Annotated in this window: 103 protein-coding genes and 9 pseudogenes (2 of these 112 only partly in view); 75 read left to right on the top strand and 37 right to left on the bottom strand. The window is 62.4% G+C overall.

Annotation, left to right across the window (positions count from 1 at the left end):
* From OKW44_RS10490 to OKW44_RS10460, 7 genes are all read right to left on the bottom strand, one after another.
* Positions 1-942, bottom strand: the 5' portion of a protein-coding gene (locus OKW44_RS10490; RefSeq protein WP_018424450.1) for an SPFH domain-containing protein. 177 nt of this gene lie to the left of the window's left edge; only the first 942 of its 1119 coding nucleotides appear in the window; the start codon lies at positions 940-942; its stop codon lies beyond the left edge, outside the window.
* Positions 939-1994: a protease modulator HflC gene (gene hflC, locus OKW44_RS10485; protein ID WP_018424451.1), complete on the bottom strand. Its 1056-nt coding sequence runs from the start codon at positions 1992-1994 to the stop codon at positions 939-941. The genes OKW44_RS10490 and hflC overlap by 4 nt, the downstream gene beginning before the upstream one ends.
* Positions 1995-2037: 43 nt before the next feature.
* Entirely contained in the window at positions 2038-3951 is a 1914-nt protein-coding gene (hflK, locus tag OKW44_RS10480) for a protease modulator HflK (RefSeq protein WP_063713730.1), read from the bottom strand.
* Between the two features lie 197 nt (positions 3952-4148).
* Complete coding sequence (locus OKW44_RS10475; protein ID WP_018424453.1) at positions 4149-4961, bottom strand: metal ABC transporter permease; 813 nt, start codon at positions 4959-4961, stop codon at positions 4149-4151.
* 2 nt (positions 4962-4963) lie between these two features.
* On the bottom strand, positions 4964-5875 hold the full coding sequence (locus OKW44_RS10470) for a metal ABC transporter permease (protein ID WP_018424454.1): 912 nt from the start codon (positions 5873-5875) through the stop codon (positions 4964-4966).
* 6 nt (positions 5876-5881) lie between these two features.
* Positions 5882-6703 (bottom strand): metal ABC transporter ATP-binding protein, encoded by an 822-nt coding sequence (locus OKW44_RS10465; protein ID WP_018424455.1) that lies wholly within the window; start codon positions 6701-6703, stop codon positions 5882-5884.
* 5 nt (positions 6704-6708) lie between these two features.
* Positions 6709-7722, bottom strand: coding sequence for a metal ABC transporter solute-binding protein, Zn/Mn family (locus OKW44_RS10460; protein ID WP_204357181.1), 1014 nt, complete (start codon positions 7720-7722; stop codon positions 6709-6711).
* Positions 7723-7950: 228 nt separating this feature from the next.
* Here OKW44_RS10460 and OKW44_RS10455 point away from each other — a divergent pair, with 228 nt between their 5' ends.
* The 5 genes and pseudogenes from OKW44_RS10455 to OKW44_RS10435 form a co-directional block, all read left to right on the top strand.
* Positions 7951-8958 carry a CobW family GTP-binding protein gene (locus tag OKW44_RS10455; protein WP_018424457.1) on the top strand — a complete coding sequence of 336 codons (1008 nt, stop codon included), beginning with the start codon at positions 7951-7953 and terminating at the stop codon, positions 8956-8958.
* Between the two features lie 105 nt (positions 8959-9063).
* Positions 9064-10254, top strand: coding sequence for a zinc metallochaperone GTPase ZigA (gene zigA, locus OKW44_RS10450; protein ID WP_018424458.1), 1191 nt, complete (start codon positions 9064-9066; stop codon positions 10252-10254).
* A gap of 113 nt (positions 10255-10367) precedes the next feature.
* Positions 10368-10706: a hypothetical protein gene (locus OKW44_RS10445; protein ID WP_018424459.1), complete on the top strand. Its 339-nt coding sequence runs from the start codon at positions 10368-10370 to the stop codon at positions 10704-10706.
* A 940-nt stretch (positions 10707-11646) separates the two neighbouring features.
* A complete protein-coding gene (locus tag OKW44_RS10440) occupies positions 11647-13794 on the top strand; it encodes a molybdopterin-containing oxidoreductase family protein (protein ID WP_018424461.1) in 2148 nt (715 codons plus the stop codon).
* A 140-nt stretch (positions 13795-13934) separates the two neighbouring features.
* Positions 13935-14180: pseudogene (locus OKW44_RS10435) on the top strand (LysR family transcriptional regulator); the annotation flags it as partial.
* Between the two features lie 206 nt (positions 14181-14386).
* Here the strand turns inward: OKW44_RS10435 and OKW44_RS10430 are convergent.
* Positions 14387-15079 carry a TetR/AcrR family transcriptional regulator gene (locus OKW44_RS10430; RefSeq protein ID WP_018424463.1) on the bottom strand — a complete coding sequence of 231 codons (693 nt, stop codon included), beginning with the start codon at positions 15077-15079 and terminating at the stop codon, positions 14387-14389.
* A 409-nt stretch (positions 15080-15488) separates the two neighbouring features.
* On the opposite strand from OKW44_RS10430, the gene OKW44_RS10425 reads away from it, so the two are divergent.
* From OKW44_RS10425 to hydA, 5 genes are all read left to right on the top strand, one after another.
* Entirely contained in the window at positions 15489-16766 is a 1278-nt protein-coding gene (locus OKW44_RS10425; RefSeq protein WP_018424464.1) for a Zn-dependent hydrolase, read from the top strand.
* Between the two features lie 115 nt (positions 16767-16881).
* Complete coding sequence (locus OKW44_RS10420; RefSeq protein WP_018424465.1) at positions 16882-18231, top strand: NAD(P)-dependent oxidoreductase; 1350 nt, start codon at positions 16882-16884, stop codon at positions 18229-18231.
* 70 nt (positions 18232-18301) lie between these two features.
* On the top strand, positions 18302-19612 hold the full coding sequence (gene preA, locus OKW44_RS10415) for an NAD-dependent dihydropyrimidine dehydrogenase subunit PreA (RefSeq protein ID WP_018424466.1): 1311 nt from the start codon (positions 18302-18304) through the stop codon (positions 19610-19612).
* A 48-nt stretch (positions 19613-19660) separates the two neighbouring features.
* Complete coding sequence (locus OKW44_RS10410) at positions 19661-21172, top strand: NCS1 family nucleobase:cation symporter-1 (RefSeq protein ID WP_018424467.1); 1512 nt, start codon at positions 19661-19663, stop codon at positions 21170-21172.
* Between the two features lie 29 nt (positions 21173-21201).
* On the top strand, positions 21202-22653 hold the full coding sequence (hydA, locus tag OKW44_RS10405) for a dihydropyrimidinase (protein WP_018424468.1): 1452 nt from the start codon (positions 21202-21204) through the stop codon (positions 22651-22653).
* Between the two features lie 115 nt (positions 22654-22768).
* Here hydA and OKW44_RS10400 read toward each other — a convergent pair whose 3' ends face one another.
* Positions 22769-23428 carry a TetR/AcrR family transcriptional regulator gene (locus OKW44_RS10400; RefSeq protein ID WP_018424469.1) on the bottom strand — a complete coding sequence of 220 codons (660 nt, stop codon included), beginning with the start codon at positions 23426-23428 and terminating at the stop codon, positions 22769-22771.
* Between the two features lie 537 nt (positions 23429-23965).
* Between OKW44_RS10400 and OKW44_RS10395 the strand changes: the two genes are divergently transcribed.
* The gene (locus OKW44_RS10395; RefSeq protein WP_084754480.1) at positions 23966-24205 is read left to right on the top strand and encodes a hypothetical protein; all 240 of its coding nucleotides are present in this window, start codon (positions 23966-23968) and stop codon (positions 24203-24205) included.
* 850 nt (positions 24206-25055) lie between these two features.
* Positions 25056-25505: a hypothetical protein gene (locus OKW44_RS10390; protein ID WP_018424472.1), complete on the top strand. Its 450-nt coding sequence runs from the start codon at positions 25056-25058 to the stop codon at positions 25503-25505.
* A 372-nt stretch (positions 25506-25877) separates the two neighbouring features.
* On the opposite strand, the pseudogene OKW44_RS10385 reads toward OKW44_RS10390, so the two are convergent.
* Positions 25878-25958: pseudogene (locus OKW44_RS10385) on the bottom strand (IS6 family transposase); the annotation flags it as partial.
* Positions 25959-26611: 653 nt separating this feature from the next.
* Here OKW44_RS10385 and OKW44_RS10380 point away from each other — a divergent pair.
* From OKW44_RS10380 to OKW44_RS10370, 3 genes are all read left to right on the top strand, one after another.
* Positions 26612-27352: an ATP-binding cassette domain-containing protein gene (locus OKW44_RS10380; protein WP_026226532.1), complete on the top strand. Its 741-nt coding sequence runs from the start codon at positions 26612-26614 to the stop codon at positions 27350-27352.
* Between the two features lie 56 nt (positions 27353-27408).
* A complete protein-coding gene (locus tag OKW44_RS10375; protein WP_018424474.1) occupies positions 27409-28404 on the top strand; it encodes an ABC transporter permease in 996 nt (331 codons plus the stop codon).
* Between the two features lie 214 nt (positions 28405-28618).
* Positions 28619-29611: a sugar-binding protein gene (locus OKW44_RS10370; protein ID WP_026226533.1), complete on the top strand. Its 993-nt coding sequence runs from the start codon at positions 28619-28621 to the stop codon at positions 29609-29611.
* Between the two features lie 203 nt (positions 29612-29814).
* On the opposite strand, the gene OKW44_RS10365 is transcribed toward OKW44_RS10370, so the two are convergent.
* Complete coding sequence (locus tag OKW44_RS10365) at positions 29815-30555, bottom strand: FadR/GntR family transcriptional regulator (protein ID WP_018424476.1); 741 nt, start codon at positions 30553-30555, stop codon at positions 29815-29817.
* 180 nt (positions 30556-30735) lie between these two features.
* Here OKW44_RS10365 and OKW44_RS10360 point away from each other — a divergent pair.
* From OKW44_RS10360 to OKW44_RS10325, 8 genes and pseudogenes are all read left to right on the top strand, one after another.
* A pseudogene (locus OKW44_RS10360) lies at positions 30736-32073 on the top strand (sugar ABC transporter ATP-binding protein); the annotation flags it as partial.
* On the top strand, positions 32066-33094 hold the full coding sequence (locus OKW44_RS10355) for an ABC transporter permease (RefSeq protein WP_018424478.1): 1029 nt from the start codon (positions 32066-32068) through the stop codon (positions 33092-33094). The pseudogene OKW44_RS10360 and the gene OKW44_RS10355, both read left to right, overlap by 8 nt.
* 67 nt (positions 33095-33161) lie before the next feature.
* Positions 33162-34106 (top strand): ABC transporter substrate-binding protein, encoded by a 945-nt coding sequence (locus tag OKW44_RS10350; protein WP_018424479.1) that lies wholly within the window; start codon positions 33162-33164, stop codon positions 34104-34106.
* A gap of 114 nt (positions 34107-34220) precedes the next feature.
* Positions 34221-35237: an aldo/keto reductase gene (locus tag OKW44_RS10345; RefSeq protein WP_018424480.1), complete on the top strand. Its 1017-nt coding sequence runs from the start codon at positions 34221-34223 to the stop codon at positions 35235-35237.
* Entirely contained in the window at positions 35234-36082 is an 849-nt protein-coding gene (locus tag OKW44_RS10340; RefSeq protein WP_018424481.1) for an amidohydrolase family protein, read from the top strand. Before OKW44_RS10345 ends, OKW44_RS10340 begins: the two co-directional genes overlap by 4 nt.
* Positions 36083-36107: 25 nt before the next feature.
* The gene (locus OKW44_RS10335; RefSeq protein WP_018424482.1) at positions 36108-36422 is read left to right on the top strand and encodes an L-rhamnose mutarotase; all 315 of its coding nucleotides are present in this window, start codon (positions 36108-36110) and stop codon (positions 36420-36422) included.
* 114 nt (positions 36423-36536) lie between these two features.
* Positions 36537-37547 (top strand): zinc-binding alcohol dehydrogenase family protein, encoded by a 1011-nt coding sequence (locus OKW44_RS10330; protein WP_026226535.1) that lies wholly within the window; start codon positions 36537-36539, stop codon positions 37545-37547.
* 25 nt (positions 37548-37572) lie between these two features.
* Positions 37573-38706: a mannitol dehydrogenase family protein gene (locus OKW44_RS10325; protein ID WP_018424484.1), complete on the top strand. Its 1134-nt coding sequence runs from the start codon at positions 37573-37575 to the stop codon at positions 38704-38706.
* Between the two features lie 88 nt (positions 38707-38794).
* Here the strand turns inward: OKW44_RS10325 and OKW44_RS10320 are convergent.
* Positions 38795-39040 (bottom strand): annotated as a pseudogene (locus tag OKW44_RS10320) (DDE-type integrase/transposase/recombinase); the annotation flags it as partial.
* Between the two features lie 319 nt (positions 39041-39359).
* On the opposite strand from OKW44_RS10320, the gene OKW44_RS10315 reads away from it, so the two are divergent.
* The 7 genes from OKW44_RS10315 to OKW44_RS10285 all read left to right on the top strand — a co-directional run bounded on the left by OKW44_RS10315 (position 39360) and on the right by OKW44_RS10285 (position 43151).
* Positions 39360-39563 (top strand): cold-shock protein, encoded by a 204-nt coding sequence (locus OKW44_RS10315; protein ID WP_018424486.1) that lies wholly within the window; start codon positions 39360-39362, stop codon positions 39561-39563.
* Between the two features lie 279 nt (positions 39564-39842).
* Complete coding sequence (locus tag OKW44_RS10310; protein WP_018424487.1) at positions 39843-40067, top strand: hypothetical protein; 225 nt, start codon at positions 39843-39845, stop codon at positions 40065-40067.
* 198 nt (positions 40068-40265) lie between these two features.
* Positions 40266-40532 carry a translation initiation factor IF-1 gene (gene infA / locus OKW44_RS10305; RefSeq protein ID WP_018424488.1) on the top strand — a complete coding sequence of 89 codons (267 nt, stop codon included), beginning with the start codon at positions 40266-40268 and terminating at the stop codon, positions 40530-40532.
* A 108-nt stretch (positions 40533-40640) separates the two neighbouring features.
* Positions 40641-40853, top strand: coding sequence for a 30S ribosomal protein S21 (rpsU, locus tag OKW44_RS10300; RefSeq protein ID WP_026226536.1), 213 nt, complete (start codon positions 40641-40643; stop codon positions 40851-40853).
* A gap of 426 nt (positions 40854-41279) precedes the next feature.
* Complete coding sequence (locus tag OKW44_RS10295) at positions 41280-42134, top strand: PA4780 family RIO1-like protein kinase (protein WP_018424490.1); 855 nt, start codon at positions 41280-41282, stop codon at positions 42132-42134.
* A gap of 311 nt (positions 42135-42445) precedes the next feature.
* Positions 42446-42649, top strand: coding sequence for a cold-shock protein (locus OKW44_RS10290; protein WP_012428559.1), 204 nt, complete (start codon positions 42446-42448; stop codon positions 42647-42649).
* 277 nt (positions 42650-42926) lie between these two features.
* Entirely contained in the window at positions 42927-43151 is a 225-nt protein-coding gene (locus OKW44_RS10285) for a hypothetical protein (protein ID WP_018424491.1), read from the top strand.
* Between the two features lie 488 nt (positions 43152-43639).
* Here OKW44_RS10285 and OKW44_RS10280 read toward each other — a convergent pair whose 3' ends face one another.
* Positions 43640-43924, bottom strand: coding sequence for a hypothetical protein (locus OKW44_RS10280; protein ID WP_018424492.1), 285 nt, complete (start codon positions 43922-43924; stop codon positions 43640-43642).
* Between the two features lie 530 nt (positions 43925-44454).
* Between OKW44_RS10280 and OKW44_RS10275 the strand changes: the two genes are divergently transcribed.
* The gene (locus tag OKW44_RS10275; protein WP_084754409.1) at positions 44455-44742 is read left to right on the top strand and encodes a hypothetical protein; all 288 of its coding nucleotides are present in this window, start codon (positions 44455-44457) and stop codon (positions 44740-44742) included.
* A gap of 271 nt (positions 44743-45013) precedes the next feature.
* On the opposite strand, the gene OKW44_RS10270 is transcribed toward OKW44_RS10275, so the two are convergent.
* A complete protein-coding gene (locus OKW44_RS10270) occupies positions 45014-45415 on the bottom strand; it encodes a hypothetical protein (protein ID WP_162634051.1) in 402 nt (133 codons plus the stop codon).
* Between the two features lie 282 nt (positions 45416-45697).
* On the opposite strand from OKW44_RS10270, the gene OKW44_RS10265 reads away from it, so the two are divergent.
* On the top strand, positions 45698-46117 hold the full coding sequence (locus tag OKW44_RS10265) for a hypothetical protein (RefSeq protein WP_239499249.1): 420 nt from the start codon (positions 45698-45700) through the stop codon (positions 46115-46117).
* Between the two features lie 62 nt (positions 46118-46179).
* A complete protein-coding gene (locus OKW44_RS10260) occupies positions 46180-46395 on the top strand; it encodes a hypothetical protein (RefSeq protein ID WP_018424494.1) in 216 nt (71 codons plus the stop codon).
* A gap of 64 nt (positions 46396-46459) precedes the next feature.
* Here the strand turns inward: OKW44_RS10260 and OKW44_RS10255 are convergent.
* Positions 46460-46675 (bottom strand): annotated as a pseudogene (locus tag OKW44_RS10255) (sensor histidine kinase); the annotation flags it as partial.
* Positions 46676-47110: 435 nt separating this feature from the next.
* Entirely contained in the window at positions 47111-47374 is a 264-nt protein-coding gene (locus OKW44_RS10250; protein ID WP_018424495.1) for a hypothetical protein, read from the bottom strand.
* A 331-nt stretch (positions 47375-47705) separates the two neighbouring features.
* Between OKW44_RS10250 and OKW44_RS36995 the strand changes: the two are divergent.
* The 4 genes and pseudogenes from OKW44_RS36995 to OKW44_RS10230 all read left to right on the top strand — a co-directional run.
* A pseudogene (locus OKW44_RS36995) lies at positions 47706-47930 on the top strand (autotransporter outer membrane beta-barrel domain-containing protein); the annotation flags it as partial.
* A complete protein-coding gene (locus tag OKW44_RS36990) occupies positions 47930-48181 on the top strand; it encodes an autotransporter outer membrane beta-barrel domain-containing protein (RefSeq protein ID WP_018424496.1) in 252 nt (83 codons plus the stop codon). The pseudogene OKW44_RS36995 and the gene OKW44_RS36990, both read left to right, overlap by 1 nt.
* 301 nt (positions 48182-48482) lie before the next feature.
* Positions 48483-49985, top strand: coding sequence for a Na+/H+ antiporter NhaC family protein (locus tag OKW44_RS10235; RefSeq protein ID WP_018424497.1), 1503 nt, complete (start codon positions 48483-48485; stop codon positions 49983-49985).
* 130 nt (positions 49986-50115) lie between these two features.
* Complete coding sequence (locus OKW44_RS10230) at positions 50116-50589, top strand: hypothetical protein (protein WP_026226537.1); 474 nt, start codon at positions 50116-50118, stop codon at positions 50587-50589.
* Positions 50590-50713: 124 nt separating this feature from the next.
* Here the strand turns inward: OKW44_RS10230 and OKW44_RS10225 are convergent, their stop codons facing one another.
* The 6 genes from OKW44_RS10225 to ptsP all read right to left on the bottom strand — a co-directional run bounded on the left by OKW44_RS10225 (position 50714) and on the right by ptsP (position 61014).
* Complete coding sequence (locus OKW44_RS10225; RefSeq protein WP_018424499.1) at positions 50714-53014, bottom strand: xanthine dehydrogenase family protein molybdopterin-binding subunit; 2301 nt, start codon at positions 53012-53014, stop codon at positions 50714-50716.
* Complete coding sequence (locus OKW44_RS10220; RefSeq protein WP_018424500.1) at positions 53011-53493, bottom strand: (2Fe-2S)-binding protein; 483 nt, start codon at positions 53491-53493, stop codon at positions 53011-53013. The genes OKW44_RS10225 and OKW44_RS10220 overlap by 4 nt, the downstream gene beginning before the upstream one ends.
* On the bottom strand, positions 53490-54797 hold the full coding sequence (locus OKW44_RS10215) for a c-type cytochrome (RefSeq protein ID WP_026226538.1): 1308 nt from the start codon (positions 54795-54797) through the stop codon (positions 53490-53492). The genes OKW44_RS10220 and OKW44_RS10215 overlap by 4 nt, the downstream gene beginning before the upstream one ends.
* A 184-nt stretch (positions 54798-54981) precedes the next feature.
* Positions 54982-56571 carry an aspartate:alanine exchanger family transporter gene (locus tag OKW44_RS10210; RefSeq protein WP_018424502.1) on the bottom strand — a complete coding sequence of 530 codons (1590 nt, stop codon included), beginning with the start codon at positions 56569-56571 and terminating at the stop codon, positions 54982-54984.
* Between the two features lie 98 nt (positions 56572-56669).
* Positions 56670-58445: a PTS glucose transporter subunit IIBC gene (gene ptsG / locus OKW44_RS10205; protein WP_018424503.1), complete on the bottom strand. Its 1776-nt coding sequence runs from the start codon at positions 58443-58445 to the stop codon at positions 56670-56672.
* A gap of 22 nt (positions 58446-58467) precedes the next feature.
* Positions 58468-61014 carry a phosphoenolpyruvate--protein phosphotransferase gene (gene ptsP, locus OKW44_RS10200; RefSeq protein ID WP_018424504.1) on the bottom strand — a complete coding sequence of 849 codons (2547 nt, stop codon included), beginning with the start codon at positions 61012-61014 and terminating at the stop codon, positions 58468-58470.
* 800 nt (positions 61015-61814) lie between these two features.
* Here ptsP and OKW44_RS10195 point away from each other — a divergent pair.
* Positions 61815-63053: an MFS transporter gene (locus tag OKW44_RS10195; RefSeq protein ID WP_018424505.1), complete on the top strand. Its 1239-nt coding sequence runs from the start codon at positions 61815-61817 to the stop codon at positions 63051-63053.
* Between the two features lie 77 nt (positions 63054-63130).
* Here OKW44_RS10195 and OKW44_RS10190 read toward each other — a convergent pair whose 3' ends face one another.
* From OKW44_RS10190 to OKW44_RS10175, 4 genes are all read right to left on the bottom strand, one after another.
* Positions 63131-63469 carry a ribbon-helix-helix domain-containing protein gene (locus OKW44_RS10190; RefSeq protein ID WP_018424506.1) on the bottom strand — a complete coding sequence of 113 codons (339 nt, stop codon included), beginning with the start codon at positions 63467-63469 and terminating at the stop codon, positions 63131-63133.
* 131 nt (positions 63470-63600) lie between these two features.
* Complete coding sequence (locus tag OKW44_RS10185) at positions 63601-64179, bottom strand: DJ-1/PfpI family protein (protein WP_018424508.1); 579 nt, start codon at positions 64177-64179, stop codon at positions 63601-63603.
* A gap of 139 nt (positions 64180-64318) precedes the next feature.
* Positions 64319-64534, bottom strand: coding sequence for a hypothetical protein (locus OKW44_RS10180; RefSeq protein WP_162634098.1), 216 nt, complete (start codon positions 64532-64534; stop codon positions 64319-64321).
* A complete protein-coding gene (locus OKW44_RS10175) occupies positions 64535-65008 on the bottom strand; it encodes a MarR family winged helix-turn-helix transcriptional regulator (RefSeq protein WP_239499252.1) in 474 nt (157 codons plus the stop codon).
* 234 nt (positions 65009-65242) lie between these two features.
* Between OKW44_RS10175 and mhpT the strand changes: the two genes are divergently transcribed.
* Positions 65243-66472, top strand: a complete 1230-nt coding sequence (gene mhpT, locus OKW44_RS10170; protein WP_035471805.1) for a 3-(3-hydroxy-phenyl)propionate transporter MhpT — start codon at positions 65243-65245, stop codon at positions 66470-66472.
* A gap of 58 nt (positions 66473-66530) precedes the next feature.
* Here the strand turns inward: mhpT and OKW44_RS10165 are convergent, their stop codons facing one another.
* Positions 66531-67430: a 4-hydroxyphenyl-beta-ketoacyl-CoA hydrolase gene (locus OKW44_RS10165; RefSeq protein WP_018424511.1), complete on the bottom strand. Its 900-nt coding sequence runs from the start codon at positions 67428-67430 to the stop codon at positions 66531-66533.
* 33 nt (positions 67431-67463) lie between these two features.
* Complete coding sequence (locus OKW44_RS10160) at positions 67464-67877, bottom strand: MarR family winged helix-turn-helix transcriptional regulator (protein WP_239499253.1); 414 nt, start codon at positions 67875-67877, stop codon at positions 67464-67466.
* A 205-nt stretch (positions 67878-68082) separates the two neighbouring features.
* Between OKW44_RS10160 and OKW44_RS10155 the strand changes: the two genes are divergently transcribed.
* The 4 genes from OKW44_RS10155 to OKW44_RS10140 all read left to right on the top strand — a co-directional run bounded on the left by OKW44_RS10155 (position 68083) and on the right by OKW44_RS10140 (position 74155).
* A complete protein-coding gene (locus OKW44_RS10155) occupies positions 68083-68910 on the top strand; it encodes a p-hydroxycinnamoyl CoA hydratase/lyase (RefSeq protein WP_018424513.1) in 828 nt (275 codons plus the stop codon).
* 38 nt (positions 68911-68948) lie between these two features.
* Positions 68949-70400, top strand: coding sequence for an aldehyde dehydrogenase (locus tag OKW44_RS10150; protein WP_018424514.1), 1452 nt, complete (start codon positions 68949-68951; stop codon positions 70398-70400).
* A gap of 72 nt (positions 70401-70472) precedes the next feature.
* Positions 70473-72353, top strand: a complete 1881-nt coding sequence (locus OKW44_RS10145) for a feruloyl-CoA synthase (protein ID WP_018424515.1) — start codon at positions 70473-70475, stop codon at positions 72351-72353.
* A 17-nt stretch (positions 72354-72370) separates the two neighbouring features.
* Positions 72371-74155 (top strand): acyl-CoA dehydrogenase family protein, encoded by a 1785-nt coding sequence (locus OKW44_RS10140; protein WP_018424516.1) that lies wholly within the window; start codon positions 72371-72373, stop codon positions 74153-74155.
* 27 nt (positions 74156-74182) lie between these two features.
* Here the strand turns inward: OKW44_RS10140 and ppk2 are convergent, their stop codons facing one another.
* Positions 74183-74998 (bottom strand): polyphosphate kinase 2, encoded by an 816-nt coding sequence (gene ppk2 / locus OKW44_RS10135; protein ID WP_018424517.1) that lies wholly within the window; start codon positions 74996-74998, stop codon positions 74183-74185.
* A 230-nt stretch (positions 74999-75228) separates the two neighbouring features.
* Here ppk2 and OKW44_RS10130 point away from each other — a divergent pair, with 230 nt between their 5' ends.
* The 3 genes and pseudogenes from OKW44_RS10130 to OKW44_RS10120 form a co-directional block, all read left to right on the top strand.
* Entirely contained in the window at positions 75229-75909 is a 681-nt protein-coding gene (locus tag OKW44_RS10130) for a membrane protein (RefSeq protein WP_018424518.1), read from the top strand.
* 282 nt (positions 75910-76191) lie between these two features.
* The gene (locus tag OKW44_RS10125) at positions 76192-76779 is read left to right on the top strand and encodes a BPSL1445 family SYLF domain-containing lipoprotein (protein ID WP_035471809.1); all 588 of its coding nucleotides are present in this window, start codon (positions 76192-76194) and stop codon (positions 76777-76779) included.
* Between the two features lie 257 nt (positions 76780-77036).
* Positions 77037-77285: pseudogene (locus OKW44_RS10120) on the top strand (transposase); the annotation flags it as partial.
* Positions 77286-77477: 192 nt separating this feature from the next.
* Here OKW44_RS10120 and OKW44_RS10115 read toward each other — a convergent pair.
* Positions 77478-77921: a hypothetical protein gene (locus OKW44_RS10115; protein ID WP_026226542.1), complete on the bottom strand. Its 444-nt coding sequence runs from the start codon at positions 77919-77921 to the stop codon at positions 77478-77480.
* Between the two features lie 256 nt (positions 77922-78177).
* Between OKW44_RS10115 and OKW44_RS10110 the strand changes: the two are divergent.
* The 3 genes and pseudogenes from OKW44_RS10110 to OKW44_RS10100 all read left to right on the top strand — a co-directional run bounded on the left by OKW44_RS10110 (position 78178) and on the right by OKW44_RS10100 (position 82618).
* Positions 78178-80692: pseudogene (locus OKW44_RS10110) on the top strand (type VI secretion system Vgr family protein).
* Entirely contained in the window at positions 80689-82017 is a 1329-nt protein-coding gene (locus tag OKW44_RS10105; RefSeq protein WP_018424522.1) for an N-acetylmuramidase domain-containing protein, read from the top strand. Before OKW44_RS10110 ends, OKW44_RS10105 begins: the two are co-directional and overlap by 4 nt.
* Positions 82010-82618, top strand: a complete 609-nt coding sequence (locus OKW44_RS10100) for a hypothetical protein (protein WP_018424523.1) — start codon at positions 82010-82012, stop codon at positions 82616-82618. Before OKW44_RS10105 ends, OKW44_RS10100 begins: the two co-directional genes overlap by 8 nt.
* Before the next feature lie 57 nt (positions 82619-82675).
* Here OKW44_RS10100 and OKW44_RS10095 read toward each other — a convergent pair whose 3' ends face one another.
* The gene (locus OKW44_RS10095) at positions 82676-82903 is read right to left on the bottom strand and encodes a DNA methyltransferase (RefSeq protein WP_239499254.1); all 228 of its coding nucleotides are present in this window, start codon (positions 82901-82903) and stop codon (positions 82676-82678) included.
* Between the two features lie 150 nt (positions 82904-83053).
* Here OKW44_RS10095 and OKW44_RS10090 point away from each other — a divergent pair, with 150 nt between their 5' ends.
* Both OKW44_RS10090 and OKW44_RS10085 read left to right on the top strand, forming a co-directional pair.
* Positions 83054-84382, top strand: coding sequence for an N-acetylmuramidase domain-containing protein (locus OKW44_RS10090; protein ID WP_018424526.1), 1329 nt, complete (start codon positions 83054-83056; stop codon positions 84380-84382).
* Positions 84348-84983: a hypothetical protein gene (locus OKW44_RS10085; protein ID WP_239499255.1), complete on the top strand. Its 636-nt coding sequence runs from the start codon at positions 84348-84350 to the stop codon at positions 84981-84983. Before OKW44_RS10090 ends, OKW44_RS10085 begins: the two co-directional genes overlap by 35 nt.
* A gap of 57 nt (positions 84984-85040) precedes the next feature.
* On the opposite strand, the gene OKW44_RS10080 is transcribed toward OKW44_RS10085, so the two are convergent.
* The 4 genes from OKW44_RS10080 to OKW44_RS10065 all read right to left on the bottom strand — a co-directional run bounded on the left by OKW44_RS10080 (position 85041) and on the right by OKW44_RS10065 (position 86541).
* Positions 85041-85394: a DNA methyltransferase gene (locus OKW44_RS10080; protein ID WP_051103847.1), complete on the bottom strand. Its 354-nt coding sequence runs from the start codon at positions 85392-85394 to the stop codon at positions 85041-85043.
* Positions 85391-85828, bottom strand: a complete 438-nt coding sequence (locus OKW44_RS10075) for a hypothetical protein (RefSeq protein WP_051103848.1) — start codon at positions 85826-85828, stop codon at positions 85391-85393. The genes OKW44_RS10080 and OKW44_RS10075 overlap by 4 nt, the downstream gene beginning before the upstream one ends.
* Positions 85825-86025 (bottom strand): hypothetical protein, encoded by a 201-nt coding sequence (locus OKW44_RS10070; protein WP_018424528.1) that lies wholly within the window; start codon positions 86023-86025, stop codon positions 85825-85827. Before OKW44_RS10070 ends, OKW44_RS10075 begins: the two co-directional genes overlap by 4 nt.
* 240 nt (positions 86026-86265) lie before the next feature.
* Complete coding sequence (locus OKW44_RS10065; RefSeq protein ID WP_018424530.1) at positions 86266-86541, bottom strand: hypothetical protein; 276 nt, start codon at positions 86539-86541, stop codon at positions 86266-86268.
* A 714-nt stretch (positions 86542-87255) separates the two neighbouring features.
* Between OKW44_RS10065 and OKW44_RS10060 the strand changes: the two genes are divergently transcribed.
* The 16 genes from OKW44_RS10060 to OKW44_RS09985 all read left to right on the top strand — a co-directional run bounded on the left by OKW44_RS10060 (position 87256) and on the right by OKW44_RS09985 (position 106888).
* A complete protein-coding gene (locus OKW44_RS10060) occupies positions 87256-88716 on the top strand; it encodes a PAS domain-containing sensor histidine kinase (RefSeq protein WP_018424531.1) in 1461 nt (486 codons plus the stop codon).
* On the top strand, positions 88713-89336 hold the full coding sequence (locus tag OKW44_RS10055) for a response regulator transcription factor (protein ID WP_018424532.1): 624 nt from the start codon (positions 88713-88715) through the stop codon (positions 89334-89336). Before OKW44_RS10060 ends, OKW44_RS10055 begins: the two co-directional genes overlap by 4 nt.
* Positions 89337-89498: 162 nt before the next feature.
* Positions 89499-89885 carry a response regulator transcription factor gene (locus OKW44_RS10050; protein ID WP_018424533.1) on the top strand — a complete coding sequence of 129 codons (387 nt, stop codon included), beginning with the start codon at positions 89499-89501 and terminating at the stop codon, positions 89883-89885.
* A 216-nt stretch (positions 89886-90101) separates the two neighbouring features.
* On the top strand, positions 90102-90494 hold the full coding sequence (locus OKW44_RS10045; RefSeq protein ID WP_018424534.1) for a hypothetical protein: 393 nt from the start codon (positions 90102-90104) through the stop codon (positions 90492-90494).
* Between the two features lie 16 nt (positions 90495-90510).
* A complete protein-coding gene (locus tag OKW44_RS10040) occupies positions 90511-91758 on the top strand; it encodes an efflux RND transporter periplasmic adaptor subunit (RefSeq protein ID WP_026226543.1) in 1248 nt (415 codons plus the stop codon).
* Between the two features lie 13 nt (positions 91759-91771).
* A complete protein-coding gene (locus OKW44_RS10035) occupies positions 91772-95005 on the top strand; it encodes an efflux RND transporter permease subunit (protein ID WP_018424536.1) in 3234 nt (1077 codons plus the stop codon).
* Between the two features lies 1 nt (position 95006).
* Positions 95007-96521, top strand: a complete 1515-nt coding sequence (locus tag OKW44_RS10030) for an efflux transporter outer membrane subunit (RefSeq protein WP_018424537.1) — start codon at positions 95007-95009, stop codon at positions 96519-96521.
* Positions 96518-97798 carry a paraquat-inducible protein A gene (locus OKW44_RS10025; RefSeq protein WP_018424538.1) on the top strand — a complete coding sequence of 427 codons (1281 nt, stop codon included), beginning with the start codon at positions 96518-96520 and terminating at the stop codon, positions 97796-97798. The genes OKW44_RS10030 and OKW44_RS10025 overlap by 4 nt, the downstream gene beginning before the upstream one ends.
* Positions 97782-99395 carry a PqiB family protein gene (locus OKW44_RS10020; protein WP_018424539.1) on the top strand — a complete coding sequence of 538 codons (1614 nt, stop codon included), beginning with the start codon at positions 97782-97784 and terminating at the stop codon, positions 99393-99395. The genes OKW44_RS10025 and OKW44_RS10020 overlap by 17 nt, the downstream gene beginning before the upstream one ends.
* Positions 99392-99991 carry a PqiC family protein gene (locus OKW44_RS10015; RefSeq protein WP_035471821.1) on the top strand — a complete coding sequence of 200 codons (600 nt, stop codon included), beginning with the start codon at positions 99392-99394 and terminating at the stop codon, positions 99989-99991. Before OKW44_RS10020 ends, OKW44_RS10015 begins: the two co-directional genes overlap by 4 nt.
* 178 nt (positions 99992-100169) lie before the next feature.
* Positions 100170-102506: a DUF3141 domain-containing protein gene (locus OKW44_RS10010; RefSeq protein WP_018424541.1), complete on the top strand. Its 2337-nt coding sequence runs from the start codon at positions 100170-100172 to the stop codon at positions 102504-102506.
* A gap of 94 nt (positions 102507-102600) precedes the next feature.
* Positions 102601-103590 (top strand): phosphate acetyltransferase, encoded by a 990-nt coding sequence (locus tag OKW44_RS10005; RefSeq protein WP_084754413.1) that lies wholly within the window; start codon positions 102601-102603, stop codon positions 103588-103590.
* 4 nt (positions 103591-103594) lie between these two features.
* A complete protein-coding gene (locus OKW44_RS10000; protein WP_018424543.1) occupies positions 103595-104770 on the top strand; it encodes an acetate/propionate family kinase in 1176 nt (391 codons plus the stop codon).
* 12 nt (positions 104771-104782) lie between these two features.
* Positions 104783-105571, top strand: coding sequence for an enoyl-ACP reductase FabI (gene fabI / locus OKW44_RS09995; RefSeq protein ID WP_018424544.1), 789 nt, complete (start codon positions 104783-104785; stop codon positions 105569-105571).
* A gap of 20 nt (positions 105572-105591) precedes the next feature.
* A complete protein-coding gene (locus tag OKW44_RS09990) occupies positions 105592-105849 on the top strand; it encodes an RNA-binding protein (protein ID WP_018424545.1) in 258 nt (85 codons plus the stop codon).
* A 19-nt stretch (positions 105850-105868) separates the two neighbouring features.
* A complete protein-coding gene (locus tag OKW44_RS09985; protein WP_018424546.1) occupies positions 105869-106888 on the top strand; it encodes a hypothetical protein in 1020 nt (339 codons plus the stop codon).
* A gap of 15 nt (positions 106889-106903) precedes the next feature.
* Here the strand turns inward: OKW44_RS09985 and OKW44_RS09980 are convergent, their stop codons facing one another.
* The gene (locus tag OKW44_RS09980) at positions 106904-107491 is read right to left on the bottom strand and encodes a hypothetical protein (RefSeq protein WP_018424547.1); all 588 of its coding nucleotides are present in this window, start codon (positions 107489-107491) and stop codon (positions 106904-106906) included.
* A gap of 18 nt (positions 107492-107509) precedes the next feature.
* Positions 107510-107983 (bottom strand): glycine zipper family protein, encoded by a 474-nt coding sequence (locus OKW44_RS09975; protein ID WP_018424548.1) that lies wholly within the window; start codon positions 107981-107983, stop codon positions 107510-107512.
* 330 nt (positions 107984-108313) lie between these two features.
* Here OKW44_RS09975 and OKW44_RS09970 point away from each other — a divergent pair, with 330 nt between their 5' ends.
* From OKW44_RS09970 to OKW44_RS09935, 8 genes and pseudogenes are all read left to right on the top strand, one after another.
* Entirely contained in the window at positions 108314-109822 is a 1509-nt protein-coding gene (locus tag OKW44_RS09970) for a DUF3300 domain-containing protein (protein ID WP_018424549.1), read from the top strand.
* Positions 109823-109831: 9 nt separating this feature from the next.
* Positions 109832-110791 (top strand): DUF2950 domain-containing protein, encoded by a 960-nt coding sequence (locus OKW44_RS09965; protein WP_018424550.1) that lies wholly within the window; start codon positions 109832-109834, stop codon positions 110789-110791.
* Between the two features lie 82 nt (positions 110792-110873).
* Positions 110874-112625, top strand: a complete 1752-nt coding sequence (locus OKW44_RS09960; protein WP_018424551.1) for a SulP family inorganic anion transporter — start codon at positions 110874-110876, stop codon at positions 112623-112625.
* A 16-nt stretch (positions 112626-112641) separates the two neighbouring features.
* Positions 112642-113037: an RT0821/Lpp0805 family surface protein gene (locus OKW44_RS09955; protein ID WP_018424552.1), complete on the top strand. Its 396-nt coding sequence runs from the start codon at positions 112642-112644 to the stop codon at positions 113035-113037.
* Positions 113038-113452: 415 nt separating this feature from the next.
* Entirely contained in the window at positions 113453-113731 is a 279-nt protein-coding gene (locus tag OKW44_RS36985; RefSeq protein WP_162634099.1) for a DUF7736 domain-containing protein, read from the top strand.
* A 183-nt stretch (positions 113732-113914) separates the two neighbouring features.
* Positions 113915-114310 (top strand): annotated as a pseudogene (locus tag OKW44_RS36980) (Rha family transcriptional regulator); the annotation flags it as partial.
* Between the two features lie 91 nt (positions 114311-114401).
* Entirely contained in the window at positions 114402-114596 is a 195-nt protein-coding gene (locus OKW44_RS09940; protein WP_429410913.1) for a hypothetical protein, read from the top strand.
* A 7-nt stretch (positions 114597-114603) separates the two neighbouring features.
* Positions 114604-114743, top strand: partial view of a hypothetical protein gene (locus tag OKW44_RS09935; protein WP_162634100.1) — the 5' portion only. Its footprint extends 73 nt past the window's final position; only the first 140 of its 213 coding nucleotides appear in the window; it begins with the start codon at positions 114604-114606; the stop codon falls past the right edge of the window.

Genomic DNA, 114743 nt, shown 5'->3' with positions numbered 1-114743 from the left:
CCGTGCGGTGGCGACGCGTTCAACGGCACTCGCCTGTGCGTTCTGCACGATCCGGTCCGCGTCCTGTTGGGCATCCTGCCGGGTCTTCTCGGCGGCCGTGCGTGCTTCGGCCATGCTGCGCTCGGCCACCTGCAATGAGGTCAGGACCGAATTGAACGCACTGACGGCGGCAGCAGGGAATGCCGCCTCGACATCGACTCGCGCAACTTCGACGCCGAGTCCCGCATGCTGCGCATCGAGTTGCCGCAGGTGCCGCTCGATTTCCTGCGCGAGATCGCCGCGCAAGCGCTCACGCTTGACGGCCAGTTGCTGATCTGCCGACAGCCGTTCCGGCCGCGCGACCAGGATCGCATCGAGGTTGCGCTGCGCCACAACCGCGACCGCCGACGCCGACACGATCCGCTCGAGCGCGGCATCGAGCCGGTCTTTTTGCAGGACATAGGCGTAGGCATCGACCACCCGGTAATACAACGTGGCATGCAACTGCAAGACGCCGTTGTCGCCGGTCAGCAGGTAACCCGAGCCGGCGAGCGCATCGGGCAACAGCGCGCCGGCTGCCGGCGCAGCTGGCAAACCACTGGGCCCTGTCGCGCCGTCCGCGTCAGACAAGGGCGGCACTTCCGGCAAATGGGCGTCCGCGTCGCGCGCGCGCGGATCGCGTTCGAGCGACTGAATGCGTTGTTCGAGCACGCGCGCACTGCCAGGCACCATCAAGGTCGACTCGAACGGACGCGGCCAGGCAATCAGTAGTCCCGCGTCCTGGGTGCGCACGAATGCGCCGAAGCGCAGCACGACCGCGCGGCTGTCGGGCGGAATGCGCCGGATGTTTGAACCGGCCCATGCGCATGCGGCGAGAACAGTGACGGCTACCACGAACCAGAACGAGACCCGAACCGCCTGTGCGCCGGGCCCGAGCGGCGGCAAGCTGGTGTCCGTGGTCATCGCGCGGCCCTGGAATTTTTCGGCGCCGACGCGGACACCATGCCCGCGCCCGCCTGCCGCGACGGCTCTGCCCCCAGCTCGACGGGCCCCCGCACCAGTGCCTGGAACGGCGCCGCATCGGTGCGCAGGATCAGGTTCGTATTGGCGCTGACCACCGAGTCGAGCGTGTCGAGCGAGCGCAACATCGTATAAAGGCGCGGATTGCCGGCATAGGTGTTGCCATAGATCGCGGCGGCGTCCTGGCGGGACTGCGCTTCGATCTGCGCAGCCTTGACGTTCGCGTCGGCAACCGCAAGACGGGCGTCGCGATCCGCGTCCGAGCGGATCTGCGCGGCCTCGCGATTGCCGTCCGCCGTACGCTGCGCAGCAACCGTCTCGCGCTCCGCGCTCATCCGGCTGACCGTCGCCGCGAGTGTCACCGCGGGTAACGTCAGGCGCTCCAGTCCCACTTGAACGACATGCACGCCGTAGGCCGAGTAAAGCTGCGCGTCGATCTGACTGCGCAGTGCGTCCTCGAACGCGGAGATGCGTACCCGTGAGGGATCCGTGTTGACGAGCGACGCCAGCTCGAAGCCGGCCGACGTGGTTTGTAATGACGAACCGAGCAGCGAGCGGATTTGCTGCGCGGCCTCGTCGGGCCGGTTGCCCACGGCCCGAACAAAGCGGCGCACGTCGTTCGGATCCGCAGCGACTTTCCACGCGACATAGGCCTGCACGATGATGCGCAAGCCGTCACGCGTACCCACGTCCTGCAAGCCACTCGATGTCGTATGCAGGCGCAGATCGACCGGCACCGCCGCCTCGATCGGCGCGGGCAAACGCCACGCGAGACCGGGTTCGAGCAGCACCCGCACGGGTCGCCCGAAGCGCGTGATCACCGAGGCCTCACCCGCCCGCACCGAAATGAAGCTCGCCACGACAAACGCGATGACGACGCACAGCGCGGCAAGCAGGACGCGCACGTAGAATGGACCGCCGCGAGCCGCCTGTCCGTTGCCGTGATCGTGGTGGTGATGCCCGTGGCCATTGGTATGCGAATGGAACAAACTCATGAAGTCACCTTGAGAACAGCCAGTCCGGCGTGTGGCGCGCGCATCAGTTGCTACGACGGAAGCCGGCGAGATCGCCGGCCGTGAAAGTGCGCAGATCGAGGGTCGCGCGCTGGTCGGCGACCAGCCGGTCGTCGATCACCGTGATGCGCGCGTTCTGCAATCCACGCTGCAACCGCGCCAGGTAGTACTCGAACGCAAAGGCCGGTCCGCCCAGACGGTATGCCAACGTGTCGGCGGCAAAATCGATCTGCTGCACATGCGCCGACGCAAGCGTGTCTGCCGCTCGCGCCGAAGCCTGAGCGACCCCGCTGAGCGCCTGTTGCCGTGCATTGCCCAGCAATTGCGCCGCGAAGCCATGCGCCCTGGCGACACTTGCCTGCGCGCGGATCTGCGCGGCCTGCACGTCGTGATAAGCCGAGGCAGCGCCCGCTGGCGGGTGCACGCTCTCGATGACGACCGCCACGACTTCGATGCCGCTCGCGAGCTGATCGAGTTGCCGCTGAACCGCGCCGCGCACCTTTTCAGCAATGGCGGTCTGGCTTGTCTCGAGCAAAGCCTGCAGCGTATGCGAGGCGAGGTAGTGCATCACCTCGCGATTGGCGATCGAGCGGACCGTGCTTTCCGGATCGACCGACCGGTACAGCGCGGCCCGCGCGGCAGCGTCGCTCAAGCCCACGCGGTAATCCAGCCGCACATCGGCGTTGACGATCTGAAAGCTCTGCTGATCGCCGGTGGCGCCGGCGATCACCTGGCTCGTCTCCCATGGATGCTGGACGTCCCAGAGACGGTTCAACTGCTCAGACGTCGGACCGTCGGCGTCGACGGAGGGTGCCGCGACGCTGCTGTCCTCTGCGCCACCCGAGACGATGAGTTGATGCACCGCGCCGTTGTCGACAAGTCGGGCCTTGCCGAACGGCCAGGGCATGCCGATATGCAGCCCGGGCGACCACACGGCCACCGGCGCGCCGAATCGCTCGTATACCGCGCGTTGCGAAGGGTCTAGCACCACGACGGAGGTCAGCAACCACGCACAGACGGCCATCGTCACTATCGTGGCGGGTAACAGCCGCATGACACTGCGCAGCACCCAGTTCTGGCGCAGATCGATGCCATAGCGGTCATGCAATTCGGCGCCGATCGACGACAGCGGCGAGCGGCGATAATGCAATAGCCCGGCAAGCAGGCTCGATGGCACATGCGTCGCATGTTCACCGGCGCGCGGCGGGAAGATCCGTAGAAGAAGCGTGCGCACCGCCATTTCGACGGCAATGGCCGCACAGAAGACTGCGGCAATATGCACGACCAGATCGAGCGTCATATGCGCGTAGACCAACCATCCGGCCGACAACGCCGCCCCGAGTGCGCACAGGAGTAGAACGCGCAGCAGGCCCGCCAGCGACGCGGACAGCGAGTCACGCGAGCGCTGCGCGTCGTGGGCGTAAAACCGTTCGGCAACGAGCGTGAAAAAGGCCAGAGTCAGCGCAGCCGCGCCGCTGACGATCGTGAGGGACGGCGCAACCATCGCGTGGATTAGCACGTCAGGGGCCAAGGGCTGGAACGCCATTGCGGCGATCGCCACGGACAGTCCGGCGCACATGGCGACGCACCAGGGCTGCCAGCGAAGGATGCGCACGAGGTTGCCGAGGTCCGGCTTTCCGGCGTCGCGCGAGACGACTTGCTTCACGAAACTTACGCCGCGCTTCCAGATCGATTCCTTCTCCGGATACGCCGGTGCGCGCGCTGCCGACGGACGCCAGAGCGCAACGATAAGCACGTTCAGGCATGCGCTCGCCATCACCGCGCTCCAGCGCAAATCGATGGGCACGCTGTTCGACAGGCTCAAAACGCCCAGCACCCCTGCCAATGCCGCAGCCACCCATCCGGGCAGCAAGGCATCGTTACGTCCGGCCGACCGCTCACGCGCGTCACTTTCTTCCCGCCCCTCCCGCGTCGACATCAGCGATCCTTACCAATCAATTACAAACTGTGTGAGGTACAACGTCCCTGAAGGCAGTTGCCATGATCTGCGAGGCGCAATTTAACGCGACAGGTGGGGAAACTCAAGGTTGTCCGTCGACAGGAATCAACGGCCATAAAGGGAGCAGACTCTGGAGGTTGTCGCGACGCCATCAGGCGCGCTCATTCTGCATGAACCTAGGTTCGCGAAACACCTGCCAGCGACCAGGCTCGTGCCCGGGTCCACACCTGCCCCACTCCGTAACAGGCGGCCCCAAGGATGCCAACGAAGAAACCGACTGGCCAGTTGGAGACATAGGAGAGGGCGATCGATGTCCACACGGTGACGAGCGAAATTCCAACCGACACGCATATCGCAAGAATCGGCCGGTCAGTCAGCGAGCGGGCCGCAGCCGCGGGCCCAATCATCAGGCTGAACACCAGCAGCGCGCCTACTACCGGGAGCGCCATTGCCGTCGCAAGCGCCAGGATGCTCATGAACGCAAGTTCCATCGCGCGGCTCGATACGCCTCTCGCCTTCGCCAGAGCGGGCGATACCGAACTGAGCAGGAGTGGCCGGAAGAGCACAACCGTAACCGCAATCGAGAACCCGCTGATCGCGGCAACCGGCGCGAGATCGGTGTTGCTCACGCCCAATACTTGGCCGAAGAGAAGGGCATAGACCGCTTGTGAATACTCGCTCGTCATGCTCAGGAACAGCGCCCCGAGGCCTAGCAGCGTGACGAGGCACAGGGCGGTTGCGACTTGGTGACTTCCGCGCCGGCCCAGCCAACTGATTCCGATCACGCCGAGACCAGCGAAGACGATCAGGCCGAAGAGCGGATTGATACCGAGCAGGCTTGCCGCTGCAGCACCCGGAAAGGTGCCGAGCGGCAAGGCGTGCGCGGCGAACGAGGCGCCTCGAATCACCACGAAGAATCCGATGAATCCGGCGACCGCTGCTACGATGCTCGCCACGATCCATGTGTTGGTCATGAAGCTGGAGAACATGGTCAGGCCTCACCCGGTTCACGGGTGTTCAGGGCAATCCGCGCGCCCGTTGGGGGCTTTCGTACCGGTCCGGCGCGACCTGTGATGACATACAGGGCGAAGATGAGCGTCACCACGAAGAAGCTCACTGGCCAGCCGTGCCCGCGTGTCCAGTAGTAGCTGTCGTACGCGAGCAGGATGCCACCCCAGGTCGTGCCCAGGCCGATTAACGCGGACAGACCCGTGGCCCAGCCTGGCCGCTTTGCCACCCTCAAGGCGATCGCCGCCGGACCTATCAGGAGTGCGGTCGACAGGATGGCGCCGACGGTAATAGCTGATAGGGAAACGGCCAGCGCCAATACCAGCAGGTGCAGGAGTCCGACCGTCCGTACCCGCACGCCCATGACCGCGGCCAGCTCTGGGTCAACGGAGCTGAGCAGCAAGGGACGATAAAGCACGCCCGCGGCAATCAACGCCCCCGTACCCACCGCCAGCGCGAACGGAATGATCGATGCCGGAATGGCGAACATTGATCCGAACATGACGGTGATTGCCGCTCCAGTCGTGCTTTTCGATGTCACGTCGAGGTAAAGAAACAGCGCGGCAAGACCAAGCCCCGCGCCCAGCACGACGCCGGTCACAAGGTCGCGCTCACGGGCGCGGCGCACCCGCACCAGTTCCATGCCGCCCGCTGCCATGACCGCCATGATGAGAAATCCCAGCAACGGGTTGATGCCGAGCAGGAACGACGCAGCACCGCCCGCGCTGCTCACGTCGGCCAGCGCGTGGCCGGCGAAGGACTGGCCCTTCATGACGGTGAATACGCCAATTACGCTGGACACGACTGCGGCGCCGCCGCCGACTACCATCGCGGTATGCACCGGTTCGCTGCTAAAGAAGCCCGGTTCAAAGATCAGGGTGAGCAGGGAATCCATCTTGAATCAGGGAACCTGCGCAATGTGGGCGGGGTCTCGCCGAACGGCGGCAAGCATTTCGGCCTCGGTGCCGGCGGCAATCACCAGCACGCGGCCGTGCACGCGGACGACATCGATGTGATAGCCGTACAGTCTGCTCAGGACCTCGGTACGCACCACTTCGTCCGTCGCCCCGCTCGCTGCGTGGCCATTGGCGAGGTAGACGATCCGGTCCATCACCGGCAACAAGGGATTCATGTCATGCGCCGAAAGCAGGACCGCAAGGCCGTGCTCGACGTTCAGGCGGCGCAACAGCGCGACAATTTCGGCGACGCTGCGCATGTCGAGGTTGGCCAGAGGTTCGTCCAGCAACAGCAGCCGGGGACGGCGAACCAGAGCGTGTGCGATCAGTACCCGCTGCTGCTGGCCTCCGGATAGTTCCCCGATGCGCTGGTCGGCGAAAGGCTCTGCATCCACGGCTTTGAGCATCCCGTCGACCGCCTCGCGGCGCTTGTTCGACGGTAACGGCAAGCCGAGCCTGTGGCCCTCGAGGCCGAGCGACACCAGATCCCGCGCACGCATCGGGAGGTAGGGGTCGAGCGCGATCTTCTGTGGGACGTAACCCACCGAGGTCAGGCTGCGCGCACCATTGATCCTGATGCTACCTGCACTCGCTACCTGGAAGCCGAGGATCGTACGCAGCAGCGTGGTCTTGCCCGAACCGTTCGAGCCGATAAGGCCGCAGAACTCTCCCGCTTCCAGACTGAAACTCACCTCATGTAGCACGCTGTGCCCCGGGAAAGAGACGCTCACCCGGTCGACCGCAAGGACCTCGTTGCCATGGCACATGCGGCTCACTGCGCAGCCTGCAAGGTTTCGGTGGACACCTTGGAAGTCACAGCCTTTTCCAGGGCATTGACTTCCGCCAGCATCCACGACTGGTAAGTAAAGCCGGGGGTTGGCATGGTCTCGTAGACGCCGACCACCGGAATACCATTTTTCCTGGCCAGATTGAGGAACGACTGGGTGAGCGCATCCGTGACCTGCTGGTTGTAGACGAACACCTTGACCTTGCGGTCCGTGTACAGGCTGTTCTGTTTCGTCACGTCCTGCGGAGAGGGATCGGTGCCGTTCATGATCGCCGCCTGCAGGCTGAAGGGTGTGGCGATATCGGTGCCGACCGCTTCGAGCATGTAGTTGGCGACCGGCTCCGTCACCGCGACAGGCGTTTTCGCATAGTGCGCCTTGAACGATGCAATTGCAGCCAGCCAGGGCTTGAGTGATGCGTCGAACTTCTTCACGTTGGCTTGAAAGTAGGTTGCCTGCGCGGGGTTCAATGCGGAAAGGTCCGCCGCCACTGCCTTCGCAACCGCCGGCATGGTTTTCGGGTCGTACCAGAGGTGCGGGTTCGGCGTGCTGTCGGGCAGGCCGAGCAGGTGTTGGGCGTCGATGACCTTGCGTTTGCTATTGGGCGCGGCTGCGATGATCTTGTCGGCCCAGGCGTCGTATCCCACGCCGTTCTTGACGATCAGATCGGCGGAAGCAATCTGTGCTGCCACCTTCGGGTTGACCTCGAAGGCGTGTGGATCCGTATTGGGATCCGTTTCGATCGCGCTCACCTGAACGTACTTGCCGCCGATCTGGGCGATGACGTCGGCGTACTCGTTTTCCACACCGATGGCGTTGATTACGCCAGCCGCCGCTGATGCCGCCATGGCGCTTTCCTGATGCGCGGCAAGCAGTACCAATGCAGCCAAAAGGCTACCGATGGGCTTTCGTGCGGCGCGCCAAACAAACCGGTTTGGCTGTCCTGAACTCCAGGATAAGCGGTGCTGAACGGAGTTGTGAAGCGTGGCGGCGATTTTCATTGGCGTTTCTGGTCACGAAAAATAGAATTCCGATAGGATTAGATACGTTATAACATAACAAATGTGGTGTCCAACGTTTCCACCGGACAGACGGGCCGTCCCGGACCGTGGCATCAGCGAAGCGGGCTGTCACCGCATTGGGGCATCACGAACGTAACCATTTGCTCAGCGCCCAGGCACCTCGGTGGGCGAACATGCTTGAGCGCGTGCCGCTCACAGGAGAATGCAATGCAAGATGCAACCGGCTTCCAGCGTATCCCGACAACCATCCTGACCGGCTTCCTCGGTGCCGGAAAAACGACCTTGCTCAACCGCATCCTGACCGAGCATCACGGCGGACGCGTTGCGGTCATCGAAAACGAGTTCGGCGAAGCGGGCATCGACAACGAATTGCTGGTGCAGGACGGTAACGAGCAGATTGTCGAAATGAACAACGGCTGTATCTGTTGTACGGTGCGTGGCGACCTGGTGCGTATTCTTTCGACGCTCGCCGCGCGACGGGAGTCAGGAGAACTCGCGTTCGAGCGGGTCATCATCGAGACAACGGGACTTGCCGATCCGGCGCCCGTCGCGCAAACGTTCTTTGTTGACGATGTCGTGCAGGAGAAATACCTGCTCGACGCCATCGTGACGGTGGTCGACGCGCGGCACGGCGGCGAGCAGCTCGACGAACATCACGAGGCGCAGGAGCAGGTCGGATTCGCGGACCGTATCCTCGTATCCAAGGTGGACCTCGTTGACGAAGAGCAGGCGCAGCAACTGATGCGCCGGTTGCGGCAGATGAACCCGCGCGCGACGATCAGGCCAGCACATTTTGGCGAGACGGACCTGAAGCAACTGCTCGACATCCGCAGCTTCAGTCTGGATGCCATCGTCGACATCGAGCCCGATTTCCTTGAAGACGTTTCGCACGAGCATGACGACGATGTGACGTCCTTCGTCTACCGCACTACTGCGCCTCTGGATCGGGACAAGCTCGAGGCGTTCTTCAGCGCCACGGTTGCGATCCATGGTGCCGCGATGCTGCGCTACAAGGGCGTGCTGAACCTGGCCGGTGTCGACCGCCGCGCAGTGTTCCAGGGCGTACACATGATTTTTGGCGCGGATATCGGTAAGTCCTGGGGCGCGAATGAAACGCGCGAAACCCGGATTGTTTTCATCGGTAAACAGTTGCCACATGATCTTTTCAAGGCGGGCCTCGACAACTGTATGGTTGGCGAAGTCCTGCAGAACTGACACGAAGGATCGCAAGCCTGCTTGCCGCGCACACGCCTCGGCCAGCAGGCTGGCCATGTCGATTCGTGCGATCTTCTTCACCACGTTTGAGGCTCCACTTTTTCCATGCACAAGCTCCCCGTCACCGTACTGTCCGGCTTTCTCGGCGCGGGCAAGACCACGCTCCTGAACCACGTCCTGAATAACCGCGAAGGCAAGCGGGTGGCCGTAATCGTGAACGATATGTCGGAAGTCAACATCGACGCTCAACTGATTCGCGACGGCGGCAGCCAGCTCTCGCACATCGACGAAAAGCTCGTCGAAATGAGCAACGGTTGCATTTGCTGCACATTGCGCGAGGACCTGCTGATCGAGATCCAGCGGCTCGCGCGGGAGAAGCGCTTCGACTATCTGCTGATCGAATCCACGGGCATATCCGAGCCCTTGCCGGTGGCGGAAACCTTCACGTTCCGCGACGAACAAGGTCACAGCCTCTCGGATATCGCTCGCCTGGACACGATGGTGACGGTCGTCGACGCCTATAACTTTGTGCGCGACTACGGTTCCCACGACTTCCTGGCGGATCGCGGCGAAACGATGGGCGGGGAAGACCGCCGCACCGTGGTCGATCTGCTGACCGAGCAAATCGAGTTCTGCGACGTGATCGTGCTGAACAAGACGGACCTTGTGAGCGCAAGCGATTTGGAGTTGGTCAAAGGCGTGCTGCGGGTGCTGAACGCCCGCGCGAACATCGTCGAAAGCCGCTTTGGCCAGGTGCCGATCCGGCAGGTTCTCGATACCGGCCTGTTCGACTTCGAAGCCGCTGCGCAAGCGCCTGGGTGGCTCAAGGAGATGCGCGGCGAACACATTCCCGAAAGCGAACAATATGGCATCACCAGCTTCGTCTACCGCGCGCGCCGTCCGTTTCATCCGCAGCGTTTCTTCGACTGGATTCAGTGCGAATGGCCGGGCGTCGTGCGCTCGAAGGGGTACTTCTGGCTAGCCTCGCGCAACCATGCGGTCGGCGAATGGTCGCAAGCCGGCGCGATCTCGCGTCACGGACGCGCCGGGACCTGGTGGGCGGCCGTGCCCACGCACGCCTGGCCGCAGGAGCCCGAAGCACAGGCGATGATCCGAAGCCGCTGGCACGAGCGTTTCGGGGATCGTCAACAGGAGCTGGTCCTGATCGGCACCGGAATGGACGAGGCAGCCTTGCGTGCGTCCTTTGATGCCTGCCTGCTAAGCGAGGACGAACTGGCCCGTGATGAAGTCGCGTGGCACAAATTTACCGACCCGTTCCCTGAGTGGACGCAATAAGGTGTGTCCACCCAGGCAGTAACCTGGCACCAGGCATACTCAATCGCATTGAGATCCTTCGCCTGCCTGGTGCGGGGCACTCAGGCGAGTTCAACCGGGCCGTGGTCGTCGCAATGATCGCCGTGCGGATGGTGCAGGTGGCCGTTGACCAGGTAGTCGACGTGATCGCCATGCGGTACCGCATCGTGGCCGCATCCCGGCCCGTGGACATGTCCCGGCTCATGACCGCCGCAGTTGGAAGTACATTGATCCGGATTTTTTGCGCTCACCTCCACCCGGTGTTCGTCCACGTGATCGCCATGGGGATGGTGCAGGTGACCATCATGCAGATAGTCAATGTGATCGCCATGCCTTATCGCAGTGTGTCCGCAGTTCGGACCGTGCTGATGGTCATGATGGGCATGATGCGGTTCGTTGCAGGTGCTCATAGCGATGCTCCTCGACTCACGTGATAGTGAACGCATGACGTGGGCTTCGCGGCGTGCCAGCAACCGGCAACGGTTAATCCGGCCAGATGTTAAGCGATCCTCCTCACGCACGGTGAAGCCAACGCCCCTTAGTTTCCCTCTAAATGATGCCATACCCCCAATAAAGTAAACGCGTCCGTGCTTTAATTAACTGGCGCGGCGGGTTCGATAGTCGGAAAACATCGGGCTTGCCTTGCAGGTCAGCGGCAAAACGCGTCATTCCTCCTTCGGTGGCTCATCAAATTCAAGACGGCGGATGCTCCACACACGTGTTCAGCCATGTCGCTGATGACACGCTTTACGTGCTCGTCAGCTGCTACATAGAAAATCTGTTTCCGCCGATCGGCGCGCAGCAGCCGGGTTGCTCGCAAAAACCGCAGGTGATGAAAGAGTCACGTCGCCAATAGATGACGCACCGCCGCATGCACGGAAATACTGCGGTTGCCCGTCTCTTGCTAGGGCTAGGGATATCGACTTCGACCGATGGTTCTCGACTCATTAACGGTGGCCGGCACCGATGTCACGAATCGCTTTGCCACAAAGCTTTGCCCAGTTCGACCGACGTCGAATGGCTGGGTCCCAGGCTCGAACGTGTACGAAGGGTCGAATTGAGCGATTAGCTATCCGCAACCGAGCGATTGCGGCTGCACCTTCAAGGTGGGGCCGTCGCGAGGCCTGATGTCCGTGCCGGGGCGCGGCGTGCCGGACTTGTGGCCAGCCGCGCTCGCAACAGGTCGTCGGGCTATTTGCCAAAATGTGAACGTCGTTTATGATAGCGAATGGACGGCCGCAGTCAGGCGGCGATCTAACGCTAGTCGTATGCGGGTGCTCTGTCATCTCGCAGATATCCGGCTCGGCTTTGACCTTTACGCCGAAAGTTGTTGGTAGTTATGAGGCGTGGGCCACACTACAGGAGGAGCTCGCCGTGCCACGCGAAGCCGTCACCGCCTGCCGCATCTGCGCCGGCAACTGTTCACTGCGCTTGACCCTGGACGACGCCGGACGCGTCGTTGCTGCGCGCGGCGACCGCGACAATCCGCTCACGCGCGGCTACGCCTGCATCAAGGGCGCGTATCTGCATGAGGCGCATAACAGCGCCGAGCGGCTCCTGCACCCGCTCAAACGGCAGCCCGATGGCAGTTTCGTGCAGATGCCGCTTGACGCGATGCTGGCCGAGATCGCGGCGCAACTCCAGGCACTGATCGAGGGCCACGGCGCCGATGCGGTCGCAGCCTTTCGCGGCACCATGAACTACTCTAACCTCGCCGCCAATCATATGTTGCCCGCCTTCCTCGCGGCGCTGGGTTCGAATTCGTTTTTCTCTACAATGACCATCGACCAGTCGGCCAAATGGGTGGCATTTGAGCGACTGGGCGGCTGGGCTGCCGGCAAAGATCCGTACGCGCTCGCCGACGCGCTATTGTTTGTCGGCACCAATCCGCTGGTGTCGCTATCCACGTTCAACTTTGCATTGCAGAATCCGGTCAAGCAACTCCACGAAGCGAAGGAGCGCGGCCTGAAGCTGGTGGTGATCGATCCACGAGAGACAGAGACCGCCCGCCATGCCGATGTCTTCCTGCAGGTGCTGCCGGGCGAGGACCCGACCGTCCTGGCTGGCCTGCTGCGCATCATTCTGTGTCGCGGCTGGCACGATGCTGAATTCTGCGCGCGCTACGTCAAGGACCTGCGACGACTGGCGCGCGCGGTCGAGCCGTTCACGCCCGAATACGTCGCCCAGCGCGCCGGCGTAAGCATTGAAGGGCTCGAAGCCGCCGCTGCGGCCTTCGCGGAACCCGTCCGGGAGGCCGGCGGCCTGCGCCGCAAGCGCGGCTCGGCCGCGTCGGGAACCGGGCCCAACATGGCGCCGCACTCCAATCTGGCCGAGCATCTGGTCGAATGCCTCAACGTTGTTTGTGGCCGCTTCGCTCGCCCCGGCGACCCTGTACCGAATCCCGGCGTGGTCGCCCCACGCTACCAGCGCCGCGCCGGAGTGATTCCGCCACGCCGTTCCTGGGAATCCGGCTGGAAGAGCCGTGTCGGCGGCTATGGCATGCTGTTCGGCCAGAAGATGAGCGGTACGCTGGCCCAGGAAATCACTACGCCTGGCGCCGGCCAGATCCGCGCGCTGTTGGTCGACGGCGGCAATCCAGTCGATGCCGTGCCCGACCAGCGCCGCATCGCCGATGCGCTGCGCCAACTGCAACTGCTGGTATGCATCGAGCCATTCATGACTAACACTGCGCGGCTCGCGCACTATGTGATTCCACCGAAGCTGATGTTCGAGCGCGCCGACCTGCATTCGCGGGACTACGAGTCCTACATCATGTTTCAGCCTTACGCACAATACTCGGCCGCCGTGGCGACGCCGCCGGAGGAATCCGAAGTCGTGGACGACTGGTTCGTATTCTGGGATCTGGCGCGGCGCTTGGGCAAGACCATCATATTCGACGACGTTCCGCTCGATATGCGCGCAGCTCCGACCACCGACGAGCTGCTTGCGATCCTGGTTCGCCACGGTTCGATCTCATTCGACGAACTGAAGCTGTACCCACAAGGGAAAATCTACGAGATCGAACCGATGATCGTGCAGCCTGGCGAGCCAGCAAATACCGCGCGATTCGACGTGATGCCCGACGATGTCGAGCGCGAACTGGCGGGCGTACTGAACGAACCGGGGGCGCCGCCGCGGTTCACGCATCGCCTGGCGGTGCGGCGCGTGCGCGACGTGCAGAACACCATGTACCACCACCTGCCCGCGATCCGCCGGCGCATGCCGTTCAATCCGGCCTTCGTGCATCCCGATGACCTGGCTGCTCAAGGACTGACCGAAGGCCAGTGCGTGGCCATTGTTTCGCCGCACGGCCGCATTCGAGCTATCGTCAAAGCGGACCCGGCACTGCGCCGAGGCGTCGTATCCATTCCGCACGGCTGGGGACCGATGCCCGACGAGGAGCCCGAAACCTACGCCGGCGCCAATCCGAACCAGTTGCTCAGCACTACGGTTGGCCTTGATCCGATCAACGCCATGCCGGTAATGAGCGCGGTGCCTGTACGCATCGAAGCTGTAGACTGAATCGCAAGAGAGAACCCCCGGTTCGAATCGAATGGTTTATTTTCGAGCACGACGATGCAGCTACCCGGCCGTCCTGCCTTGCCCGAAATCTGGCGAGCGAACCAAAGACACGACGCCACCACAACGTCCAGCAGCTCTGCGTGACGCTCGCGCATCCGATCGTCGCGCGCGACTACGCGGGGCCGGATATCGCGATTCGTCCGTTCGTGCCGGCCACGCGCTTTCAGACTTATTTGCCGTTCCCGCCGCATAGACCGCGCGAGCGGCTTGCGTCGGCGTTCGTCGACGTCTTGCGCGGCTTACACGACGAACTGCTCGCCGAGGTACTGCCGCCGGCGCGCAATGCGGCGCCTCGCGGGCGGTTGAAGCAGCGGGCAAGGGCTTGAGACGATTACCCCAATATCGCGCGTATTAGATCAGTTCGACCACGCGGGCTTCGGCCACCGTTGCGCAGAGGTTTCCCGATATGCAGTTGACCGAATATCAGCAGTCGAAAAGGCCGGTAGCCCGGCAGGCGACGGAACCTGATTGTCGAGCGCCGGTGGACGATTCGGATGAGCGGGCGGGGGCGTACAGCAGGCCCAACGGCTTGCTAGTTCTTCGAAGATGCAGACCGCGCTCCGCACGCGCGAATCACGAGTTGCACGACGTGTTCGGTGGTTGCATGGAAGGCCTTTTGCGATAGTGCCCGCTTGCCGCTGAGCGCGCGTATCTGCGCATCGAAATCCGCGTAGTGCTGCGTCGTGGCCCAGATCATATACATCAGCGTTTGCGCATCCACGTTCGCGAGGAGGCCGCGCGCAACCCAGTCGTCGATGACGGTCACGCGCGTGTCGAGCCACGGCTTCACGCGTTGCGTGAGGATGTCCTGCATGTGTTCGGCGCCGTGAATGATTTCGTTTGCCCATACCTTCGATCCGAGCGGCCGCCGTCGGGACAACTCCATTTTCGCGCGCACATAGCCGCCGATCGCTTCGACAGGGTCGTCGCTCCCTTCGAACGTGTTTGCCGCGCGATGCCAGTCTTCGAACAGGTCTTCGAGCACGCGACGATAGAGCGCGAGCTTCGTCGGGAAGTAGTAATGGACGTTGGCTTTCGGTAAGCCCGCGCGTTCGGCGATCATCGCCGTGCTCGCGCCATCGAAGCCGCGCTCCGCAAACACGGCCTCCGCGCACGCCAGAAGGTGCGCTTCGTTGCTCTCGCGAATCTGGGCCTTGCGTCGCCGCAAAGGCGGCGCTGAATCGTCGTTATCCGTTTCGCTCAACATTGTGTCGTCGTGTTTCATCGTGGGCCTCGGTGCCGCGTCGCGCTTTATTCTAGCCGCTTGCGTCTGCGTCGACATAGCCGTTCGTGCCGCCTTGTCATGCGAGCAAAAAGACATGCTGCATCACAATGGCATGCTTCTCGCTCTCATCGGGAACTGTGTCGGCTCGCACAAAAGACGTTGATTTGATGATTTTAATCGGCTACAACCTGTCCAACCGGACAGGATTCGCAGCAGGCTTCATGGTCAGGGTTTACCAAGACTGTGATCCGACGTTGCAGGCATTTGCGCAACGCACGCCGCGGGTGCATCGATGCCCCAAAGCGAATCCCGATCGTGTAGCCGATGCACCAGTTTCACTTCGTCGCGAGGCAATGCAAGGCGTCTCGCGGTTGAACTGCAAGCGTGTTGATCGAGAGGAGCAAGACGAATGAATGCGGTATCCGAAGGGTTGAAACAGGGACTCGATACGTCGATCGCGGTCAACGGCAAACGGCTGTGGGATAGCCTTATGACGATGGCAAAGATCGGCGCGACGAAGAAGGGCGGCGTCTGCCGTCTCGCGCTCACCGATCTCGACAAGGAAGGGCGTGACCTCATCGTCAGTTGGGCGAAGGAGGCACGCTGCACGGTGAGCGTCGATCAGATCGGCAATGTGTTCATGCGGCGCGCGGGCTCGAACCCGAATGCGCTGCCTGTGCTGACGGGCTCGCATGCGGACTCGCAACCGACGGGCGGCCGCTTCGACGGCATCTACGGCGTGCTCGGCGGGCTCGAAGTGATTCGCAGCCTCAACGACCGCAACATCGAAACCGAGCATCCGATCGAAGTCGTGATCTGGACCAACGAAGAAGGTTCGCGCTTTGCGCCCGCGATGGTGGCATCGGGCGTGTTCGCCGGTGTCTTTACGCTCGACTATGGGCTCTCGCGCAAGGACGTCGACGGCAAGACGATCGGCGAAGAGCTGGAGCGTATCGGCTATGCGGGCGACGTGCCGTGCGGTGGCCATCCGCTGCACGCGGCGTTCGAATTGCATATCGAGCAGGGTCCGATACTCGAAGCCGAGCACAAGACGATTGGGGTCGTCACCGATGCGCAAGGTCAGCGCTGGTACGAAATCACGCTGACGGGCCAGGAAGCGCATGCGGGCCCGACGCCGATGCCGCGCCGCAAGGACGCATTGCTGGGCGCGGCGCGTGTCGTCGATCTTGTGAACCGTATCGGCCTGGAGCACGCGCCGCTTGCATGCGCGACGGTCGGCATGATGCAGGTCCACCCGAACTCGCGCAACGTGATTCCGGGCCGCGTGTTCTTCACGGTCGATTTCCGTCATCCGGACGATGCCGTGCTCGCGAAGATGGATGCCGCGTTGCGCGAGGGGGTTTCGAAGATTGCGGGCGGCATCGGCCTCGAAACGCAGCTCGATCAGATCTTCTACTACGAGCCCGTCAAGTTCGACGCGGCATGTGTGAAGTCCGTGCGCGTCGCCGCCGAACGCTTCGGTTATTCACATCGCGACATGGTGTCGGGCGCGGGCCACGACGCGTGCTATCTCGCGCAAGTCGCGCCGACATCGATGGTGTTCGTGCCCTGTGTCGATGGGATCAGTCACAACGAAGTCGAAGACGCGACGCCCGAATGGATCGAGGCGGGCGCGAACGTATTGCTGCACGCGATGCTGGGGCGCGCTTGCGAGAGCGACTCTTAGGCGCGCGATGATGCTGTAGCGTTGCAACGCTTCACCCTTGAAACACGCCGTCCCGGCTTCGTTCGCGCAAAGCCGGCAGGCACCGCTACGTCCTCGTTTTGATGAAGGAACGTGTATGGCCATCAAGCAAACCGGCGACATCGCGTCGCACCGTCTGTCGTCCGAACAGCTTTCGTGCGAGTTCGACGATATTGCGCCGCTGCTCGACCCGACGGCCGCCGCGGCGGCTGCGAGCCGCTGTCACTACTGCTACGACGCGCCATGTGTGCAGGCCTGTCCGACGCAGATCGACATTCCAGGCTTCATCCGCAAGATCGGCAATGGAAACCTGAAGGGCGCCGCCACCGATATTCTTTCCGCGAATCCATTGGGCGGCATGTGCTCGCGTGTGTGCCCGACGGAGATCCTTTGCGAAGGCGCCTGCGTGCGCAATCATCAGGACGCGCAGCCCGTGGCGATCGGCGCGTTGCAACGGCATGCGACGGACTGGGCGATGGGGCGCGAGGCTGTGCAGTTCGCACGCTCAACGGATAGCGGGCGTCACGTGGCCGTCGTCGGCGCGGGGCCGGCGGGGCTTGCGTGCGCGCATCGTCTGGCGGTGGCGGGTCATCGCGTGACGATCTACGACGCCCGCGATAAAGGCGGCGGCCTCAACGAATACGGAATCGCGGCATACAAGACCGTCGACGACTTCGCGCAACGGGAAGTGCAATGGCTATTGTCAGTAGGCGGAATCGAGTTGAATACTGGCGTCGCACTCGGCCGCGATATCACGCTCGATACGTTGAGGCAGCAACACGATGCAGTGTTTCTCGCGGTCGGACTCGCTGGTGCGCGCGTCCTGGAACTCGAAGGCGAGTCGCTGGACGGCGTCATGAACGCCATCGATTTCATCGCGCAGGTGCGTCAGGCGAGAGACGTGTCGACCGTGCCCGTGGGACGCCGCGTGATTGTGATCGGCGGCGGCAATACGGCTGTCGATGCAGCCGTGCAAAGCCGCAAGCTCGGCGCCACGAGCGTGACCATGGTGTACCGGCGCGGCGTCGAATCGATGAGCGCGACATGGGCTGAGCGCGAGTTCGCGCAGAAGCAAGGCGTGACGCTCGTCACGCATGCGAAGCCGGTGCGATTGATCGGCAGCGATGGATCCGTGACAGGCGTCGAATTCGAACGCGCTGCAAATGGCCGCGGCACGGAGCGCTTCACAGTGGAGGCCGACATGGTGCTCAAAGCAATCGGTCAGACGCTGGTATCGATCGGACTCGATCACGAACTGTTGACGTTCGATCAAAGCCGCATTGCAGTCGATGCGGACATGCGTACGTCGTTGGACAAAGTTTGGGCAGGCGGCGATTGCGCGGCATCGGGCGGCCTTGATCTGACGGTGCAGGCCGTTCAGGACGGCAAGCTCGCGGCGGCATCGATCGATGCGGTTTTCGCGCTCGCCTCCGTGAAGGCGGCCTGAAAGCGCGAGATCGAAAGCAAACGCCAACGCAAGCAACGCCACTCGAAAACCGAACTCCACGGAGCCGAACATGGCCGATCTACGCTGCACGATTGCCGGCATCACATCGCCCAACCCCTTCTGGCTCGCTTCCGCGCCCCCGACCGACAAAGCCTATAACGTGAACCGTGCATTCGAAGCGGGCTGGGGCGGTGTCGTGTGGAAGACGCTCGGACTCGATCCCCATGTGGTGAACGTCAGTTCGCGTTACGGCGCGGTGCAATGGAACGGCCAGCGCATCGCGGGTCTTAACAACATCGAACTGATCACCGACCGTCCGCTCGATGTCAATCTGCGCGAAATCAGGCAGGTCAAGCGCGACTGGCCCGAGCGCGCGTTGATCGTCTCGCTGATGGTGCCTTGCAATGAGCGCGACTGGAAATGGATTCTGCCGCTCGTCGAGGATACCGGCGCCGACGCTGTCGAACTGAACTTCGGTTGTCCTCATGGAATGAGCGAGCGCGGCATGGGTTCGGCTGTCGGCCAGGTTCCCGAGTATGTCGAGATGGTCACCCGCTGGGTGAAGGAAGGCACGAAGCTGCCGTGTCTGGTGAAGCTCACGCCGAACATCAGCGACATCCGCATCGGCTCGCGTGCCGCCTACAAGGGCGGCGCGGACGGTGTGTCGCTGATCAATACGATCAACTCGATCGTCGCGGTCGACCTCGACCAGATGGCGCCGATCCCGACCGTCGACGGAAAGGGCACGCACGGCGGCTATTGCGGCCCCGCCGTCAAGCCGATTGCGCTGAACATGGTCGCTGAAATCGCACGCGATCCGCAAACGCCGAATCTCCCGATATCGGGCATAGGCGGCATTTCGTCGTGGCGCGATGCGGCCGAGTTCATGGTGCTGGGCGCCGGTAGTGTGCAGGTGTGCACGGCAGCGATGCACTACGGCTTTCGCATCGTGTCCGATCTCGCGGACGGTCTGTCGAACTGGATGGACGAAAAAGGCTACGCGACGCTCGACGATATTCGCGGCCGCGCAGTGCCGAACGTCACCGAGTGGGAGTATCTGAACCTCAAGTACGACATCAAGGCGCGCATCGATCAGGACAAGTGCATCCAGTGCGGCCTCTGTCATATCGCCTGCGAGGACACGTCGCACCAGGCGATCACGCGCGAGAAAGAGGGCAAGCGCCATTTCGAAGTGATCGATGCGGACTGCGTCGGGTGCAATCTTTGCATGCATGTGTGTCCGGTCGAGCAATGCATCACGATGGAGCGTGTCGATAGCGGCGAGTACGCGAACTGGACCACGCATCCGAACAATCCGGTGCATGTCGTCGCAGACGCACCAAAAACGGCTGATGCACAGCAAGCGGCCACGGCAGCCTGAAAAGCGGCAGCACCCACAGTCAACGAACGACCAAGTGGAGATCCATCGATGAATCAGACAGCGCAATCCACCGGCGCGTCCGATGCGACCGGCGCGCACGGCGGCAGTCTTTATAACGACGACCTCGCGCCCACGGGCCCGGCGCAACGCACATGGAGGTGGTATCACTTCGCCGCGCTGTGGGTTGGCATGGTGATGAACATCGCGTCGTACATGCTCGCGGCAGGCTTGACGGAGGCGGGCATGTCGCCGTGGCAGGCGGTGTTGACCGTGTTGCTCGGCAATTTGATCGTGCTGGCGCCGATGCTTCTGATCGGACACGCGGGCGCCAGGCACGGCATTCCGTACGCGGTGCTCGTGCGCTCGTCGTTCGGCACGCAGGGCGCGAAGCTGCCCGCGATGCTGCGCGCGATCGTCGCGTGCGGCTGGTATGGCATCCAGACGTGGCTCGGCGGCAGCGCGATCTATACGCTGCTCAACATCCTCACGGGTAATGCGCTGCATGGCGCGGCGCTGCCGTTCCTCGATATCTCGGTCGGACAGCTCGCGTGCTTCCTCGCGTTCTGGGCGTTGCAGATCTACTTCATCGTGCATGGCACCGATTCGATTCGCCGGCTCGAAAGCTGGTCCGCGCCGATCAAGGTCGTGATGTGCATTGCGCTGGTCTGGTGGGCGACGTCGAAAGCGGGCGGCTTCGGCTCGATGCTGTCAGCGCCCTCGCAGTTTGTACCGGGCGGCAAGAAGGAAGGGCTTTTCTGGATGACGTTCTGGCCAAGCCTGACCGCGATGGTCGGCTTCTGGGCGACGCTCGCGCTGAATATCCCTGATTTCACGCGCTTTGCGAAGACGCAGCGCGATCAGATGGTCGGCCAGACGATCGGATTGCCCGTACCGATGGCGCTGCTTTCGGTGATCTCGGTCGTCGTTACGTCGGCCACCGTCGTGATCTATGGCAAGGCGATCTGGGACCCGATCGATCTGGCGAGCCGTATGACGGGTATCGGCGTCGGCGTCGCGCTCATCATCCTCACGCTCGACACGATGTGCTGCAATCTCGCCGCGAATCTCGTCGGCCCTGCATACGACTTTTCGAGTCTGTGGCCGAAGGGCATTTCGTATCGCACGGGCGGCTTCATGACGGCGAGCATTGCGATCGTGATGATGCCGTGGAAGATTCTCGCGACCACTCAGGGCTACATCTTCACCTGGCTCGTCGGCTATTCGGCGCTGCTTGGTCCTGTCGCCGGCATCCTGATGGTCGACTACTTCTTCATTCGCGGCACGCGGCTCGACCCGCGCGAACTGTTCGACGAGAACGGCGAATACAGCTATTCGGGCGGCTGGAACATGGCTGCCGTCGTCGCGCTAGTGATCGGCGTGCTGCCTAATTTGCCGGGCTTTTTGCACACGGCGTTCCCCGCATCGTTTCCGAACGTGCCAGGGTTTCTCAATACGCTCTACACGTATGCATGGTTCGTGGGACTGGCGCTTGCATCGATCGTCTACGGCACATGGATGAAGCTGCGCCGCAGTCAGGGCGCGAGCATGGCGAACGCGTGAACTTCCTGATCTGAAGGAGGAGGCAACAGATGACAACCCTGATTCGCGGCGGCACGGTGATCGATTCCGACCGCACGCACAGAGCCGATGTGTTGATCGCGGACCCGCAGGACGGCGGCACGATCCTGCAGATCGATCGCACGATCGAGCCGCCCGAGGGCGCGCAGGTCGTCGATGCGCACGACCAGTACGTCATGCCAGGCGGCATCGATCCGCACACGCACATGGAGCTGCCGTTCATGGGCACAACGGCTAGCGACGACTTCTATTCGGGCACGGCCGCGGGCCTGTCGGGTGGCACGACGAGCATTATCGACTTTGTGATCCCGAGCCCGAAGCAGCCGCTGATGGATGCGTTCAGGCAATGGCGTGGCTGGGCGGAAAAGGCATCGTCGGATTACGGCTTTCATGTGGCCGTGACGTGGTGGGACGACTCGGTCTATCGCGACATGGGCACGCTCGTGCACGAACATGGCGTGTCGAGCTTCAAGCACTTCATGGCCTACAAGAACGCGATCATGGCCGATGACGAAGTACTCGTGAACAGCTTCTCGCGATCGCTCGAACTCGGGGCGCTGCCAACGGTGCATGCGGAGAATGGCGAGCTCGTGTTCCAGTTGCAAAAGCAGCTATTGGCGAAGGGTTTCAAGGGGCCGGAAGCGCATCCGCTGTCGCGTCCGCCCGAAGTGGAAGGCGAGGCGGCCAATCGCGCGATTCGCATTGCGCAGGTGCTCGGCGTGCCCGTGTACATCGTGCACGTTTCGGCAAAAGAAGCCGTCGAAGCGATTTCGCGCGCGCGCAATGAAGGGCAGCGCGTGTTCGGCGAGGTGCTGCCGGGGCATCTGGTGATCGATGAATCTGTGTATCGCGACCCTGACTGGACGCGCGCTGCCGCGCATGTGATGAGCCCGCCGTTTCGCACGAGCGAGCATCGCGAGGCGCTGTGGCGCGGCCTGCAATCAGGTCAGTTGCATACGACAGCCACCGACCACTGCGTGTTCTGCGCATCGCAAAAGGCGATGGGACGCGAGGACTTCACGAAGATCCCGAACGGCTGCGGCGGCGTCGAAGACCGGATGTCGGTGCTATGGCACGAGGGGGTGAATCGCGGACGCATCACGCCGAATGAGTTTGTGCGCATCACGTCGACGAATGCCGCGCAGATCTTCAATCTGTATCCGCGCAAAGGGGCCGTGCAGGTGGGCGCGGACGCGGATCTCGTCGTTTGGGATCCGGCTGCGACGAAGACGATCTCGGTGAAAACGCATCATCAGAAGGTCGACTTCAACGTCTTCGAAGGGATGAAGGTGCAGGGCGTCGCGATGCACACGTTCACGCGCGGTGCGCATGCGTGGGCGGACGGTGATCTGCGCGCGCAGCGTGGCGCAGGGCAATACCTGAAGCGGCCGCCGAACGCTGCCTACTACGACGCGGTGCGTGTCGCGAACAAGCTGAAGGAGCCGCATCCCGTCGAACGCTGAGGTACTGCGGCTTTTGTTCGCGACGCTGCGCTTTCGTTGGTTTCTTGCCTGACCGGCGACGTTCGCCGGTCCGACGACTTGAGCAGGTGTTTCGAACAGTCGAAGTTGAGCGCGCTTATTGAGGCGCTTTACTCAGCGCTTTCCAAACGACTTTTGCGGCGGTCCGAAATGCGTCCAGATCAGGCGCGTTATCTCCGGCTCGACGGATAAAAACGACCAGGCCTTGCAAGTGCGAGACGAGCAAAGCACCTCGGAGCGCGCATTCCCCAGACGTCAGCGCCGGGTTTATTTTCGCAACAAGACCCGCAAAGATTTCCTGGAATTCTCCCGTGATTTCCGCCGTCAAATCGCGCGCAAAATCCTCATGCTCGGCCAAACTCCACGATTCGAGGGCGAAGGCGCTCGTGCTGGTGCCAGGCCGCGTTAGTGCAGCAAACGCCTCGTCGATGATCGCATCGAGGCGGGCTTCCGGCGATCGAAGCTTATCTCTGGCGAGCGTTCGATAAAGCTCGAGGTAGCGGTTGGCCATCGCTCTCAACGTGGCTCGCAACAGGTCTTCCCGGGTACCGAAATAGTGCTGCAAGGTGCTCAGGCGAATACCCGCATCGCTCGCCACACGGCGTTGGGTGAACCCTGCGTTACCTTCGGTAGCGAAAACGCTGATTGCGACCTGGAGGATCTCCGGCACGCGCGTTGTTCTGTTGCCTCGCCGCTTGGGCTCGGCTGGCGCGCTCGAGCCTAGCATTTCCGCCGATGTGATCGTCATTTCTTTCATCTGCGCCCAACTCCTCAGTGACGGGTTATCTCCGCAGGACAGTTCGTTCCGGCCGCCGAAATGGCGCGCCAGACTCGGCTCGCGCCTGGCTCAAGAGGTGATTCCTCAGTCAGTGTCTCCGTGCCGCCGGGCGGCCGAAGCAGCCATCCCTTTTTGTCATCCGACCTATGTATGGTAGGTCAAGAAACCAATTAAACACAGTTAACATACTCCCAATCACGGGCTTAACGATCAATTGCTTGGGTCTGACCCATCGAGCGGTCGCTAAATCCTCGTACTTATTGGTATTTCTCCCCTCCTTACCGGTCTTGATTATGGGTCTATCGACCACTAGTATTTGGTCATAAGACCTATTTCAGCGGGTCTGTTGCTGAATGCGTCGAGGCAAGTTCGCGACCTGATCTATCAGCACGAAGCGCGCGCCGGCGACGAATCCGCGGCCGACTTGCACACCGAGTTCCCCGAGGACGGGGCGGCGTGACGGCGCACGGCAAGGGGCGCGGCCGATCAACGGCCATGGGGTTGAAGGAGCAGCAGATGAACACCGATCAGAAGTCCTTGCGATGGTTGATTGACAAATGGCTGGCGCCCACGCCGGCTATGCCGGTCCGCCTGACGCGATACGGTCGTGCAAACTCGAGCCAGAGACGCTGCGTGCGTGTGGAGTCATTGCGAACGAGCGGCTCGCTGGCCATTTTCTTCTTCCGGCACGATGACGGATCGTGGCGCGTGTTCCCGCCCGCGTCCAGACGGCCAGTGATGCATGCCTACCCATGAACTGGATAGACAGACCTGGCACGTCGGCACGGGAAATCTGGCCCGCCTGGTCGACCGTGTGGTAACGCGACCGTGCTCGCATTTTTAGTACAAGCCGCGGTTTTGCGTTACCGATGTCTGGAATCGCCCGGCCTTTAATGCTGCCTGGTGCTCGCCATACTGTGCGGATGGCGCGCGCCAAGGAGATCCTGCCTCGGAGGGGACTGCGATGAAACGGCGTGCGGGAGGTGTTGGAGTAGTGGGCGCGCGGTGGGCGTTGTGAGGGTCCTGGCTGTCGCATGGCGAGCTTGGGACCTGTCCAACGAGCAGGTATTCAACGCGCACTGCGCTTATCACACATGGAACTGCATGTTTATCGTCCCGTTCCGGGCTGGGCACTTCCCTATGTTCCCAGGAGCTCATCGAGACGGTCTTGCTGGATGCCAGGAGGTCCGCGATGCGCGCTTGCCGGCTTGCTGCGTGAGCGACGTGTCGATAGTCGGGCGATCTGAGGAGAACGCAATGAACATCCTGGAACTGGCGGGGAATGCCGGAATGCTGGTCGTACTTGATGGCAGGATCGGTTGCACCGACTACCGAAGCGTCCATGGAACCCTGGATGCGTTTCAGCGTTTTGTTCATGCGTTGGAGTCGGCATTGGCGAATGGTGAGGAACCCGATTGGTCTCGGTGTCCGCGAGGAGGCCCGTGCGCCGAGTCTTCGTCATCTTGAAGACATGGTGCCGGAGTGCCACCGGGGAGGCCCTCACGCTGACCTGGAATGCGCTTATGAGCGCTGGCCATGAAACCGCAGCGGGTGCAGTACATGCTGGTCCCGGACCGTGAGCAAGCTCGATTGAGTGGAGTGACTGATGAAGGTTTCCGCAATCTACATCTGGGTAACGGGGCTTACTGCAATCGCCGCGGGGCTCCCTTCGGGCTCGTCCTACGCCCACGCGCTCGATTCGCAACTCGACTGTAGATCGAACGCACACGCGTTCATCGCCCCGCTGCTAAAGAGCCAGTATATCGATCCGAATCCGATGCGCGTCGAAGCAAACTCGGTCAACGCCTTTCGACCGGCGCACGGCAGCAAGTTGACGGCATTTGGCTTTCCCGTCTACGCCGTCCTCGGGTATGAACACGACGATGCACTGTTCAAACGCGGAGATGGCCGGCCCGTCACGGACTCAGCCTATGGCGTGGTAGTAATCGGCCCCACCGAGTCAGTAGAAGCGCACGCGCGCCAGACCGGCAGCGGCGCTGTCATTCATCAAGTTGTCCCCCTCTTGCTAACGGCCATTTTCTGCAGCGGACCGTGACGCGCTCAGCGGTGCCGTCATGCATGCAGTGGTTGGCGTTGTTACATGAGTGTTTGCGTCGCAGTCGCGCGATCAACGGGTCTTTCGGCGTTGTCAACTTGACGTGGACCGTGTGAGTTCTGCCGGTAACCTATGGCATCCTCATTAACGTTCACGGTTGGCGGCTTCGACAGTTGTCCGCCGCTGCCAGGCGGTGAGTCGCGCCTCAAGTTCGTTGCGATGGCACGATGCTTCTGACGGATCGGTCCGAACGCAACGCCTGCGTGCGCTGCGGGATGCGGAATCCTTTCATGCGTGTGAAACAGGGATTTTGCTTTGTTCATCCAGACATTTTTCCCGAGCGCCTTCTCAACCTGACAGCGACGTCTCGGCAGCACCACTCTTGTCGATAGTTACGGCTTCGGGCGCGCCATTCTGATCGATGGCCTTCTCGAAGTACCGTCGGGCGGCGACTGGCTTCTGGGGAGCGCATGCATGTTCGCTCGGGTTGATCCCGCGGGACAACTGCGAAGAAGTTGTGGACGCGAGAGACCTTGATCCAGACGGGGTTTGCCTGGACCGCGTGCAACTGCATCGGGCCGGTTACGCATGCATAGCATTCCATTCGACCGGACCGCCTATCGCGTCCGGTCAACTGCACGTTGGATCCCGCGAATACGGAGCGCATGAACCAAGGTGGGAACATCTGTTTTGCACTCCGGCAAGATCATTGAGTGTTACGTCACGCGCAGAATGAGCGGTAATGGAAGAGGTCGTGGCGTAACCAGCCTGGACGAGGTTTTTTCGACTACCGCGCGCAGCGCGAGACATCAGGGTTAGCAGGACCGCCGGGGACGCTCTGATATCGTGCGATGTTTCTCGGGCGTCGTACAAACATAAAGATCCGAGCCGCCATGAATCGCATTGTATTTGCCTTTTTCTGCCTCGAACAACATCGTCGCGCGATTGAGTCGTCTTTCCAACGGGCAGACGGCGCAATGGACCCCGTCATAAAGAGGCTTGCTAAAAGCCGCATCGTGCACTAAAAAACATCTACTTGCTTCGCATGTCTACTGGCCGCCCGGCCAATGCAATGGGCGCCTCCACCCCAGCGAGCGCGACAGTCCATGAGTCTTCTTGAGCTCAGAGGCGTTTCCAGACATTTCGGCGCCATTCAGGCCCTGATCGACGTAACGCTCAGTCTGGAGCCGGGTCAGGTGGTCGGGCTCATGGGCGATAACGGGGCTGGGAAATCGACGTTGGTGAAGGTCGTCGCCGGCAACTTTCCGCCTTCGCACGGCGAAATCGTCATCGATGGAAGGCCCGTGCATTTCAACAAGCCGGTCGACGCGCGCGCTCGCGGCATCGAGGTCGTCTATCAGGATCTCGCGCTTTGCGACAACCTGACAGCGGCCGCCAATGTCTTTCTTGGCCGCGAACTGCGGGTCGGGTTCGGGCCCATCCGCGTGCTCGATCACGCGACCATGTATCGGCGCGCCGGTGAACTGTTCAAGGCACTGAAGTCCGAGACGCGCCCGCGCGACCTCGTCCGGCAAATGTCCGGGGGGCAGCGGCAAGCCGTGGCCATCGCCCGCACGCGCCTCTCGGAAGCGCGGCTCGTCCTCATGGACGAGCCGACCGCCTCGATCAGTGTCCGCCAGGTCGCCGAGGTGCTCGATCTCATCAAACGCCTGTCCGAACACGGTATTGCGGTCATCCTCATCAGCCACCGCATGCCTGACGTATTCGCCGTCGCCCACCGCGTGGTCGTCATGCGGCGCGGGCGCAAGGTCGCGGACAAGAAGACCGAAGAGTCCTCCCCGGAAGAAGTGACCGGTCTCATCACCGGAGCCATCGCCGCCGCCTGAACCTGCCTCGCACGGGAGACCCAATGTTGAAGGACGCACCGCGAAGGCCCCCTCCAATGCCCACATTGCTCGATGATCCACAGTCCGCGAGGACGCATACCCGCTGGTCGGGACTGCTTGCAAGCCAGGTGTTCTGGGTCGTGCTGGCAACGACCGTCGCCTGCCTCGTCCTTTCTTTTGCGACCTCGACCTTCGCGACCTCCGAGAACCTTTTCAATGTCACGCGAAACTTTGCGTTCGTCGCCATCGTCGCGCTCGGCATGATGGCGGTAATCGTCACGGGCGGCATCGACATTTCGGTCGGCTCGACGATTGGCATCAGCGGCATCGTGCTCTCGGTCGTCATGAACGCGGGCTACCCGATCTGGGCCGGCATCGGCATGGGGCTCCTGACCGCCGGGCTCGTCGGTCTCGTCAACGGCGTGCTCATCGCGTATCTCGGCATGCAGCCTTTCGTCGTGACGCTTGCGATGCTGAGCGTCGGCCGCAGCCTCGCGCTCGTGATTTCCCGCAGCCGGACCATTTTCGATTTCGGTCCCGATGGCAGCAAGCTCCTTGCGCTCGGCGGCGGCGCGACGCTCGGTGTCGCCAACCCGGTGTGGTTCCTGATCCTGCTTGCGCTGCTGTTCTGGTTCGCGTTCGGCTGGACGCGCTGGGGCCGCTACGTCTTCGCGATCGGCGGCAACCGCCATGCGGCGAATCTGACCGGAGTGCCGGTGCGCCGCATCGTCTGCTCCGTCTATATGCTTTGCGGCCTCATGGCGGGCGTCGCGGCGATTCTCGAAGTCGGCTGGCTAGGCGCGGTGACGACAGGCCTCGGCACTGGCGATGAACTGCGCGTGATCGCTGCCACCGTGGTCGGCGGAACCAATCTGGCCGGCGGGGTAGGCAGTGCCTTCGGAACTGTCGTCGGCGCGGCGCTCATCGAAGTCATCCGCAACAGCCTGATCCTGCTCGGCGTCGACGCGTTCTGGCAGGGCACGGTGGTCGGCACCTTTATCATTGTCGCGGTGCTCTTTAACCGGCTCGGCGGCGAGCGGCAAGGAGATTGAAATGTCTTCGGATGCACCGGCCGCATCGCGGCAGGTGCTGCAGGAGGCGGGCGCGGCCGGATCAGACGCGGAACTGGCGGACGCACGGTTTCACAAGACCGCAAGATTCCGCTCACAGGCCGAAGCCCGATTCCGGGCCTGCCGTGGGGAAACGTTGTGAAACTGGGTGGGCCGACATGGGCGCCGTAGAGCCGGCGCCGAACAGGAGGAAACCATGAAGAATCTATGGATGTGTCTTGCTGTGGCTGGAGGACTCGCAATGCTGGCGTCTCCAGGCTTCGCGGCGGACAAAACCCTCGCGCTGGTGGTCAAGGGTCTCGACAACCCGTACTTCGACCTCATGCATCAGGGATGCGAACGGGCGAACAAGGAACTCAACAAGCAAGGCTACAACTGTTACTACACCGGCCCCGCGACCGCTGCGGACGAGAGCGCGCAGGTGCAGATCATCGACGATCTGCTGACCAAGGGCGTCGCGAGCATGGCAATCTCGCCTGCGAACGCGCCGGCCGTGGGGGAGGTGTTGCGCCGCCGCGGCGGATCGATCCCCGTCATCACAGCGGATGCCGATCTGTTGCCGAAGGATGCCTCGCTGCGCAAGGCCTACGTCGGCACCGACAACTACGAGCTGGGCGCCAAGCTCGGCGAGCAGTTGAAGATGCTGATGCCGAAGGGCGGCAATGTCTGCCTCGTGATGGGCAATCCGGCGGCGGAGAACATCAACCAGCGGGCCCAGGGCGCGCGCGACGTGCTCTCCGGGAAGAAGGGCATCTCGAAGCTCGCTGGCGAGAACGGCTGGCATGAGATCAGTGGCTGCCCGCTCTACGTGAACGACGATGCCGCCAAGGCGAACCAGATGATGCAGGACACGCTGACCGCCAACCCCACGGGTCTCGACGCCTTTCTGCTGGCGGGCGGCTGGCCGCTCTTTGCGCCGCAGGCCTTTTCGCAGGTCGTCGCGCCGATCATGGACAAGATCAAGAACGGCAAGTTCGTGATTGTCTCGGCGGATACGCTCGGGCCCGAATTGCAGGCGCTCAAGGAACGTAAGGTGAATGTGCTCGTCGGCCAGCGGCCCGAAGAAATGGGCTACCGCGCCGCGATGGTCATGCGTGACCTCGCGCAAGGCAAGTCGGTGCCTCCGGTCATCCACACAGGACTCGACGTCTGCACATGGAAGAACGCCGACACTTGCCTGAAGCATTGAAGGTCCGGCGTCCCACGTGATCACGATGACGCGCCACCGCGAAACTCGCTAAGAGCGTCGTGAGCGTCCGGGCGTTACGCCGCTCCCCGCCGGGTGCGCCGGGGACTGCCCGGCGGCATGGGCGCCACCCGTCATCGGCGCAATTGACGATGCGTGGCGACGCTTCTCGCGACATGCCCGCTCAAAGTGGTTCGATTCGCAACTCAACCTAGTCGCGCGCGGGTAACTTTACCGTCCGCATCGGTGGGCGCGACCTTCCTGATGTCACTCCCGACCCAGCGCACTTCAGAAGATTTCAGATGCGATCGCATCGCCGCTTCTGCAGCAATAGGGTCACCTGCTTCCAGCGCATGCAGGACTTTTTCGTGCTCCTCGACCGCAGCCATCCATGTGGCCGTATTTTCCGCGAGTTCGCTAATCCTCGCCCCGATCGGATCACGCCTCGCGTCAAACAGATCGGCCACATATCGGCTCAACACCGTATTGCCGGCCGCTTCCGCGATGATCAGGTGGAACTGCCGGTCCGGTTCCAGAGGAGATTTGCCGGCGGAGGCGAGGCGATGCATCGCCTCCACGCTGCGCCGCAACCGGTCCAGAAAGCCGGCTGTGAGCCGCGTGCTGGCGAGCACGACGAGGCTGCCTTCGATCACGGCCCGCGCCTGCATGATTTCCGTCGGACTTTCGCCTAGCACAGCCAGTGACCCTTCACTTTCGTTTGCGGTTTCGCGCACATAGACGCCCGAACCCATACGGGTCTCGACGCTGCCGCCGATTTCCAGGGCGATCAACGCCTCGCGCAGAGATGGGCGCGAAACACCCAGTTGCTGCGACAACTCGCGCTCGGCCGGCAGTCTCGAACCCGGAGGGAAATCGCCTCCGTGGATGAGGCCGCGAATCTGGTCGGCGACTAATTGGTAAAGCCGCTTTGGCTCAGTCTGTTTCATTTTGCTGCCGGAAGAAAAAATGGCCCGGTCGTCCCTCGACCGGCGATCAAGTCTACCATGCAAGCCCGGCAAGGCTTTGCGCACGTTCGGTAGGAACGATGCGGGTTTGTACCTGGTAAGGCCAATATCGACAGAATACAAATTGGCTTGACCAAACGCGCGATTTATTTTCTAATCTAATACCAGCCCGATGCCGGCACGATCGTTTTTCGCGGTGTGGAAAGGCGGTTCGCATCCTCACTCGAGGCACAGGAAGCAGGCATTGCGATCATTCACCAGGAACTGAATCTGGTGCCCCACCTCTCGATTGCGGAAAACATCTACCTGGCACGCGAGCCCAAACGCGGACCGTTCATCGATCGCGCACGATTGAATGGGAACGCCCAGCGCGCGCTCGCTCGCATTGGATTGTCGTTGCCGCCCACCAGGCTGGTGGGGACGCTGTCGATCGCCCAGCAACAGATGGTCGAAATCGCCAAGGCTCTCTCGCTCGACGCCCAGGTGCTGATCATGGACGAACCCACTTCGTCGCTCACCGAATCCGAAACCATGCACCTGTTCCGGATCATCAAGGAGTTGCGCGAGAACGGGGTTGGCATTGTCTACATCTCTCATCGTCTCGACGAAATGAAGCAGATCGTCGACCGCGTGACGGTGCTGCGCGACGGACACCACATTTCAACGGACGATTTCGCGGCGACCAGCATGGATGAGATCGTTGCGCGGATGGTCGGCCGGGCGCTGAACGATGCGTACCCGCCGCGCCGCTCGGTCGTGACGCAGGAGGTGCTGCTGCGTGTCGACAATCTGTCGCGCGCACCGGCATTTGGGCCGGTTTCGTTCGAACTGAGGCGAGGCGAGATTCTGGGCTTCGCCGGTTTGATGGGCGCAGGGCGGACCGAAGTGGCACGGGCGATTTTCGGCGCTGACCAGCCGGACGGAGGCGAGATTCATATCGGGAGCGAGCGCGTCTCGATCCGCTCGCCTATCGACGCGATTCGCCACGGCATCGCGTATCTGTCGGAAGACCGCAAGAGCGACGGCCTCGCGCTGAAGATGCCGGTCGCGACCAACATCACGCTGGCCAATATCGAGGCGGTGTCGGGTCGCGCCGGCTTCATCCGCTTCGCCGAAGAAGCGAGCATCGCCCAGCGTTACGTTGAAACGCTCGGAATCCGCACGCCGACGGTCCATCAACTCACGCGCAACCTGTCCGGCGGCAATCAGCAGAAGGTTGTCATCGGCAAATGGCTGTTTCGCGAATCGAAGATTCTGTTTTTCGACGAGCCCACGCGCGGCATCGATGTCGGCGCGAAATACGCGATCTACACGCTGATGGATCGGCTCGCCGCGCAGGGCATCGGCGTCGTGCTGATCAGCTCGGAATTGCCCGAGATCCTCGGTATGTCCGATCGCATCGCGGTATTCCACGAAGGCCGGATCGCCACGATCCTGGAGACGCGCCACACCAATCAGGAAGAAATCATGCACTTCGCATCGGGACGAAATCATGCTTGAAATAACATCCGAACAGACCACTACTGTCGACACCAGCGCGAAGCTCCGGCGTCGCGACCTGATTCAGAAATTCGCCGCGCTCGGCAGTCTGATCATGCTGGTGGTCGTCTTTTCATCGACCAGTTCCGCGTTCTTCTCGCTCGAAAACGGCATGACGGTCGCCTTGCAGGTGACGTCGATTGCCTATCTCGGCGTGGCGGCAACCTGCGTGATCATTACGGGTGGAATCGACCTGTCCGTGGGTTCCGTCCTTGCGCTGTCAGGTGTGGTTGCCGCGTTGCTCGTCAAGGCCGGCGTGCCGATTCCTCTCGGCATGTTCGGCGGCGTCGTGGTGGGCGGCCTGTGCGGGCTCGTCAATGGCCTGTGCGTCACGCGTATGGGTCTGCCGCCCTTTATCGCCACCCTCGGCATGATGCTGGTCGCGCGCGGTCTCGCGCTTCAGATCACGGGTGCGCGCCCGGTTTCCGGACTCGGCGACGCTTTCGGCGAACTCGGAAATGGCGCGCTGTTCCGCATCTCGCATGTCGGAGCGGACGGATTCCCCGATACGGTATTTCCGGGGATTCCTTATCCCGTGATCATCATGGTCGTGCTGGCGGTGGCTGTATCGATCATGCTGACGCGCACCTCGCTCGGCCGGCACATCTACGCGGTCGGATCGAATGCCGAAGCCGCGCGGCTCTCCGGCGTCAATGTCCGGCGCGTCACCTTATTTACCTATGTGCTGTCCGGCGTACTCGCCGGTCTGACGGGGTGCGTGCTGATGTCGCGCCTCGTCACGGCGCAACCAAACGAAGGCGTCATGTACGAGCTCGATGCGATCGCGAGCGCCGTGATTGGCGGGACGTCCCTGATGGGCGGCGTCGGCACGATTTCGGGTACGGCCATCGGTGCGTTCGTCATCGGCGTACTGCGCAATGGCCTGAACATGAACGGCGTATCGAGCTTCGTCCAGCAAATCATCATCGGACTGGTCATTCTCGGCACGGTCTGGATCGACCAGGTCAGAAACCGTCGATAAAGCACATCGAATGATGCCATTCGAGAAGTCCAACAAAGCAGTGCAATCACCAACCAAGGAGTGAGACATGAGAAAGATGTATCTGGCATTGGCCGCCGCACTTTTGACCGCAGTGACGGCCCACGCGAATGCGGCGAGCGGAGAAATCGCCGTGATCGTCAAGACGGCCAACTCGAATTACTGGCAGAACGTGCAAAAGGGTGCAACGGAGGGCATGAAAGGGCTGAACGGCTACACGATGACGTTCCAGGGACCGGCGACCGAGTCAGCCGTGGCGGACGAAGTCAATATGGTCGAGAACGCGGTGAACCGGCATGTCGCGGCGATCGTGCTCGCGCCGTCCGATCCCGATGCGCTGGTCCCGGCAATGAAGAAGGCCTGGGAGGCAAAGATTCCGGTCGTCCTGATCGATTCGCTCGTGTCCGATTCCGGCAAGCAGTATTACCAGTCGTTTCTCTCGACCGATAACGACAAGGCCGGTGAATTGTGCGCGAAAGCAATGATTGACCGCGTCGGACAGACAGGAAAAATCGCTGTGATGTCGTACGTGGCCGGCGCGGGTTCTGAGATCGGCCGCGTGGGCGGTTTCCGGAAGTATCTCGCGCAGCACTCCAAGCTCCAGATCGTCGGACCGTTCTACTCGCAGTCGCAGATGGCGACCGCGCTCAATCAGACGACCGACGTGCTGTCGGCCAATCCGGATCTGAAGGGCATCTTCGGTGCGAACGAACCGACCGCCGTGGGTATGGGGCGTGCGTTGGCGCAGTCCGGCAAAGCCGGCAAGGTCGTCGCGATCGGTTTTGACGGCAACCAGGACCTCCAGGGCTTCGTCAAGGACGGCACCATCCAGGCCATCGCTGTTCAGGGCTCGTATCAGATGGGCTACAAAGGTGTCAAAACAGCGGTGGAGGTCATCGAACGCAAGCCGGTTACGAAGCAGCTGGATACCGGTGTCGTGATGGTCGACAAGAACAATATCGATCAACCGGTCGCGAAGAACGTGTTGTATTGAAGCGCGGCGCGGACGACGCCTGACGGCGTTGTCCGCCCTTGAGGACTGCGCCGTTCAAGACACGCTGTAAGGCGTTGGACATCCGGCAACGACTCCCTGGAAACGGAATTCCTGATGAAAGCAAGTGATCTGCGTGATCTGTCGCGTGGGGCCGTGCAACTGAGCGCACTCGGTATGGGCTGTTCGCAACTTGGCGGCTTGTATCGCACGATGCCGCCGGAACAGGCGCGCGCGCTGATGGACGAAGCATGGTCGCTCGGTCTGCGCTATTTCGACACCGCGCCATTCTACGGGTACACGCTTTCGGAGCGCCGCGTGGGCGACGCGCTGTCAGCACGGCCACGCAACGAGTTCGTGCTGAGTACGAAAGTCGGCAGGCTTCTTCGGCCGGATCCGACTGTTCAATGCGGCGATGACGGCTGGGCTGAGCCGCTTCCTTTCCGGCCGCACTACGACTACAGCTTCGACGGCATCATGCGGTCTTTCGAAGACAGCCAGCAGCGTCTCGGTATTCCGCAGATCGATCTGCTGTATGTGCATGACATCGGTCGAATGACACATGGGGATGCAAACGTCGAGTTCTGGAAACAGCTGACCGAGGGAGGGGGCTTCCGCGCACTCGACACGCTGCGTAGTGCAGGGCAGGTCAAAGCCATCGGTCTTGGAGTGAATGAATGGCAAGTTGTGCATGAAGCCATGCAGGAGATACAGCTCGATGTGACGTTACTCGCGGGCCGTTATACGCTCCTCGAGCAGGATTGTCTGTCGCCATTTCTCGACGATTGTGTAAGGCATGGCAATTCGATCGTGGCCGGCGGTGTGTTCAATTCCGGCGTGCTGGCAGGTAATGGCAAGTTCAATTACGGGGACGCCCCCGCCGGTGTCGTGTCGCGCGTCCACCGGCTGGCTGAGGTTTGCCGCGAATTCGAGGTTCCGTTACCCGCTGCGGCACTGCAGTTTCCCCTTGCGCATCCCGCGGTTGTGTCGTGCGTGGTCGGCGCGCGCAGTGTCGAACAACTCCGGCAGAACGTCGCGTGGTTTGAGCAGGCGCTGCCAGCCGGATTGTGGCAGGAGCTGAAGTCGGACGGTCTGATTGCGGAAACCGCACCTGTGCCCGAGGTGGTCGAGTGAGCCTGCGTATCGACGCACATCACCATTTCTGGCACCTCGCGGCGCGTGTGGGGCATTGGCCGCCTGCTCGCCTCGAAGCGATCTATCGAGACTTTGGGCCGGCCGATTTTGAACCGCTGCTTGAACAATGCGGTATCGACGGAACCGTCCTGGTCCAGTCCTTACCGGACAGCAAAGACACCGGGTTCCTGCTCGAATTGGCGACCGGTCACTCTTTTATCCGTGGTGTGGTGGGATGGGCCGATCTGAAAGCACCGGACGCGCCGCAAACGATCGATGCTTTGGCCTGCCACCCGAAGCTGAAAGCGCTGCGGCCGATGCTGCAGGATCTTGCCGACGACAACTGGATCGACGACCCGGCATTGCGACCGGCGATCACGGCGATGCTCGCGAATGACCTTGCATTTGATGCACTGATCGTCCCGCGTCAGCTCCCCGGACTGGTCGCATTCGCGAGGCGATATCCCGGTCTGCGGATTGTTATAGATCATGCAGCCAAGCCACTGATCGCTATCAGGCAACTGGAGCCGTGGCGAAGCGCCATGGACGATCTGGCCAAACTCGAAAACGTACATTGCAAGCTGTCCGGCTTATGGACGGAAGCGCCGCCGCACACGGACGTTGCTGCTTTCGATCCCTACGTGGAAACGCTATTCCGATTGTTCGGTACCCGCCGTCTGCTGTGGGGGAGTGACTGGCCTGTCCTGCGGCTCGCATCAGGCTTCGGCGACTACGCCGGGTGGCTTGCCGCCTGTGAAACATATTGTGAGCGGTTTGCCCGTGGTGAGGATAAAGACGCCGTGTTCGGCGGCAACGCTTATCGCTTCTACCGGCTAGAAGAATAGGGAGAGTGTGATGCAACGAATGGGAATGGTCATCGGCATTGATCCGCAGCGCGTCGACGAATACAAACGCCTGCACGCGCAGGTGTGGCCGACGGTGCTCGATCGGCTGAAGCGCTCGAATATCACCCGCTATTCGATTTTCCTGCGGGAACCCGAGAACCTGTTGTTCGGTTACTGGGAATACGTCGGAACTGACTATGAAAGCGATATGGCGGAGATTGCGAGCGACCCCGAAACACAACGTTGGTGGAGCCTGTGCGGTCCGTGCCAGAAACCGCTGCCGAGTCGTGCGCCGTCGGAACACTGGGCCCGGATGGAAGAGGTCTTTTACCTCGAATAAGTGTCGTCGCAACATCGCACTCGTTTGATCTCGCCGTAAAGAGACAAATTAGCCGAGCCCGCATCGAAACCGGATCATGGCTTCGCGGGTCCTGTACTTGAAAGAGGAAACCTCATGCTCACCGTTATTTGTGAAACTCCCGGCGTACTGCGCTCCGAGACGCGCTCAATGCCATCGCGAGACAGCGGCGAGGTGTTGCTACGAGTGCGACGCGTCGGCGTATGCGGCACTGACCTGCACATCTTTACCGGCAATCAGCCATTTCTAGCGTACCCCCGCGTGATGGGACATGAACTGTCGGGGACGGTCGAAGAGGCCGATGCGGATTCCGGCCTGGCCGTCGGCGACCCGGTCTACGTGATGCCCTACCTGTCATGCGGTCGGTGCATTGCTTGCAGGAACGGCAAAACGAACTGCTGCGTGAACATTCAGGTATTGGGCGTCCACCGTGATGGCGCATTGACGGAGTATCTAAGTCTGCCGCGTCAGTTCGTTCACAAGGCTGAAGGGATCACGCTCGATCAGGCGGCAATGATCGAGTTTCTCGCCATTGGCGCGCACGCGGTTCGTCGCGCAGACGTTCAGGCGGGACAGCGCGTGCTGGTAGTCGGTGCAGGTCCGATCGGTATGGCCGCGATGATCTTTTCACGTCTGCGCGGGGCCACGGTGACGGCGCTTGATACACGGCTCGATCGTCTCAACTTCTGCGCGGAGAAAATTGAAGTGGCGGCTACCGTGCAGATCGGCGATACCGACATCGACGAACTGACGAAACTCACCGACGGCGAATTCTTCGACGTGGTCTTCGATGCGACGGGTAATCCGGCTGCCATGGAGCGCGGCTTCGAGTTTATTGCGCACGGCGGAAAATATGTGCTGATTTCCGTGGTGAGAGACCAGATCACTTTCTCCGATCCGGAGTTCCACAAGCGCGAAGCCACGCTGATCGGAAGCCGCAATGCGACAGCGGAAGATTTCGAAACTGTGCTCAGAGCCATGAGTGCTGGCCAGGTGCCCGATGCGGCACTCAATACACACCGGATGAAACTTGCCGAAGTTCCCGCGGAATTTCCGAAACTGCTCGAGCCGTCCGCGGGCGTAGTGAAAGCCATCATCGAATGCTGACGATCACGCATATCGGATATCAGCCATGAGCCAGCCAATTCTTCAGTTCGGGACCAGCCGCTTTCTTCAGGCGCATGTCGACCTGTTTGTTTCGCAAGCCATGGTGCGCGGTGCCGCGCTCGGCGGCATAACGGTCGTGCAGACCACCAGCAGCGAGGCAAGTCAGAAGCGCATTGCCGCGCTGGCAGGCGGCGGACGATATCCGGTACGGATTCGAGGTATGCGTCACGGAGCACAGGTGGACGAGATGCTGAGTGGCGACGCGGTACGCGCAGCCTGGCACGCCGAGACTCATTGGAAACAGGTGCGAGATGCCGTATCGGAACATGCCCAGGTGATTGTTTCGAATACGGGAGACAGGGGGTTCTGGCTTGATGACCGGGATACCGCAGCGCTTCTGAATCATCCGGAGCGCGTGCCACATAGCTTTCCGGCCAAGCTGTTGGTGTTGCTTCATGCTCGTTGGGAAAGACATCCTGATGCGCCGCTTTCTCTTTTTCCGTGCGAACTCGTGGTCAACAATGGCGATACGTTGCGCGAACTCGTCGTGACGCTGGCGACGACATGGCGCCTGCCGGAGTCCTTCACTACCTATCTTCGAACGCGTTGCATATGGGCCAATTCCCTCGTCGACCGCATCGTTTCGCAGGCAATTGAACCGGTAGGCGCCGTTGCCGAGCCGTATGCGCTCTGGGCAATTGAGCAGCAGCCGGGACTGGTTTTGCCCTGCACTCACGAAAACATCGTGTTGACTGACAATCTGCAGCACTTCGAGCGTCTGAAGCTGTTCATGCTCAATCTCGGTCACAGCTATCTGGCGCAGCGCTGGCTAGAGGACCGCAGGCCGGTTGACGAGACCGTATGTCAGGCAATGAACGACCCGATCCTGCGCGCCAACCTGGAAACTGTCTGGGCGGAAGACGTGCTCCCGACGTTTGCGGCCCTGGGTCAGCGCGAGCGGGCTCTCGCGTATCTCGTCGAATTACGCGATCGTCTACTCAATCCGTTTCTCGAGCACCGGATAGCGGACATCGCGCAGAATCACACCGAGAAATTGCAGCGGCGTTTTTTGCCGCTCGTACAACTTGCCGACAAGCTCGGTGTGAATCCTGGACCACTGCGAATACGAGCGATGCTGGAGCGCGTCGCATCGGTTTAGGAACTGCCTCGGGAGGGCTGGGCGTCTCATTGAAGAGGGCGCTCCCATTCTGAAGTACGGTCGGGTCATCGGTATTGCCACGCACGATGAACGGACTCTTGCGAATGCGATGCATCGATTCGATGCCTGAAATCGTGGTCACGGCATACCTGAATCGCTTGAAGCCGAGCATCGCGCTCGTTCTGGACTTGATGTTTCGATGGTCCTGCTCGATCAGATTGTTCAGGTACTTCGAGGACTGGATCTTCGTGTCCTCCGGCAGCTGGCCATCGGCCTTCATCTCACGCACCGCCCGGTGTTAGGCGGCATACCCACCGAGCGTGATCGTCTCCGGCGAGATCTCGATTCGTCCGCGCTTCAAGTTGAACTGGTTCGTCTGGAAATATGGCGTATCGTGTGAAGCAGGACAAGGGGGCGCAGCCAGGCAGGGCCGCATCGCTCCCTCTGCAGAATGGGCCGCCGAGTGAAACGGTTACAAGATAAGTATTGACGCAGGTCCGCCCGGCGGGTAATGTGCCGTTCGAAGTTCAAGAAGTTCGATTGCTGTTCATCAATTGCTCGCTCCTCAGCGGTATTCGTTGTCCTCTCCCTCCTTGAAGCTTCACACACTCTTTACTAGAGCAAATCTTCGTATTTTTCCTCAAGGATTCTTCATGGATACCGGCACCGTTAAGTGGTTCAACGACAGCAAAGGCTTCGGCTTCATCAGCCCGGATAAGGGCGGCGACGACCTGTTCGCTCACTTCTCCGAAATCAGGGGCGACGGCTTCAAGACACTGGCTGAAAATCAGAAGGTGAGCTTCGAAACGAAGCAAGGCCCGAAGGGACTGCAAGCGGCTAACATCAAGCCGATGTAATGTTGAAGGGCCCCGGCCTCCCGCGACGGATGCCGGGTTGCAGCGATACCCTCGCGGAGCTTTGTCTCCCTCAGTTGGCGTGGTCGATCCTGATTGGCATCTGTTTATTGAGCAGCTTGCCAAGCGCCATACGCCTCGTTGCGCCTCATTCTCCCCCCAGGCTTCAACGCCATTTTTCGCTTTTCGACTGCTTCAGAATTCGGCTCGAATGGCTTTGAATCGGCGCACCCATGCGCTTTTCGCACGGCACGTGCGCGCTCGAATATCATTAAAATTAAAATGCAAAACAGACAAGTTCAACAATACAGCGGCTATGCCGTCCAATCGTCGGCGCATCGTTTGCCCGACGGTAGCTTCTCATCTAACCTGCTGCTCGAATGCATTGATAGTGCGCGAGCCGAAGGCCGCTACTCGTTCTATTCCCTCGATTATTTCAAGAGTGAAGAGCAGGCGTTGCAGCACTCGACCCAGTGGGCACGCAACTGGGTCGACACGCGCGGTTAAAGACGACGCCACGGTTCGAAACACCCAACGCATCTGAGGCGCCAGGGCGGGTACAACAAAACGCCCCCACATCACGCGGGATCCCGATTGCACATCGTCGGCACGCATGGCGGACACCCCCCTTCCTTCTGGCCCCGTCGATAGTGGCGGGGCAGATGGCGGCCTTTGGGTACAATGCAGGACTAGTTCGCTTCGCAAATGCCCAAAGAAGAACTGCTGGAACTCGACGGTATCGTTGAGGAAGTGCTGCCAGACAGCCGTTACCGCGTCACGCTCGACAATGGCGTGCTGGGAGGTGCGTATGCGTCCGGTCGTATTCGCGAGAATCACATTCGCATCCTTGCGGGCGATCGGATAACGCTGGAACTCTCGATGTACGACCTGACGAAAGGACGAATCAATTTTCGACATAAAGATGAACGGAGCGGTGGCGCAACGCAAAGAGCCGCATTTCACCGTCGTTGATGGCGCGATACGCGACCGTCGGCTGTGACCCTTACCTGTGCCGCGACGCCGCGTGCACATCCACATCACCATTCGCCATTGCTGCCGGATCTCAACCAAGGAAAAAAATTGACTACCGTAATTCTGAAAGCCGACGAGCCCATGGAAGTTGCAATACGCCGTTTCCGTCGCGCGATCGAGCGCACCGGCTTGATTCCCGAGCTTCGTGCCCGGACAGCCTATGAAAAACCTACCACAGAACGCAAGCGCAAAAAGGCTGCTGCAGTGGCGCGCCTGCGCAAGCAGATCAAACGGTCGTTGCCGCCGAAAAAGCGGTACTGATCCGGAACTGCAGAGCAGCCATGCAGATGCGGCCGTCCAGTGCACAGCCGGATGTCTCGCGTAACCTTCGCATGGGGAACCGCTTCTGATCTTGGCCGAGTGACACCGGTTGAATCCGCTTTCGCATACCGGTCACTCGATTTTCTGCGATCGATAGACCGCTTCAGGTCGGGCGCCGCCCTTCGCGGCGGGTAGCCAGCGGCCAGGAGCGGCGGCAATACATCTACGCAGTCGCCAGGAGATTAGAGTCGCCTGCCCCTCGCCCCCTTTATAATCCGGCATGACTCCCTCCACTCCCCATGCAGCAATCCGACGACCGGAACCGCCCACGCGATTCATCGGTTTGCCGATTCCGCACACTTCAGCGGCCCATTCGCCTTCCACGCATTTCGAACGCTCGCGCCACGAGCCGCACGGGTCGGTCGTATGAAGATACCTAAACGGCTTGCACCGCTTCTCGACGAAGGACTCATCGACGAAGTGATCGGCCAGTTGATGAGCGGCAAGGAAGCAACAGTCTACCTCGTGCGCAGCGGCCACTCGATGCGCTGCGCAAAGGTCTACAAGGACGCTAAGCAGCGCAGTTTCCGGCAAGCCGCGTCGTATCGGGACGGTCGCAAGGTCAAGAATAGCCGGCAGGCGCGTGCGATGGAAAAAGGTACTCGCTATGGCCGCCAGATGCAGGAAGAGTTGTGGCAAAACGCCGAAGTCAACGCATTGTTCCGACTTGCCGACGCGGGCGTGCGCGTGCCGCAACCCTATATTTGTACCGATGGCGTCTTACTGATGGAACTGGTGGTCGACGCAGCGGGTGACGTCGCGCCACGCCTCAACGACGTCCATCTGACCGAAGCGCGCGCCCTTGAACTGCACGCCCTCCTGCTCAACGAGGTTGTCCGCATGCTCTGCGCGGGTGTGATTCACGGCGACCTATCCGAATACAACATCCTGCTGGCAGCTGATGGGCCGGTGATCATCGATCTGCCTCAGGCCGTCGACGCAGCTGCCAACAACGAAGCCGCTTCGATGCTCAAGCGTGACGTCGACAACCTGGCTGCGTACTTCGGACGGTTCGCACCGCAAATTCTCAGCGCGGATTACGGAACGGAGATCTGGGCGCTGTTCGAAGCAGGCGGGCTGCAAGTCGATGTCAAATTGACCGGACGCATCGAGCTCGACACGCGACCAGTCGACCTCGATAGCGTGCTGCAGGAACTCGAAGAGACACGTCTTTACGAAGACGCGCGAGTGCGGCGCCAGCAGGAACTGAGCGCAGACTGATAACCGTGCTCGATGTACCCCGGACGATTGCCCCGCGATAAGGTCTTCGTCGAATGTCGCACCAGCAACCGGTTGCGCACCGTCAGACTATTCGAGTTCGGCCAGAAAGGGCCCCGCCCGTGGAACAGTTACAAGATAAGTATTGACGCTGGTGCCACTCGGCGGTTAGGGTGTCGCATGAAGTTCAAGAAGTTCGATTGCTGTTCATCAATTGCTCGCTCCTCAGCGGTATTCGTTGTCCTTTCCCTCCTTGACGCTTCATACGCTCTTCAACGGAGCACATTTTCCCGTTTTTTTCTCAAGGATTCTTCATGGATACCGGTACCGTTAAGTGGTTCAACGATAGCAAAGGTTTTGGCTTCATCACCCCGGACAAGGGCGGTGACGATCTGTTCGCTCATTTCTCCGAAATCAGCGGCGACGGCTTCAAGACGTTGGCTGAAAATCAGAAGGTGAGCTTCGAAACGAAGCAAGGCCCGAAGGGTCTGCAGGCAGCTAACATCAAGCCGCTGTAAAGTTTGAAGGGCCCGGCGTCCCGCGACGGACGCCGGGTTGCAGCGACATCCTTGCGGAGCGTTGTTTTCTAAAGTGGCGCGTTCGCTCCCGGCTGCATCGGTTTCGCCAGCACCTTGCCAAGCGCCATACGTCTCGTTGCGCTCACTTTCCCCTCTGGCATTCCCGCCACGTCTTCGCTTTCCGACTGCTTCGGATTCGGCCTGAGATGCCTTTGAATCGGGCGTACCTGTGCACATTTCGCAAGGCACGCGCGCACTCGACATTATTAAAACTAAAATGCAGAACAGACAAATTCAACAATACAACGGCTATGCCGTCCAGCCCTCGGCGCATCGTTTGCCCGACGGCAGTTTTTCCTCCAACCTGCTGCTCGAACGCGCCGATAGCGAGCGCGCGGACGGCCGCTACCAGTTCTATTCGCTCGATTACTTCACGAGTGAGGAGCAGGCATTGCAGCACTCGACACGCTGGGCACGCAACTGGGTCGACACGCGCGGTTAACGGCGACGCCCCAGTTCTGCGCGCTCAACGCATCTTAGGCATCAGGACGCGTGCAATAAGGCGCGCGATCGATCGGTTACTTTCCGTTTTGAGCCGGGCGCTCAGTGCGAACTTCCGGATTTTCTCTATCGACGTCTTCGGCATTCCATACACGGCATCGAAGTCGACGACGCTCTTGAGCTTTCAGACCAGGTCGAAGTGTGAACGCAGGCGCGGGCGGACGGCAATCATCCATCGCTCACTATGCGGCCGAGATGGAATGCACAAGGCTTCCCTTCGGGCATGACGGTATCTATTTCGTGGTCGACGCCTGAGGAGGCGATGACCGGAACTGGCAGCAATGCGGTCGCATTGGCATAGCCTGTCGAGCATGTGGCGACTGACGATCAGAAGATCAACTTCTTTATCGTGCACATTGTTGATGGCGTGCCCCTGGCGCGCGCGAACACGGGTACCTTCTGCATAGACTCGGGTTCTGGCTTTAGCACTCAGGGGGATTCCAGGATGGTGCGATCAAAGCCGTCAGTATCAATCAGCATTTCGGCGTAGGCCACCGACGCGCGCCTTGCGTCGCCGGCATTCACGAAGGGCCTTTTGCCGGGCACACGGAATAAGCGACTTCGCGGGTTGTCCGTCATGGAATCCGGGTCGCTGATGCGAATCGACGCATCGAATCCTTCCTCGTAATTGTGACCATATCCCGGTTGAGTCGTGCGATGCGGATACACGAGTAGGGAAATATCGAGACCTCGATAATGGCGGACGGTTGTCATCAGGTCACTCCTTTTGGCCGCAGCAAGCAGCACGTTTTTGATCGTTGTGCAGGTTTGGCCGAAGGAGATACGCCCCCGAGCCACACCGACGAGGCGACCGGAACGAAGTTTCCTGGCTAGCTGTCCGGTACGCGGATACCCGAGCTTCGTGCTTAACATCCGCAAGCGTTCCCTAAACCGGCATTCCGCTCACGTTTGTCCGATCGGGCATCGCACTGTCCCGAACTCACGAAGTGGGTCGCTCCCGTATCCTTGGCCAGCCTCATCGCGCGTGGCAAGCAGACGCTGTTGATCTTGGTGTTCTTGGAGAGTTTCAACGTAAGCGTGGAGGTGGAACCAGGCAGACAGCCGTCGCCCCGGCCATCTAAGCAAACGCTATGGCAATCCGGGCAGTGCCCCCTTTGCCGACCTTAACTTTCAAGGTACGCGCGACAGTACCATCGGTCAATACAATTCTGGTAACAGTCGCTGCGCCGCCCGATGTAACCCGTTCCAGCGTATAGTGAGTCATACCCTGCGGAGTGACCAACATGTCGACACACCCGTTTTTTCTCTACAAGGGGTACGAACTTCATCCCCTTGTCTTTCCCCGCACATTCAGTCGCTTTGACGGACATTCCCGTTACGCGGAAGGTTATGAAATTGCAGTACGGATATGTCGTCCGGCGGCGACAGCAATTCCCTCCGCAAGCCGGGTCTTCAGGCTGAACCAAACGCATACATTCTCTGACTTCGGTACGGCAAGGCGAGCCGCCCGGCAGCAGGGGAAGGACATCGTCGACGGAAAGGTGAGCGGCGCTTCGGTCATCGACATATGAAAACGCCGCTGACGGGCAGCATCTGTCGATGTGCTCGATCATGCGACGAATTGCTGTCTACCTGATGGCCAATCTGATCGTCACTCCCACATAAAAGGCGGCCAGCACCTCCAGCTTTTTGGCGACCGGTATGGCAGCATTCCGCTGCGCAACGGACCCTTTACCCGGCGGTGAGCATACCTCATTGCCGGAACAGCGGGACAGGACTGCAATCGACGTGCTGCTCGGGACGCTCGCCGGCGATCACCTTCCCGAACGATTCGCGATTTGGTCATCCCCGAAGATTCGATGTGACCGGTTGCAAAAACGTACCGCAGACCTGCAAGTCGAGCAGCAATTGGCGTCGCTGGCTCACGCCGTCTCGTCGCCCAATCGGGCCACGCGGTCCCAGCTGTTCCGCGTCGAACACGTACCCCCGAAATGAAGTCGGTCCGGATAGCCGTTGCATGTCGCGCTCGGCAATCGCGTGGTCGCGGATGCGTCCGCCTCGAGCCAGAGGCGCAAACATCGCATCGGTCTCCTCGCGGGCGGTCGGGTAACGCTGGAACTCCTTATGACCTGACGAAAGGGTGAATCGATTTCTGCCAAAACGGGCGAACGGGCTGCAATGCTGTTTCGCGCGCTTCGTTCCGCCGTCGTTGAATTGTTGACGTCGAGACTGCTTGCCGCGCATGTCGGAGGCGCACTCTGCGTCGCCACATGATGAGCCTGAGAAGAGAGGCAGTCCGATGTGGATCTTCGGATCGCCGCCGCCTACCGGCGCTGCGGTACATAAGTGCCGGGTTGACTTGCATGTTCCCTGTGCTTCTCTGACGGCGCCTGAAGCACGAGTTTTTCTGTACAAATCCATCAATGGGCGTAGCATGAAATCGTCACTCTACCTGCGACCGTTCCTCGCGTCCTTAAGCTGCGTGCCCGACGGAATCGTAGTTACGCTTTCACCCAAAACCGAAACGTGGCCGACCTCCTGAAGGGCAGCGGACGCAGTGGCACACGTCGCTACGCTCCGTCTTTTCCGCTACACCATGAGACGGCCTCAAAGGCACCGATCACGACCGGTTCCTGTCTCTACCGCAGGCTCGAACTTCATCCGCTGATGGTTGACTCAGAGCCGTTGCAAACATTGGAGTTTGGTATGGAAAGAAATGACCTGCTGAAATGGATTCGGTGCAATGGTGATGACATCGTCGATCAGTTTCTGCCGCCCGGCGCGCGGGGCGAACTGGATAGCCTCATCCATGACCGCCGTCACGAGATCGATGCGGGCGCGTTTCTGATGTTCATGTCGATTCGTACGCTTCTATGCGAACGCGGCATGGCAAGCTGCGAATCGGATCGCGAGGCCGGACAAATCATGGCCATGCTGAGCACCTAGGTCGCGCTTTTCGACGCTCCTCTGAGACAGTCGCAATCGAGCGATAACCCCAAAGGAATACCATGCGCTTCAATTCCACCCTGATCGTTATCGACCCGACCCCCCGGCGGGCCGACGGCGAGTACATGGCCCACGCACGCATCAGCGGCAGCCGTGCCGACGGCACCGGGTACGAGATTCATTCGAGTGGCGATCTGGCAGGCTTCGACGCACGCGAGGACGCGATAGCCTACGCGAAGAACTGGGCGCAGGACTGGCTGCACGCGCGCTTCGGGTGACAGACGTCTCACCTGGGGACGCGACGAGAGAGGGATTGGTGTGCAGGCCGGCCATTCGCCATCAGAGGAAGATGCAGCGGGATGCGCGGTATTCTGCGGCCAGATGGTTGATGTTGAAACCGCCTCGAGCGCGCAGAACCGCATGGGTTTGCGCGGCCGTCTCCGGCGCATCCGTCAGCCGGGGTGCTCGCCCTAAGGACTTTTCGTGCTGCGCTTCCCTGGTCTGCGAAGTCTGCAAATCGCTGGCTACTGCTTCCAGAATCTGCTGCGCGTCGTCTCTGCTCGTGGTTTTACACCTGCCGGGACGCGCCTATTCCATCGCCGGTCTTCACAGACCGACCACGACTGCATGAAGCAAATCCGCAGCATCGTCGCAACAGGAAGGGTGTGCGCCTCGATTATCCATTCGGCTCGTGCCGCTCCATCCGCGCGATCAGCCTCGACCATTAGAATCCGGTCAGATCTCTTCCAGAAACCGCGCTCGTGCACGCTTCGCCGTCGTATCAGACCAGGATGGAGTTGCACTATCGCGTCTCTCCCGAGTGTCTCTGCGCTCGGATGGCCCCTCGCACGTCATTGTGGGATTTGCGCGGGTCTTTCCAAACTGACGATTTAGTCCGCGGTTCGGGACGTCGCACTATCCACACTCGGCCGTAAAAGCTGAAGCGGGAAGAACCAAGGTGTCAGTCGCCGCCATGCGGCTCTCGCGTCGCCATTATTGTTTCATCGCGCCAGTTGCGTTCGAGTTTGACGCGCCTTTAGGCGACATCGCGTTCTCACGCTTCTGCATCAATGTGCCACTGGCGGGCTTGCTGGTGCCGGCGTCCGCAGCACGGCCCATGCTCTGGCCAGCGGCACCCGGCTGCGCGTTTTCAGTATCACGGTTTGCTGGCGCAGCTTTGCCAGTATTGGTCTGCGCAAATGCGCAAGCGCTAGCGATGATGGAAATTGCGCTGATTCCTGCCATTATCAACTTCATGATCGTCTCCGGTTCGGGAACTGCTTTTCTATGTCTGACCTAGTGCAGCACGACGCATGCCTAGAGGAAGTGGCAAACAATAAGCGTGTGCTGTTGCCGCCCGCGAGAAGGTCGGAATGCGAAGGCCCCAAGAAGTTAATCGACTTAATAATTACTTGCCCGATTTACGTTCTGGTACGTGTTTTGGTGACGGCTTGGGTCATGTCAGCGATCACGGGAGTTCCTCGCCGCGAACGCGGATGCGCCGCCGTCCAAATTCGCGGGACGGCCGATTAACTCAATCAGGCCGCTTTATGCCAAATGAATCGCGCCATTAAAAACGGCCACGCGGTTGCCCGTCTCCGGTTCAGGGTTCGCCACTTCGCTGAAAGCTGGCTATCCGTTCCCCTTGCCGCTTGGACCGGGCTTCGTGCTCGAACCTCAGATGCAGGTTATTTGGCAGCACGTCGGGTTGAACGAAGCCAATGACGGGCTGGGTCCGGTCGATCCCGGCTCCACGTCAGGCGTGACCGGGCGGCTCGGGCTGTGGACCATCGAACGCGCCGGCGGAGACGTATGGCAGCCGTACGTGCGCACCAATCTCTGGCGGGACTGGGGGCTCAGGCAGCGACGACATACTCCGGCGCCGAGCAGGTGCCACTCGGACAGCAGTTCACGCGTATGGACTTCGCCGCAGGCGTGACGGCGAAGCTCAACACACGTATGAGCTTGTATGGACAGTTCGGCTATCAGTTCTCGATCAACGATTCGGTCAGTGCCAGCCAAAAGGGCGTCTGGGGCGACGTCGGTTTTCGCTACGCCTGGTGAGCAGCCGTTCACTGCAGGTCTCGCGCTGAGCGAGAGCAGATACGGCAGCCTGTAACCGCAGGCGGGATGTTCGGCACGAATCCTGCGATTCTTCACGCAGCAACGATTCTTTCCTATGCTTAAAGCAACGGGCGAGCCCGCCGGAGCTGCCATCGCCGCGTCGCATGAGCGGGGGGCCGCGCGCCTGCGCGCGTGACATCGAATCAAAGCAGCCGTTCGCGCATGTTTCGATGATTCACCGGCTACCGGGCGGTCTGGATGGCAACGTTTGGACTACCCAGCAAACGAACGGAGCGTGGCGATGAAGCGGAGCGAGTCACCCCAGCCGGTCACGATGCTCGAAGCACTGATACCGATCGCTGGCCTCGTCTTGCTCGTCAGTCTGTCGTTCTACCTGTTCGGCGATGGTGGTGCGAACGGGCCGAACCAGGTGGCACTCGTCGTGGCGACCATGCTGGCCGTATTTGTCGGTTGGCGTCGGGGTCATTCGCTCGCTTCGCTGGGCGAGGCCGCGAATGCAAGTGTCAGTTCCGGTATTGGCGCGATTCTCATCCTGTTTGCAGTCGGCGCGCTGATCGGCACGTGGGCGCTCTGCGGCACGATCGTCGCCATGGTCTATTACGGGCTGAGATTGCTGAGCCCGGACTACTTTTACGTCACGGCGGCTGGAGTCTGCGCGGTGATCTCGTTTGCCATTGGGACCTCGTGGACTGTCGCGGGTACGATCGGAATCGGCCTGATGGGCATTGCGCACAGCATGGGCCTGAGCCCCGCCATAACGGCCGGTGCGGTGATTTCCGGCGCTTATTTCGGCGACAAGTCTTCGCCGCTCTCGGACACCGCGAATCTTGCGGCCGCTGCCGCGGGTGTCGATCTGTATCAACACGTGCGCGAGACGCTGCTGACATCACTCGTCGCGATTGTCATCACGCTGGCCGTGTTTTATCTGCTTGGCCGCCCGGGCGCCTTCGATGCGAGCGCGGAGGTTGCTGCAATGCAGAGCGCATTCTACATATCGCCAGTGCTGTTCCTGCCGCTCGTTCTTGTCGTCGTGCTGACGCTGTTCCGGCTTCCGCCCTTTACCACCATCTTTCTTGGCGCATTGGCGGGTGGCGTGGTTGCCGTTTTCGTCGAGCCAGCGCGAGTGCTCGCATTTGCCTCCGCGCGAGAGGGCGTGCCGATCCCGATTGCGATGCTCAAAGGCGTATGGCTTGCGCTTGGGAGCGGCTACAAGTCCACGACTGGAAATCCAGTGCTTGATACGCTCCTCACTCGCGGCGGTATGGACAGCATGCTGAATACTATCTGGCTGATCATCACGGCACTGACATTCGGAGGGGTGGTCGAGAAGTGCGGTGCGATAGAACGCCTCATTGCCCCGGTAGTCGATTGGGCCAGGAGCGGTGGGGCGCTGGTCGGTTCCCTGGTCCTGGCGACCATCGCGACGAACATCGTTACGGCAGACCAGTTCATCGCAGCCGTGCTGCCGGCCCGGATGTTCAGGAGTGCATTCGCGGCACGCGGCTACGCGCCCATCGTGTTATCGCGTTCCGTTGGTGATTCGGCCACGACCACAGGCGCGCTGATCCCCTGGAACAGTTGCGGCGCGTTTATGGCAGTGACCCTTGGCGTGCCGACACTCAGCTATGCACCCTATGCCGTATTTTGCGTGGTAAGTCCGCTGCTGACGGTGGCGATCGCCTACGCGGGTATCCGCATGCCACGCGTCCCCGCTGCCCAAGCCGAGACCTCAACGGCAGGCGGCCCCCCAACTCCGGTCCATGAAGACACCAAGCAGAATTGACGGGTATGCTTATTCGAGTCGTGAGGCACCCTCGCTCGTGGCCGATACCCGGCGCGCGATGCGTTTCCAACCTATTGCAAGCGTTCTTCCGTCCGACGAACCGTCGGCAATACTGTAAGGAGCAGTCAAGATGAAAATGCAACGAAACGCTCCCCGGATCGTGTCCATGATGCTCGCCGCGGCGTTCACACTGGCTCAGGCAGGCGTCGCAGTGTCGCAGACGGCTGCTCCGCAGAGCGCCAGCGAGATCCATAGGACCGGCATGCCAGAGACGCAGCAGCAGGGCGACATATCGTTCGTGACTGGCGGAGTCGGTCGCGACGAGTCGACTGCGCTGCGGCAGGCACGAAGGCAGTGGCCGTTGTCTCTGCAGTTCACCGGTCCCGGGGCGAGCTATGTGGCCGACGTCCAGGTGAAGATTGCCAAGGCTGGCGGCGCGACCGTGCTCGAGGCCACGTCGAAGGGGCCGTACATGCTCGTGCGGCTGCCTCAAGGGCGCTATACGGTCAACGCCACTTACGGCAGCGTGACCAGAAGGGAGACCGTGAACGTCCGCGGCAATGGCAGCGCGCGTGCGACGTTCGCGTTTCCGTCCACCCACTGAGCGCGGTCCCGACGCCGCGCCGAAGGTCGCGCGCGTCGCGTTCGTTTGACGACGGGCCAGGACCCAGCCATAGGCTTATTTGGCTTTTACACGCCAGTATCTGGACTTTTGCGGAACGAAAGCCTCATGCCTTGAGCAGGTTCTTCCCCTTCGTCCCGAGCAACGGCAAGTCGCGGATCCGCACACCGGTCGCGTCGTCGATCGCATTCGCTAGCGCCGCGGCGGCCGGGCCTTGCGCCGCTTCTCCGACCCCGAGGAATGGCAGGCCCGGCCGGTCGATCAATAGCACGTCCACGCGTTTAGGTACGGACGAGAAGCGCATGATCGGATAAGTGCTCCAGTCATAGCTCGTGATGCGTTGCGGGTCGAAATGCGTTTCTTCATAAAGCGTCCAGCTCGTGGTTTGCAAAATGCCGCCTTCGATCTGATTGCGCACGCCGTCCGGATTCACGATCTGTCCGCAATCGACGGCTGCTACGACACGCTCGATGCTGAGCTCGCCGGTATCGCGCATGACCGTCACGTCCATTGCGACGGCAAGGTAGGCCATCAGGTTCTTGTATTGGGCAAACGCAAAGCCGGTACCTTGCGAGCGCGGGCTCGAGTCGCCCGTTCGCGCCCTGCGGGCTCGCCAGCCGAATTGATCGACTACGGCGCTAATGACGCCATGCGCGCGCGGATCATCGAGATGTTTGAGGCGAAACGCAACGGGGTCGGCGTGCGCGGCTCTGGCGAGCTCGTCGATGAAGCTCTCGATCGCGAACACGTTCATGTGCGCGCCGAGCGAGCGCATGGCAGAGACGCGTATCGGCATCGTGGGCACGAAGTGATGCTGCACGTGCAGGCCGGGCACGCGGTAAAGCGGAATGCTGTTGCGGTCGCCTCCGCCTTCCGGCATCGGAATCGGCTTCGGCGGCGCGGGGGTGAACGGTTGCGCAAGGAGCTGCGCGGGCAACAGGCGGCCCGCATTCTCGATGCGGTTGTTATGCGTGTTGCTCCATAGCTCGTAACGCCAGTCGGCAAGCGTGCCTGCCGAATCGAGCGTTGCATTCGCCTCGACTGTCATGGCCGGGCCGAACGGCTCCCACATGTGTTCCTGTTCGCGCATCAATTGCACGCGCACCGGGCGGCCAGGCAGCTCGCGTGCAACGAGGGCGGCGTCGGCCGCGACATCGTCCGCGCCGTTGTGTCCGTAGCAGCCCGAACCTTCCACATGCACGCAGCGCACCTTGTCGGGTGGCATCGCGAGCATTTCGGCGATGCCCGCACGCAGCGGATAGACGCCTTGCGTGTGCGTCCACACGGTCATCACATCGTTGTCGAGCTGCGCGACAGCGCACGATGGCCCAATCGAGCCATGCGTCAGATACGGCCTCGAATAGCGCGCCCGCAGTGTCGCCACAGGCGCGGCCGCGCCCGTCGCTGCGCCCTGATCGGCCACCGCGATTTCCTGTGAAGGCAGACTCATCAGCAGCGCGTGAACGTTCGCGGGATCGGGCAGCGGCGGCCCGGCCTGCCATTGCGCGGCAAGCGCAAGCTCACGCATCGCGAGGATCGCGCGCCATTCGTCGTCGGCGACCACCGCGAGGTAGTTGCCGTTGCGCACGACCTTGATGACGCCGGGCAGCGCTTCGACGCGCCCGCTATCGACTGCGACGAGGCTCGCGCCATAAGACGGCGGCCGCACGACGCGGGCATGCAGCATGCCGTGCGGCCGCAGGTCCTGGGCATAGCTCGCGCCGCCGGTCACCTTGCCCGGTATGTCCACGCGCGGCAGCATATGGCCAATCAGCGCGTAGGCCGATGGCGGCTTTTTCGGCGCGTCGGGCTGCGCGTTCTGATGGAGGTCCGCGTATTGCACGGCTTCGCCATAGCTCACGCGTCTTCCGTCGGCGGCAATGACGGCGCCGTCGCGCGTTGTCAGGGCCGCTGCGTCGACGCCCAGTCGCGACGCCGCGCTCGCGACCAGCAGCGCGCGCACCTGAGCGGCGGCGTTGAGGATCGCGGTGCCGCTGTCCGCCATCGTGTGACTGCCTGCGGTGTAGCCTTCGTTCGGCGTTGCGGCGGTGTCGGCGGTGATCAGCTCGATCGCATGAGGCGCGAGATCCAGCTCTTCCGCGGCGACCTGCAGCAGCGCGGTGCGAATGCCCGTGCCAAGCTCCGCCTTGCCCGTGAATACGCTCACCTGGCCGTCACGGGCGACCTTGATCCACGCATCGAGCAACGGCGTGCTCTTGAGACTGCCCGGCAGCTTCGGGGCGCTCGCGTTGAAGGTGCCCGCTTCGGTGGTGGTTTGCGCAAGCGCGGCCATGCCTGGCACGATCGCGAAGCTCACCATCAGCGAGCCGCCAACGAGGAAGCGGCGCCGCGCGGGGTCATCGGGGCCGATGCCGTGAGCGACGGAGGACGGGCGGCCGTCGCTCACGACTGCGCTCCCTCGTCCGTTCGCGGCGAACCCGTCGCGACTTGCCGGATCGCCGCGAGAATGCGCATGTGCGTGCCGCAGCGGCACAGGTTCGGCTGCATGTAGCGGCGGATCTGTTCATCGCCTGGGTGCGGGATTCGCTCCAGCAGCGTGTGCGCGCGCATGATCATGCCGGCGATGCAATAGCCGCATTGCGCGGCTTGTTCGTCAATGAAGGCTTGCTGAAGTGGTCCCGGATGTTCCGCGCTGCCAAGTCCTTCGACGGTTCGCACTGGCCGGTCGCCAATGGCCACGACCGGCATGAGGCACGAGAACACCGGTTCGCCGCCGACGCTGACCGTGCATGCGCCGCATTGACCGAGACCGCAGCCGAACTTCGCGCCATCGAGCTGCAACTGGTTGCGCAGCACGTAGAGCAGCGGCGTTGACGGGTCGACATCGACCGTATGACTGACACCGTTGACGTTGAGTGTAATCATCGTGGCAGGCCGTCCTTGCGAAAATGCGCGACCGCGCCGGCGTCGAGCGAGGGCCACGCGTCGCGTGCGGTGAAGCGCTCGCGCGTGTAGTTGGCGAGCTCCGCTATCTGCGCATCCGTGAATGTGTTGGCGAATGATGGCATGAAGGGCGCGCTATCGCTTTCGTGCCAGTCGATTCCATCGAGGATGATACGGATCATGTTGCGCGGGCTGTCGGCGTTGACGGCCGTGGAAAGGGACAGCGACGGTCGAGCGTCCCCGCTCGACATCGGCGCGCCTTCGGCATGGCACGATGCGCAGGCCGCGGAGAATAGATTCGCGCCGCCGCCGGGCGCGGTGGACACGGGCGCGGCGGAAGCGGAGGGCGAGGCGACCGGATGCTCCGGCACGCCCGGGCCCCCGGACGGCAATGCCAGCAGGTATGCGGCAATCGCCTCTACGTCGGAGGCGGACGCGTCGGCGAGCATGCGCGTGACGGGGCGCATCGGACCCGCCGCCGCCCCATGGGCGCTCGCGAGGCCCGTGCGCAGATAGCTGATGAGCTGTGCCTGCGTCCAGGGCATGGGGCGTGAAGCGAGGTTCGTCAGCGCGGGCGCATCCCATCCGTCGATCGTGCCGCCTTGCAGCGCGCGGTCGCGGCGCTCGGCACCGAGGCGGTTGAGCGGCGTGTGGCACGCACCGCAATGACCGAGGCTTTCGACCAGGTATCGTCCGCGTGCGACGTCCGGCGCTTCGGGCGGGGCCGGCGCTGCTTCGGTACCGGTATGCAGGTAAAAAAGATTCCACACGGCGATGAGGGGCCTGAAGCCGAGCGGGAAGATCAGGTCGTTGTGCGGCGCAGGCGCCTTGACGGGAGCGCGGCTCATCAGCCACGCATACAGCGAGCCCATATCGGCATCGCTGATGTGCGTGAAGTGCGGATACGGGAACGCGGGATAGAGCAGATGGCCGTCGCTGGACACGCCGCGCCGCATCGCGCGCGCGAACGCGTCGAGCGACCAGCCCCCGATACCCGTCTCGTTGTCCGGGGAGATGTTAGTCGAGTAAATGATGCCAAACGGTGTTTGCAGTGGCAGTCCGCCCGCGAGGGGCAGGCCGCCCGTCGCGGTGTGGCACGCGACGCAATTGCCAACGGCCGCGAGCTTCGCGCCGCGCGCCGCGGCCGCCGTATCACTGCCGGTCGCGATGGGCGCGGTGACGGCATTCGGCGCGGGCTCCCGTGCATGCACGGTGGGTCCGCCGTATGCGGCCATGAGGGCAACCAGAACAACGGCCACGCCTGCACTCGCCACCCGTCCTTTCATCTAGCCTCCATCGCCGAGCCGTCCGCATCATGGTTCCAGACTACGTCGCGCGGCTCCAGGTGGCGCAAGCGGCGTTCCTGATATTCAAGGAAGTCTGCGGCTGTCCGCCGCTCCGCGGTTCGCCGCTGTCTACGAGGACGGAAGCTCCAGGGGCGAACAGCGGCGGTCGCGATAACGGTCTCGCCTAGCCGGCTGCGATCGCGATGGCGATCTGCACGAAAAGCACCTTGACGATGGTCATCGACGGAAAAATCATCGCGTACATGACGTCGGGCTGATCCGTCGGCGCGATGCGGTTGGCGAAGGCGAGAATCGCGGGATTGCCGGTCGCCCCGCAGATCACGCCGACCGATGTATCGAAAGACAGTCTGAAGACCCACAGGCAGCACCCAGCCGTGACGCCGACGAGCACCAGCAGCGTGATCACGCCATAAAGCAGCAGCAGCGGTCCGGCGGTGCCGACGGTCGCGACGAATTTCGGTCCGCAAGACAGGCCCACCTGCGCGAGAAAAATCGTCAGCCCGAGATTGCGCAGCACGAGATTTGCGGAGAGCGGCATCACCCACACGAACGGTCCGTTGCGGCGCGCCTTGCCGAGGCACAGCGCGACCAGTAGCAACGCCGCGAGACCGAGGCTGAACGCGCCGAGACCGGGCGCGCGCAGCGGGATCGCGCCGACCAGCAGCCCCGCTGCCGCGCCGATGCCCAGACAGATGAAACTGAGGTCGGCCGTGCCCTTGATCGAATCGCCGAAAAACGCGCGGACCCTCGCGCGATGCGCGCTACTGACGAGCAGGCCGACGCGGTCGCCAGCTTCGAGAATGAGCTCTGGCGTCGACAGTAGATCGGCGTCGCCGCGCCGCACGTGCGCGACCGCGCAGTTCACGCCATCCGGAAAGCGCAGATTGCCGAGCGCCGTGCCGACGACTGAGGGACTCGACGCGAACACGCGCATATAGTCCAGGTCTTCCCGATGACTCGAGATACGCCCGGGCTGTAGCTCGCCGCAGAGCGCCGTTGCTTCGTCGAGCGGGCGGCGCTCGGTGGCGGTGGCAAGAAGGACGTCGTCGGCGCGCAGCGTGAAGTCGTCGCTGGGCAGCTGATTGTGATGCGCGCGTCGCACGGCCGCGATCACTACGCCGGCAGGCAGGCGAGTCGAGAGCTCCGACAGCTTGAGACCGAACAGACTGGCATTGCGCAGCGCGATTTCTGCGGTCTCCAGCACCTTCGCAGACGGTTTCGATATTTTGGCTTTCAGGACTGAGTTCAGCACATAGAGGAATAGGATCGGCCCGGCCACGCCGAACGGATAGGTGACGCTATAAGCCACGGCGGCATTGCTGCTTTTCATCGATGCGATGGCAACCTGCAGGCTCGCCGTGCTGGTGCCGCTGCCGGCGAACATGCCGAGCGCATCGGCGAGCGTGATGCCGAAATGGATGAAGGCGCACGCCACGAGACCCGAAGCGATCACGCCCAGACATGCGGCCGCGTTGGCCTTCACGCCTTCCCGGCTCGTGAGTCCGCGGAAGAACTGCGCGCCGTACTGAATGCCGATGCCATACAGAAACAGCAGCAGACCGAGCGTGCCCAGCAACGCCGGCGGCGCGGATTTCGGCGCGAACGCGCCGAGCGCCAGTCCAACGAACAGCACGGCCCCCGAGCCTAGAGCCACGCCCTTGATATTGATTTCGCCGACCAGGTAGCCGAGCGCGATGGTCAGAAAAAGCGCGAACAGCGGCTGAGTTTCGAGGAAAGTTCTGACTGCTTCCATGCCGCCCCCTATAGGTGGACAAAGCACCGCGACTGAGCGCTTCCACCGGGCAGGCCTCGCGTTCGACGCGCGGCAGTTGCTGACGATACTCGTTGCTGCTATCGCATTGCGCCTGCGAGGTTGCCCGAGCCGAGACCCACGATCAGATCGAGTGCGCCGTTCTTCAACGCTTGCGTCGTGACCACGCCCGCCGCTTTCAATGCGGCCGCGTCGATGCGCGACGCGTCCGATAGCTCGACACGCAACCGCGTGGCCGCCAGCGCGTCGAGCTTTCTGATGTTGGCCGCGCCGCCCAGCGCCGCACGAATCTTTTCCGCGCGCTCCGTTTCCTGCGGCGAGTTTTGCGCGGCCACAGCCGCTGGAGCCGCCGCCGCGCCTTCCACACCAGGCACTCCGGCCGCCGGCAAATCCGCTTCGGCGCCCGCTGTCTTCAGATAGTCATGCATGTCGGTTTTCATGTTCTCCGACAACGGCCCGAAGATCGCCTGCACGCCGTTGCCCACGCGCACCACACCCGCGGCACCGAGCGCCTTGAGCTTGTGTTCGTCGACGCGCGCCGGGTCCTTCACGGAGATGCGCAGCCGCGTGATGCAAGCGTCGAGACTCGTGATATTGGAGCGCCCGCCAAAGGCGAGCACGAGTTCGCGCGAACGTCCTCCCGCGCCGCTCGCGGCAACCGCCGCTGTTTCCGCCGCGTCGTCCTCGCGGCCCGGTGTCTTGAGGTTGAAGCGCGTGATGACGAAGCGGAACACGCCGTAATAGATCACCGCGTAAATTGGACCAAGGATGAAAACGTACCACGCGTGCGTGGCCTTCCCGCCGATCAGGTTGAACATCAGAAAATCGATGCCGCCTTGCGAAAACGTGAAGCCCATGCGCATGCCCAGTGTGTTCGCCACGAACTGCGCCGACGCCGCGAGGCATGCGTGAATCAGGTAAAGCACCGGCGCGACGAACAGGAACGCGAATTCGATCGGCTCGGTGATGCCGGTGAGGAAAGAAGTCAGCGCGGCCGAGACCATCATGCCGCCGACGGCCACCTTCTTCTCCGGCTTCGCGCAATGCCAGATCGCGATCGCCGCGGCCGGCAGGCCGAACATCTTGAACAGGAACGCGCCCGCCAGGATGCCCGCGGTCCGGTCGCCCGCGAAATATCGGGTGATGTCGCCGTGAACGGTCTTGCCGGTCGTCGGGTCGAGGTAGCTGCCCATTTCGAAGAAGAACGGCACGTTCCAGATGTGGTGCAGGCCGAACGGAATCAGCAGACGTTCGACGAAACCGTAGACCGTCGCGGCGGTGCGCGGGTCGGAAACCGCCGCCCAATGCGAAAAAGCCTTGATTGCGCTGCCGATCGGCGGCCACACGAAAGACAGGATCGCGCCGAGCACGATCGAGCCGATCGCGGTCACGATCGGCACGAAGCGCTTGCCGGCGAAGAAGCCGAGATAGGCCGGCAACGTGATCCGGTAGTAGCGGTTGAACATCCATGCCGCAAGACCACCGGCGAGGATGCCGCCGAACACGCCGGTCTGGATCGACGGTATGCCCATGATCGTGTCGGTTTCGACGCCCTGGAGCTTGCCGATCACGCCCAATGTAGCCGTCATCACCAGATATCCGATCGTTGCGGCAATGCCCGAGACGCCATCGTTCTCGGTGAAGCCGAGCGCGACGCCGATCGCGAAGATCAGCGGCAGGTTGCCGAAGATCACGTCGCCCGCGTTCTTCATCAGCGCGAGCACGACGACCGGCACGTAACCGTGAAAGTCGGTGGCGCCGAGGCCGAGCAGCAGGCCTGCCACCGGGAGCACGGCGACGGGCAGCATCAGCGATTTGCCGATCTTCTGCAAGACTCCGAAGGCATGCGAGAACATGGCTGATCTCCTGTTGATCCGCTCACTCGGCAAAGCGCGACAGATGCGCGCGGACTTCCGCGGCGGTGCCCAGACACAGCACCTCGGCGGCGAGCTTCCTGGCTTCTTCGATCGTCACGCGTGCAAGCTGAGCCTTGATCGAACCGACCGCCGGAATGCTCACCGACAGCTCGTCGATGCCAAGGCCGACGAGCACCGGCACCGCCATCGCATCCGACGCGATGCCGCCGCAAATGCCGACCCATTTGCCATGCTTGTGCGCACCGTCGACCGTCATGCCGATCAGACGCAACACCGCCGGGTGCAGCGCGTCGGCCTGCTTCGCGAGTTGCGGATGGCCGCGGTCCATCGCGAGCGTGTATTGCGTGAGATCGTTCGTGCCGATCGAGAAGAAGTCGACTTCGCGTGCGAGTGGCTCGGCGATCAGCGCGGCCGCGGGGACTTCGATCATGACGCCGACTTTTACGCTCGCCGCGCGATCGCCGGCTTCTTCGAGCAGGATCTTGCGCGCTGCCCGCACCTCCTCGATCGCGGCGATCATCGGGAACATCACGTGCAGATGCCCAAGCGGCGCCGCGCGCAGGATCGCGCGCAGTTGCGTGCGGAAGATGTCGGGACGCTCCAGGCTCACGCGCACACCGCGCAGGCCGAGAAACGGGTTGTCTTCCTTCGGCAGCGGCAGATACGACAACGGTTTGTCGCCGCCGACGTCGAGCGTGCGGACCACGAGCGGCCGCTCGCGGCCAAGCGCTTCGGCGACGGCGCAATATTCGGCGGCCTGTTCGTCTTCGGTTGGCGCGGTGTCTCGCGCGTCGAACAGGAACTCGGAGCGCAACAGGCCCACGCCTTCGGCGCCGGCCGCGACCGCATCGCGTGCTTCCTGCGCATTGCGGATGTTCGCGACGACCTCGACGCGGTGGCCGTCGGCCGTCATTGCGAGTTTGGTTGCCGCGAGCTTTTCGTCTTCGCGTTTGGCGGCCTGGCGGCTGATGCGTTCGCGCGCCTTCTCGAGTTCCTCGGCGCTCGGGTTGCGCCGCAAGCTGCCGCGCGAACCGTCGAGCACGACGGGCGTGCCGTCGGCGAGTTGCAGCGCGCGCGCGTCGATACCGCAGATCGCCGGAATGCCGAGCGAGCGCGCGAGGATCGCGACGTGGCTCGTCGCGCCGCCGCTCGTCGTGCAAAAGCCCAGCACCTTGCTGCGATCGAGCGACGTGGTGTCGGACGGCGACAATTCCTCGGCAATCAGGATCGTTTCGTCCGGCACGTCGATCTGCGCCTGCTTCACGCCGGCGAGCAGCGCGAGTACACGGCGGCCGACGTCGCGGATATCGCCGGCGCGTTCGCGCAGCAGCGGATTGTCGAGCCTTTCGAGCGTGCTTGCCTGCTTCTGGAACGCATCGCGCCACGCGAACCCCGCGCCCTTTCCCGCGCTGATGCTGCTGATCGCGGCGTCGTTGAGGTCAGGATCGTCCAGCAGTTCGAGATGCGCGTCGAGAATCTGCGCTTTCGACGGATCGGTGAGCGTCGCCTTGAGCGCCTCGATCTGCTGACGCGCCTGATGCTGGGCCGCTTCGAGTTGCGCCCGTTCGCGTTGCGGCGACTCGCCCGCTTCGTTCACCTCGATGACCTGCTGACGGAACTGCACGATCCTGCCGACCGAAAGCCCTGGCGAAGCGGATACGCCGATGAATTCGTTGGTGTCGGCGGGAGCCGCTTCAGTCGGTGCTGGCACCGGCGCAGCCGGTGCGGTTGGCGCAGCCGCCGCGGGTGCGGGCGCATCGCCGGGCTTTTCGCCCGATCCGTCGGCAAGCAGACGCGCGACGGTGCTGGCCGCCTCCGCCGCGTCGGGACCGCGGGCCTCGACGCGCAGCTTGTCGCCGAACTTCGTTGCGAGCCCCATGATCGCGACGACGGACTTGGCATTTGCGCTGGCGTCGCCGCGCAGCAGCCGGATCTCGGACTTGAATTTCTTCGCCTCGACCGCGACGACCGCGGCGGGCCGTGCATGCAGGCCCGCTGGATTCGGCAGCGTGATCTCGTCGGAGAGGATCGCGCCGGTGGCGCTCGCCGTGTCCTTGTCCTCCATGCTGCCGACCAGCTCGACGTACAGCGCGACGTCGGTGCCGGCGACGACGAGCCCTTTCGCGGGAACGTAGCGCGTGACGAGATCGCCATTGGCGATCACCATTTGCGTGAGCAGGCTGGTTGCTCTTGCGCCGACCGCGATCGGGTCGAAGCGGATCAGCGGCGTGCCCACCGCGACGGCGTCGCCTTCCTTGACCAACGGCATGAAGCCCTCGCCGCGCAGCAACACGGTGTCGAGCCCGATGTGCAGCAGCACTTGCAGACCGTTGTCGCCGGTGATCGTCGTGGCGTGGGCAGAGCTATGGAGTTGCGTGACCTTGCCGGCTAGCGGTGACAGCAGTTCATCCGAGGTCGGATCGATCGACACGCCATCGCCGACCATCTTCTGGGCGAAGACCGGATCGGGCACGCTCTCGAGAGGAACCAGTATGCCCGACAGTGGCGCCATCAACCCGATGCGCAGAGGACGCTGAGGAGCTTTCATCGCCAGGACTCCTTGTACATTGACGCTCGCCTGAGGTGGCTCGACTCGAGCCGCGTGAGCGCGACATTCATACGTGCGGTCGGCACTATTGCCGCTCACGCCGCTCACCCACTTGTGAGCGGCGCACGTTACAAAAGCGTCGGAGACAAAAACTCGGGAAGTCAAACAAGGTCGCGCACGTCGACCGGGATGAATGGAGAAACGTCAGGCGCGCTCCGATGGCGCTGTTTGCGTTTGCCGGGCCGCCTCGCACCCATGCACAACCCTTTGCACCGTGGTCCCGGAAAAAGGACCCGGAAAGCGCTCTGAAAAAGAGCATATGTTACTGAGCGCAGATTGCAAGACAAGACGATTTCGGACGGGAACGCCTGAAATTTGCAATATCCTGGCGGGAGATAGAGCGGTCTTTATTAATTGGCGTGTGACGCGTTCATTAATCTGTGTTTTATCCGCTTAGCGAAAGGCGGCGGCCCGACAAGACGCTCACGCTTCCTGTTCAGAGTAGATCCGTGACGAGCCACCCAATTCCGCGCCCAACGAGGCGGCTACGGATGCAATCGGCATATTGGGGCGACTCTCCTTCCCGAAATATGATTTTTCTAACGCATTGAGGGCGCGCTGATAATCAGGGGACTGGAAGAGCCGTACGCGGTCGTTTCGCGGGACTAGCTGACTCATAGCGAGATATCGCCGCAGAGGCATTGTTCAGCCACACCTTCTAGTCTTTTCATCGGACGACTCTTTTTCTGACATGAGACCCAGCCTAAAGTACGAGACTTCAATCTGGCATCAAGGTCGTCATGCAAATCGATACACCTGCAATCCCGGCATCGTTGGAAGGACATTCAACCTCCGCGGGTCAATGGCTCTCCGTCATCGCTGTAGCGGTAAGCGCATTCGCCTTCGTCACTGCCGAGTTTTTGCCTGTCGGGCTGTTGCCACAAATCGCACACGACCTCGGCGTGTCGACCGGTGTCGCGGGGCTCATGATCACCACGCCCGGCGTGACGGCCGCGATATTGGCGCCGACGCTGATAGTCAGCGCGGGCCGCATGGACCGCCGGTACGTTTTCCTGCTCCTCACTGCGGTACTGTTGATCGCGAACGTCGTGTGCGCGATCGCACCGAACCTCGCGATCATGCTCGTAGGACGGGCTCTGCTTGGCGGCGCGCTGGGTGGCTTCTGGACTCTGGCGACGGCGGCGGCTCCTCGACTCGTGCAAGCAAAGGATGCCGCCAAAGCGACCGCGACCATTCTGACCGGCGTGACCTGCGCAACCGTGATCGGCGTGCCGCTCGGGACGTTTATCGCGTCGTTTGCATCGTGGCGCATGGCGTTCGCCGCCACCGCGGGCCTCGTGTCGCTCGCCTTGGTGGCGCAGGCGTTCCTCGTGCCTTCGTTGCCGTCGGCATCGGCGTTGCGGATCGCCGATTTCAAAACCCTGCTTGGCCGGCCTCATACGAGGTTGAGCATGGTGATGGTCGCGCTCGTCTTCGGCGCGCATTTCTCGACCTACACGTATATTGCGCCGCTGCTCGAACACGACTTCTCGTTGAGCGCCATCACGCTGTTGCTGTTCGGATTCGGTCTGATCGGCTTCTTCTCCAATGCGTTGACATCGATGGTGATTTCGGACCATCTAAAGAAATCCGTCGCCGCGATGGTTCTGCTGCTATTGGGCGCGATGTCGTCGATGTTGCTGCTCGAACATTCGCCGTTCGGCGAGACCGCGGGGATGCTGCTGTGGGGAATCGCGTTCGGAGCGCTTCCGCTTTGCTTCAGCGTGTGGATTCAGCGCGGCACGACAGACCTGCCCGAAGCGGGGTCGGCCATGTTCGTCAGCATCATCCAGGTGGCGATTGCGGTGGGCTCGGCAGTGGGGGGCACCATTGTCGACCGTGCGGGCGTTCACGCCGACTTCACGCTGGGACTTGGACTCGCGCTACTGGGCCTCGTGGCACTGCAACGGCTTGCTGTATTGGAACGGCCGGCCACGGCGGCTACTCTTGATTGCGCCTGCGATGCGTCGGTTGACTGACGCGTCGAGACAGTACGTCGCGTGACCGGAGCGCACCGCGTTAGCCAGCCGTGGCGACCGCAAGGCGACCGAATCCGTCAAACAGCCGTCTTCACGACTCTGGGTTGAAATGGGGCGTTGAGCGGCACGTCGCCAGCGGCCTCGTTGCGGGCGGCGCTCGTCGATAGATAGCGCAAACAGCACACGCGCAAAAAAGACGCGAAATTCAACGGCTCTTCGCCGCGCAAGGCGACCAGTTCGTCGTGAAGCTTCACCACGAACTGGGTCGTCGTCACGTTCTCGCGGTTGGCGATTTCCCGAAGCACGTCCCAGAAGAGATTTTCGAGCCTCACCGTGGTCACGACGCCATGAATGCGCAGCGCGCGCGTACGCGACTCGTAGAGGATCGGATCAGCGTTGACATAGACGTTGCACATACGTTCAGCCTTTCTCGCGAATGATGACGTCGCACGACGCGAAGCGCGCGGCGCGGGCGCTCATGCCGTCGTGATCGAGCGTAACACGGTTGGTCGCCCGCGATGCCGCGCCTCGGTCGAGGCGCGCTCCTTCAATGCGCGATGCGCGTGCCCAGCAGCGCAAGGAACTGCGCGAGCCAGTTCGCGTGCGAGGTCCATGCGGGCGCGGTGACGAAATTCTCGTCGGTGATCGCGTCAGGCCAGTCGAGCGCCACGTACTCCGCGCCCGCGAGCTTCACTTCGGGCGCGCAGGCCGGATACGCCGAGATGCGCCGGCCTTCGATCACACCCGCCGCAGCCAGCAGTTGCGCGCCGTGGCAGACCGCGGCAATCGGCTTCTTCGCTTCGGCGAATTGGCGAACCCAGCCGATCACCTCGTCGTTGAGCCGCAGATATTCGGGGGCGCGGCCGCCGGGCACGAGCAGCGCGTCATATTGCGCGGGGTTCACCGACGCGAAATCGGCGTTCAGCGTGAAGTTATGGCCACGCTTTTCGGTGTAGGTCTGATCGCCTTCGAAGTCGTGGATTGCGGTGCGAATCGCGTCGCCCGCGCGCTTGTCGGGCGCGACGACGTCCACCGAATGCCCGACTGCCGCCAGTGCCTGAAACGGCACCATCAGCTCATAATCTTCGACGAAATCGCCGGCGATGATAAGAATTCGCTTTGACATGCTTCGTCTCCTCTCGAATGGGGTGGGAAATGGCGAGGCGGACGCGCGATCGCGGTGTGAAGGCGGCGGCCGTTGAGAAGCAATATAGCGATCGACGCAGTGGGCCAGGTAATACGCGGCTAAATGCCGACCAGGGATTTCACTGAGCTGAACGGAACTCAGCCCGAATGCGGCAGACGATCGCGGTAGGTGGAGCGATCGGTGTCGCCATGATCTGGCCGAACAGCCTCGGCATCGCGGTTTTCACGGTGGTTGCGGCGCGGGCGGTCACTGAGTTTTTCCTGCTTCCATCAGGCAAAAGAAAAAGAGTCGCGCTCCATTCGAGTGCGACTCTTTTGTCATTGGGAACGTCCATTCAACCGCGCAGATTCGACACACATCGCTGCAGCACCTTGCGCAGCGTATCGACCGGGATTTCCGTTACTCCGTCCAGCATGGACGCTTCGAGCGCGTCGATCGCCGAATCGCATTCCCGCAGTACCCGACGCCCTTCGTCGGTCAGAAACAGATGAATCAGTCGACCGTGGGTAGGATGCCCCACGCGTCCGACCCAACCGTTGGCTTCCATCGTCTTGACAACTTCGTTGGCCGACTGCGGCGTGATGAACGAGCGTTCGGCGAGTTTCGCGTTGGTCATCGCGCCGCTGGCGCTGATCACGGAGAGCGCGGTGAACTGAGGCAAGGTCAACCCGAATTCACCCAGTACATCGATCAAACTGCGTTTGAGCAGACGGTCGAGTTGGCCGACCACATAGGAAACGCGGGCAGGTGGCGCACCGGTTTTCGTTGAACCGGCGTGTTTGGCAAGGGGCGTTCGCCGCTTCTCCATTGTCTTGATCATTATCAGGTTGTCTTAGGTGTTTCTACCAGGCATATCATATTCTACTTTCAATATCAGGACACCTGAGACTAGACTCATCGTCAATTCCAGGGGCGCTGTGGGAAGGATTCTGATAAGTGACGCAAGATCATTGCCAGAAATCTTCTCCTTCCCATGGCCGCTTCGTCGAAGAACGAAGCGTGGTTCACCTCTGGCAATTCAATCAAACGTGAAGGAGACGTCATGTCAAGTGTTGCTAATCGGTCGAGTGCGGTGGGCTCCAGTTCTGCACTAACGTTGGCATTGTGCTTTCTCGTCGCGGTGCTGGAGGGTATCGACCTGCAGTCCACTGGCGTTGCGGCGCCTCGAATGGCGCACGAGTTCGGCTTGTCGGTCAGCCAGTTGGGGCTCGCTTTCAGCGCCGGCATGTTGGGGCTTTTGCCGGGCGCGATGATCGGCGGCAGACTCGCCGACCGGATCGGCCGCAAGCGCGTTCTGATGATCTCGATGGCGATTTTCGGCATCTTCTCGATCGCGACCGCGCAAGTCTGGAGTTTCGAAAGTCTGCTGATTGCTCGCGTGCTGACGGGCATCGGGCTCGGCGGCGCGATGCCGAACCTGATCGCGTTGTCGTCCGAGGCGGTCGATGCGCGTCACCGCAACACGGCGGTTAGCGTCATGTATTGCGGTATGCCGCTCGGCGGTGCGCTTGCCGCATTGATCGCCGTACTGAGCGCCGGTCCTACCGCGTGGCGTCATATCTTCTACGTGGGCGGAGCCGGACCGCTGATCATCATTCCGCTGCTGATGGCATTGCTGCCCGAGTCGCGCGAATTCGCCACCGAATCGCACGAATTCACGACGGCGGACAAGCCGCTCCTTTCGACGCGTGAAGTCCTGTTCGGCGAGGGGCGCGCCGCCGCGACGATCGGTATCTGGATCAGCTTCTTCTGCACGCTGATCGTTCTTTACTTCCTGCTGAACTGGCTGCCTTCGTTGACCGTGGGGCGCGGCATGAGCCGTTCGCAGGCCGGGATTGCCCAGATCTTTTTCAACGTCGGCAGTGTGATCGGCGTACTGGGCATCGGTCTGCTGATGGACCGGTTCAGACAAGGCCTGTCAGTCACGGCGATCTACGCGTGCATCGTCGGTGCATTGATCGCGCTTTCGCAAGTCGCCAGCATCGAGACGCTGTCCGTTGCCGTGCTGTTTGCCGGAATGGGCGTCGTCGGTGCGCAGTCGATGCTGTATTCGCTGTCCGCCGCCAGCTATCCGACCAGCGTGCGTGGTACGGGAGTCGGCGCCGCGGTCGCGGTGGGACGCGTCGGCTCGATTGTCGGCCCCGTAGCCGCCGGGCAATTGCTTGCGATGGGAAAGAGCTCGGCGCTCGTCATCGGCGCGAGCGTGCCGGTGACGATCATCGCGGCGATTACGGCATTGCTCGTCATTCGCTCCAACGCCGCGAAACGCTAACTCTTCGCTGATGGACCCAACTGGCCCGGCGTTTTCGCGCCGGGCCATTTTTCATGCGTCATTCGCGATTCGTCGTGGCCTCGGCCCGCAGATCAAGCAACCTGACGGCGTTCTCCTTCAGAACGAGCGGCTTTACTTCGGGCTTGATGTCGAGCGTATCGAAGTCTTCGAGCCAGCGGTCCGGGCGGATCAGTGGGAAGTCGGACGCGAACAGCACCTTGTTGCGCAACAGCGTGTTCGCATACTTGACCAGCTCGGGCGAAAAGTACTTCGGCGACCAGCCCGACAGATCGATATACACGTTCGGCTTGTGCAGCGCGATCGACAGCGCCTGCTCCTGCCATGGCCAGGAGGGATGCGCGATCACGATCTTCATGTCGGGGAAGTCGGCGGCGACATCGTCGAGGTAGATCGGCTCCGAATACTTGAGGCGCAAACCGCCGCCGCCGCGCATGCCCGAGCCCATGCCCGAGTGTCCACTGTGAAAAACCGCCGGCAGCCGGTACTCGGCAATCACTTCGTAGAGCGGGTATGCCATGCGGTCGTTGGCGAAAAAACCCTGCATCGTGGGGTGAAATTTGAAACCGCGCACGCCGTGCTCCTCGATGAGCCGCCGCGCTTCGCGCGCGCCGAACTTGCCTTTGTGCGGATCGATGCTGGCGAACGCGATCATGATGTCGGAGTTTTTCTGCGCGAACTCCGCGACCTCTTCGTTCGAAATGCGACGGCGACCGATGTTCGCTTCGCAGTCGACGGTAAACATCACGAAGCCGATATTGCGCTCCCGATAGTGCTCGATCGTTTCGGGAATGGTCGGGCGACGCCCCTGTTTGAGCACGGTGCCGAAGTATTTGTCGGCGGCTTCGTCGAATTCTTTTGCAAACAGGTCCGGTGGTTGGCAGCACGACACCTCGGCATGCACGTGGGTGTCGATGGCCTTCAGTTGATCGATGTTCAATGGGGTCTCCTATGTGTAATTAAAGCTGATGCGTCAGGCTGCGCGAAGATTGCGCACGCACGTCAACAGCAGGTTCTTCAGCATCTGTGAACCGTGTTCATCGATTTCGCCGAGCATCGATTGCTCGACCCTGTCAGCGGCACGGTCGCACTGAGACAGCAATGTTTCGCCGGCCTTCGTCAGCGACAGCAGCCCGACGCGACGGTTGAGCGGACCGGCCACGCGCGTCACCCATCCATTCGCTTCCATCGATTTGACGACCGCGCTGGCCGCTTGCGGCGTGATCAACGAGCGCTGCGCGAGCTGTGCGTTCGACGAACGTGCGCGCGCCCGCAGCACCGACAGCGCGGTGTATTGCGGCAACGTCAGACCATGCGAGGCAAGCGCTTCGGAAAGCTGCCGCGTGAGAATCTTGTCGAGCTGCCCGGCCAGGTAGCTCAGACGCACCGGAGCGGCAGCGTGCCTTCGATCGCGCAGGTTGCGCCGCGCCGTGGCGCGCGGTGTCGATTCAGACCCTGACGGCTTTCTCGTGATCGTCGGCATAGGCGGTTAGGGGTTTGTACCAAGACTTCGATATTGTACTTTACTTATCAGGTCACCTGATATTAAATTGAGTTCAGGCCGCGAGGGCGGCATTGATACGGAGAAGCAGATGAGTTACGAAGGACGCTGGAAAACGGTCAAGGTCGCGGTCGAAGGCGGAATCGCCTGGGTCACGTTCAATCGTCCGGATAAGCGCAACGCGATGAGCCCGACGCTGAACAAGGAAATGATCGACGTTCTCGAGACGCTCGAACTCGACGCCGAAGCCCAGGTTCTCGTGTTGACCGGCGAAGGCAGTGCATGGTCGGCCGGCATGGACCTGAAGGAATATTTCCGCGAAGTGGATGCGGGGCCGGACGTGCTGCAGGAGCGGATTCGCCGCGACGCGAGCCGCTGGCAATGGCAATTGCTGCGCATGTACTCGAAGCCGACGATCGCCATGGTCAACGGCTGGTGCTTCGGCGGTGGCTTCTCTCCGCTCGTCGCCTGCGATCTCGCGATCGCCGCGGACGAAGCCGTGTTCGGCCTGTCCGAAATCAACTGGGGGATTCCGCCGGGTAACCTCGTGAGCAAGGCGATGGCCGATACCGTCGGTCATCGTGAAGCGCTGTACTACATCATGACGGGCGACACCTTCACGGGTCCGCAAGCCGCGAAGATGGGTCTGGTGAACAAAAGCGTGCCGCTCGCGCAACTGCGCGACGAAACGATCGCTCTCGCGGCGAAGCTGCTGAACAAGAACCCGGTCGTGCTGCGCAACGCGAAGCATGGCTTCAAGCGTTCGCGGGAACTCACGTGGGAGCAGAACGAAGACTACCTGTACGCAAAGCTCGACCAGGCGAACTATCGCGATCCGGAAGGCGGCCGCGAACAGGGCCTCAAGCAGTTCCTCGACGACAAGAGCATCAAGCCGGGCTTGCAGACCTACAAGCGCTAAGCGGCGCACTTCAGCAGGACGACTGAGGAGACGAACACATGCATCAAACGAACCTTCTGATTGGCGGCGTGAAACGTGCCGCGTCGAACGGCAAGACCTTCGAGCGCATCAATCCCGCGTCGGGCGCGGTGGCCACCCGCGCCGCGGCGGCCACCGTCGAGGATGCCGATGCGGCCGTCGCCGCCGCAGCGCGCGCGTTCCCGGCATGGGCGGCGCTCACGCCTACCGAGCGCCGCAAACGCCTGCTCGCCGCCGCCGACCGCATGGACGCGCGCACGGCCGAGTTCATCGAGATCGGCGCGGCTGAAACGGGTGCGATGGCGAACTGGTACGGCTTTAACGTCATGCTCGCGGCCAACATGCTGCGCGAAGCCGCGGCGATGACGACGCAGATCGACGGCGCGGTGATTCCGTCCGACGTGCCGGGCAGCCTCGCAATGGCGGTGCGCCAGCCGTGCGGCGTCGTGCTTGGCATGGCGCCGTGGAACGCGCCCGTGATCCTCGCGACGCGCGCGCTCGCCATGCCGCTCGCGTGCGGCAACACGGTCGTGCTGAAGGCATCGGAAGGTTGTCCCGGCGTGCATGCGCTGATCGGCGAAGCGCTGAACGACGCGGGTCTCGGCGAAGGCGTCGTCAACGTGCTCACGCATGCGCCGGAAGACGCGCCCGCGATCGTCGAGCGTCTGGTCGCCAATCCTGCCGTGAGGCGTGTGAATTTCACCGGTTCGACGCGTGTCGGCCGCATCGTCGCCGAGCTGTCCGCGCGCAATCTGAAACCCGCGCTGCTCGAACTGGGCGGCAAGGCGCCGGTTCTAGTGCTCGACGACGCGGACCTCGACGCTGCCGTCGAGGGCATCGCGTTCGGCGCGTTCTTCAATCAAGGGCAGATCTGCATGTCGACGGAACGCGTGATCGTCGATCGCAAGGTTGCCGATGCGTTCGTCGAGAAGCTCGTCGCGAAAGCACGCACGCTGAAGGCAGGCAATCCGACACAGCCGGGCTCGATCCTCGGCACGCTCGAGAGCGAAGCCGCCGCGCGGCGCATTCGCGCGCTGGTCGAAGACGCCCGCGAAAAGGGTGCGAAGTTGCCGCTCGGTTGCGAGGTGAAAGGCGCGATCATGCAGCCGGTGATCGTCGAGAACGTGACGCGCGAGATGAAGCTTTATGCCGATGAATCGTTCGGCCCTGTGGTGACGGTGCAGCGCGTGGACGGCGACGAAGAGGCGCTGACGGTCGCCAACGATAGCGAGTACGGCTTATCGGCCGCCGTGTTCAGCCGCGATATCGCGCGCGCGATGAACGTCGCGAAACGCATCGAGTCGGGCATCTGCCACATCAACGGCCCGACCGTGCACGACGAGGCACAGATGCCGTTCGGCGGCGTGAAGGCCAGTGGTTATGGGCGCTTCGGCAGCAAGGCGTCGATTCCCGAGTTCACCGAGTTGCGCTGGATCACGGTGCAGACGAGTCCGCGTCATTATCCGATCTAGGCGTCGGCTCCCGGCCGCAACGATTGCGGCCACCCCATCCTTGCATGGAATGGCACAACTAGGAGACAGGTTTTGGAATCGGAGCACAGCCACGCAAGCTCTCTGGCGACCGGATACCGGAGCGTCGCCATCGGAGCGCCTTCAGCGCGGATCGAGAAACGCGGCGACTGCTGGTACCTCGAGACACTTGAACCTCTGGGTCCGTTTCCGGAGCGCTTTACGGACCGCCTGCTGAGCGGCGCACGCGCGCATCCCGACCGGCTGCTCGTCGCACGACGCGATGCCGCAGGCGCGTGGCAGGGCATCACGTATGCGCAGATGCTCGAGCGCGCACGTGCGATCGGGCAGGCGCTGCTCGATCGCGATCTCAGCGCGGAACGCCCGTTGGTGATCCTGTCGGGCAACAGCGTCGAACATATGCAGCTCGCGCTCGGCGCGATGTGGGCGGGTATCGCTTATGCACCCGTTTCGCCGGCCTATTCGTTGATGTCGGGCGATTACGGAAAGCTGCGCCATGTCCTCGAACTGCTCAAACCGGGTCTGGTCTACGCGGACGATATCGGCGCATACACAGCGGCGCTCGATGCCGCGCTGGGAAGCGACGTCGAACGTGTCAGCGCGGTGCCCGCGCCAAACGCGTCGAGAGTGACGCGCTTCGACGCATTGCTCGACACGGCCCCGCGCGACGTCGACGCTGCCAACGCGCGCGTGAACGGCGACACGATCGCGAAGTTCCTGTTCACGTCCGGCTCGACGAACCTGCCGAAAGCCGTGCCGACGACGCATCGCATGCTGGGCGCGAACCAGCAGATGCTGCTCGAAACCTTTCCGCAGTTCGGCATCGAGCCGCCGGTCCTCGTCGACTGGCTGCCGTGGAATCACACATTCGGCGGCAGCCACAACGTCGGCATCGTGCTGTACAACGGCGGCACGCTCTATATCGACGACGGCAAACCCGTGGCCGGCAAATTCGACGAGACGCTGCGCAATCTGCGTGAGGTCGCGCCGACCATCTACTTCAACGTGCCGAAGGGTTGGGAAGAACTGACTATCGCGCTGGAAAAGGATGCGGCGCTGCGCGAGCGGTTTTTCTCGCGCGTGAAGATGTATTTCTTCGCGGGCGCCGGTCTGTCGCAGGCGGCGTGGGAGCGTCTCGAGCGCGTAACGCTCGAACATTGCGGAGAACGCATCCGCATCATGGCCGGTCTCGGCATGACCGAGACCGCGCCGTCGTGTCTGTTCACGACGGGACCGGTATCGTGCGCCGGCTATATCGGCTTGCCGCCGCCCGGATGCCAGGCCAAGGTCGCGCCCGTCGATGGCAAATTCGAAGCGCGCTTTCGCGGCCCTCACGTGATGGGCGGTTACTGGCGAGCATCGCCGGCGCTTCAGAGCAGCGTGTTCGACGATGAAGGCTACTACCGCACAGGAGACGCCGTGCGTTTCGTCGACCCGCAACGTCCCGAACTGGGCCTGATGTTCGATGGCCGCATCGCGGAGGACTTCAAGCTTGCGTCGGGAACGTTCGTCAGCGTCGGGCCGATGCGCGCGCGCATCATCAGCGAAGGGGCGCCCTACGTTCAGGATGCCGTCATTACGGGGATGAATCGCGACGAAGTGGGCGCGATGATTTTTCCGCGCCTCGACGCGTGTCGCTCGTTGGCGGGTTCGCCCGCGGATGCGAGCGCCGAGGACGTGCTCAACACGGCCGCCGTGCGCGATTTCTTCAGCGAACTCCTCGCGCGGCTGAATCGGAGTGCGACGGGCAGTGCCTCGTTCATTGCTCGCATGCACCTGCTGAGCGTGCCGCCGTCGCTCGACCTCGGCGAGATCACCGACAAAGGCTCGATCAATCAGCGCGCCGTCCTCGAGCACCGGGCCGCGCTCGTGGAAGCAATGCACGAAGCCGACGCCGACGACGCGACGGTGATCCATGCGCGCAGAGGCAGCTAGTCCAGGAACAGGAAGAAATGATGTCGACTTATACGGCGCCGCTACGCGACATGCGCTTCGTAATGGACGAGTGGCTCGACGCCACTTCGTGGTGGCGCGACGTGCCCGACTGGCAAGACCTCGACTCGCAGACCGCGCAGCAGGTGCTGGAGGAAGCGGCGCGTTTCGTCGAGGAGCGCATCGCGCCGCTCAACGCGAGCGCCGATCTCGAAGGATGTCGTTTCGACGCGGGCAAGGTGACGACGCCCGCGGGCTTTCGCGAGTCCTACGCGGAATTCGTTGAAGCGGGTTGGCCGACATTATCGCTCGACACCGGGCACGGCGGACAGGGCCTGCCGCAGCTTCTCGACGTCGCACTTCAGGAAATGCTCGCGGGCGCCAACCATGCATGGTTGATGTCGCCCGGGCTCACGCACGGCGCGACGGCATGCTTGCAGACGTATGGCAGCGAACGCGTGAAAAAGGCATTGCTGCCGAAAGTCGCGAGTGGTGAGTGGCTAACGACGATGTGTCTGACCGAGCCCCAGGCCGGCAGCGATGTCGGCCTGATCCGTTCGCGCGCGACTGAAGCACCGGGCACCGAGGGGTATTTCATCGACGGCAGCAAGATCTTTATCAGCGGCGGCGCGCATGATCTGACGAAGAACATCGTTCATCTGGTGCTCGCCCGAGTGCCCGATGCGCCGCCCGGTACGAAAGGGTTGTCGCTGTTCGTCGTGCCGGAATGGCTCGAAGACGGCGACGGTGGGCGCTCGTGCAATGGTGTCTATTGCGAAGGCATCGAAAAGAAAATGGGCCTGAAAGGCAGCCCGACCTGCACGATGCGCTTCGAACGCGCATTCGGCTGGCTCGTCGGTGAAGCGCATCGCGGTCTCGCGTGCCTGTTCGTGATGATGAACGCGGCGCGGCTGCAGGTTGCGATGCAGGGCCTCGGGCATGCGCACACCGCGTGGCAACGCGCGCACGCTTACGCGCAGGAACGCGTGCAGATGCGTGCAGTGAGCGTGCGGTCCGGTGCGAACGTCGCACCGGGCAGGGCTGCGCCGATTGCGTTTCATCCGGCCATGCGGCGGATTCTGATGGAACTGCGCGCGATCGTCGAGGGCGAGCGCGCGATCGGTTACTGGACCGCGCATTGGCTCGACATCGCCGCACGTCATGCCGATGCCGCCGAACGGGAACAGGCGGCGCAGCTCGCATCGCTGTTGACTCCGATTGCAAAGGCGTTTTTTACGGCCAACGGTTTTGGCGCTGCATCGAGCGCGCTGCAGGTGTTCGGCGGCTACGGCTACATCCACGAGTACGGCATTGAACAGACGTTGCGCGATAGTCGCGTGTCGATGCTGTATGAAGGCACCAACGAAATTCAGGCGATCGATCTGCTGATTCGGAAGGTGCTGCCCGATGGGGCGGTGGCGTTCGATCTGCTGCTTCGCCACGTGCGCGCGGAAGCGCGGCTGTGCCAGCAGTCCGATCCGCCGGTTCGTGCCGCCGGCGCGAAGCTCGCAGAGCTAGCACAGACAGTGGAGAGCACGACACGGTCGATCAAGGCACGCCACGCGCAAGACCCGGAGACGGCATACCGGGTCGCGGACGACTATCTCGCGATGCTTGGCTGGATGCTGCTGGCGTTCGCATGGGCGCGCACGCTGCGAATTGCAACGCCGCAATGCGAGGCGGAAACGTTCTATGTGGAGAAGCGGGAGACGGGCCGCTTCTTCTTCGACTACCCACTCGCGGCCTTCGCTTATCGCCGCAGCCTCGTTGAAGCCGGGTGCGAGGCAACGCTGCCGTACGTTTGAAAGTCAGCTTGAGCAACAACTGCCTGATCAATACCGCTCGGCCACGTATTTAAACGGATAGTCTGGTTCCTTATAACCGTCGGGCTTTTGCCGTTTCGGCAGCGAGACCTTCTTGCGGGCAGGCTGCTTATACGGAATCCTCTGAAGCATGTCGCTGATGATGTTCAGTCGCGCGCGCCGCTTGTCGTTTGAATTCGCTATGAACCACGAAGCATAGTCGGTGTCCGACGCCGCGAGCATCTCATCGCGGGCACGCGAGTAGTCATACCATCGGCTATAGGATTTCAGGTCCATCCCGGTCAGTTTCCACGTCTTGCGACCGTCGTGGATGCGTGCCTCGAGACGTCGGGTCTGTTCCTCGGGGCTGACCTCGAGCCAGTACTTGAGCAGGATGACCCCGGATTCGACGATCGCCCGCTCGACGAGCGGCACGGCCTTGAAGAACGTCTGCACGTCCGCCTCGGAGCAGAAACCCATCACGCGCTCAACGCCTGCGCGGTTGTACCAGCTGCGGTCGAAAATGACGACCTCGCCCGCGGCCGGCAAGTGCGGCACGTAGCGCTGCACATACATCTGGCTTTTTTCACGTTCACTGGGCGCGGGCAATGCAACGACGCGGAAGACGCGCGGACTGACGCGCTCGGTCATCGCCTTGATCGTGCCGCCTTTGCCCGCGCCGTCACGTCCCTCGAAGACGACGCAGACCTTGCTTCCCGTTTGCACGACCCATTCCTGCAGCTTGACGAGCTCCACATGCAGATCGAAAAGCGCCTTGCGATATTCCTTGTACGACAGCGCCCTGTCTTGCTCGGGCTGCTCGATTTCCGACTTCGTTTTGGCCATTATCTTCTCCCCAGCGCGGACTGTTCCAGCGTACTACGCAATGATCCATTCCCACGGTAGAGCGCGACGCGAAGCAGGGCCATACGACCTTGGTCCAATATCGCCGGTACACGGCGCGCAGTATGATGCGGGCGTCTGCTCGCGCCTGCCGATCCGACTGTCCTCGTCGCACCTCATCCGTATGCCGGCAAAGGGCGGGCTCGGTTCACGTCATCGCCACGGGAGGCCTCATGGATGCCACGGGTCACACGGAGCAGGAAAACGTCGGCGATAGGGAGCCGGTTCTCGATGTCGTCGATCGAGTGTGCGAGTCATGTTTCGGCCTCTTCATGGCGCTGACGTTCGTCGGCACCGTCTCGGCCGTCGGCGCGGGTGCCGACGCGGGGCACAAGATGTTCTACACGGCGCTCGGCTGCAATCTCGCATGGGGCCTCGCGGACGCGGTGATGTTCCTCGTGCGTACGCTGGTGGCTCGCGGCAGGCGCGTGACGCTTGCACATTCCGTGCGGAGCCAGCCGAATGCGGCCGCGGGCGTTCGGACGCTTCACGACGCAATGTCCGCGTGGCTCAGACCGTTGATCGGCGATACGGAGCTCGAGTCCATCCGCAGGCGTGTTGCGGCGCGGCCGGATCTGCCGCAGCGAGCAGTATTCGTGCGCGACGATTTCATCGCCGCCGCGGCTATCTTTGTGCTCGTAGTAGCCGCAACATTCCCGGTCGCGTTGCCCTTCGTGCTGTTCGCGAACGTTCCGACGGCGTTGATCGCCTCCCGTGTCTTGACCATCGCGATGTTATTCGGCAGCGGCATGGCGCTGGGGCATTACGCGGGATTTCGCGGCTGGCAGGCCGGCCTTGCGATGGCGGCGGTCGGCGTCCTGCTCACCGTGGCGATCATCGCGCTCGGCGGATGATCGAGGTCGGCCCCGCCAATCAGCTTCGCTGGCTTCGCGTTTCATTCATCATCGACACCGCGCTTCCTGTAAGACCAAGGTCCGATTCCGCAGCGGTTTCAGCGTGACATCATGTATCTGCAAGCGTTGTAGTCGTCGCATCCGGATACCGAAGAAAATCGACGGGCGGCGATGGCATTGATGGTTCCTTGGGCGGCTATGCCGCTTCACGGCGGAGAAAAAGATCGAGGCTTCCAGCCATCAGGACTGGCGACTCGGATCGTAACCAGAACGGAGTCGATAGTGAACAGACGGAACTTTGTGCACACGCTCGCGCTTACATCCATGGCCGCGAGTCTGGCTTTGGCGGGTTGCACGACGACCGGAGGCAGTGGCCAGAGCGCCACTACCGACGCCGCCAAACGGCAGGAGATCGATGCGGCCGTGAACGGTGCGCTGTCGAAATTGTTCGATACGGTTCAAGGCTCGCACGAACTGGTATCGAAGGCGCAGGGCGTGCTGGTGTTTCCTTCGGTGAGGAAGGCGGCGTTCATCGTCGGTGGCGAGTACGGTGAAGGCGCATTGCGCGTCGGGGGAGCGACGGTCGGCTATTTCAGTACCGCCGCGGCATCGTTCGGATTGCAGGCCGGCGCGCAGTCGACCGCCGTGTTCTTCCTGTTCATGACGAAAGATTCGCTCGAGAAATTCCGCAACGCGAAGGGCTGGTCGGTGGGCGCCGATGCTTCGGTTTCACTGCTGAAAGTCGGCGCTACCGGCGCGATCGATACCACGTCGGCGACCGCCGATGTCGTCGCGATGGTCTTGACCAATACGGGCCTAATGGCAGACCTGTCGCTGGCCGGCACCAAGGTTACGCGCATGAATTTGTAACAGGGCGCGGCCAGCAGCGGCATTCGATCGAATCGTCATGGCGCTGTCACACGGCGGCGCGGCTATCGCGTGTTGCACGGTTTCGTTACAGCGAGGCCGCGCGACACGCTACGCGTGCCTTGGCACGGCGACGCGAAGCGGATAGTTTTTGGCGGGGTCACCCCACGTAGCAGGTTGCTGAAGTACCGCTGAAACACGTCATCGCGCAGAGTTCGTGAAGCGTTGATAGATGGACTACCACTTGCCGCATCGAGATCATGCGCGGCGCCGACACGTTCACCGAGGGTTTGTTTTCCATGCGCAAGCTGGACGACTTCGTCCCGAAGTCGCATCCGTTGCGTTCGATCCGTGTGATGGCGAACGAAGCACTGGCGAAGATGGATCGGTTGTTTGCCGGGATGTACGAGGCCGACATCAAGGGCGGGCGGCCGAGCATCGCACCGGAGAAGTTGCTGCGAGCCATGCTGATCCAGATCCTCTACAGCCCCCGCTCGCCGCGGAAGTTGCCCTGATGAATGCTGTCGATACGGATGAAGCCGGGACGGTTCTCCGGTGTGGGGGCACGCCGTACGACAATCGCTGCACCTTTGGGATCGCTGCGTGTCTTCGTGTGCACGGTATGGCGGGCACGGTACGAAGCTGATCTGCGCAGGTTGTACAGGTGCGACGAGGACAGGCATTGCAACCGGACAAAACGTTCATCGCCGTAGATCTGATACATGCGTCGCAGTACAGCTACAGTGGCCGGCCCCGAGAGCCGGCCGTACTCCGTGTTCGATCTCCGCCAGCGTGTCCAGCTCGGCTTCCGTATAGCGCCGCGCAAAAGCGTTGGGCGGCGCCTTGCGTTTGGGAATGGTCAGGTTGCTGCCGTCGAGCCAGCGCAGCACGAGCCTCGTGACGTGGGCGCGGCTGAATCCGCCAAATCGGCGCAGGTAGCGCAATAGCAACCCGCGATCGACTCGCCTGAGTTGACCGTAGCGAAACCGATTGAGGACCGACGCAATCCACTCGCAGCGGGCGTGGGCGTCAGCCGCAGCAGAAAATTCCAAAGCTTGAGTTCCATCGTGCACCGCGCGCACCTGTTCCAGTGTTCTTATCTGGGTTTCGCTCAAGTGAATGACCATCGGGAGATGATCAACCATCGGGCACGTCCGCCGCCCATTGGCAGACTCTCCGCGTCCGTCTTCGCTTGGTTCAGGCCCATGAGCCGGTGGACAGCGCTAAATGTCAATTATTGATAAATCGAACCAATACACACATGATCTGTGACTATTTTTGGCATTTGTCTGATTGTATTTCGAGGGAAATCGGGGAAGGATTGCGCGCTAGGCATGGTGTATCCGCGCCCTTTGATATAGCCGTCTAACCCGCGCCGCTGGCGCTTTAAAGGACCAACGCATGGCAGAGTTTGACCCACTGCGCCAGGGCATTACCGGCCGTCAGGCACATTTCCTTGAGATCCCCGGCACGGCCAGCGCAGCGGCGCTCTCGGTCGTGTCGTTCGAGGCCACCGAGAAGATGGGCGCACCGAACGAGGTTCATATCGAGTTGACCCATCCGCAGCAGCTTGCGCGCGCCGACTATCTGAACCGTGATGCGGTTTTCAGCATCATGGCCGACGATGGGACCGTGCGGAAGTTCTCGGGCTATATCGAGCGCTTCTCGACCATTCAGACAGCGAAGGATTTTACGAAGTATGCGATCACGCTGAGGTCGCACTTCGGGCGGCTCGCCGCCGTCACGACCACCCAGCCTTACCAGCACCTCACGACACCGCAGATTATCCAGGCCGTCCTGGGCCGGCACGGTATCCCGGCTCACCTGATGGCGTTCCGCCTGCGCCGCCAGTATCCGGTTCACGCGTGGCGTTTCCAGTACCAGGTGAATGATCTGGCCTATGTCCAGATGCTGATGCAGAAGGCCGGCATCTACAGCTATATCGTGGAAACGGAACATGGCGACATGACCGTTTTTGCCGATGACATCGACCACTAGCTCTACGACGAGCCGCAACGGATCGTGCCGTACCGCGAGGCGGCGGGACTCGAAGCGGACGGGGTGGAAGCCGTCACGGTCATCAGGACCCATACCGTGACGGTGCCGCAATCGTTCATCGTGGCGGACTACAACCCGGAAGGCGCCTGGGAGCGTTTGCGCGACACGGCGAATGTCGCGCCTGCCGATCCGACCACCTACGGCCAGCCGTACCTCTATGGCACGAACCACCTGGACCAGGCCGGGGCCAAGTGAGGCGGCCATTGCCCGCCAGATCGTGTATGAGGGCGAGAGCAACGTGCTCGCATTGCAGTGCGCGAGCGTACTCGAAACGGATATCGTGCTGCCCGATGCGCCCAAAGGTCAGGTCGTGATCGAGGTCACGCACAGCGGCGCGCGCGACGCATCCTACACCAACAGCTACAAGGCGATCCCTGCCGACCGGCGTTTCCGGCTGGAACTGAAGCCCGAGACCTGGCCAAAAATTCCGGGAACGCTCTCCGCTCGTATTTGCAGCCCGGACAAGTACACCTATGGCTATCTGAATTCCGCAGGCTACTACGTGGTTCGGCTCGATGCCGATTTCGGCACCTGGCCCAACGGCGGTGAGAGCGTGCCGCTGCGTCTCGCGAAACCGTTCGCGGGCAAGCTGCAGACCGGCATGCACTTCGTTGCGCTGGGTAACGACGAAGCAGTCATCTCCTTCAGGGACGGGGACCCGGACAAGCCGGAAATCACGGCTTTCCATCACCACAGCCAGGCGCGCGACCTGGTGACGAATGACCGCCGCTGGCTCTCGCGCAACATGATCCGTACGCAGAAGAACAACAAGCTGCGCATGGAAGACTGGGAGGGCCAGGAAGGCGTCAAGCTCAGCACCGAACACTCGGGCAAGTCGCAACTGAATCTCGGCTACCTGGTTGACAGCAAACTCGAATACAGGGGTGAAGGCTACGAGGCGAGAACATCGGGTTACGGGGTGAATCGCGCGGGCAAGGGCATGATGCTGACGGCCTACGACCGCCCCGCCGCGACCGGCAAGCAGCTCGACATGCAGGAAACCATCGCGCAGCTTGAAAGCGCGCTGGCGACCGCAAAGGCGCTCGCCGCGTCCGCCAGCAGCGCCAAGGCTGAACCCGCCGACACTGACACCCAGCAGCAGATGAAGGACGATCTGGACGGCCTGAAGAAGCCGGGCCTGCTTATGAGTACCCCGGCTTCGGCGGCACTCGTGGCGGGCCAGGGCGTGCAGTTCGCCGCCAAGGACGGCATTTCAACGGTCGCCCGGAAAAACGCCGACTGGAGCGTGCTGAAACGCTTCACCGTCGCGGCGGGTGAAAAGCTGTCGCTCTTTGCGCAGAAACTGGGCATCAAGATCTTTGCGGCGAAAGGCCCGGTTGAATTCCAGGCCCAGAGCGGCCCGATGTCGTTCATTGCGGACAAGGACGTGAACGTCGCCAGTGTCAACGGCAAGGTCAATCTGTCTGCCGCGAAGGAAATCATCCTCGATTGCGGCGGCGCGTTCATCCACATGAAGGACGGCAGCATCACGCTCGGCGGCCCCGGCGACCTGTTCCTCAAGACCATCACCGTGCAGAAGCAGGGCAAGGCGTCGCTGCACATCCCGGTGTCTGCGCTTCCGCTTTCTCCGGACGAACACCTTTTCAGCAACCGGGTTGACCTTTCCGGGGCAGCTTTTGCTGCAGAACGTCTCGGTTATCCCTGGGCGAACCTTCCCTACGTCGTGACGAACAAGACGGGCACCCAACTGGATTCCGGCCTGCTGGACGAAGCAGGCTCCGGCCCGCGCTTCTTCAGCCGGAAAGCCACGGATGCGCAGGTATGGGTTGGCACGACCGGATGGGATGCCGACGAGCAAACGCTAATCGACAACGGGGACGAGGAGGAAACCGCATGAGTGCCAATCCAATGACGGATGCGCCGGAAGTCTATGCCGTCCAGCCCGGCGATACGCTGGGCGGGATTGCACGGACCTATGGCACGACAACTCACGTGCTTGCAAGGATGAACAGGCTTCAGAATCCCGACCGGCTAACCGTTGGTCAGCGGCTGGTGGTCAGCGAAAAGAAGGTGTGTGCGGTCGTGCCACTGTTCATTGATCGGGACCGCAATCCAATCAAGGGACTGCGCTACCGTATCGAAAGTGGGCGTGCATCGGCGTTTGAAGGGGTGAGCCAGCTAAATGGTCTTGGTGAGCGGTTCATTACAAAGACCGAAGGCGATGTTGTCCGCATTCAGGTGCGTAAGCTCGATGGCACATGGAAGCTCATACACGAAACCCAGGCGCGAATTGGCGAAAAGCTTGTCACGCTGAAGAGCCGCAGGATTGTCCTGCCCCTCAGGATGGAGCCGCATCCGCAGACGCCGGACGGCTTGCCGGTCAGTGATCAACCATCGGCACCCAAGCCCAGGCCTGTTCCGATTGGTACGCCGCACCAGGCCAGCGGTGACATGCATCATCCAGCGGCAAAAGGCGCGGACAAGGGCATGAAGGGTCAGCAGGCCAGGACCCCGCAGGGTGCAACCGATACGCGCTACAGCAAGGATTTTCCCGATTTGCGCAAGTATTTTGCGTTGTACACTGGGGAAAAAATTTCCGAAGAAGATTGGGTGTACGCGGTAGGTGTCATTGGCTGTGAAATTGAAGTTATCAAGGCCTTTGCTCATGTTGAAACGAAAAAATCACCTTTCGACCAGTTCCTTCGCCCGGTAATCCAGTATGAACGGCACGTGTTCAGCAAGTGCTCTCATCACCGGTTCGACGCATCGAACGCCGATATTTCCGGAAAATGCTATACGAGTGCCAAATTCGCCAAGGATGGAACCCCGATCGCGGCGACGGACCGATATGTGAAGGATGCGTATGCCCGATTCGAGCGGGCCTACCTACTGGACGCGGACGCGGCAATCCAGGCCTGTTCGTGGGGAATGTTTCAGGTATTGGGCGTCAATTATCGGGATATGAATATAAATAGCCCTGAAAAATTTATGCAGATGGCTTGTACGTCCGAGAAGCAACATTTGCGTGGATTGTTCGTTCCATTCGCCATGGCAAGGCGTGACGGGAAATATGGGCATGGCACGCTGAGGAATGCGCTGATAGAGAAAAACTGGGCAAATGCAGCGTGGCTATACAACGGCCCGGACTATAAAAAAAATGACTACGCTAACAAACTCAAGGACGCATATGACGGCATCAAAGCGGGTACTTTGCATGTATAGCTTTTTGCTATTTTTTGTGTGCGGCGTTGTCTGCGCGAAAAATAGTGACCCCAAACTCTATAGCGAGGGCCTCGACTATGACAGGTTGCAAAAGGCTACCGGGCTCCCGTGGGACAAATTCGCGATAGCAGAGACCCAGTCCTTTCGGGTGACTTTGGGCAATGGCGGTAGCTACTTTCTTGTGTCTGGCACAACCTATGAGCCCGATCCCAATTTCAGTGGTCACGGCTATCCGGGAGGGCGAGGTTATTGTGAGTTCGATTTTTTCGATCAGAGCTACAAGCGCGTGGATGGTATCCGCGTGAATATCAGAGACCATAGCGACACCAACGTCTGCAACTGGATTGAAGGCGTTTCTGCCGTGACGTATAAGGGCCAGCCCGCATTGCTCACGACGGTTCAATACCATCGCGGCATCGACCCGGCCAAGTCGATAGACGAGATCGGGAACAACTATCACCGTTTCACTGCGCTGCTTGTGCTGACCCCTCACCCGGACGGCTCACTCTCGATCCGCCAGGACGATAGTTGCCTGGGTCCGGGGAATCAGATTGGCGAGCTTGCTACCGCACGAAAGCGCATCACCGAATGTAGCCAGTAGCAGTCGCAAGCGTCCTCCTTGTGAGGCGTCCAGGATGCCCCGCTTCGGCGGGGCTTTTCAATCGAGCGTCAGCCGCGCCTGTTCCTGCTCCCTGTCCGCATGCTCGAACAGCGCGCCTTGCCGGTGCGCATCATTGATGCGCTCACACGCGTTATCGAAATGCACCGGGTCCGGTTCGATACCGACGAAGCGCCGCCCGGTCTGTAACGCCGCTGCGCCGCTTGAGCCCGAGCGCATGAACGGGTCGAGTACGCAGCCGCCGACCGGCACCACCAAGACAGGCACCCAACTGGATTCCGGCCTGCTGGACGAAGCCGCAACGGGCCCGCGCTTCTTCAGCCGGAAAGCCACGGATGCGCAGGTTTGGGTTGGCACCACGGGATGGGATGCAGAAGAGGAAACGCTAAGAGACAACGGGGATGAGGAGGAAACCGTATGAGTTCCAATCCGATGACGGATGCGCCGGAGGTCTATGTCGTCCAGCCTGGCGACACGCTAGGCGGGATTGCACGGACCTATGGCACGACAACTCACGTGCTTGCAAAGATGAACAGGCTTCAGAATCCCGACCGGCTAGCCGTTGGTCAGCGGCTGGTGGTCAGCGAAAAGAAGGTGTGCGCGGTCGTGCCACTGTTCATCGATCGGGACCGCAATCCAATCAAGGGACTGCGCTACCGTATCGAAAGCAGGCGTGCATCGGCGTTTGAAGGGGTGAGCCAGCTCAATGGGCTTGGTGAGCGGTTCATTACAAAGGTCGAAGGCGATGCTGTCCGTATTCTGGTGCGCAAGCTCGATGGCACGTGGAAGCTCATACACGAAACCCCGGCGAGGGTTGGCGAGAAGCTTGTCACGCTGAAGAGCGGCAAGATTCGCCTGCCCCTCAGGATGGAGCCGCATCCGCAGACGCCGGACGGCTTGCCGGTCAGTGATCCACCATCGGCCCCGAAGCCCAAGCCTGTTCCGATTGGTACGCCGCACCAGGCCAGCGGTGACATGCATCATCCAGCGGCAAAAGGCGCGGACAAGGGCATGAAGGGTCAGCAGACCAGGACCCCGCAGGGCGCGACCGATACGCACTACAGCAAGGACCGGCCCGACCTGCAAAAATATTTCGCGCTATACATGGGCGAAAAAATCTCCGAGAAGGATTGGGTTTTCGCGGTAGGTATCATCGGCTGTGAAATTGAAGTTATCAAGGCCTTTGCTCATGTTGAAACGAAGCGCGCTCCGTTCGATCAGTTCCTTCGCCCGGTGATCCAGTATGAGCGGCATGTATTTAGCAAGTGCTCTCATCACCGGTTCGATGCGTCGAACGCGGATATCTCCGGAAAATGCTATACGAGCGCCAAATTTACAAAAGATGGAACTCCTATTGCGGCGACCGACCGCTATGTGACTGATGCGTATGCCCGATTCGAGCGGGCATACCTGCTGGACGCGGATGCAGCGATCCAGGCCTGCTCGTGGGGGATGTTTCAGGTGCTGGGCGTCAATTATTCAGATATGGGAATTAAAACACCCCAAGAATTCATGCAACTGGCATGTACGTCAGAGAAGCAACATTTGCTTGGATTGTTCGTTCCATTTGCAATGGCAAGGCGTGACGGGAAATACGGTCACGGTACACTGAGGAACGCCCTTATGGAAAAAAACTGGGCAAGTGCCGCGTGGCTATACAACGGTCCGGATTACAAAAAAAATGATTACGCCAACAAACTCAAGGACGCATATGAAGGCATCAAGGCTGGCACTCTGCATATTTAATTTGTTATGGTTTTTTTTCTGCAGTATTGCAAGCGCGCAAACACCATCGCTTAAGCTTTATGGTGATGTGCTTGACTACAAGAGACTGCAACAGGCTACAGGGCTCCCTTGGGATGAGTTTCATATAATCCAAACCCAGTCCTTCCGAGCAACTTTGGGCAATGGCGGTAACTACTTTCTTGTGTCGGGCACAACCTATGAACCCGATCCCAATTTCAGCGGTCACGGCTATCCGGGAGGGCGAGGTTATTGTGAGTTCGATTTTTTCGATCAGAGCTACAAGCGCGTAGATGGGATCCGCGTGAATATCAGAGACCATAGCGACACCAACGTCTGTAACTGGATCGAGGGCGTTTCTGCCGTGACGTACAAAGGCCAACCCGCATTGCTCACGACGGTTCAATACCATCGCGGCATCGACCCGGCCAAGTCGATAGACGAGATCGGGAACAACTATCACCGTTTCACTGCGCTGCTTGTGCTGACCCCTCACCCGGACGGCTCACTCTCGATCCGCCAGGACGATAGTTGCCTGGGTCCGGGGAATCAGATTGGCGAGCTTGCTACCGCACGAAAGCGCATCACCGAATGTAGCCAGTAGCAGTCGCAAGCGTCCTCCTTGTGAGGCGTCCAGGATGCCCCGCTTCGGCGGGGCTTTTCAATCGAGCGTCAGCCGCGCCTGTTCCTGCTCCGTGTCGGCATGCTCGAACAGCGCGCCTTGCCGGTGCGCATCATTGATGCACTCAGACGCGTTATCGGAATGCACCGGATCCAGTTCTATACCGACGAAGCGCCGCCCGGTCTGTAACGCCGCTGCGCCGCTTGAGCCCGAGCGCATGAACGGGTCGAGTACGCAGCCGCCGACCGGCACCACGCGCAGCAGTTCACGCAGTAGCTCGACGGGCTTCTGCGTGACGTGGACGCGATTGCGCGGCGCGATGCACTCGAAAAAGCCGGGTATGCGTCCTGCCGTTTCATCGGCACAGACCGCGCCCGCCGTGCCCCAGATCACATACCCAAACTGCGCCGTAAAGCGGCCCGGCTACGGGCGCGCATCGGGCTTGCACCATGGCACGATGCCACGCCATACCCAGCCGCCCCCTTCTTGTAATCCGTTGATGCGGGGAGTTGCCGCCAGTCCGTAAAGAACATGCCGACCGCGCCTCGCCTGCACGCCTGCAACGCAGCAGCCGCCCATCGCGCCGCCCAGTATGCGAACGCGCGCTGGTCGCGATTGTCGCCGCTGAAATCCGGTAGTGCCTGGCTGGACGAACCGGTCGGCACATACTTTGCGCGCGTGTCCTGCACGCGGTCGGAGCGGAACTGTCCACCGCTCGAATATGGTGGAGCGCAGAGCAACGCATTGAGCCCGGATAACTGCGGCAGGATCGCCAGCGCATCCGCGTTGTAGAGCGTCGCCAGGCCTATCGTCACGGGTTCAATCATGCACGCCGCCAGGTGCGATTTTCGGCGGCGATTTCCAGCGCGATCATTCCGCCCCGATGGTCGCCGGAAAGAAAACGAGCGCCGATTTTTTGAGGTTCGATCGAGACGATTTCGGCGGGCGTGCGCCGCTCGCCTTCAAACATGGCGATTGCGATAACGAAGACGATGTCGCACGGTTTCAGATCGGCGCGACTCATGGCGTTTCCTCTGCATGTTCGTGTATCCATTTGAGCGCGGCGCGGTGAGCATCGAGATATGCGTGCGTCGGATGCGTGCCCGTTTCAAAGCCGTGACGATACGTGCGGCCGATCCACGCGCGCAGATCATTGGGCAATGCACGCCAGTGTTCGCGGCACCCCCACCTGTCAAGCGGAACCATACGCGTGCAATTCGGCCAGACGCAAGAGTGCGCGTATTCGTGAATCGTTGCCATAGCGTTAATCTCCGCAGAAACAGTCAATTAGCGGCTCTTCGTCCGTGTCTTCGAGCGCGAGCGGAATCTGCCGCGCGTAGAAAAGCGCCTCGCGTTTCAGGTCGCGATACGGCGGCCGGTCATTGCGAAACGTCGCGCCGTGTTCCGCGCTGTCCTGTTCGATCCGCCATTCGGCGCGCCACGGTTCGGCAACTAGAGCACGCACGATCTTGTGACGCGCCTTGAGAAAGCAGCAATCGCAATTGCCGAAATCGCCTGGCGTGACCGCGTGTCCGGTCATGCAGGGGCAAGTCCACAGCGACGCTGCCTGTAATCTGCACTGACCGTCCTGTTTATTCAATACCGGTAGAAAAGACGAAGCCGAAACACGCGTTCTCGCCGCGGCGCTGCGTTTAGTCATCTGCCGGGCATAGTTTTATTTTTTGTGATCGATGAATGCAAATGATTCGCACTGGAATGGCGGGCGATAAAAGCGTTGACTTGCGTCAAGAAATATCGCCGGCAAATTAATTAAATTGGAGAATTAGCGTTGGCTATACCCGCTGACTCTGTCATTCGCGATGCATGAAAGCTTTATGGTTGGAAGTTTTCATCTGAAAGCGCTATCTCGCCGGGCTTCACGGACTAGTGCAAATCCGTCACGGCGCAGGGGAACATTGCGGCTCGTACGGCGACGTTGCCAGTTTGCTAACTTTCCTGCGCGTGCAAACGGACGGCACGGACACGGCTCTGCCCGCAATAATTAACTGCATAACAAACTCTGTCGCCATTTTCCGATTGATGGCGGACAACGCAGAACACTATTGAGTAGTTTCCCGAGTAAGCGGCATAAATTAAGGTAACTCTTCGGTAAGTGATTCTGGATAGCCTATACTGACTTCCAGCCACCAGGCGTGCGAAGTACCGATTGTGAAGTCAATTATGTGGTTCGAAGCCCAAAGATAAAGACGTCGCAGTTGTACGGAATCCGTTCGCACTGGACCCGGAGGTGCCAATGATTAATCTGATCGTGCACGGCAGACAACTGGCGATCGGGGTAGCGGGAATTCTCACGGCGCTGCACGCGCAACCGCGCCACATGGGTCAAAGCGGCCCGTCACAGATCGACAATGCGCGCAACGACGGTGCTCCACTATCCGGACACGACCGTTCCAGACAGTTGTCACCCAGGCATCACCGGTTTCAGCGCGCTCGCAGCATCCCCGGCGTGTCGAGCCGACAGAGTACCCGCGATACCCACGAGCCGCCGTACGCGTTGCCGGCATGGCGGCGCTATGTCGCCGCTTGCGCGTCGTGGCTGCGAGGCGAAGGCGATAGCAGCACGCGGCGCATGCTCGACACGAGAATGCCGCTGTGCGAGACGCTCGAAATGTTGCCGGTTCCGATCGTCACGGTCGATCAGCGGGACCAGATCATCTTCGCGAACGCGCGGGCTGCGCAACTGTTCGGCTACACGAGGGAAGAGCTGATCGGCGCGCCGACCGCCAAGCTGTTTCCGATCGATGGCATCAATGCCGATCGGTCGGGCCCAGGCAATCGCGGTGCGAAGATGCAAATCCCCGGCGTCACGACCACGCGGGTTTTGATCGCGCGGCGGCGCGATGGCGGCGGCTTTCACGCGGAGGCGGAAACCACGCGATGCTGCGTGCACAATCAGGAATTGCGGATCACCGTGATATCGGAATGCAGTGCGTGCGGCGAAGTCGATGGAAATACAAGGGATCTCGCGCATCTCGCGCGCGTTTCTTCATTGGGCGAACTCGCCGGATCGCTCGCGCACGAGTTGAAGCAGCCGCTTACCGCGATCCTGTTCAACGCGCAAGCCGCACGCAAATTCATGGATGCGGAGACGACCAACGTAGTGGAGCTGCGCGAAGCGCTCGAAGACATCGTGGCCGACAATTGCCGCGCGAACGAGGTGCTGCAAAGGATTCGCGCATTGGTGCGCAAAGGCGATGTCGAGTTGCAGTTGCTGGACGTCGGCAACGTCGTGCGCGACATCGCGATGCTCGTGCACAGCGATGCGTTGACGCGCGGCGTGCGCACGAGCTTCGACATTCCGGAGAATCTGGCGCTGATTTGCGGCGACAAGGTTCAGCTTCAGCAGGTGATCCTGAACCTGCTGCTCAACGCTTTCGACGCGGTCAAGGATTGCCCTGCCGCGGACCGCCTCGTCGAAACGACAGCGCGTGTGGAATCGGACGGACTGGTACGGATAACGGTAAAAGATCGCGGCCAGGGCCTCGACGTCGACAGCATGGAAAGGATTTTCCGGCCATTTTTCACCACTAAACCGCAGGGGCTCGGACTGGGTCTTTCGATCAGCCGCACGATCGTCACGGCGCACCGCGGCCGGCTATGGGCGGAAAACAACGAGGGCAAAGGGGCATCGTTTCACGTCACGCTTCCCGTCGCGACCGATATCCGACAGAGACTCGTGCCCAGATCATCATGAACCAGACCAACACTCGCGTCTTCATCGTCGACGACGACGACAGCGTGCGCAGCGCGCTCGCCCGCTTGCTGCGCGCCTCCGGCTACCAGGTCGAATGCTTCGACAGTCCTGAGGCCTTTCTCGAACGAGCCGATTTGACGAGCATGCCAGCCTGCCTCGTTCTCGATCTGCAGATGCCGGGCATGACGGGACTCGAAGTGCAGCGCAAGCTCGATCAGCTACTGCCGATCGTATTCCTGACCGGGCACGGCGACATCGGCTCGAGCGTCGACGCGATGAAAGGCGGAGCGGTCGACTTTCTGCCCAAGCCGGTGCGCGACTCGCTGTTGCTCGCCGCGGTGGATCGCGCGCTCGCGCGCGCGTGTGTGGAAAGCAGGCGGCGCCACGAACGCGAGGAAATAGAAGAGCGGATGCGGCATCTGACCCGCCGCGAACGCGAAGTCATGGAACTCGTCGTGACTGGCCGCCTGAACAAACAGGTTGCGAGCGATCTGGGCGCGGCCGAAAAAACGATCAAGATTCATCGTGCCCGCGTGATGGAGAAGATGAAGGCCCGCTCGATCGTCGACCTCGTTCATCTGGTGCGAAAGGGCGGCGTTTGTACGGCCGACGAAGAATAATCGCGCGAACCAGGCGCCGACTCCCGCGTCGCGCCGCCACTTCCAGCGGTGCTGGCCGACACCGCTAGTGGACCAAAGTCTTATATCTCATCGGGGTTTCAACCAGTACGCTAAGGCATCAGTGGTCCACTTTCCGGAGCGACTGCGCGTTCGCGCTGTCATATGGTCAACCCTAACCAATTTGTTGCGGTGGTCGATGATGACGAGTCGGTGTGCCGAGCCATCAAGCGTTTGCTGCATTCCGAAGGTATCAGGTCGGAGACGTTTTGCAGCGGTGACGAGTTCTTGAATGCGCTTGCGGCAATTCCGTCGTATCGGCCTGCCTGCGTGATTCTGGATGTCCAGATGCCGGGAACCAACGGCCTGGAAGTCCAGCGTCAGCTCGCGCAAATGGGCGTGCCGGTCATCGTGATTACCGCCTATGACGATCTCTCCGTCCGCCAGACCGCGCTCGCGGCCGGCGCGGCCGCGTATCTGCGCAAGCCTTTCACCAGCGCGATTCTGTTCAAGGCGGTCGAGGTGGCCATCGGCGGTCCGCCGACACCCTGAACGCGCGTCTTCGCGCCGGATGATATGAGACCAAGGTCCGATTGTCGCCGTTTCTTCGGACCACCAAACTGAACTCAGTCAACGCGTCGAACTGAACGCCGGCTGCGCCGCACCGAACTCGAAACCGGACAGGTTGCGGCGCGTGCGTGCCTTTGCGCGTGCGATGCGCCGCGCGGAATGCGGCAGCGTTCAAGGATAAAAGCGGGAGCGCACGTGATGAAATCAATTTCGGTTTGTCTCGCGATTCTTCTCGGTACCGCTGCGATGCAGGTGGGCGCGGCGGACTTCGACGGCAGCAAACGGCTGATCTGCGCGACGATCGACGCACACGCCTGCGATCCGGGCATCGCCTGCACGCGCGCCTTGCCCGCGGATCTCGGTCTGCCGAAATTCCTGACTCTCGACTTCGACAAACGCGCGGTGGTCGGTCCCGCGCGCACGACGCCGATGCTCTCGGTCAGCAAGGAGGGGGATCAGATCCTGATCCTTGGCAATGAGATGGGCTTTGGCTGGACGCTGGTCGTCGATTCGACGGACGGCGAGATGACGCTGACGATTGCCAACAGAAATGATGCCTTCGTGCTGTTCGGCAATTGCACGCCTTTGTGATCAGACGGAGTGCGCGATGAAAACCGTACCCGTGTCTCTGGCCTCGCCGCGGCCACATTCTCGCGGCGCTCTCCCATTGCTCGCCATCATCGCGGCGCTGACGCTGCTCACGTGGCTCGCGTCGTGCAAGAAGGCACCACCGCCTCCGGTCGTCGCCGCGCCGGAAGTGACCGTGATGACGGTGACGCAGCAGGACACGCCGGTCGACTTCGAATTTACCGCGCAAACGCAGAGTTCGCGTGAAGTCGAGATCCGCTCGCGGGTGGACGGCTTCCTCGACAAGCGCATGTACACCGAAGGCGCGTTGGTCAAGACGGGACAAACGATGTTCCAGATGGACCGCAAGCCGTTCGAGGCCGCGCTGCGGACCGCGAAAGGGCAACTGGCCCAGCAGGAGGCGCGTCTCGAAGTCGCCAAGGCCAATCTCGCGCGCGTGCAGCCGCTGGCGGCGCAGAACGCGTTGAGCAAGAAGGATCTCGACGACGCGGTCGGCAACGAGAAGCAGAGCGCCGCCGCGGTGATCGCCGCCCAGGGCGAAGTCGACACCGCACTGCTGAACCTCGGCTACACGACGATCAAGTCTCCGCTGAACGGCCTGTCGAGCTTCGCGCGCCAGCAGGACGGCAGCTACGTGACGGCCACCTCGAACGGCTTGCTGACCTACGTGTACCAGCTCGATCCGATGTGGGTGAACTTCAGCATCTCCGAGAACGAGATGCTGAAGTACCGGGATGACATTGCGGCAGGCTATCTGCGATTTCCCGCGCACAACGATTTCTCCGTGCGTCTGATTCTCGCCGATGGCTCGCCCTATGCCGAGCAAGGCCAGATCGACTTCGCGAACCCGGCGTTCAGCACCGAAACGGGAACCTTCCTCGTGCGCGCGACCTTCGGAAACCCGAAGGGCACGTTGCGCCCCGGCCAGTTCGTGCGGGCCCGCGTTTCCGGCGCGATCCGGCCCAATGCGACGCTCGTGCCGCAGCGCGCGGTGTTGCAGGGCGCGAAGAGCCACTTTGTGTGGGTCGTCGGTAGCGACTCGAAGGCGCATCAGCGCGTCGTCGAAGTCGGCGACTGGCAGGGCGATAACTGGTTTGTTTCGGACGGTCTCAAGGCGGGCGAGCGCATCGTCGTGGACGGCGCGCAGCGCGTTACCGCGGATTCGCAGCTGAAGATCATCAAAACCCTGGCGGCCGGCGGGAAAAGCCAGGCGGCGGTGGCGACGGCTGCGTCGCAAGGCGCCGCGGCAGCGCCCGCCGCCGAGTGACGGGGCAGCCGCCATGAACATTTCGCGCTACTGCATCGATCGGCCGATTTTCGCGTCAGTCATTTCGATCGTCATCACGCTCGGCGGCGCATTGGCGATGTTCTCGCTGCCGATCGCGCAATACCCCGACATCACGCCGCCGCAAATCACGGTGTCCGCCACCTATCCGGGCGCCAGCGCCGAGGTCGTCGCGAACAACGTCGCCGCACCGATCGAGCAGCAGGTCAATGGCGCGGACAACATGATCTACATGAACTCGTCGAGTTCGTCGACCGGCAGTATGACGCTCAACGTGTACTTCCAGATCGGTACGAACCCCGAACTGGCCCAGGTCGACGTGCAGAACCGCGTGAATCTCGCGCTGCCGCAACTGCCGCAATCGGTCCAGGCGCAGGGCATTCAGGTACAGAAAAAGTCGCAGGCGTTCATGATGGTGATCGCGATCTATTCGCCCACCAACCGCTACGATGCGACGTATATCGCGAACTTTACGAACATCTACGTGCTTGACGCGATCAAGCGGGTTCCGGGCGCGAACCAGTCGAGTATCTTCGGCACGCCAGACTACGCGATGCGGATCTGGCTGAAGCCCGACCGGATGGCGCAGCTGGGCGTGACGGCCGCCGACGTGCAACGGGTCGTCGCGAACCAGAACCAGCAGTTCGCGGTGGGCAGTATCGGACAGTCGCCGACCAGCGGAGCGGTCCAGCAATCGTTCGCGGTCACGACCACGGGGCGCCTCGCCGAGCCTTCGCAGTTCGACAACATCATCGTGCGCGCCGCCAGCGGCGGCGCGGCGATCGTGCGGCTCAAGGACATCGGCCGCGCCGAGCTCGGCCAGAAAGACTACTCGATTCGCAGCCGCTTCCAGGGCAAGCCGGCCACCGTGCTCGCCGTGTATCAGCAGCCGGGCGCCAACGCGCTCGACGTGGCGAAGCAGGTGCGCAAGACACTCGCGGAACTGAAGAAGTCGTTTCCGGAAGGGATGACCTACGAAATCGCGATGGACACGACCGAGTTCACGCGAGCGTCGATCTCGGACGTGATCCATACGTTCTTCGAAGCGCTGGTGCTCGTCGTGATCGTCGTGTTCGTATTCCTGCAAAGCCTTCGCGCGACGTTGATTCCGATCATCGCGGTGCCGGTGTCGATCGTCGGCACCTGCATGTTCATGCTGCCGCTGGGCTTTTCGATCAACATGCTGACCTTGTTCGGCATGGTGCTCGCGATCGGTATCGTCGTCGACGATGCGATCGTCGTGATCGAGAACGTTGAACGCAACATAACGGTGCACAAGCTCTCGCCGAAAGAGGCCTCGAAACGGGCGATGGACGAAGTCGCCGGGCCAGTCGTGGCGATCGTGCTGGTGTTGTGCGCGGTGTTCGTGCCGGTCGCGTTTCTCGGCGGCATCACCGGTCAGATGTACAAGCAGTTCGCGATCACGATTGCGATTTCGGTGGTGCTGTCCGGCATCGTCGCACTGACCTTGTCACCGGCGCTCGCCGCATTGCTGCTGAAAAGCGCGCACCACGAGAAGAAGGGTTTTTTCCGCTGGTTCGACAATCAGTTCGGCCGCATGACGTCGGGCTATTCACGCGCGGTCAAGCTCATCATCAAGCGCTTTGTCATGGGGCTCGTGTTCTTCGCGGCGATGATCGTGCTGGCGGTGCTGATGATGCGCTCGATTCCGTCGGCGTTCCTGCCGCCTGAAGACCAGGGTTATCTGCTCGGCGCGGTCATCATGCCGGACGCGGCTAGCCTCGACCGCACCGGCCAGGTGTCGCAAGTCATCACTGACTATTTCATGAAACAGGAGGCGGTCGGCAGCATCACCACGGTCGATGGTTTCAGCCTGCTCGACAGCCAGAACAAGAACAATGCCGGCACCTTCTTCGTCGGTCTGAAGAGCTTCGACGAACGCTATACGCGCGCCAACCGCGCGACGCAGAACGCGCGCCAGGTGCTGCTCGACGCGTATCGCCACTTCGCGAACGTCCAGGAGGGCATTATTGTGCCGGTCAACCCGCCGTCGATTCCGGGGCTCGGCACGACAGGCGGCACGGAGGTGTGGATTCAGAGCAAGGGGGATGCTTCCATCGCACAGCTCGCGGGCGTGGCCGACCAGTTCGTGCAGAAAGCGCGGGCGCGCAAGGAGCTGACCGGCGTTACGATGACCTTCAATGCGGCGTCGCGGCAACTGCTGGTCGACGTGGATCGCGACAAGTCGGAGACGCTCGGCGTGCCGGTCGAAGACGTCTATAGCTCGATGCAGACGATGTTCGGCTCGCTGTACGTATCGCAGTTCAACCGCTCGAGCCGGCTGTGGCAGGTGATCCTGCAGGCGGACCCGCGGTATCGCTTGAAGCCTACTGATCTCGATCAGATCTTCGTGCGCAGCACGAACGGCACGATGGTGCCGATCAAGTCGGTGGCAAGCTACCGCTTCACGACGGGCCCAGACCTCGTCACGCGATTCAATAATTTCCCGGCCATCAAGGTCACGGCGAATGCCGCGCCGGGCTACAGCTCCGGACAGGTGATCTCGACGCTGGAACAGATCGCCGCGCAGATGCCGGAAGGCTACGACGTGGCATGGAGCGGCGAGGCATTCGAGGAACGGCAGTCGGGCGGCACGTCCGGGCTCGTCTTCGTATTCGGTCTCGTGATGGTGTTCCTTATCCTCGCCGCGCAGTACGAGAAGTGGACGCTGCCGTTCGGCGTGCTGATGGCGGTGCCGTTCGCGCTGTTCGGCGCGTTGCTCGCGATCATGCTGCGCGGCCTGTCCAACGACGTCTACTTCCAGATCGGGCTGACGATGCTGGTCGCGCTCGCCGCGAAGAACGCGATCCTGATCTTCGAATTCGCGGTGCTCAATCGCGAGACTGGCGCCTCGGTGTTCGACGCGACGATGACCGCGGCGGAAGAACGGCTGCGCCCGATCGTGATGACCTCGCTCGCGTTCATTCTCGGCTGCGTGCCGCTCGCGATCGCGACGGGCGCGTCGGCCAACAGCCGTCATTCGATCGGCACCGGTGTGATCGGCGGCATGTTGGGCGCGACGGCGATCGCCGTATTCTTCATCCCGATGTTCTATTACCTGCTCGAAACCATGTCGTCGCGCTCGAAAGGAGGCAAAAAGCCGACGCCGGGCGTGGAGCCCAGCGGCGGCGCAGGACGCGAACCCTCGGCGGTGCCGGGGCCCGGTGCGTCGAGCGAGGCGCCGTCCGCGCCGCGGGCAGGTGAATGACATGCACGGCACGGCACCGGCGCGTTTGCTCGCATCCGTCATGCTGCTCGCGCTGAGCGGATGCCTGCTAGGCCCCAACTACCAGCGCCCGGCGGTCGACGTGCCGGCCACTTATCGTTTCGCCCAGGGCGAGGCCGCGGGCATCGCCAACGCCGTGTGGTGGGAGCAGTTTCAGGACCCGGTGCTCGATCAACTGATCGCCGCCGCGCTGCAGGACAATCGCGACGTGAAAATCGCGGCCGCGCGGGTCGACGAGTTTCGCGGGCAGTTCGTGACCACGCGCTCCGGGCTGTTCCCGCAGCTTTCGGCAGGCGCCGACGCGTCGCGTCAACGGGTCTCGCAGGACCAAGGCGTGCCGGTGCCGAAGGGCGTGAGCCCCATCTACAACCAGTTCGACGCGACGCTGGCGGTGTCCTGGGAACTCGATCTGTTCGGCAAGGTGCGCCGGGAAACCGAGGCGGCACGCGCGAATCTGCTCGCAAGCGAAGAGGGTCGCCACGCCACGATTCTGACGCTGGTGAGCTCGGTCGCGTCGGCCTACATCAATCTGCGCAGTCTGGACCGGCAGCTAGAGATCGCGAAGGAGACCGTGCAAAGCCGCGCGGAATCGGTGCGCGTGTTCGAGGCGCGCTTCCGCTACGGCGAGGTCTCGCAGATGGAACTCGCGCAAAGCCAGTCGGAGTATCAAGCCGCGCAAGTCACGATTCCGCAGCTCGAAGCGCAGATCGCCCAGCAGGAAGACGCGTTGTCGGTGTTGATCGGCAGGAATCCCGGCGCGATACTGCGCGGCCGTGAGCTATCGCAGATGGGCACGCCGCCGATTCCCGAGGGGCTGCCGTCCGATCTGCTCGAACGCCGTCCCGACCTGCTGGAGGCCGAGCAGACGCTGGTCGCGCAAAACGCGCTGATCGGGGCGGCGCGCGCGCTGTACTTCCCGTCGATTTCGCTGACCGGGCTGTTTGGTTCGGTCAGCGCGCAGTTCTCGAATCTGTTCACCGGCCCGGCGCGCGCGTGGTCGTTTGCCGGCAGCGTCACGCAGCCGATCTTCACGGCGGGCAACATCACCGGCCAGGTGCACCAGGCCGAAGCGCGCCAGCAGGAATCGCTGTACTCGTACGAAAAGGCGATCCAGGTAGCGTTCCAGGAGGTCGAGGACGCGCTCATCTCCGTGCAGAAGACGCATCAGGCACTCGAAGCGCAAAACCTCCAGGTCGAGGCGCTGCACACCTATGCGCACCTCGCGCGGCAGCGCTACGAAGGCGGCTATACGAGCTACATCGAAGTGCTCGATGCGGAGCGCAGCCTGTTCAACGCGCAACTGAACTATGCGCAAACTCAAGGCGCGGTGCTGGCCTCGTACGTCACGCTCTACAAGGCGACGGGCGGTGGCTGGGTGGCCGAGGCGGAAAAACTGACGGCGCCGCCGCCCGCGCAGCAAAACTCGCCGGCGATGGCGCCGGTCTCGCAGAACGCGCCGGCGCCGGCTGAAACGTCGGGTGCAGTGGAGGCGAGATGACGGGCAACGAGCTGATTGCGTGCGAAGAGTGCGACCTGCTTCAGCTCGGCGCGCCGCCCGCCGCCGGCAATGCGTTGCGCTGCCAGCGTTGCCGCGCGGAGCTCAGGCGCGGACGCTCGAACGGGCCGGAGTATGCGCTCGCATTCTCGTGCGCGTCCGCGGTGCTGCTCGTGATCTCGAACGTGTTTCCGATCGTCGGTCTGTCGCTGAACGGCCATGTCGTACAGACGACGCTCGCGGGTTCGGTGCGCATGCTGTACAGCCACGGCTCGTGGCCGCTCGCCTTGCTGGTCGCCCTCACGACGATCGTCACGCCGGTGCTGCAAACCGCGGCGATGCTGTGGCTGCTGCTGCCGCTGCGCTTCGGGCGCGTGCCGTGGCGGCCGGCCGAATGCTTTCGTCTGTTTCAGCTCGCGCGGCCGTGGGGCATGACCGAGGTGCTGATCCTTGGCTTGCTGGTCGCGCTGGTCAAGCTTGCGCATATCGCCAAGGTGGTGCCGGGCACTGCGCTGTGGTCGTTCATCGCGCTGATGCTGCTGCTCGCGGCCGCGGCGGCGACCTTCGATCCGCATGAGGTGTGGGCGCGCATCACGGCAGCGCGTGGCGCGCAGGCGTGGCAGTTGCCGCCGATCCGCGTGCGCCGCAACGCCATCACGGCGTCTGCCTACGGGCTCGTGCTGTGCGAAGAATGCGGCCTGCTGCTCAAGCAGCCCAGCGGCGCGCTCAAGCACGTCTGTCCGCGCTGCAAGGCGCCGGTGCACCAGCGCAAGCCAGCGAGCCTGTCGCGAACGTGGGCGTATCTGGTGGCCGCGATGGTGCTCTACATTCCGGCCAATGTGCTGCCCGTGATGGACACGAGTTCGCTGTTCGGCACGCAGAAGGACACGATCATGAGCGGCGTGGTCTATCTGTGGGTATCGGGCTCCTGGCCGCTTGCACTGCTCGTGTTCATCGCGAGCATCGTCGTGCCGATGCTGAAGATTCTCGGCATCGGGTATCTCGCGTTATCGACGCAACTTCGTTGGCAATGGCTGCCCGGGCAGCGCACGCGGATCTATCGCCTGATCGAGCTGATCGGTCGCTGGTCGATGCTCGACATCTACGTGATCACGATGCTGGTCGCGCTGGTGCAATTCCAGGCGCTGGCGACGATCAAGGCGGGGCCGGCGGCGATCGCGTTCGGCGCGGTCGTCGTGCTGACCTTGCTCGCCTCGATGGCTTTCGATCCGCGCCTGATGTGGGACGCTTTGGAGACCGAACGTGTCCACTCCGACTGAAGAGCCCGAGCTGCCCGCCGCGGAGCCGGTGCCGCGCTCGCGCTGGCGGATGCAACTGGTCTGGCTCGTGCCGATCGTGGCGATACTGATCGGCGGTTGGCTGGCGGTGAAGGCGGTGATGGAGCGCGGCGAGCAGATCAGCATCAGCTTCAAGACCGGCGACGGTCTCGAAGCGGGCAAGACGAAGCTCAAGTTCAAGGACGTCGATATCGGCGTGGTCGAAGCGGTCTCGCTGACGCCGGACCACAAGCGCGTGGTGGCCAAGGCCGAGGTGACGCGCGACGTGTCGGACCTGCTCGTCGACAACACGCGCTTCTGGGTCGTGCGTCCGCGCATTTCGGGCGGTACGGTGTCGGGGCTCGGCACGCTGCTGTCGGGCTCGTATATCGACGTCGACGTCGGCAATTCGCCAAAAGCGCGCCGCAGTTTCGTCGGCCTCGAGGAGCCCCCCGTGATAGCGAGCGACGTGCCGGGGCACGAGTACACGTTGCACGGCACGGGACTCGGCTCGCTCGACGTGGGTACGCCCGTGTTTTTCCGCAGAATTAAGGTGGGCCAGGTCGCGTCGTACCAGTTGGACCCGGACGGCCACGGCGTCACGGTGAAGGTGTTCGTCAATGCGCCCTACGACCGCTTCGTCAGAACCGACACGCGCTTCTGGCACGCCAGCGGTGTCGATATGGCGTTCGACAGCACCGGCTTGCGCGTCGAAACGCAGTCGATCGTATCGATCATCATCGGCGGGATCGCCTTCGAATCGCCGCCCGATTCGCAGGTAGAGACGAGCGCCGATAGCAGCACCCGGTTCGAGCTGTACACCACGCGCGCCGACGCGATGAAGAAGCACGATCGCATCGTCGTCAAATACGTGGTGAACTTCACGGATTCGGTGCGCGGTCTGACGGTTGGCGCGCCGGTCGATTTCCGCGGCGTCGATATCGGCGAAGTGACGGCGCTCTACACGCGCTTCGATCCGGACACCCGCCGCTTCAGCAGTCCGGTCGAGATCAATCTCTATCCGGAGCGGTTCACGTCGCGCTATCAGAACGACGGCGCCGGCGGACACCTCACCGACGACCCCCGCGGTCTCGCGAACTATCTGGTCGAGCACGGCTTCCGCTTCCAGTTGAGAAGCGGCAATCTGCTGACCGGCCAGCAGTATCTCGCACTCGACTATTTCCCCGACGCGCCGAAGGCGTCGATCGACTGGAGCAAGACGCCGCCCGAAATGCCCGCGATTGCGCGCACGCTGCAATCGCTGCAGGAATCGGTCACGCGACTGCTCGCCAAGATCAACAACATACCGTTCGACGATATCGGCAAAGACGCGCGCTCGACGCTGCGCACCACCAACGCGATGCTCGGGCAACTCCACACGCAGGTCGTGCCGAAAGCGTTCGACACGCTGCTGTCCGCGCAATCCACGCTCGATTCCGCGAATGCCGCGCTGCAGCCGGACTCGTCGCTGCAGCAATCGACGGAGGACGCAATGCGTGAACTGACCCGCACCGCGGCCTCGCTGCGCACGCTGGCCGACTATCTGGCGCAGCATCCGGAATCGCTCGTGCGCGGCAAGTCCGAGGACAAGAAGCCATGACAGATGCGATGGGCCGCTTCGCGGCCGGCCTGATGCTCGCGCTCGCCGGCGCTCTGCTCGGCGCCTGCAAGTCGCCGGCGACGAACTTCTACACGCTGAGCCCCGACGAGTCGTTGAGCAGCACCGGCGCGAGCCGGCCGATCGCGGCGGTGATCGGTCCGGTCACGATACCCGAGATCGTGGACCGGCCGCAGATCGTCACGCGGATCGCTAACAACGAGGTCGCGGTCAACGAATTCGACCGCTGGGCGCAGCCGCTCGGTGGCGACATCGGCCGCGTAATCGCGGCCGATCTCGGCGCGCTGCTGAACTCGCAGCAGATTTCGGTATTCGATGCGGTACGCGATCCGTCCGTCGTCTGGCGCGTGCGGATCGACGTGATGCGCTTCGAGTCCGTGCCGGGGCGCGACGTCACCGTCGATGTGCTGTGGGCCGTGCGGCCGCCCGGCAAGATCCGCGCCGTCACCGGCCGCTCGGTCGCGCGCGAGAGCGTGTCCGGTCCCGGATTCGAGCCGATCATCGCCGCCCACGATCGCGCGCTCGCCTCGGTGAGTCGCGATATCGCCGCGGCGGTGCAGGCAAAGCCTGTTCAATGAGACGTCGCGCTGCGTCACGTCCACACGCGCCGCGCCCGAAGCCGTGCGCTGCACCGGGTCGCGCGCATAATAAGACCTTGGTCCGATTGCTAGAGCTCTGGGCCAACTCCACGATTCAATCAATGCACGGCGCGTGCCTCGGCACCGATCGTGACACGCACCTTTCAGGAGTCTCCCGATGGACGCTGAAACGCTATTGTCACAAAGCCAGGACATTGCCTCGAAAATCACCCACGTGCTGCAGAAGCGCACGCAAATCGCCCAGCGGCATCTGAGTGAACGGGTCACCGAAACGCTGGGGCTCGATCACGATGGCGCCCCGACCGCAAGCGCGATGCCCGCGCCATTCGATCCGCTCGGTGCGTGGCAATACACGGTGGACGCCGCGCAGCGCTCGCTGCTGTTCTGGGACACGCTGTACCGGCGCGGCAACGAGTTCGTCGAACGCAGTGTCAGCGGTCCCACGCCGGTGCTGCATTTCGAGTACGACATGGTGCTGGACGGCCGCACGTTCGAGCGGCCGGTCAACTATGCGCTGCTGCAACTTCGTCCGCTCGAAGGCGTGGGCGTGGACGTGCGCAAACGCCCGTATCTGATCATCGATCCGCGCGCGGGGCACGGCCCCGGCATCGGCGGCTTCAAGGACGATTCGCAGGCGGGCATCGCGCTGCGCGCGGCCTATCCCGTCTACTTCGTGGTGTTCTTTCGCGACCCCGAGCCCGGTCAGACCCTGCTCGACGTGTGCAACGCCGAGCAGCTATTCGTTCGCAAGGTGCGCGCGCTGCATCCCGACAGTCCGAAGCCCGCGATCATCGGCAATTGCCAGGGCGGCTGGGCGGCGATGATGCTCGCCAGCTCCGACCCCGAGGAGACCGGCCCGATCGTCATCAACGGTGCGCCGATGTCGTACTGGAGCGCGGCCTGGAGCGAAGGCGAGGGCGACAACCCGATGCGTTACGCGGGCGGCATGCTGGGCGGCGCGTGGCTCGCGTCGTACGCGGCGGATCTTGGCAACGGCAAGTTCGACGGCGCGTATCTGGTGGAGAACTTCGAGAACCTGAATCCCGCCAACACGTTCTGGGACAAGTACTACCACCTGTTCTCGAACGTCGATACCGAGCCGCCGCGCTTTCTGGAATTCGAGCGCTGGTGGGGCAGCTACTACCTGATGAATCGCGAAGAGATCGAATGGATCACGCGCAACCTGTTCGTCGGCAACAAGCTGTGGTCGGGCGGAGTGACGAACAGCGGCGGTCAGGCTTTCGATCTGCGTGAGATCCGCTCGCCGATCATCCTGTTCGCGTCGATGGGCGACAACATCACGCCGCCTCAACAGGCGTTCAACTGGGTGGCGGACCTGTACGGCAGCACCGAGGAGATCAAGGCGCGCGGCCAGGTGATCGTCGGTCTGATGCACGAAAACGTCGGGCATCTGGGCATCTTCGTGTCCGGGAAAGTCGCGAAGAAGGAGCACAAGCAGATCATGTCCGTGCTCGAGACTATCGAAACGTTTCCGCCGGGCCTTTATGGCATGACCATCAGCGAGGCCAGCAACGCGGCCGGGGAGATCGAATACGCAGTCGAATTTCATGAGCGGCGGCTCGAGGAGATAGCCGCGCGTCTGAACCGCTTCGCCCGCATCGACGAAAAGCCGTTCGAAGCAGTCGCCGCGGTGTCCAATCTGAATCAGCGCATGTATGAACTGCTCGCGCAGCCGTTCGTGCAGGCAATGTCGAACGAAACGAGCGCCCGCCTGCTGCGCCAGTTTCATCCGCTGCGCTGGCAGCGCTGGGCCGTTTCCGCGATGAACCCGTGGCTTGGCTGGCTGCCGGCGGCCGCGCAGTCGGTTCGTGAGAATCGCCAGCGGACCGCCGCCGATAACCCGTGGAGCAAGCTCGAACACAACGGCTCGCAAATGATCAGCGCGTCGCTGGACTATTACCGCGCGATGCGCGACGCGGCGACCGAGGCCAGCTTCTTCAGCGTGTACGCGAATCTGTATGCGACGTATCTGAGCAAGCCGGCCGCCGATGGCGTGGCCGCGCAAGCCGGCGCGATCGATCCGCGCGAGCTGCCGTTCGTGCGCACGGCGTTGGAGGCGATCGGCGACGGCGGCTACACGGAGGCGCTCGCGCGCGCGGCCTTTCTGTTGTCGCGCAAGGGCGGGTCGTTGCCGCTCGCGCGCCTGGAGATGCGCAAGGAGATCGCCGAAAGTTACGCGGAGTACCTGCCCGACATCAGCCGCGATCACTGGCGGCGGATCCGGGGCGAGCAGGAAATCATCGTCAGCTTCGAACCGGACGAGGCGATAGCCACGCTGCCGAAGCTGCTTTCCCACAGCGAGGACCGCGAGCGCTTTCTACAACTGCTCGACAAGCTGGCGAGCGACGAGCGCGTGTTGAACACCGCGCCCGACGCCGCGCAAAAGGAGGCGTTCGAACGCATCCGCGCGGAGCTGGGTTCGCGCGCGAGCCGCAAGCGCAACGCACGTTTGCCTGACTCCGCTCGCACGTGAGCAACCGGCGCGATGCGCGGCAGGACGCAAGCGTGGCGGGACCGTGTGCAGGGCGCCCGTATGCACGGCGCCCGTCTGCGCCGTGCCCGTCAGCATGGCGTGCCACGCGTCACGAATCCAACGCACCGTACACACGAGGAACACGCAGATGGAAAAGCACGCGAAGTATCAGCGTCTGATCGATTTCTGCCGGACGCTGCCGGCGATGCCGACAGCGGTCGCGCATCCGTGCGACGAGAGTTCGCTCAATGGCGCGGTCGAAGCAGCCGGGATGGGACTGATCGCGCCGCTGCTGGTCGGGCCGCGCGCGCGCATCGAAGCGATTGCCGCCGAACACGGCATCGACATTTCGAACTTCACGATCGTCGATGCGCCGCATAGCCATGCCGCCGCGGCAGCAGCCGTGCAACTGGTGCGCGAAGGCAAGGCAGAGGCCCTGATGAAAGGCAGCCTGCATACGGACGAGCTGATGGCCGAGGTGATTCGCCGTGACACCGGCCTGCGCACCGAGCGGCGCATCAGCCATTGCTTCGTGATGGACGTGCCCGGGTACGAGAACGCGCTGATCATCACCGACGCCGCGATCAACATCTTGCCGACGCTCGAAGAGAAGGTCGACATCCTGCAGAACGCGATCGATCTCGGGCACGCGCTGAAACTTGACGAAGTCCGCGTGGCGATCCTGTCCGCGACCGAGAGCGTCAATCCGAAAATTCCATCGACGGTGGAAGCGGCGGCGCTGTGCAAGATGGTGGACCGCGGGCAGATCACCGGCGGGCTCGTCGACGGTCCGCTCGCACTCGACAACGCGATCAGCATTGAAGCCATGCGCATCAAGCAGATCGAGTCGCGGGTGGCCGGTCGCGCCAATGTATTGATGGTGCCGGACCTCGAGGCGGGCAACATGCTCGCGAAAAGCCTGTCGTTTCTCGCCGGCGCGGACGCGGCGGGCATCGTGCTCGGCGCGCGCGTGCCGATCATTCTGACGAGCCGCGCGGATTCGCTGTCGACGCGTCTCGCGTCGTGCGCGGTCGCCGCGCTGGTGGCCAAGGCACGGCGCGAGGCCGGCAAAGTGGTCGGGTGACGTCATGACGGATGTGATCCTCGTATTGAACGCAGGTTCGTCGAGCCTCAAGTTCAGCGCCTTCGACGCGCAACAAGCGCAACTCGAGCTCATTTTGCGCGGTCAGATCGAAGCGCTCTACACGAGCCCGCGTTTTCGCGTGACGGACCGCGACGGTAATGCCAGCTCGCACGAATGGGGCGATGGCCATCGGCTCGGCCATCAGGGCGCGATCGAATATCTGGGCGGTTTTTTGCGCGACCACGGCGGCGGCAATCAACTGAAGGCGGTCGGGCATCGCGTCGTGCACGGCGGGCAGCGCTTTGCCGGCCCCGTCCTCGCGACCTCCGAGGTGATCGACCAGCTGGACAGCCTGAGCCCGCTCGCGCCGCTGCATCAGCCGCATAACCTGACCCCGATCCGCATCCTCGCGCAGTTGCGTCCCGACCTTCCACAGGTCGCGTGCTTCGACACCACGTTTCATCGCACGCAGACCGAGACGGCGCAGGCCTATGCGCTGCCCCCGTCGATTACCGACCACGGCGTGCGGCGCTACGGTTTTCACGGGCTCTCGTACGAATACATCGCGAGCGTGCTGCCGGAGATCGCGCCGGCCGCGGCGGCGGGGCGCACCGTCGTCGCGCATCTGGGCAACGGCGCGAGCATGTGCGCGATGGTCGCGGGCAAGAGCGTGGCGAGCACGATGGGCTTCACGGCGGTGGAAGGCCTGCCGATGGGCACGCGTTGCGGCAGCCTCGACCCCGGCGTGATGCTCTATCTGCTCGACGAGCTGAAGATGGATACGCAGTCGATCGCGGACCTCATTTACAAGGGCTCGGGGCTGCTCGGCATGTCGGGCATCTCGGGCGATATGCGCGTGCTGCTCGACAGCGACGACCCGCGTGCCCGCTTTGCGATCGACGTCTACGCCTACCGGATCGGGCGCGAACTCGGCAGTCTCGCCGCGGCGATGCAAGGTCTCGACGCACTGGTGCTGACGGCCGGCATCGGCGAGCACGCCGTCGCGATCCGCGAGCGCATCGTGCGCGATGCCGCGTGGCTCGGCGCCGAACTCGACGAAGCGGCCAATCGGGCGGGCGGCCCGCTGATCACGCGCGCCTCGAGCAGGCTACCGGTCTGGGTCGTGCCCACCAACGAGGAACTGATGATCGCCCGCCATACGCGCGCTATCGCCCCATAGAGGAGTTTCACCATGTCTGTCGCTGTCGAGCAACCGAGTTTGATTCTGCGAGGAGCGAAGGCCCTCGTGACCGGCGTCGCCAACGAGCATTCGATTGCGTACGGATGCGCGAAGGCGTTTCACGACCTCGGCGCGAGCGTTGCGCTCACCTATGCGAACGCCAAGGCGGCTCCATACGTGGAACCGATCGCCAAAGCACTCGATGCCGAGATCTTCATGCCGCTCGACGTAACGGGCGAGGACGAAATGGAGGCCGTGTTCGACCGCATCGAGAAGACATGGGGAAGCCTCGATATTCTCGTTCACGCCGTTGCATGGGCGCCGAAAGCGGATCTGCAGGGCGGCTTGCTGCAATCGTCGCGCGAGGGCTTCCTGAGCGCGATGGACATCTCCTGCCATTCGTTCGTGCGGATGGCGCGCCTCGCCGCGCCGCTGATGAAAGACGGCGGCACCATGCTGACGATGAGCTACTACGGCGCGAACAAGGTCGTGCCGAACTACAACCTGATGGGCCCGGTCAAGGCGGCGCTCGAAGCCTGCGCGCGCTATCTGGCGTTCGAGCTGGGACCGAGGGGCATCCGCGTGCACGCGATTTCTCCCGGGCCGCTGCAGACCCGCGCCGCTTCGGGCCTGAAGGATTTCGAGCTGCTGCTCAACGAAGCGGTGCAGCGCGCGCCGCTCGGCGAACTCGTCGACATCATGGATGTCGGCTATACCTGTGCGTTTCTGGCCACGCCGTATGCCCGGCGGGTGTCCGGTTCTACCTTGTATATCGACGGCGGATTGAACATCGTGGCCTAGGATCTGGAGGAGTAAGCATCATGGCTGAACTGTTTCTTGGAAACGTCGAGGAAAGCGTCTCCGACGAAGAGATCGGCGAGTTCCTGATTCGCTACGGGTTCCCGCGCTTCAGCTCGATCCAGCGGGTGCACGGCACGGGCTCGCGGCCAGGCGCGGTGGTCGTCTTCGACGACGTGCCCGCGGACGGGCTGCGCATACTGCAAAACCGCGTCCATAACCTGTTCTGGAAGAACCACACGATCGTCGCGCAGCTGCTGCCGGAGCGCGACGAATCGTGACGGGCGACGGGAGCCGGGCATGGGTCTGCTGTCGCGGTGGCTGACCAGGCGCAACGCTTCCGAAGAGAGCGACGATCAGCAGACGAAGGAAATCGTCGAGCGGATCGTCGGGCTCTGTCCGTCGTTGCGGCTCGCGCGCAATTATGCGTCGCGCCTGCGGCCCGCCGTGCAACACGCGACCGCCTATCTGCTCCGGCTCGCCGATGAAGTGCCGCCGGCGCGCGAAGCGAGCGCGGCGGCATGGGCGACGGACCCGTATATCCACGCCTTTTTCGCCACACCCGACGACGTCTGCCCGGTCTTCAACCGCTCACACGAGCTGAACACGTTCTTCAGCGACCATCCCGCTGCCGACCAGGTATTCGCGGTGCTCGGCATGGCCATGGATGAGCGGCGTATTTTCGGCGTCGGACAATACGGCGAGACGACGCAAACCGATCTCGCGCAGACGACCATCAACTTCAGCGATCACCAGGTGCGCGTGTGCGGAGAATCCGAAGCCGCGTTGCGGCGCCAAATCATGTTGCGGATCGTGGATCAGCTCGTGCTCGAAGCCCTCGGCAAGATCGAGGCCGACACCTCGCGGCAGGACGAATTGCAACGCGAAAGGGCGCTGCTGAAAACGCGCCTGACGATTCTCGAACGGCAAGGGGCGGGCGTGCGCTCGCTGCTTGGTAGCGACGCGACGTCGAATTACGCGGAAGTGGCGAAGCTGCAGGCTCAGATCGAAGAGAACGATCAGGCTCTGGCGCAGTTGGGCCTGAAGACAGAGGCGCTGGAGCGGCATCTCGACGTGATGTGCGGTGTCCTGGGGGCGCCGGATGCGCATTTCTACGTGCGCAGGAGCACGTACCGGCTCGACCGTATGAACGTCGTTCAGGAAGAGGGAGATACGCGGCCCGCGCACGAAATCGAGTTTCGCCTTGCGCGTCTGCCGGCGAGTCCCAATGCGATACGGGTTTTCTCGACGGTGCGTTTTCGACGCGCGGACTTTACGCCTCCCCTCAGCGGCCTCGCGCAAGCGCACCGCCTGATCTGACGCGAGCCATGCTCGCTATTTGCCGGCGACCGGCTCCACGGAGATGGCCACGGCCTCGGTATAGACCGCTTGCATCTGGTCGCCTTTTTTGATCCGCTTGAGCTGTTCGGGATCCTGCACGATCAGATCCACCGTATTGCCTTGCGGGCCTTTTAGCGTGACCATGCCGCTCTGGTGATTGACCGCGATGACGTTAGCCATGATCGTGACTTCACGCGAGGCCGAGCCGCCGGGTTTCGCGCCCGCCGGTGTGCGAGCGAGCGTTTGCGTTTCGTTGGCGGTCAACGGCGCGTTGCCTTTTTTCAGCATGATGGTCAGAGCCTGCGAATACTCGGCCTTGACCACGTCGCCGACCTTGATCTGATCGAAGTTGCGCGCTTCCTCTCCGACCACGACCTGCACGACCCTGCCCTTCGGGTCCTTGAGCAAGACGGTGCGCGTTGCCGGCTCGATGCCGACGACCGTCGCGGTCGTTTTGACCGTGCCCGACACGGTGACTTTGCCGGGCTCGCTCTTGACCGTGACTGGTGCCTCCGTCTGAGCGAACCCCGTGTTCGCGAGACACACGAGCGCCGCCGCGATGATCAGTTTGCGTTTAATCATGCTGCTCTCCTTGCGCGATCAATTGACCGTGTAGCCCCGCCCTGACATGCATGCGGCGAAAGCGCGATTGAACGTGTCCATCGAGCCCTGCGTTTGCGACTGCGATTGTGCCGCGGCCGCGCGCCGGTTCTGCCGCGCGCGCGACCCGCCTACCATCGTGCCGGTCGCCGCGCCGATCGCCGCGCCCTTGCCGGCGTCGCCCGCAATCGCGCCGATGATCGCGCCGCCGGCCGCGCCGCGCGCGGCGCCCTGCACGCGCTCGCCGCCTCCCACCGCGGGGCCGGAAGGCGGGGGCGGGGCATTGGCGACCATGGTCGGGTCGATGCCGGTATTGCTCTTCGCCCACGAATAGCAGGCGCCTTCGTCCTGCTGCTGTTGCTGCGGGCTTTGCCCTCTGGCCGGATAGGCAATCGGCCTCGATTGCGCGAGGCCTTCCAGCGATAGCGACGCGCTCAACGCGGCGATAACGGCATATTTCGTCGACTTATTCACGACAGCTCCTTGCGTGGGCCCACGCGGGTGCGAGTCGCCGGCTGCCTGTTTGCTCAGGCGTGAGGGCGCAACCGGCACCCGTGAATGGGAATTCTGGTGGGACCGGTTGCCGCGCGGTGGATGCGCAGCAATGACAGGTTCGCTTTCATCATGGTGTCGCGGGCCTGTCGCGCGCAATCGGACCAAGGTCGTATTTTCAATATCGTCCATGGTTTCCAAACTGTATTCATGCAATAGGTGCAGGTCGTTTCCATTGCTTCGGACAACTGTCTGTCAAAGATCATGGCCATTTAGCCCGGGGCCGCTGACGAAGCGCAAGGGGAAGCATCGATGGACCGCGATTCGCGTGCTCGTACACGCATCATCCCGTTTGCAACGGCGCTCGACAGGCGCCGGCGCATGCCGACGCTCGACGACGAGGCGAAGCGCGCGCGACGCATCAGCCATGTGCTGGGCGCCGCGCTTCTGGCGTGCTGCGGCGCGTTCTCCACTACGGTGTCGCTGGCGCAGGCGCCGGCCGCGAACGCCCCGGCGAACGCGGCACCGAGCGCACCCGTTTCCGCGGCGACGCTCGACAAGCTCGTCGGACCGATCGCGCTATATCCGGACGACCTGGTCGCGATCATTCTTCCTGCCTCCACCTATCCCGTGGAAGTCGTGCAGGCCGATCGCTTTCTCGACCAGTACAAAAACAACAAGTCGCTGAAGCTCAACGACGCGTGGCACGATCCGGTGAAGGCGCTGCTGAATTACCCCGACATCGTCAAGAACATGAGCACCGATCTCGACTGGACGATTAATCTCGGCGAGGCCGTCGTTGCCGATCAGGGCGCGGTGCTCGAAGCGATTCAGCGCTTCCGGCGGCAAACGCAGTCGGCTGGGCATCTGAAATCCGACGACAAGCAGGTCGTGGTCGTCGAAAAGGAAGTGATCAAGATCCAGCCGGCCGATCCGCAGGTGATCTACGTGCCGCAGTACAACCCGCAGACCATCGTGGTGGCCAGTGCGCCCGTGACCTACGCCTACGCGCCCACGCCATATCCGGCCTACTACTATCCGTATGCGCCCGGCGCCGCGCTCGCGACAGGGCTGATCTGGGGCGCGGCGATTACCGCCGCCTGGAACGGCGGGCACTATCAAACGCATTACGGCGGCGGCGGCAACAACAACATCAACATCAACCGCGAAAGAAACGTCGAGCGCGGCGATAGAACTGTCGAGCGGGGCGATAGGAACGTCGAGCGCGGCAATATCAACACGGGCGACATCAACCGCGGCGGTGGTCGCGGGCAGGGAGGGGGCACCTCCGCGTGGACCTCGGACAAGAAGCCGGGCCAGGTCAGCGGTATCTCGGATCGCTCGGCGCGCACGCAACGGGTCGGCGATCCGCCGTCGCGCGGCGGCGGCGCGGGTGCAGGCGCGGGCGCGGGCGGTGGATTGGCGGGCGGCAACCGCGGCGGCGCGGGCGGCGGCGCAAACTTTGCAGGTGGCGGCGCGGGTGGCGGCGCCGGCGCAAACTTCGCAGGCGGCGGTGCTGGCGCGCAAGGGCGGCCGCAGCCGTCCCAGCGTCCGACGGCGTCGGCGGGCACACGCGACGTGAATCAGCGCGCGGCGCCTGCGGGCGGCGGCGATGCGTTCAGCGGCTACGGCTCGGCGCGCGACGCGCAAGCCAACAGCGCGCGCGGCGCGGCGAGCCGTCAATCGACGCGTGGCGGCGGTGGCGGTGGTGGCGGTGGTGGCGGCGGATTTTCCGGCGGTGGCGGCCGTGGCGGTGGCGGCGGCGGATTCTCGCCGCGGGCCGGTGGTGGCGGTGGCGGCCGCGGCGGCGGACGGCGATAAGGAGCAGCCATGAGCGGTCAAAGCATCACCGGAAAGCGCGCACGCGACGATTCGCGGCGACGTGTGGCCACATCGCGCCGGCTGTGCGCGATGGTGCTCGCGCTGTGGGTTCCGATGGCCGCGCTCGCCGCGGGGCAGCGCACTTTCGCCACCCCGGAAGACGCGGTCGCCGCGCTGTCCAGCGCACTGAAGACCGACGACGAGGCGTCGCTCGTGGCGATCTTCGGCGAAGCGCACAAGAGCCTCGTGGTATCGCCGGATCAGGCGGAGAACGAGGCGAACTGGGCCAAGGCGAGCAAGGAGCTCGACGCCTATCACGTGCTCGACGACAGGGGACCGAACCGGCGGATTCTGCTGGTCGGCGACGAGGCGTGGCCGATGCCGATACCGATCGTCAAAGAGGACGGCACCTGGCGCTTCGCCACCGAGCAGGGCGAAGAAGAACTGATCAATCGACGGATCGGCGCCAACGAACTCGAAGCGATCAAGGTGCTGCACGCTTATATCGACGCGCAGCGTCAATACGCGTCGCGCGACCGGAACCACGACGGCCTGCTCGAATACGCGCAGAAGCTGGCCAGCACACCCGGCAAGCAGGACGGTCTCTACTGGCGCTCCGACGAAAACAGCGACGAAGAAGAGAGTCCGTTCGGCCCGCTCGTCGCCGCGAGTTCCGAATATCTGAAAGGCCACGCGGCGGGCGATCCTTACCGGGGCTACCATTTCAACATCCTGACGCGGCAGGGCAAGAACGCGCCGGGCGGCGCGTTCAGCTACGTGATCAACGGCCACATGATCGCGGGTTTCGCGATGGTCGCTTATCCGGCGCAGTACGGCACGAGCGGCGTGATGACCTTCGTGGTCAGCAACAACGGCGTCATCTACCAGAAGGACCGTGGCGCGCACGCGCCGCCTGTGACCGAGTTCAATCCGGATCACACGTGGCAGCGCATCAAGGATTCGCTCTGAGCCGCTCCGGCTTGGCTGAGGCGATGGCCGTACAGTGCGCCCGTGCTTCCGTCAGGACCGCTTCCGTACTCGAGGCGCTACGTTGAACCATCCACCCAGCGTCACCGGCCGCGCCTCTTCCACGCCACCCGCGCGCGGGTGGCGCTCCGCGTTTCCTCCCGCGCAGTGGCTGCGAAGCTATCAGCCTCAATGGCTCGCGAAGGACGCGGTCGCCGGCGTGACGCTCGCGGCTTATGGCATTCCGGTATCGCTCGCCTATGCGTCGCTGGCCGGCTTGCCGCCGCAATACGGCATCTACGGCTATCTGGTCGGCGGCCTCTGTTATGCGCTGTTCGGTTCGTCGCGTCAGCTCGCGATCGGCCCGACCTCGGCGATCTCGATGCTCGTCGGCGTGACGCTCGTGCCGATGGCCGGGGGCGACCCGTCGCGCTGGGCTTCGATCGCGGCGCTCACGTCCGTGCTGATCGCGTGCATGTGCGTGATCGGCTGGCTGCTGCGCTTGAGTTCGCTCGTCAGCTTCATCAGCGAGACGATCCTGCTCGGCTTCAAGGCGGGCGCCGCGCTGACGATCGCGATGACCCAGCTGCCGAAGCTGTTCGGGGTGAAAGGCGGCGGCGAATTCTTCTTCGAACGGATCGCCGTGCTGTGGGGGCAGCTTCCGCTGACCAACCTCAGCGTGCTCAGTTTCGGCCTCGTTTGCATCGCGTTGCTGCTGCTCGGCGAAAAGTTTTTGCCGGGGCGTCCGGTGGCGCTCGCCGTCGTCGCTGCTTCGATCGTCGTGTTGTCGGTCACGCCGCTGGCCAGCCGTGGATTCACGCTCGTGGGCGCGCTGCCGCAGGGCTTGCCTGAATTTCGTCTGCCAGGGCTGCGGCTGCGCGATGTCGACGGCATCGTTCCGCTGGGGTTCGCGTGCCTGTTGCTGGCATACGTCGAGAGCGTTTCGGCCGCGCGCGCGCTCGCGCAGGCACATGGTTACGAGATCGACGCGCGCCAGGAATTGCTGGGTCTTGGCGCAGCCAATCTGGCCGCGGGATTGTTCCAGGCCTTCCCGGTTGCGGGAGGGCTTTCGCAATCGTCGGTCAACGACAAGGCCGGCGCGAAAAGCGCGCTTGCGCTGGTATTCGCGTCGCTCGCGATCGGCTTCTGTCTGATGTTCCTCACCGGACTGCTCGCGAATCTGCCCAACGTCGTGCTGGCGGCGATCGTGGTCGTGGCCGTGAAGGGCCTCGTCGACGTCGGCGAACTGCGTCATGTGTGGCGCGTGAGCCGCTTCGAATTCGCGATTTCGATGGTGGCGTTCGCGGCGGTGCTGTTATTGGGCATCCTGAAGGGCGTCATCGTCGCGGTGCTCGTGTCGATGCTGCTGATCATCCACCGCGCCGCGCATCCGCACATCGCGATGCTCGGGCGTATTCCCGGCACGCGCTATTTCTCGGATCTCGAACGTCATGCCGAAAACGAGACGATTGCGCATGTGCTGGCGGTGCGTGTCGAAGCGTCGTTGCTGTACTTCAACGTCGAGCACGTGCGCGAGACGATCTGGCGCATGATCCACGCCGCACCCGAACCGGTCCGGCTCGTGATTTGCGATCTGTCCGCATCGGCGGTCGTCGATCTGGCGGGCGCGCGCATGCTCGAAGCGATGCACGGCGCGCTGAAGGCCGCGGGTGCGGCGATGAGGGTCGTCGGCGCGCATGCGGACGTGCGCGACATGCTGCGCGCCGAGGGGCTCGAAGTTCGTGTCGGCCACATCGGCCGACGCGGCTCGGTGGCCGACGTCGTCGACGCATTCCAGCAAAACGGCGATCTCGCGGACGACGCGGATCGCGGATGAACTCGAGGAGAAACCCATGTCACGTCAATTTCGTCCTGGCGCAGGCGCGCTCACGGGGTGGCTCGCCGCGGCGCTGCTGGCCGGCCCCGTTTTGTGTCATGCATCGAACCTGAACTTTCTGAAAGACACGCCCATTACGTACATGCGCGACGCTGACCGTAAAGCGCTCAACAATGCGGCGCAAAAGGCACTCGACACAAAAAAGGATGGCGAATCGCTCGAGTGGAGCAATGCGGGGACTGGCAATCCCGTTTCGATCACGGGCACGGTGACGCCGCGGGATACGACGAAGGACGGCGATCGAACCTGCCGGACCGCGACGCTCGTCGCGGTCGCGAAAGGGCAGACCCAGAGCTGGACGCCGGTCGCCTGCAAAACCGGCAATGGGCCGTGGAAGGTTCTCAAGAGATGAGGACGCGCGCGTAATCAGTGCGTAAATTTCGTGAGACCAAGGTCGTATTGTTTTGCCTCGCCGGAAGAACCATTGTATCGACCGCAAGAGATCGATCCCGGAGGTCGGCTGACCTCTGGAGATAACCGGGCGGCCGCTACCCATTTACGACACACCCGCTCTCACGTCGGTGTCGACGGGCGAGCCGCAGACGAGGACGACGAGGGAATGGCTCGTTACTACGATACGACGATATCCTGAGATCGCGATATTCCTGTCGCACGGTATTGGTTATTGGATCGGCGGAAAAAGCTACAAGGGTTTCAGTCTCGGTGCAGTCACGGCGACGCTGCTAGCTAGCTACTGCCACTGTTGGCTAAAGTGCGTTCGCAGCTAGCCTTTCCTGAAAGGGGCATGCGATGACATACGACGAAGCATGCGCACTGTTCGAGGCGGGTTTCTGGCGTTCGATGACGCACTACGAGCGCGCGAGGTTCCAGCTATCGAGCCGTGCCTGTGCATGCCGTTCCCGGTGTTTCACGAGGCACTTGAAAAAGCGGTCGGTCGGCCTGTGTGGACTCACGAATTCGGATTGAATCTCGATGGGCTCAAGCGCGAAATGTTGGGCGCTGCACCCGCGCCCACCTTCGAAGAAATTGTCGCACTCGTACCGGTTGAGCATCGCATCATCATTCACACGGGAGAGCATCAATGATGCACACACGCTGCAGCCGCTAATGCGGGCACGGTGCCTGAAGATCGCGCAGCGCGCCGCGCCGCCATCCGCGCGGCCATCGAAGCGGACCCCGCGCAGACCAACACAGCCATCGCAAAGCGGTTTCGCGCCTCGCGCGACCTCGTGATCGAAGTGCGCAGGCAGCAGGCGGGGGCACTTGTGATGGGCCGCTATGAAAGCACGTGCCGGACGATTGCTGAATGCGCCGCAGTTGATGAAGTGAAGGATATACGGGACAAGGCCCGCGCCCTGGAGGTGTACACGCAGCAGGCAAAAAACAGGGAAGCCGAAGAACAGGCCCGTGAAGTCCGCCTGCGTGCCGAGCGCCGTGGTGGCGAAATCATGCTCACGCAAATCGTTCGCGAAGCGCAGCCGATGGCCGATTCGCGCGTCGTGGCGAAGATGTTCAGCAAGGAGCACAAACACGTGATGCGTGACATTCGCGACCTTATCGAACTTGGCCCGGAACAGCGTTCCAAGTTTGAACTGACATTCGACGCAGTACCCGAACCGAAAGGCGGCGCGCGAAGGGGCCCGTATTACGTCATGAATGAAGAAGGTTTCATGCGTCTCGTGATGCCTTTTACGGGTGCAGCGGCGTACGCCGTCCGAAAAGCGTTCTATTCGGGCCTTTCAGGAAATGCACGCGATGCTCGACGCGCAGCGCGAGGCGTTCGCCGAATGCATGCGCGACTGGGAACTGCGGGAGCGCGAATCGAAGCTGCGCGGCACGGTTGGTGCGCGCGCTCTCAATACCCGCAAGCGTGAAATTCCCGCGCTAGAGGTGGAGCATACCGATATTTTGCGCGCGGTCCAGCTCACGCTGAAACTCGACTACGCGTGAGGGAAACATGGCGACGATTCACGACTACGCGCACCGTTGCGGCTGGCCGAACTGCCCGCGCATGGTGCCGCTCGATCGGTGGGGATGTCGGGAGCACTGGCACGCGCTGCCCAATGGTTTGCGCGCGTGGACAGGGCGCACTTACCG

This window comes from Paraburkholderia lebeckiae (assembly GCF_050436325.1).
Classification (GTDB): Bacteria; Pseudomonadota; Gammaproteobacteria; order Burkholderiales; family Burkholderiaceae; genus Paraburkholderia; species Paraburkholderia tuberum.
Note: the sequence above shows the minus strand (reverse complement) of the source record. Positions and strands in the feature narration are given on the sequence as shown.

Excerpts from the sequence above, each read along its gene's own strand:
- ptsP (WP_018424504.1), bottom strand. The coding sequence starts at position 61,014 with ATGAAAGCTCCTCAGCGTCCTCTGCGCATCGGGTTGATGGCGCCACTG.
- OKW44_RS10190 (WP_018424506.1), bottom strand. The coding sequence starts at position 63,469 with ATGTGCAACGTCTATGTCAACGCTGATCCGATCCTCTACGAGTCGCGT.
- OKW44_RS10085 (WP_239499255.1), top strand. The coding sequence starts at position 84,348 with ATGAAGGCATCAAGGCTGGCACTCTGCATATTTAATTTGTTATGGTTT.
- OKW44_RS10420 (WP_018424465.1), top strand. The coding sequence starts at position 16,882 with ATGGCCATCAAGCAAACCGGCGACATCGCGTCGCACCGTCTGTCGTCC.
- OKW44_RS10345 (WP_018424480.1), top strand. The coding sequence starts at position 34,221 with ATGAAAGCAAGTGATCTGCGTGATCTGTCGCGTGGGGCCGTGCAACTG.
- OKW44_RS10395 (WP_084754480.1), top strand. The coding sequence starts at position 23,966 with ATGAACACCGATCAGAAGTCCTTGCGATGGTTGATTGACAAATGGCTG.
- OKW44_RS10100 (WP_018424523.1), top strand. The coding sequence starts at position 82,010 with ATGTATAGCTTTTTGCTATTTTTTGTGTGCGGCGTTGTCTGCGCGAAA.
- OKW44_RS10045 (WP_018424534.1), top strand. The coding sequence starts at position 90,102 with ATGAAATCAATTTCGGTTTGTCTCGCGATTCTTCTCGGTACCGCTGCG.
- OKW44_RS10425 (WP_018424464.1), top strand. The coding sequence starts at position 15,489 with ATGAATGCGGTATCCGAAGGGTTGAAACAGGGACTCGATACGTCGATC.
- OKW44_RS10280 (WP_018424492.1), bottom strand. The coding sequence starts at position 43,924 with ATGACAACCGTCCGCCATTATCGAGGTCTCGATATTTCCCTACTCGTG.
- mhpT (WP_035471805.1), top strand. The coding sequence starts at position 65,243 with ATGTCAAGTGTTGCTAATCGGTCGAGTGCGGTGGGCTCCAGTTCTGCA.
- OKW44_RS10025 (WP_018424538.1), top strand. The coding sequence starts at position 96,518 with ATGACGGGCAACGAGCTGATTGCGTGCGAAGAGTGCGACCTGCTTCAG.
- OKW44_RS10220 (WP_018424500.1), bottom strand. The coding sequence starts at position 53,493 with ATGATTACACTCAACGTCAACGGTGTCAGTCATACGGTCGATGTCGAC.
- OKW44_RS10370 (WP_026226533.1), top strand. The coding sequence starts at position 28,619 with ATGAAGAATCTATGGATGTGTCTTGCTGTGGCTGGAGGACTCGCAATG.
- OKW44_RS10350 (WP_018424479.1), top strand. The coding sequence starts at position 33,162 with ATGAGAAAGATGTATCTGGCATTGGCCGCCGCACTTTTGACCGCAGTG.
- ppk2 (WP_018424517.1), bottom strand. The coding sequence starts at position 74,998 with ATGGCCAAAACGAAGTCGGAAATCGAGCAGCCCGAGCAAGACAGGGCG.
- OKW44_RS10460 (WP_204357181.1), bottom strand. The coding sequence starts at position 7,722 with ATGAAAATCGCCGCCACGCTTCACAACTCCGTTCAGCACCGCTTATCC.
- OKW44_RS10195 (WP_018424505.1), top strand. The coding sequence starts at position 61,815 with ATGCAAATCGATACACCTGCAATCCCGGCATCGTTGGAAGGACATTCA.
- OKW44_RS10365 (WP_018424476.1), bottom strand. The coding sequence starts at position 30,555 with ATGAAACAGACTGAGCCAAAGCGGCTTTACCAATTAGTCGCCGACCAG.
- OKW44_RS10000 (WP_018424543.1), top strand. The coding sequence starts at position 103,595 with ATGACGGATGTGATCCTCGTATTGAACGCAGGTTCGTCGAGCCTCAAG.
- OKW44_RS10040 (WP_026226543.1), top strand. The coding sequence starts at position 90,511 with ATGAAAACCGTACCCGTGTCTCTGGCCTCGCCGCGGCCACATTCTCGC.
- fabI (WP_018424544.1), top strand. The coding sequence starts at position 104,783 with ATGTCTGTCGCTGTCGAGCAACCGAGTTTGATTCTGCGAGGAGCGAAG.
- OKW44_RS10465 (WP_018424455.1), bottom strand. The coding sequence starts at position 6,703 with ATGTGCCATGGCAACGAGGTCCTTGCGGTCGACCGGGTGAGCGTCTCT.
- OKW44_RS10290 (WP_012428559.1), top strand. The coding sequence starts at position 42,446 with ATGGATACCGGTACCGTTAAGTGGTTCAACGATAGCAAAGGTTTTGGC.
- OKW44_RS10055 (WP_018424532.1), top strand. The coding sequence starts at position 88,713 with ATGAACCAGACCAACACTCGCGTCTTCATCGTCGACGACGACGACAGC.
- OKW44_RS10430 (WP_018424463.1), bottom strand. The coding sequence starts at position 15,079 with ATGAAACACGACGACACAATGTTGAGCGAAACGGATAACGACGATTCA.
- OKW44_RS09955 (WP_018424552.1), top strand. The coding sequence starts at position 112,642 with ATGTCACGTCAATTTCGTCCTGGCGCAGGCGCGCTCACGGGGTGGCTC.
- OKW44_RS10065 (WP_018424530.1), bottom strand. The coding sequence starts at position 86,541 with ATGACCGGACACGCGGTCACGCCAGGCGATTTCGGCAATTGCGATTGC.
- OKW44_RS10070 (WP_018424528.1), bottom strand. The coding sequence starts at position 86,025 with ATGAGTCGCGCCGATCTGAAACCGTGCGACATCGTCTTCGTTATCGCA.
- OKW44_RS10010 (WP_018424541.1), top strand. The coding sequence starts at position 100,170 with ATGGACGCTGAAACGCTATTGTCACAAAGCCAGGACATTGCCTCGAAA.
- OKW44_RS10075 (WP_051103848.1), bottom strand. The coding sequence starts at position 85,828 with ATGATTGAACCCGTGACGATAGGCCTGGCGACGCTCTACAACGCGGAT.
- OKW44_RS10310 (WP_018424487.1), top strand. The coding sequence starts at position 39,843 with ATGCAAAACAGACAAGTTCAACAATACAGCGGCTATGCCGTCCAATCG.
- OKW44_RS10445 (WP_018424459.1), top strand. The coding sequence starts at position 10,368 with ATGATCGCCGTGCGGATGGTGCAGGTGGCCGTTGACCAGGTAGTCGAC.
- OKW44_RS10180 (WP_162634098.1), bottom strand. The coding sequence starts at position 64,534 with ATGGACGTTCCCAATGACAAAAGAGTCGCACTCGAATGGAGCGCGACT.
- OKW44_RS10050 (WP_018424533.1), top strand. The coding sequence starts at position 89,499 with ATGGTCAACCCTAACCAATTTGTTGCGGTGGTCGATGATGACGAGTCG.
- OKW44_RS09985 (WP_018424546.1), top strand. The coding sequence starts at position 105,869 with ATGGGTCTGCTGTCGCGGTGGCTGACCAGGCGCAACGCTTCCGAAGAG.
- OKW44_RS10210 (WP_018424502.1), bottom strand. The coding sequence starts at position 56,571 with ATGGAAGCAGTCAGAACTTTCCTCGAAACTCAGCCGCTGTTCGCGCTT.
- OKW44_RS10375 (WP_018424474.1), top strand. The coding sequence starts at position 27,409 with ATGCCCACATTGCTCGATGATCCACAGTCCGCGAGGACGCATACCCGC.
- OKW44_RS10400 (WP_018424469.1), bottom strand. The coding sequence starts at position 23,428 with ATGAAAGAAATGACGATCACATCGGCGGAAATGCTAGGCTCGAGCGCG.
- hydA (WP_018424468.1), top strand. The coding sequence starts at position 21,202 with ATGACAACCCTGATTCGCGGCGGCACGGTGATCGATTCCGACCGCACG.
- OKW44_RS10185 (WP_018424508.1), bottom strand. The coding sequence starts at position 64,179 with ATGTCAAAGCGAATTCTTATCATCGCCGGCGATTTCGTCGAAGATTAT.
- hflK (WP_063713730.1), bottom strand. The coding sequence starts at position 3,951 with ATGTCGACGCGGGAGGGGCGGGAAGAAAGTGACGCGCGTGAGCGGTCG.
- zigA (WP_018424458.1), top strand. The coding sequence starts at position 9,064 with ATGCACAAGCTCCCCGTCACCGTACTGTCCGGCTTTCTCGGCGCGGGC.
- OKW44_RS10175 (WP_239499252.1), bottom strand. The coding sequence starts at position 65,008 with ATGGAGAAGCGGCGAACGCCCCTTGCCAAACACGCCGGTTCAACGAAA.
- OKW44_RS10275 (WP_084754409.1), top strand. The coding sequence starts at position 44,455 with ATGTCGACACACCCGTTTTTTCTCTACAAGGGGTACGAACTTCATCCC.
- OKW44_RS10330 (WP_026226535.1), top strand. The coding sequence starts at position 36,537 with ATGCTCACCGTTATTTGTGAAACTCCCGGCGTACTGCGCTCCGAGACG.
- OKW44_RS10060 (WP_018424531.1), top strand. The coding sequence starts at position 87,256 with ATGATTAATCTGATCGTGCACGGCAGACAACTGGCGATCGGGGTAGCG.
- OKW44_RS10355 (WP_018424478.1), top strand. The coding sequence starts at position 32,066 with ATGCTTGAAATAACATCCGAACAGACCACTACTGTCGACACCAGCGCG.
- OKW44_RS09970 (WP_018424549.1), top strand. The coding sequence starts at position 108,314 with ATGGACCGCGATTCGCGTGCTCGTACACGCATCATCCCGTTTGCAACG.
- OKW44_RS10035 (WP_018424536.1), top strand. The coding sequence starts at position 91,772 with ATGAACATTTCGCGCTACTGCATCGATCGGCCGATTTTCGCGTCAGTC.
- OKW44_RS10005 (WP_084754413.1), top strand. The coding sequence starts at position 102,601 with ATGGCGTGCCACGCGTCACGAATCCAACGCACCGTACACACGAGGAAC.
- OKW44_RS10115 (WP_026226542.1), bottom strand. The coding sequence starts at position 77,921 with ATGGTTGATCATCTCCCGATGGTCATTCACTTGAGCGAAACCCAGATA.
- OKW44_RS10140 (WP_018424516.1), top strand. The coding sequence starts at position 72,371 with ATGATGTCGACTTATACGGCGCCGCTACGCGACATGCGCTTCGTAATG.
- OKW44_RS10325 (WP_018424484.1), top strand. The coding sequence starts at position 37,573 with ATGAGCCAGCCAATTCTTCAGTTCGGGACCAGCCGCTTTCTTCAGGCG.
- OKW44_RS10155 (WP_018424513.1), top strand. The coding sequence starts at position 68,083 with ATGAGTTACGAAGGACGCTGGAAAACGGTCAAGGTCGCGGTCGAAGGC.
- OKW44_RS10475 (WP_018424453.1), bottom strand. The coding sequence starts at position 4,961 with ATGTTCTCCAGCTTCATGACCAACACATGGATCGTGGCGAGCATCGTA.
- OKW44_RS10380 (WP_026226532.1), top strand. The coding sequence starts at position 26,612 with ATGAGTCTTCTTGAGCTCAGAGGCGTTTCCAGACATTTCGGCGCCATT.
- OKW44_RS10015 (WP_035471821.1), top strand. The coding sequence starts at position 99,392 with ATGACAGATGCGATGGGCCGCTTCGCGGCCGGCCTGATGCTCGCGCTC.
- OKW44_RS09990 (WP_018424545.1), top strand. The coding sequence starts at position 105,592 with ATGGCTGAACTGTTTCTTGGAAACGTCGAGGAAAGCGTCTCCGACGAA.
- infA (WP_018424488.1), top strand. The coding sequence starts at position 40,266 with ATGCCCAAAGAAGAACTGCTGGAACTCGACGGTATCGTTGAGGAAGTG.
- hflC (WP_018424451.1), bottom strand. The coding sequence starts at position 1,994 with ATGAGTTTGTTCCATTCGCATACCAATGGCCACGGGCATCACCACCAC.
- OKW44_RS36985 (WP_162634099.1), top strand. The coding sequence starts at position 113,453 with ATGCGCACTGTTCGAGGCGGGTTTCTGGCGTTCGATGACGCACTACGA.
- OKW44_RS10335 (WP_018424482.1), top strand. The coding sequence starts at position 36,108 with ATGGTCATCGGCATTGATCCGCAGCGCGTCGACGAATACAAACGCCTG.
- OKW44_RS10105 (WP_018424522.1), top strand. The coding sequence starts at position 80,689 with ATGAGTGCCAATCCAATGACGGATGCGCCGGAAGTCTATGCCGTCCAG.
- OKW44_RS36990 (WP_018424496.1), top strand. The coding sequence starts at position 47,930 with ATGGCAGCCGTACGTGCGCACCAATCTCTGGCGGGACTGGGGGCTCAG.
- OKW44_RS10270 (WP_162634051.1), bottom strand. The coding sequence starts at position 45,415 with ATGCGCGGCAAGCAGTCTCGACGTCAACAATTCAACGACGGCGGAACG.
- ptsG (WP_018424503.1), bottom strand. The coding sequence starts at position 58,445 with ATGTTCTCGCATGCCTTCGGAGTCTTGCAGAAGATCGGCAAATCGCTG.
- OKW44_RS10215 (WP_026226538.1), bottom strand. The coding sequence starts at position 54,797 with ATGAAAGGACGGGTGGCGAGTGCAGGCGTGGCCGTTGTTCTGGTTGCC.
- OKW44_RS10470 (WP_018424454.1), bottom strand. The coding sequence starts at position 5,875 with ATGGATTCCCTGCTCACCCTGATCTTTGAACCGGGCTTCTTTAGCAGC.
- OKW44_RS10410 (WP_018424467.1), top strand. The coding sequence starts at position 19,661 with ATGAATCAGACAGCGCAATCCACCGGCGCGTCCGATGCGACCGGCGCG.
- OKW44_RS10455 (WP_018424457.1), top strand. The coding sequence starts at position 7,951 with ATGCAAGATGCAACCGGCTTCCAGCGTATCCCGACAACCATCCTGACC.
- OKW44_RS10230 (WP_026226537.1), top strand. The coding sequence starts at position 50,116 with ATGAAAATGCAACGAAACGCTCCCCGGATCGTGTCCATGATGCTCGCC.
- OKW44_RS10260 (WP_018424494.1), top strand. The coding sequence starts at position 46,180 with ATGCGCTTCAATTCCACCCTGATCGTTATCGACCCGACCCCCCGGCGG.
- OKW44_RS10235 (WP_018424497.1), top strand. The coding sequence starts at position 48,483 with ATGAAGCGGAGCGAGTCACCCCAGCCGGTCACGATGCTCGAAGCACTG.
- OKW44_RS10030 (WP_018424537.1), top strand. The coding sequence starts at position 95,007 with ATGCACGGCACGGCACCGGCGCGTTTGCTCGCATCCGTCATGCTGCTC.
- OKW44_RS09940 (WP_429410913.1), top strand. The coding sequence starts at position 114,402 with ATGCTCGACGCGCAGCGCGAGGCGTTCGCCGAATGCATGCGCGACTGG.
- OKW44_RS10150 (WP_018424514.1), top strand. The coding sequence starts at position 68,949 with ATGCATCAAACGAACCTTCTGATTGGCGGCGTGAAACGTGCCGCGTCG.
- OKW44_RS10130 (WP_018424518.1), top strand. The coding sequence starts at position 75,229 with ATGGATGCCACGGGTCACACGGAGCAGGAAAACGTCGGCGATAGGGAG.
- OKW44_RS10295 (WP_018424490.1), top strand. The coding sequence starts at position 41,280 with ATGAAGATACCTAAACGGCTTGCACCGCTTCTCGACGAAGGACTCATC.
- OKW44_RS10315 (WP_018424486.1), top strand. The coding sequence starts at position 39,360 with ATGGATACCGGCACCGTTAAGTGGTTCAACGACAGCAAAGGCTTCGGC.
- OKW44_RS10090 (WP_018424526.1), top strand. The coding sequence starts at position 83,054 with ATGAGTTCCAATCCGATGACGGATGCGCCGGAGGTCTATGTCGTCCAG.
- OKW44_RS10390 (WP_018424472.1), top strand. The coding sequence starts at position 25,056 with ATGAAGGTTTCCGCAATCTACATCTGGGTAACGGGGCTTACTGCAATC.
- OKW44_RS09965 (WP_018424550.1), top strand. The coding sequence starts at position 109,832 with ATGAGCGGTCAAAGCATCACCGGAAAGCGCGCACGCGACGATTCGCGG.
- OKW44_RS09980 (WP_018424547.1), bottom strand. The coding sequence starts at position 107,491 with ATGATTAAACGCAAACTGATCATCGCGGCGGCGCTCGTGTGTCTCGCG.
- OKW44_RS10285 (WP_018424491.1), top strand. The coding sequence starts at position 42,927 with ATGCAGAACAGACAAATTCAACAATACAACGGCTATGCCGTCCAGCCC.
- OKW44_RS10250 (WP_018424495.1), bottom strand. The coding sequence starts at position 47,374 with ATGAAGTTGATAATGGCAGGAATCAGCGCAATTTCCATCATCGCTAGC.
- preA (WP_018424466.1), top strand. The coding sequence starts at position 18,302 with ATGGCCGATCTACGCTGCACGATTGCCGGCATCACATCGCCCAACCCC.